The 115,343-nt window shown below is 72.9% G+C and carries 91 protein-coding genes and 1 riboswitch (1 of these 92 running past the window's edge); of the genes, 40 read left to right on the top strand and 51 right to left on the bottom strand.

Annotated elements, in window-relative coordinates; genetic code table 11:
- Nucleotides 1-749, bottom strand: partial view of a diacylglycerol/lipid kinase family protein gene (locus ACH5AC_RS16820; RefSeq protein ID WP_398862573.1) — the 5' portion only. 640 nt of this gene lie to the left of the window's left edge; only the first 749 of its 1,389 coding nucleotides appear in the window; it begins with the start codon at nt 747-749; its stop codon lies off the left edge, out of view.
- 639 nt (nt 750-1,388) lie between these two features.
- The gene (locus ACH5AC_RS16815; RefSeq protein ID WP_398862572.1) at nt 1,389-3,083 is read right to left on the bottom strand and encodes a hypothetical protein; all 1,695 of its coding nucleotides are present in this window, start codon (nt 3,081-3,083) and stop codon (nt 1,389-1,391) included.
- A gap of 201 nt (nt 3,084-3,284) precedes the next feature.
- On the opposite strand from ACH5AC_RS16815, the gene ACH5AC_RS16810 reads away from it, so the two are divergent.
- Entirely contained in the window at nt 3,285-3,770 is a 486-nt protein-coding gene (locus ACH5AC_RS16810; RefSeq protein ID WP_398862571.1) for a hypothetical protein, read from the top strand.
- Nucleotides 3,771-3,894: 124 nt separating this feature from the next.
- On the opposite strand, the gene ACH5AC_RS16805 is transcribed toward ACH5AC_RS16810, so the two are convergent.
- Together ACH5AC_RS16805 and ACH5AC_RS16800 are read right to left on the bottom strand one after the other, a co-directional pair.
- Nucleotides 3,895-4,254 (bottom strand): zinc ribbon domain-containing protein YjdM, encoded by a 360-nt coding sequence (locus ACH5AC_RS16805; RefSeq protein WP_398862570.1) that lies wholly within the window; start codon nt 4,252-4,254, stop codon nt 3,895-3,897.
- Nucleotides 4,251-5,126: a hypothetical protein gene (locus ACH5AC_RS16800; protein ID WP_398862569.1), complete on the bottom strand. Its 876-nt coding sequence runs from the start codon at nt 5,124-5,126 to the stop codon at nt 4,251-4,253. The genes ACH5AC_RS16805 and ACH5AC_RS16800 overlap by 4 nt, the downstream gene beginning before the upstream one ends.
- 299 nt (nt 5,127-5,425) lie before the next feature.
- Between ACH5AC_RS16800 and ACH5AC_RS16795 the strand changes: the two genes are divergently transcribed.
- From ACH5AC_RS16795 to ACH5AC_RS16775, 5 genes are all read left to right on the top strand, one after another.
- A complete protein-coding gene (locus tag ACH5AC_RS16795; protein ID WP_398862568.1) occupies nt 5,426-5,827 on the top strand; it encodes a cupin domain-containing protein in 402 nt (133 codons plus the stop codon).
- Nucleotides 5,828-6,640: 813 nt separating this feature from the next.
- Complete coding sequence (locus ACH5AC_RS16790) at nt 6,641-7,309, top strand: lipoprotein (protein WP_398862698.1); 669 nt, start codon at nt 6,641-6,643, stop codon at nt 7,307-7,309.
- 94 nt (nt 7,310-7,403) lie between these two features.
- Nucleotides 7,404-9,875, top strand: coding sequence for a SpoIIE family protein phosphatase (locus ACH5AC_RS16785; RefSeq protein ID WP_398862567.1), 2,472 nt, complete (start codon nt 7,404-7,406; stop codon nt 9,873-9,875).
- A gap of 52 nt (nt 9,876-9,927) precedes the next feature.
- The gene (locus ACH5AC_RS16780; RefSeq protein ID WP_398862566.1) at nt 9,928-12,702 is read left to right on the top strand and encodes a SpoIIE family protein phosphatase; all 2,775 of its coding nucleotides are present in this window, start codon (nt 9,928-9,930) and stop codon (nt 12,700-12,702) included.
- Between the two features lie 124 nt (nt 12,703-12,826).
- Nucleotides 12,827-14,191 carry an FAD-dependent oxidoreductase gene (locus ACH5AC_RS16775; protein WP_398862565.1) on the top strand — a complete coding sequence of 455 codons (1,365 nt, stop codon included), beginning with the start codon at nt 12,827-12,829 and terminating at the stop codon, nt 14,189-14,191.
- A 70-nt stretch (nt 14,192-14,261) separates the two neighbouring features.
- Here the strand turns inward: ACH5AC_RS16775 and ACH5AC_RS16770 are convergent, their stop codons facing one another.
- The 3 genes from ACH5AC_RS16770 to ACH5AC_RS16760 all read right to left on the bottom strand — a co-directional run bounded on the left by ACH5AC_RS16770 (nt 14,262) and on the right by ACH5AC_RS16760 (nt 17,539).
- On the bottom strand, nt 14,262-15,263 hold the full coding sequence (locus ACH5AC_RS16770) for a hypothetical protein (protein WP_398862564.1): 1,002 nt from the start codon (nt 15,261-15,263) through the stop codon (nt 14,262-14,264).
- Complete coding sequence (locus ACH5AC_RS16765; protein ID WP_398862697.1) at nt 15,260-15,634, bottom strand: PadR family transcriptional regulator; 375 nt, start codon at nt 15,632-15,634, stop codon at nt 15,260-15,262. Before ACH5AC_RS16765 ends, ACH5AC_RS16770 begins: the two co-directional genes overlap by 4 nt.
- A 78-nt stretch (nt 15,635-15,712) precedes the next feature.
- A complete protein-coding gene (locus ACH5AC_RS16760; RefSeq protein ID WP_398862563.1) occupies nt 15,713-17,539 on the bottom strand; it encodes a protein kinase in 1,827 nt (608 codons plus the stop codon).
- A 298-nt stretch (nt 17,540-17,837) separates the two neighbouring features.
- On the opposite strand from ACH5AC_RS16760, the gene ACH5AC_RS16755 reads away from it, so the two are divergent.
- The 4 genes from ACH5AC_RS16755 (at nt 17,838) to tgmB (ending at nt 22,230) form a co-directional block, all read left to right on the top strand.
- On the top strand, nt 17,838-18,338 hold the full coding sequence (locus ACH5AC_RS16755) for a hypothetical protein (RefSeq protein ID WP_398862562.1): 501 nt from the start codon (nt 17,838-17,840) through the stop codon (nt 18,336-18,338).
- 302 nt (nt 18,339-18,640) lie between these two features.
- On the top strand, nt 18,641-19,813 hold the full coding sequence (locus ACH5AC_RS16750) for a hypothetical protein (RefSeq protein WP_398862561.1): 1,173 nt from the start codon (nt 18,641-18,643) through the stop codon (nt 19,811-19,813).
- 1,221 nt (nt 19,814-21,034) lie between these two features.
- Nucleotides 21,035-21,226: a putative ATP-grasp-modified RiPP gene (gene tgmA, locus ACH5AC_RS16745; protein WP_398862560.1), complete on the top strand. Its 192-nt coding sequence runs from the start codon at nt 21,035-21,037 to the stop codon at nt 21,224-21,226.
- A 17-nt stretch (nt 21,227-21,243) separates the two neighbouring features.
- Nucleotides 21,244-22,230: an ATP-grasp ribosomal peptide maturase gene (tgmB, locus tag ACH5AC_RS16740; RefSeq protein ID WP_398862559.1), complete on the top strand. Its 987-nt coding sequence runs from the start codon at nt 21,244-21,246 to the stop codon at nt 22,228-22,230.
- 29 nt (nt 22,231-22,259) lie between these two features.
- On the opposite strand, the gene ACH5AC_RS16735 is transcribed toward tgmB, so the two are convergent.
- The 12 genes from ACH5AC_RS16735 to ACH5AC_RS16680 all read right to left on the bottom strand — a co-directional run bounded on the left by ACH5AC_RS16735 (nt 22,260) and on the right by ACH5AC_RS16680 (nt 37,683).
- The gene (locus tag ACH5AC_RS16735; RefSeq protein WP_398862558.1) at nt 22,260-24,032 is read right to left on the bottom strand and encodes an ABC transporter ATP-binding protein; all 1,773 of its coding nucleotides are present in this window, start codon (nt 24,030-24,032) and stop codon (nt 22,260-22,262) included.
- Between the two features lie 92 nt (nt 24,033-24,124).
- Entirely contained in the window at nt 24,125-24,982 is an 858-nt protein-coding gene (locus tag ACH5AC_RS16730; RefSeq protein WP_398862557.1) for an aldo/keto reductase, read from the bottom strand.
- A gap of 167 nt (nt 24,983-25,149) precedes the next feature.
- The gene (locus ACH5AC_RS16725) at nt 25,150-26,421 is read right to left on the bottom strand and encodes an ABC transporter substrate-binding protein (RefSeq protein WP_398862556.1); all 1,272 of its coding nucleotides are present in this window, start codon (nt 26,419-26,421) and stop codon (nt 25,150-25,152) included.
- On the bottom strand, nt 26,418-27,542 hold the full coding sequence (locus ACH5AC_RS16720) for a branched-chain amino acid ABC transporter permease (protein ID WP_398862554.1): 1,125 nt from the start codon (nt 27,540-27,542) through the stop codon (nt 26,418-26,420). Before ACH5AC_RS16720 ends, ACH5AC_RS16725 begins: the two co-directional genes overlap by 4 nt.
- The gene (locus ACH5AC_RS16715; RefSeq protein ID WP_398862553.1) at nt 27,535-28,431 is read right to left on the bottom strand and encodes a branched-chain amino acid ABC transporter permease; all 897 of its coding nucleotides are present in this window, start codon (nt 28,429-28,431) and stop codon (nt 27,535-27,537) included. Before ACH5AC_RS16715 ends, ACH5AC_RS16720 begins: the two co-directional genes overlap by 8 nt.
- Nucleotides 28,428-29,231 carry an ABC transporter ATP-binding protein gene (locus ACH5AC_RS16710; RefSeq protein ID WP_398862552.1) on the bottom strand — a complete coding sequence of 268 codons (804 nt, stop codon included), beginning with the start codon at nt 29,229-29,231 and terminating at the stop codon, nt 28,428-28,430. The genes ACH5AC_RS16715 and ACH5AC_RS16710 overlap by 4 nt, the downstream gene beginning before the upstream one ends.
- The gene (locus ACH5AC_RS16705; RefSeq protein ID WP_398862551.1) at nt 29,228-30,073 is read right to left on the bottom strand and encodes an ABC transporter ATP-binding protein; all 846 of its coding nucleotides are present in this window, start codon (nt 30,071-30,073) and stop codon (nt 29,228-29,230) included. Before ACH5AC_RS16705 ends, ACH5AC_RS16710 begins: the two co-directional genes overlap by 4 nt.
- A 685-nt stretch (nt 30,074-30,758) precedes the next feature.
- Nucleotides 30,759-32,030, bottom strand: coding sequence for a PucR family transcriptional regulator (locus tag ACH5AC_RS16700; RefSeq protein ID WP_398862550.1), 1,272 nt, complete (start codon nt 32,028-32,030; stop codon nt 30,759-30,761).
- Nucleotides 32,031-32,170: 140 nt separating this feature from the next.
- The gene (locus ACH5AC_RS16695) at nt 32,171-35,152 is read right to left on the bottom strand and encodes a LuxR C-terminal-related transcriptional regulator (protein ID WP_398862549.1); all 2,982 of its coding nucleotides are present in this window, start codon (nt 35,150-35,152) and stop codon (nt 32,171-32,173) included.
- Between the two features lie 195 nt (nt 35,153-35,347).
- On the bottom strand, nt 35,348-36,253 hold the full coding sequence (locus tag ACH5AC_RS16690; RefSeq protein ID WP_398862548.1) for a dienelactone hydrolase family protein: 906 nt from the start codon (nt 36,251-36,253) through the stop codon (nt 35,348-35,350).
- A 118-nt stretch (nt 36,254-36,371) separates the two neighbouring features.
- A complete protein-coding gene (locus ACH5AC_RS16685; protein ID WP_398862547.1) occupies nt 36,372-36,749 on the bottom strand; it encodes a hypothetical protein in 378 nt (125 codons plus the stop codon).
- Between the two features lie 46 nt (nt 36,750-36,795).
- Nucleotides 36,796-37,683 (bottom strand): GNAT family N-acetyltransferase, encoded by an 888-nt coding sequence (locus ACH5AC_RS16680; protein ID WP_398862546.1) that lies wholly within the window; start codon nt 37,681-37,683, stop codon nt 36,796-36,798.
- A gap of 354 nt (nt 37,684-38,037) precedes the next feature.
- Between ACH5AC_RS16680 and ACH5AC_RS16675 the strand changes: the two genes are divergently transcribed.
- Nucleotides 38,038-38,244: a hypothetical protein gene (locus tag ACH5AC_RS16675; protein WP_398862545.1), complete on the top strand. Its 207-nt coding sequence runs from the start codon at nt 38,038-38,040 to the stop codon at nt 38,242-38,244.
- Nucleotides 38,245-38,273: 29 nt separating this feature from the next.
- Here ACH5AC_RS16675 and ACH5AC_RS16670 read toward each other — a convergent pair whose 3' ends face one another.
- Both ACH5AC_RS16670 and ACH5AC_RS16665 read right to left on the bottom strand, forming a co-directional pair.
- A complete protein-coding gene (locus ACH5AC_RS16670) occupies nt 38,274-39,410 on the bottom strand; it encodes a sulfite oxidase (protein ID WP_398862544.1) in 1,137 nt (378 codons plus the stop codon).
- Nucleotides 39,411-39,492: 82 nt separating this feature from the next.
- Nucleotides 39,493-39,975 (bottom strand): DUF5709 domain-containing protein, encoded by a 483-nt coding sequence (locus ACH5AC_RS16665; RefSeq protein WP_398862543.1) that lies wholly within the window; start codon nt 39,973-39,975, stop codon nt 39,493-39,495.
- Between the two features lie 328 nt (nt 39,976-40,303).
- Here ACH5AC_RS16665 and ACH5AC_RS16660 point away from each other — a divergent pair, with 328 nt between their 5' ends.
- Both ACH5AC_RS16660 and ACH5AC_RS16655 read left to right on the top strand, forming a co-directional pair.
- A complete protein-coding gene (locus tag ACH5AC_RS16660; RefSeq protein WP_398862542.1) occupies nt 40,304-41,776 on the top strand; it encodes an APC family permease in 1,473 nt (490 codons plus the stop codon).
- 11 nt (nt 41,777-41,787) lie between these two features.
- Nucleotides 41,788-42,747, top strand: a complete 960-nt coding sequence (locus tag ACH5AC_RS16655; RefSeq protein ID WP_398862541.1) for a hypothetical protein — start codon at nt 41,788-41,790, stop codon at nt 42,745-42,747.
- Between the two features lie 4 nt (nt 42,748-42,751).
- Here ACH5AC_RS16655 and prcB read toward each other — a convergent pair whose 3' ends face one another.
- The 4 genes from prcB to ACH5AC_RS16635 form a co-directional block, all read right to left on the bottom strand.
- Nucleotides 42,752-43,597, bottom strand: coding sequence for a proteasome subunit beta (gene prcB / locus ACH5AC_RS16650; RefSeq protein WP_398862540.1), 846 nt, complete (start codon nt 43,595-43,597; stop codon nt 42,752-42,754).
- Nucleotides 43,598-43,710: 113 nt separating this feature from the next.
- Entirely contained in the window at nt 43,711-44,655 is a 945-nt protein-coding gene (locus ACH5AC_RS16645; protein WP_398862539.1) for a lysylphosphatidylglycerol synthase domain-containing protein, read from the bottom strand.
- A 135-nt stretch (nt 44,656-44,790) separates the two neighbouring features.
- On the bottom strand, nt 44,791-45,543 hold the full coding sequence (locus ACH5AC_RS16640; protein ID WP_398862538.1) for an HAD family hydrolase: 753 nt from the start codon (nt 45,541-45,543) through the stop codon (nt 44,791-44,793).
- A 33-nt stretch (nt 45,544-45,576) separates the two neighbouring features.
- Entirely contained in the window at nt 45,577-45,972 is a 396-nt protein-coding gene (locus ACH5AC_RS16635) for a YybH family protein (RefSeq protein ID WP_398862537.1), read from the bottom strand.
- Nucleotides 45,973-46,008: 36 nt separating this feature from the next.
- Here ACH5AC_RS16635 and ACH5AC_RS16630 point away from each other — a divergent pair, with 36 nt between their 5' ends.
- Nucleotides 46,009-46,719, top strand: a complete 711-nt coding sequence (locus ACH5AC_RS16630; protein WP_398862536.1) for a nucleoside/nucleotide kinase family protein — start codon at nt 46,009-46,011, stop codon at nt 46,717-46,719.
- Nucleotides 46,655-47,257 carry a hypothetical protein gene (locus ACH5AC_RS16625; RefSeq protein ID WP_398862535.1) on the top strand — a complete coding sequence of 201 codons (603 nt, stop codon included), beginning with the start codon at nt 46,655-46,657 and terminating at the stop codon, nt 47,255-47,257. Before ACH5AC_RS16630 ends, ACH5AC_RS16625 begins: the two co-directional genes overlap by 65 nt.
- A gap of 16 nt (nt 47,258-47,273) precedes the next feature.
- Here the strand turns inward: ACH5AC_RS16625 and ACH5AC_RS16620 are convergent, their stop codons facing one another.
- The 5 genes from ACH5AC_RS16620 to ACH5AC_RS16600 all read right to left on the bottom strand — a co-directional run bounded on the left by ACH5AC_RS16620 (nt 47,274) and on the right by ACH5AC_RS16600 (nt 53,781).
- A complete protein-coding gene (locus ACH5AC_RS16620) occupies nt 47,274-49,109 on the bottom strand; it encodes a hypothetical protein (RefSeq protein WP_398862534.1) in 1,836 nt (611 codons plus the stop codon).
- A gap of 6 nt (nt 49,110-49,115) precedes the next feature.
- Nucleotides 49,116-49,994 (bottom strand): carbohydrate ABC transporter permease, encoded by an 879-nt coding sequence (locus ACH5AC_RS16615; RefSeq protein ID WP_398862533.1) that lies wholly within the window; start codon nt 49,992-49,994, stop codon nt 49,116-49,118.
- A 28-nt stretch (nt 49,995-50,022) separates the two neighbouring features.
- Nucleotides 50,023-51,003, bottom strand: coding sequence for a carbohydrate ABC transporter permease (locus ACH5AC_RS16610; RefSeq protein ID WP_398862532.1), 981 nt, complete (start codon nt 51,001-51,003; stop codon nt 50,023-50,025).
- 46 nt (nt 51,004-51,049) lie between these two features.
- The gene (locus ACH5AC_RS16605; RefSeq protein WP_398862531.1) at nt 51,050-52,381 is read right to left on the bottom strand and encodes an ABC transporter substrate-binding protein; all 1,332 of its coding nucleotides are present in this window, start codon (nt 52,379-52,381) and stop codon (nt 51,050-51,052) included.
- A 266-nt stretch (nt 52,382-52,647) separates the two neighbouring features.
- The gene (locus tag ACH5AC_RS16600; RefSeq protein ID WP_398862530.1) at nt 52,648-53,781 is read right to left on the bottom strand and encodes an ROK family protein; all 1,134 of its coding nucleotides are present in this window, start codon (nt 53,779-53,781) and stop codon (nt 52,648-52,650) included.
- 259 nt (nt 53,782-54,040) lie between these two features.
- Between ACH5AC_RS16600 and ACH5AC_RS16595 the strand changes: the two genes are divergently transcribed.
- The 5 genes from ACH5AC_RS16595 (at nt 54,041) to ACH5AC_RS16575 (ending at nt 62,178) form a co-directional block, all read left to right on the top strand.
- Nucleotides 54,041-54,949, top strand: coding sequence for an N-acetylglucosamine kinase (locus tag ACH5AC_RS16595; RefSeq protein ID WP_398862528.1), 909 nt, complete (start codon nt 54,041-54,043; stop codon nt 54,947-54,949).
- Between the two features lie 192 nt (nt 54,950-55,141).
- On the top strand, nt 55,142-57,061 hold the full coding sequence (locus ACH5AC_RS16590; RefSeq protein WP_398862527.1) for a phosphatase PAP2 family protein: 1,920 nt from the start codon (nt 55,142-55,144) through the stop codon (nt 57,059-57,061).
- Between the two features lie 1,011 nt (nt 57,062-58,072).
- The gene (locus tag ACH5AC_RS16585) at nt 58,073-58,996 is read left to right on the top strand and encodes a MurR/RpiR family transcriptional regulator (RefSeq protein WP_398862526.1); all 924 of its coding nucleotides are present in this window, start codon (nt 58,073-58,075) and stop codon (nt 58,994-58,996) included.
- 319 nt (nt 58,997-59,315) lie between these two features.
- Complete coding sequence (locus ACH5AC_RS16580; protein ID WP_398862525.1) at nt 59,316-59,696, top strand: hypothetical protein; 381 nt, start codon at nt 59,316-59,318, stop codon at nt 59,694-59,696.
- Between the two features lie 67 nt (nt 59,697-59,763).
- Nucleotides 59,764-62,178, top strand: coding sequence for a SpoIIE family protein phosphatase (locus tag ACH5AC_RS16575; RefSeq protein ID WP_398862524.1), 2,415 nt, complete (start codon nt 59,764-59,766; stop codon nt 62,176-62,178).
- Nucleotides 62,179-62,405: 227 nt separating this feature from the next.
- Here ACH5AC_RS16575 and ACH5AC_RS16570 read toward each other — a convergent pair whose 3' ends face one another.
- Entirely contained in the window at nt 62,406-62,843 is a 438-nt protein-coding gene (locus tag ACH5AC_RS16570; protein WP_398862523.1) for a peptidoglycan-binding protein, read from the bottom strand.
- 631 nt (nt 62,844-63,474) lie between these two features.
- Nucleotides 63,475-64,302 carry a hypothetical protein gene (locus ACH5AC_RS16565; RefSeq protein ID WP_398862522.1) on the bottom strand — a complete coding sequence of 276 codons (828 nt, stop codon included), beginning with the start codon at nt 64,300-64,302 and terminating at the stop codon, nt 63,475-63,477.
- A 164-nt stretch (nt 64,303-64,466) separates the two neighbouring features.
- On the opposite strand from ACH5AC_RS16565, the gene ACH5AC_RS16560 reads away from it, so the two are divergent.
- The 3 genes from ACH5AC_RS16560 to ACH5AC_RS16550 all read left to right on the top strand — a co-directional run bounded on the left by ACH5AC_RS16560 (nt 64,467) and on the right by ACH5AC_RS16550 (nt 68,946).
- Nucleotides 64,467-65,144: a TetR family transcriptional regulator gene (locus ACH5AC_RS16560; RefSeq protein ID WP_398862696.1), complete on the top strand. Its 678-nt coding sequence runs from the start codon at nt 64,467-64,469 to the stop codon at nt 65,142-65,144.
- A 156-nt stretch (nt 65,145-65,300) separates the two neighbouring features.
- Nucleotides 65,301-65,714 (top strand): Zn-ribbon domain-containing OB-fold protein, encoded by a 414-nt coding sequence (locus ACH5AC_RS16555; protein WP_398862695.1) that lies wholly within the window; start codon nt 65,301-65,303, stop codon nt 65,712-65,714.
- Nucleotides 65,715-66,183: 469 nt separating this feature from the next.
- Nucleotides 66,184-68,946 carry a hypothetical protein gene (locus tag ACH5AC_RS16550; RefSeq protein ID WP_398862521.1) on the top strand — a complete coding sequence of 921 codons (2,763 nt, stop codon included), beginning with the start codon at nt 66,184-66,186 and terminating at the stop codon, nt 68,944-68,946.
- 77 nt (nt 68,947-69,023) lie between these two features.
- On the opposite strand, the gene ACH5AC_RS16545 is transcribed toward ACH5AC_RS16550, so the two are convergent.
- Entirely contained in the window at nt 69,024-69,404 is a 381-nt protein-coding gene (locus tag ACH5AC_RS16545; protein ID WP_398862520.1) for a PPOX class F420-dependent oxidoreductase, read from the bottom strand.
- Nucleotides 69,405-69,433: 29 nt separating this feature from the next.
- Nucleotides 69,434-70,612 (bottom strand): MalY/PatB family protein, encoded by a 1,179-nt coding sequence (locus tag ACH5AC_RS16540; protein WP_398862519.1) that lies wholly within the window; start codon nt 70,610-70,612, stop codon nt 69,434-69,436.
- Nucleotides 70,613-70,638: 26 nt separating this feature from the next.
- Here ACH5AC_RS16540 and ACH5AC_RS16535 point away from each other — a divergent pair, with 26 nt between their 5' ends.
- The 3 genes from ACH5AC_RS16535 to ACH5AC_RS16525 all read left to right on the top strand — a co-directional run bounded on the left by ACH5AC_RS16535 (nt 70,639) and on the right by ACH5AC_RS16525 (nt 74,052).
- Nucleotides 70,639-71,679, top strand: coding sequence for a DUF3800 domain-containing protein (locus ACH5AC_RS16535; RefSeq protein WP_398862517.1), 1,041 nt, complete (start codon nt 70,639-70,641; stop codon nt 71,677-71,679).
- Nucleotides 71,680-71,725: 46 nt separating this feature from the next.
- Nucleotides 71,726-72,556 (top strand): SAM-dependent methyltransferase, encoded by an 831-nt coding sequence (locus ACH5AC_RS16530; protein ID WP_398862516.1) that lies wholly within the window; start codon nt 71,726-71,728, stop codon nt 72,554-72,556.
- A 110-nt stretch (nt 72,557-72,666) separates the two neighbouring features.
- A complete protein-coding gene (locus tag ACH5AC_RS16525) occupies nt 72,667-74,052 on the top strand; it encodes a S1 family peptidase (RefSeq protein ID WP_398862515.1) in 1,386 nt (461 codons plus the stop codon).
- 34 nt (nt 74,053-74,086) lie between these two features.
- Here the strand turns inward: ACH5AC_RS16525 and ACH5AC_RS16520 are convergent, their stop codons facing one another.
- A complete protein-coding gene (locus ACH5AC_RS16520) occupies nt 74,087-74,260 on the bottom strand; it encodes a hypothetical protein (protein WP_398862514.1) in 174 nt (57 codons plus the stop codon).
- A 145-nt stretch (nt 74,261-74,405) separates the two neighbouring features.
- Nucleotides 74,406-75,101 carry a L,D-transpeptidase family protein gene (locus ACH5AC_RS16515; protein ID WP_398862513.1) on the bottom strand — a complete coding sequence of 232 codons (696 nt, stop codon included), beginning with the start codon at nt 75,099-75,101 and terminating at the stop codon, nt 74,406-74,408.
- 217 nt (nt 75,102-75,318) lie between these two features.
- On the opposite strand from ACH5AC_RS16515, the gene ACH5AC_RS16510 reads away from it, so the two are divergent.
- Nucleotides 75,319-75,867: a hypothetical protein gene (locus ACH5AC_RS16510; protein ID WP_398862512.1), complete on the top strand. Its 549-nt coding sequence runs from the start codon at nt 75,319-75,321 to the stop codon at nt 75,865-75,867.
- Here the strand turns inward: ACH5AC_RS16510 and ACH5AC_RS16505 are convergent.
- The 4 genes from ACH5AC_RS16505 to ACH5AC_RS16490 form a co-directional block, all read right to left on the bottom strand.
- A complete protein-coding gene (locus ACH5AC_RS16505) occupies nt 75,858-76,772 on the bottom strand; it encodes an SDR family oxidoreductase (RefSeq protein WP_398862511.1) in 915 nt (304 codons plus the stop codon). The two genes, ACH5AC_RS16510 and ACH5AC_RS16505, sit on opposite strands and share 10 nt — an antisense overlap.
- A 93-nt stretch (nt 76,773-76,865) precedes the next feature.
- Nucleotides 76,866-77,243: a DUF4180 domain-containing protein gene (locus ACH5AC_RS16500; RefSeq protein WP_398862510.1), complete on the bottom strand. Its 378-nt coding sequence runs from the start codon at nt 77,241-77,243 to the stop codon at nt 76,866-76,868.
- Between the two features lie 28 nt (nt 77,244-77,271).
- Nucleotides 77,272-77,901 (bottom strand): MBL fold metallo-hydrolase, encoded by a 630-nt coding sequence (locus ACH5AC_RS16495; RefSeq protein ID WP_398862509.1) that lies wholly within the window; start codon nt 77,899-77,901, stop codon nt 77,272-77,274.
- The gene (locus ACH5AC_RS16490) at nt 77,901-78,986 is read right to left on the bottom strand and encodes an S-(hydroxymethyl)mycothiol dehydrogenase (protein WP_398862508.1); all 1,086 of its coding nucleotides are present in this window, start codon (nt 78,984-78,986) and stop codon (nt 77,901-77,903) included. The genes ACH5AC_RS16495 and ACH5AC_RS16490 overlap by 1 nt, the downstream gene beginning before the upstream one ends.
- A 297-nt stretch (nt 78,987-79,283) precedes the next feature.
- On the opposite strand from ACH5AC_RS16490, the gene ACH5AC_RS16485 reads away from it, so the two are divergent.
- On the top strand, nt 79,284-82,067 hold the full coding sequence (locus ACH5AC_RS16485; protein WP_398862507.1) for a response regulator: 2,784 nt from the start codon (nt 79,284-79,286) through the stop codon (nt 82,065-82,067).
- A gap of 59 nt (nt 82,068-82,126) precedes the next feature.
- On the top strand, nt 82,127-83,692 hold the full coding sequence (locus tag ACH5AC_RS16480; RefSeq protein WP_398862506.1) for a diguanylate cyclase domain-containing protein: 1,566 nt from the start codon (nt 82,127-82,129) through the stop codon (nt 83,690-83,692).
- 11 nt (nt 83,693-83,703) lie between these two features.
- On the opposite strand, the gene ACH5AC_RS16475 is transcribed toward ACH5AC_RS16480, so the two are convergent.
- The 3 genes from ACH5AC_RS16475 to ACH5AC_RS16465 all read right to left on the bottom strand — a co-directional run bounded on the left by ACH5AC_RS16475 (nt 83,704) and on the right by ACH5AC_RS16465 (nt 91,016).
- The gene (locus ACH5AC_RS16475) at nt 83,704-84,480 is read right to left on the bottom strand and encodes a leucyl/phenylalanyl-tRNA--protein transferase (protein ID WP_398862505.1); all 777 of its coding nucleotides are present in this window, start codon (nt 84,478-84,480) and stop codon (nt 83,704-83,706) included.
- Nucleotides 84,477-87,755 (bottom strand): amino acid adenylation domain-containing protein, encoded by a 3,279-nt coding sequence (locus ACH5AC_RS16470; protein WP_398862504.1) that lies wholly within the window; start codon nt 87,753-87,755, stop codon nt 84,477-84,479. The genes ACH5AC_RS16475 and ACH5AC_RS16470 overlap by 4 nt, the downstream gene beginning before the upstream one ends.
- A 72-nt stretch (nt 87,756-87,827) precedes the next feature.
- Nucleotides 87,828-91,016, bottom strand: coding sequence for a putative bifunctional diguanylate cyclase/phosphodiesterase (locus ACH5AC_RS16465; RefSeq protein ID WP_398862503.1), 3,189 nt, complete (start codon nt 91,014-91,016; stop codon nt 87,828-87,830).
- 408 nt (nt 91,017-91,424) lie between these two features.
- Between ACH5AC_RS16465 and ACH5AC_RS16460 the strand changes: the two genes are divergently transcribed.
- The 4 genes from ACH5AC_RS16460 (at nt 91,425) to ACH5AC_RS16445 (ending at nt 95,573) form a co-directional block, all read left to right on the top strand.
- On the top strand, nt 91,425-92,615 hold the full coding sequence (locus ACH5AC_RS16460; protein WP_398862501.1) for an MFS transporter: 1,191 nt from the start codon (nt 91,425-91,427) through the stop codon (nt 92,613-92,615).
- Nucleotides 92,616-92,895: 280 nt separating this feature from the next.
- On the top strand, nt 92,896-93,258 hold the full coding sequence (locus ACH5AC_RS16455; protein ID WP_398862500.1) for a nuclear transport factor 2 family protein: 363 nt from the start codon (nt 92,896-92,898) through the stop codon (nt 93,256-93,258).
- 71 nt (nt 93,259-93,329) lie between these two features.
- A riboswitch (ZMP/ZTP riboswitch) is annotated at nt 93,330-93,415 on the top strand.
- Between the two features lie 23 nt (nt 93,416-93,438).
- Nucleotides 93,439-94,287: a bifunctional 5,10-methylenetetrahydrofolate dehydrogenase/5,10-methenyltetrahydrofolate cyclohydrolase gene (locus tag ACH5AC_RS16450; RefSeq protein ID WP_398862499.1), complete on the top strand. Its 849-nt coding sequence runs from the start codon at nt 93,439-93,441 to the stop codon at nt 94,285-94,287.
- 86 nt (nt 94,288-94,373) lie between these two features.
- A complete protein-coding gene (locus ACH5AC_RS16445) occupies nt 94,374-95,573 on the top strand; it encodes a glycosyltransferase (protein WP_398862498.1) in 1,200 nt (399 codons plus the stop codon).
- 47 nt (nt 95,574-95,620) lie between these two features.
- On the opposite strand, the gene ACH5AC_RS16440 is transcribed toward ACH5AC_RS16445, so the two are convergent.
- Nucleotides 95,621-96,271 (bottom strand): TetR/AcrR family transcriptional regulator, encoded by a 651-nt coding sequence (locus tag ACH5AC_RS16440; protein ID WP_398862497.1) that lies wholly within the window; start codon nt 96,269-96,271, stop codon nt 95,621-95,623.
- A gap of 190 nt (nt 96,272-96,461) precedes the next feature.
- Here ACH5AC_RS16440 and ACH5AC_RS16435 point away from each other — a divergent pair, with 190 nt between their 5' ends.
- Nucleotides 96,462-97,721: a YncE family protein gene (locus ACH5AC_RS16435; RefSeq protein WP_398862496.1), complete on the top strand. Its 1,260-nt coding sequence runs from the start codon at nt 96,462-96,464 to the stop codon at nt 97,719-97,721.
- Between the two features lie 8 nt (nt 97,722-97,729).
- Here the strand turns inward: ACH5AC_RS16435 and ACH5AC_RS16430 are convergent, their stop codons facing one another.
- The 6 genes from ACH5AC_RS16430 to ACH5AC_RS16405 form a co-directional block, all read right to left on the bottom strand.
- The gene (locus tag ACH5AC_RS16430) at nt 97,730-99,586 is read right to left on the bottom strand and encodes a cellulase family glycosylhydrolase (RefSeq protein WP_398862495.1); all 1,857 of its coding nucleotides are present in this window, start codon (nt 99,584-99,586) and stop codon (nt 97,730-97,732) included.
- Between the two features lie 98 nt (nt 99,587-99,684).
- Entirely contained in the window at nt 99,685-100,203 is a 519-nt protein-coding gene (locus ACH5AC_RS16425; RefSeq protein ID WP_398862494.1) for a metallophosphoesterase family protein, read from the bottom strand.
- Nucleotides 100,204-100,226: 23 nt separating this feature from the next.
- Nucleotides 100,227-101,183, bottom strand: coding sequence for a dTDP-glucose 4,6-dehydratase (rfbB, locus tag ACH5AC_RS16420; RefSeq protein ID WP_398862493.1), 957 nt, complete (start codon nt 101,181-101,183; stop codon nt 100,227-100,229).
- Between the two features lie 53 nt (nt 101,184-101,236).
- Entirely contained in the window at nt 101,237-101,434 is a 198-nt protein-coding gene (locus ACH5AC_RS16415; protein ID WP_398862492.1) for a hypothetical protein, read from the bottom strand.
- 60 nt (nt 101,435-101,494) lie between these two features.
- A complete protein-coding gene (locus ACH5AC_RS16410; RefSeq protein ID WP_398862491.1) occupies nt 101,495-101,857 on the bottom strand; it encodes a DUF6479 family protein in 363 nt (120 codons plus the stop codon).
- A gap of 31 nt (nt 101,858-101,888) precedes the next feature.
- On the bottom strand, nt 101,889-104,336 hold the full coding sequence (locus tag ACH5AC_RS16405) for a SpoIIE family protein phosphatase (protein ID WP_398862490.1): 2,448 nt from the start codon (nt 104,334-104,336) through the stop codon (nt 101,889-101,891).
- A gap of 202 nt (nt 104,337-104,538) precedes the next feature.
- On the opposite strand from ACH5AC_RS16405, the gene ACH5AC_RS16400 reads away from it, so the two are divergent.
- Nucleotides 104,539-106,692, top strand: a complete 2,154-nt coding sequence (locus ACH5AC_RS16400) for a PP2C family protein-serine/threonine phosphatase (RefSeq protein WP_398862489.1) — start codon at nt 104,539-104,541, stop codon at nt 106,690-106,692.
- Nucleotides 106,693-106,772: 80 nt separating this feature from the next.
- Here the strand turns inward: ACH5AC_RS16400 and ACH5AC_RS16395 are convergent, their stop codons facing one another.
- On the bottom strand, nt 106,773-108,074 hold the full coding sequence (locus ACH5AC_RS16395) for a S1 family peptidase (protein WP_398862488.1): 1,302 nt from the start codon (nt 108,072-108,074) through the stop codon (nt 106,773-106,775).
- Between the two features lie 187 nt (nt 108,075-108,261).
- Here ACH5AC_RS16395 and ACH5AC_RS16390 point away from each other — a divergent pair, with 187 nt between their 5' ends.
- The 5 genes from ACH5AC_RS16390 (at nt 108,262) to ACH5AC_RS16370 (ending at nt 115,199) form a co-directional block, all read left to right on the top strand.
- The gene (locus ACH5AC_RS16390; RefSeq protein ID WP_398862487.1) at nt 108,262-108,675 is read left to right on the top strand and encodes a PaaI family thioesterase; all 414 of its coding nucleotides are present in this window, start codon (nt 108,262-108,264) and stop codon (nt 108,673-108,675) included.
- A gap of 396 nt (nt 108,676-109,071) precedes the next feature.
- Nucleotides 109,072-109,287: a type A2 lantipeptide gene (locus tag ACH5AC_RS16385; RefSeq protein ID WP_398862486.1), complete on the top strand. Its 216-nt coding sequence runs from the start codon at nt 109,072-109,074 to the stop codon at nt 109,285-109,287.
- Nucleotides 109,288-109,355: 68 nt separating this feature from the next.
- Nucleotides 109,356-110,162: an HlyD family efflux transporter periplasmic adaptor subunit gene (locus ACH5AC_RS16380; RefSeq protein ID WP_398862485.1), complete on the top strand. Its 807-nt coding sequence runs from the start codon at nt 109,356-109,358 to the stop codon at nt 110,160-110,162.
- A complete protein-coding gene (locus ACH5AC_RS16375) occupies nt 110,159-112,381 on the top strand; it encodes an NHLP family bacteriocin export ABC transporter peptidase/permease/ATPase subunit (protein ID WP_398862483.1) in 2,223 nt (740 codons plus the stop codon). Before ACH5AC_RS16380 ends, ACH5AC_RS16375 begins: the two co-directional genes overlap by 4 nt.
- 1 nt (nt 112,382) lies before the next feature.
- Nucleotides 112,383-115,199 carry an NHLP bacteriocin export ABC transporter permease/ATPase subunit gene (locus ACH5AC_RS16370; protein ID WP_398862482.1) on the top strand — a complete coding sequence of 939 codons (2,817 nt, stop codon included), beginning with the start codon at nt 112,383-112,385 and terminating at the stop codon, nt 115,197-115,199.
- Nucleotides 115,200-115,343: the final 144 nt, after the last annotated feature.

Here is a 115,343-nt window from a genome sequence, read left to right as displayed (position 1 = left end):
TCGAGGCCGCTCACCGGGTCGGTGCGGTCCAGGCCGAGATCCATGGCGAAGTGGTTGCGGGTGCCGGCGGCCAGCACCATGAACGGCACGTCGTGTTCGGCGGCGACCCCGGCCACGAGCGCCTGGGTGCCGTCGCCGCCCGCGACACCGATCAGGTCGGCGCCGTCGGCGACGGCCCGTCTGGCCTCGGCGGCGGGGTCCGTACGGGCGTCCGGGTCGAGGACGACGACCCGGGCGCCCCGTGCCTCGGCCCGGCCGACGAGGTCGTGGCGGTCGACCTTGCCGCCGCCCGAGCGCGGATTCATGATCAGCACCGGCCGCCGGGGCGGGGCCGTCCTGCGGCTGCGCATGCCGCGCGGCCGGCGCAGCCGGCGCAGTGCCGCCCGGGCGCTGGCCAGACCGGCGGCCCACAGGGCGAGCGCGCCCGCCGCGATCGCCCACAGGCCCGCCGCGGTGTACAGCGCGATCACGCACAGGGGCGCGGCGACGGCGATCGCCGCGCCCAGCAGCCGGGCTCCGCCCCGGTGGGCCAGCGCCCACCACAGCCCGGCGCCGGCCAGGCCGAGCCCGGCGAGTCCGCCGAGCAGTACCAGCCAGCCCCCGGCCGTGCCTCCGCCGGAGGTGACGAGCAGGGCCGCGCAGACGACCAGGAGGAGGGCGAGCCGGGCCCAGCGGCGGGCGCGGCGCGTGTCGGCGTCCCGGGTGGCCGCTCCACCGCGCCGGACGTCGCCCTCACGTTTCCCGCTCACCGTCGCCCCGTCATCCCCGCGAACACCCGGGGCCGCCCATGGACAGCCCGCTCCCGGACAACCACACCACCACGCCCCGCGCCACCCCCACGTCGCCCACTCACCACAACCCCGTCCAGGGCGGCCGCACCACCGAGCCCGGCCCCACCCCCACCTCGCCCGCCCACCGCAGCCCCATCCCCCAACGCACACCCCGATCCCCCGCCGACAGCCCAACCCCGGACAACCACACCACCACACCCCGCGCCACCCCCACGTCGCCCACTCACCACAGCCCCGTCCGGGGCGGCCGCACCACCAGGCCCGGCGCCACCCCCACCTCGCCCGCCCACCGCAGCCCCATCCCCCAGCGCACACCCCGATCCCCCGCCGACAGCCCAACCCCGGACAACCACACCACCACGCCCCGCGCCACCCCCACGTCGCCCACTCACCACAGCCCCGTCCGGGGCAGCCCCGGTCTCCCGGTCTCCCGTGGACTGCGCCATCGCTCTTCCCTTCACTGTTCCGCTCGGCCCGCCGTCGTCCGTCGTCCCCTGCTCCATGGTCGTGACCGTCGCCGCGCCCGGCATCCCGGAGCGGCGGCGGTGGCGGCGAATCGTCCCGGTGCCTCGACCGGACAACGTCCCGGAGGTCGCATCAGTGCCCGTCGTCACCACAGGCGCTCTGCGCCGCGCCGGCAGTCATCCGGCAGAAGCAGGACGCCTCGATGGGCACGTCCGCCAGGGCCCCCGCCAGCCGCAGCTGCTGCGCCACGATCCTCGCCTCGCCCTCTTTGCCCAGCCGCATCAGACACTCGTGCAGGCCGTGCAGGGACCAGACGTTCCCGGGGTGCTGCGAGGGACGCGGCAGGGTGTCGTCCAGCCCCAGGTCGGCGCGGTAGACCGCCTCCGCCTCGGCGACCCGCCCCTGTTCGAGGAGCAGCGCGCCGTACGCGTGCCGGGTGGGCTGCATCCAGCCCCAGGGTTCGTCGTACGGGAGGCTGTCGTCCAGGTCGATGGATCGTTCGAGGGCGGCGAAGGCGAGGTCGTGGCGGCCCTTGCGGTACTCCAGTTCGCCGTCGAGCATCGCGGAGGCGACGGCGAGGATGTCGCGGCAGGTGTTGTTGAAGAGCATGCGTGACTCGGGGACCCGTTCGACCGCCGCGCGGAACAGCTCCCGCTCGGCCTCCGCCTCGGCCACCCGGCCGGTGGAGGAAAGGGCGACCCCGCGCGCGTAGTGCAGCATCGCGGTCGTCACGCAGTACAGCTCGGGGTCGGCCGGCCGGGGCAGGCGCAGGATGTCCGCCCAGCGGCCGAAGCGGATCAGCACATGGACCCGCATCGCGAGAAAGCCCTCCAGCCAGTCGGCCATGGGCGGGCTCGCCACGCGCAGCAGCTCCTCGGGGATGGACTCCTCCAGTTGCCGCGCGGTCTCCAGTGCGGTGCCGCAGCGGCCCAGGAACATCGCGCCGTAGATCTTGAAGTGGTAGTTGTGCGACCGGTACAGCGTGTAGAAGTTCATCGCTCCGGAGCGCGCGCGAACCTTCTCGTCGGCGGCGATCGCGGCCGTGTTGTCCGAGACGACACGGCGGTAGTCGCCGCAGAGGACCTCCAGGTGCGAGGGCATGTGCCGGAGGTGGCCCGCGTCGGGGACGAGCCCGCGCAGCCGGTCGGCGACGGCCAGGGCCGCCTCGGGCGTCGGGGACATCTCCATCAGGTGGACGTAGAAGTGCAGGACGCCGGGGTGCTCGGCCGCGGCGTCCCGGGTCAGCGCCCGGTCCAGCACCTCCTTGGCCTCCAGGGTGCGGGCGCCCTCGGCGGCCCGGCCGGTGGCGAGGTCCCACAGCTGCCAGGGCGTGAGGTTCATGAGCGCGTCGGCGTACAGGGCGGCCACGTCCAGGTCGTCCGGGGCGAGGTCGTGGACGGCGCGCATGGCGTCGGCGTAGGCGTGGTTCCACACCGCGCAGTCCTCGGCGTCCGGCGTCGCCGAGCGAGGGTAGCGGGCGCGCAGGGCGCCGATCAGGGCTCGTTCGACCGGAGTGGCGTGCACGGCCTTGTCGTGGGCGAGTTCGACGGCGGCGTGGGTGCGTTCCACGGTGCGCGTCAGATCGTCGCCGTCGAAGAACTCCCAGGGCTTGTTGTAATTGGGGCCCAGCGCGTAGGCGATGCCCCAGTGGGCCATCGCGCAGTCGGGGTCCGCGCGGACGGCCGCCTCGAAGCAGGCGACGGCCTCCTCGTGGTGGAAGGCGTACGACCACACCAGCCCGCGGTCGAACCAGAGTTGGGCCTCGGGGGACGAGGTGGTGACGGTCCTGCCGTGGCTGCCGAGGTCGTAGTACTCACTGTGTCCCATGTCCTCCCTCATACCGCGCGGTGCGCGGCCCCGCGCCCTTCCCGCGCAGGGAGCACCCGAACGAGCCGCCCGGCCTTGTCAAGGGCCCAACCGGCCCGGCTCGTACCGACAGGCCCCCTGGACGCCGCCGCGCCCGGCCGTGATCATGCTGACGCTGGACGACCGGAATGGCGGGTCAGTCAGAGGGAAGGGAACGACCGGGTGATCGCTGTCGTGGGGCATTCCGATCTCAGCGCGGGAACCCTCGCGCTGTTGGAGGACGAGCTGCGGTCCCGGCTGGCCGCCTTCGCCAGGGCGGGCCGGGCGGGGCTGGTCCGGGCGGGCCGGGGACTGCCCGTGGCGTTCGGGCGGGCGGCCCGCGAGGCGGGGCTCGCTCTGGTGACGGTGCTGCCGTCCCGGGGCGGCGTGCCCGCCCAGCTCGCCGAGTCGGAGCGGAAGGCCGCCGGGGAACTGCTGCTGCTCTCCCGGCAGGTGCAGCTGCTGGAGTACGACCCCGCCGACCGGGGCGCCTGTGTGACCGCGGACGAGCGTCTGGTGCGCTCGTGCACCGGCGTCCTGGCGGTGTGGGACGGCTCACCGTCCAACGGTCGGGACGCCACCGCCCATCTGGTGGCCTACGCCCGCAGCCACGGCGTCGAGGTCGAGGTGCTGTGGCCGAGCGGTGCGGAGCACGCGTCGCGCGCGTGACCGGGAGGAAGCCGTGCCCGCGGCTACCTGCGGGCACAGCCATGTCAGCACCTTACTGGTTGCGAAACTCGGCAACTCCGCGGCGGACGGGTGCGCGGCCACCCCGTCCGGGCGGGGCCTTGGCTCAGCCCTTCTTCACCACGCTGGACTTGAGCTGCATCGCGCCGAAGCCCTCGACACGGCAGTCGATGTCATGGCCGTCGACACCGTCGACGAGGCGGATGTTGCGCACCTTGGTGCCGGCCTTGATGCCCGAGGGGCTGCCCTTGACCTTGAGCGCCTTGACGACGACCACGGAGTCGCCGTCCTGCAGGACATTGCCCACGGAGTCCTTGACGACGCGCTCCCCGGGACCGGCGGCACTCTCGGCCCCGGCCTCGGCCGGCACCCATTCGTGGCCGCACTCCGGGCACACCACCAGGGCGTTCATCTCGTAGGTGTACTCGCAGGAGCACTTCGGACAGGGAGGAAGGTTCTCGATCACCTGTTCAGGGTATCCCGGGCCGGCTCGGACGCCTTCGTGCAGCTCACGGCGGCGGGCGGGGCCGTCAGCCGGTCCATGGGCGCGGGCGCGGACCGGGGGGCGGTCGCCGGTCGGGGCGCGGGCCGTGTGCCGCGCAGCCACTGCCGCGCCCGTGCCCGCCATGCCTGCGCACGCCCGTGCAGGAGGCCGAGGACGATCGCCGCGGCCACGGCGACCAGGTGTTCCCGCCCGGCCAGATTGGGCTTGACGATCGCTTCGATGATCATCGACCCGCCGGTGAGGACGAACACGACGGGGGCGCGCCGGATGACCGAGATGTAGGTGAACAGGCCGACCACGGCCGCCGACGGGCCGGTGTCGAGCACCTGCCCGGCCTCCGGGGGCAGGCCGAAGCCCCACCAGCCCGGCCCGACGGCGATCATCACGCGCGCCGTGAGGGTGCCGGCGAGCGTGGTGGCGTAGGCGATCACGAGGGTCCGGCGCCGACCCAGGACGACTTCGGCCAGTGCGAAGGCGAGGAAGAGCTGGGTGAGACCGGCCCACACCGGCAGGTCGAGCGCGGGGACGTAGAGGGAGACGGGGGTGCGCAGCAGGGCCAGCCACAGGGGCAGGTCGCCGCGGACTCCCCCGAGGAGCCGGACCGCCGTCTCACCGGTCGGGTGCTGGGCGATGGCGTGGAAGAAGGTCACGCCCACGCAGGCGACGACCGCCAGCAGCAGTGCGGAGGGACCGCGCCGCCGCAGTTCGCGCACGGGCCCGACGACGATGCCCTGCCACTCGCCGCACAGGGTGCGCCGGGTCCTTCGGGCGGCGCGGGAGAACGCGGCCCGCGTCCGCCCGCTCCCCCTTCCGCTCCCGTCCGGCTGCCGCATCTCTGGACGCAAAGACCTCTCTCTCCTCCTCACCGCAGACCATGTCGTGAAGATCGATTCTCGGCCACGCGCGGGGCGGCATCGATCACGGGCACTCCGGCAGACGTCAAAGGCGTCGGCGGGGTTGCCCCGGCGGCGCTCCGCTGTGACCGACATCGCGGGAAGCGCTTACCGCGATGTTACTCAGCGGTCAACGCGCGTAGCGGTAGGTGGGATAATCTCACCGGCGTGGATCATCGCATTGCCGACAGGAACGACAGGAAGGCGGCGCCGGCCGCGTTAGTCCGAGGGGCCGCCTCGTGACCGGGCCGAGGTACTCGGACACCCCGGCGACGGCCGGTCCCGCCCCCGCCCTGCTGGCCGACGGCCTCCTCGCCGAACGGCTCGCCCTCTCCGTCCCCGAGCGCACCCGGGTCGTCGTCGCGCGCTACGACATCCCGCCGGGCGGTTCCCTGCCCTGGCACTACCACGACGGACGGGTCGTCGCCGTGGTGACGGCGGGCACGCTCACCCGCACCCTGGCCGACGGCTCGGAATGTGTGACGCCGACCGGGGAGTGCATCGTGGAGCCGGTGGGCCCGCAGGGCGTGCACCGGGCGGAGAACCGGGGCGACGACCTGCTGACCCTCCACGCGGTCTTCTTCGTGCCGCGGGACAGCCCGCTGGCCACCAGCGCGCCACCACCGGACGGACTGACATGACACCCGGCGCCCCGAGCACCCCCGCTCCGGGAACTCACCCCCACGCCTGAATCACCCCCGGACCGCGCTCCCCCGCCTCCCCGCCGCCCCTACGGTCGCCGCATGACCGGGACCAGCGGCATCGCCCCGATCATCGAACAGGCACGGCAGGACCTGGCCGGGCAGCCGCGGGGGCGGGTGCGCGAGGCGCTGGAGCGGCAGCCGCACACGTGGCTGGTGGAGCAGCTCCTCGACGTCACCCTCGGCACTCCCGACGTACCGGCGCCCCGCGCGGAAGGCACCGGGACGCTCTCCGTCACGGGCGCCGACGACAGCGGGGCACGGGCGGCGCGGCGCACGCGCGTGCGGGCATGGGCCCTGGACACGGACGGGCTGCGAGCGTTCGTGGACCACTACCGCACGCTGACACGTGAGGTGCTGGAACGCGACGGCCTGCTGACCGGCCCACCGCCGAAGGGCTCCGTCCTCATCGGCCCCGGCTGCCGGTCGCAGGCCGGTGAGGAACTGCTCGTCGAGGCGAAGGACCTGCCCCGGGCCAAGGCCCACGCCCTCGCCTTCGTCCTCCAGGCCGCCCCCGAGATCGGCGCCCACGGCACCTGGCGCGACCCCCGGCGACGAACTGGTCGGCAACGGCATCGCCGCCGCCCTGAAACTGATCAACAACCTCGAGGTCGACGAGCAGGTGCTCCACGCCCGTATGGAGAACGTCGAGGAGAGCACCCTGACCTGAGATCGCGTCCATGTCACCCCGATGAGCCGGGTGGCCGGTGGCTCGGTTACAGTTCGCCGCCGGTATGGAGAGGAGACAGTGCGGTGCGCTTCGGGGTGGGGAACATGCGGCGGGGGCTGGGGGGAGCGGTCCTGGTGGTGGGGCTGGTGGCGGGGTGTGGGAGTGGTGGTGCCGGGACGTCGGCGCCGGCCACGCAGACCTCGCCGACCGCCGACAAGAGCGAGAGCGCCGGCAAGGGCGGTGTCGCGCGTGGTGGGACCGTCGGTGGTGCCGGGTCGGCCTGTGAGCTTCCCGTCAGCTTCGACGTCGCCGAGCGGTGGAAGCCGGATGCCGTCGACAGCGCGGCCACGGCGGACGCCGAGCTCGCCGCGTTGCTGCGGCAGGGCTACGTCACCATGGTCTGCGAGCTGGACGCCAAGCCGGCGGGGCACCTCGGTTTCCTGCGGGTGTGGACCGGTGAGCCGGGGAACGCCGACGCGCGGCAGGTGCTGGAGGCGTTCCTGAAGGCCGAGGGCGACGGCGTCGGCGAGACACGGTTCCGCACCTTCCGGACAGGTGATCTGTCCGGCGTGGAGGTGGAGTACCGGCAGACGGTGGAGGCCCTCGACGAGACGAAGACCGAGCGTGCCCTCGCCGTCGTGGCGCCCGACGGCCCGGTCGTCCTTCACCTGGGGGGACTGGACGACGAGGAGCACAAGGACATGCTCCCGGCGTACGAGCTGGCGAAGCGGACCCTGCGCGTGACCTCCTGACGCCGCCCGGCCGTCCCGCGGATGCACACCGGGTGCCGGGTGGCGCATTCTTGCTGTGTCGCCCACCCGGCGGCGCACGGACGAGGTGGGGCGGATGACTGGGAGCGCCGAGGTCGAGCGGCAGCCGCCCGGGCGGCTGGCCGCGCTGCTCACGGGGACCGCGACGGACGCGATGCGTACCGCGGGCGGTCTGGCCGGGGGTGTCTACCTGTGTTCGAGCACGCCCGGGCTGCTGCGGCTGGCCGTGCTCAGCGGGCTGCCGGGGCCGCTGTTCCGGCACTGGTGGCAGGTGCATGTGGACCGGCCGTTCCCGGTGGGCGACGCGCACCGGCTGGGCGTGCCGGTGGTGCTCGCCAACGCCACGGACGCGATGCGCAGGTATCCGCAGTTCGCGGCCGGTCTGCCGTTCCAGTTCGGGACGATCGGGGTGCCCGTGGTGGCCGACGGGCGGGCCTACGGTGTGCTGACCGTGCTGCGTCCGGCCGCGGACGACGGCACACAGCTGGTCGCGGAACGGGAGCGTCTGACCCGGCTGGCCGGGGAGCTGGGCGCGGCGCTGGCGGCGCTGGAGGCCGACGGGTCGCCCGTCGTGTGGGACGACGAGCCGCTGTGCGTCCGCCCGCCGGCCGCCGGTCCGGTCCCGGCCCGCGTCGGCCGCTTCAGCTGGGACCCGGCGGCCGACAGCGTGTCCGCCGACCCCGCCGCCCACGCCCTTCTCGGCCTGCCCCCGGGCACCTTCCCGGCCCCCCTCGCCACGCTGGCGCGCGCGATCTCCACCACGGACGCCCGCCAGATGGCCGTACTCCTGCGGGAGACCGCCCGCGGTCACCCGCCGCCCCTGCCGGTGCGGGTGCGCACGGCGGACGGGGCCCCGCGCCTGCTGGACCTCTGTCCGCCCCCGCCCGCCGACCCCGCGCCCGCCGTCACCGGCATCCTCCTCGACCCCAGCCCGGCGGCCCTCGGGGACGCGGCGGCCGACCTGCTGCCGGAGGGGGTGTTCTGCCTCGACCGGCTGGGGGTGGTCGTCTACGCCAACCCCCGTGCCGCCGAACTCCTCGGGCTGCCCCGCTCCGAGTTGCTCGGGCGGCCGCTGTGGGACGCCGTGCCGTGGTGGAACCAGCCCGCCTCCGAGGACCATCTGCGGGCCGCCCTGCTGGCGCCGGCGCCGGTGCACTTCCACCTCCGGCGGTCCGCGACGGGGACGTACGAGGGCGACTGGCTGAGCGTGTCCGTGCACCCGGGGCCGGACATCCTGACCTGTACGGTCGTACCGGCGAGCCGGGTGCCCGAGGAGGCGGTGGCGGCCGAACCCGCGCCGTCCGACGCGTCCCCGGTGCAGCGGCCCATCGTGCTGGCGATCGCGCTGACGGAGGCGGTGACGGCGCGCCAGGTGTCGGCGGTGGTCATGCAGGAGCTGCTGCCCGCGTTCGGCGGGCGCCGGCTGGCGATCTACCTGCTCCAGGAGCGCCATCTGTACCTCGCCTGGGAGCACGGTTTCCCGGAGGGCTTCCTGGCGCCGTTCGAGGGAGTGAGCCTCGACGAGCGGCTGCCGGGGGTGGAGACCCTCACCACCGGCCGTCCGCTGTTCTTCGACTCGATGCGGCAGCTCGCCGACGCCTACCCGGGCATCCCGCTGGACGCGACGATCGGCGCCCGGGCCTTTCTGCCGCTGATCGCCTCCGGCCGTCCGGTCGGCTCCTGCATCCTCGGCTTCGAACGCGAGCGCAGCTTCAGCTCCGAGGAGCGCACGGTCCTCACCGCGCTCGCCGGGCTGATCGCGCACGCCATGGAGAAGGCGCAGCGCTACGACACCGAGGCGGCCCTCGCCCGGGAGCTGCAACGGGCGCTGCTGCCCCGGCGGTTGTCCACGCATCCGCGGGTGGAGACCGCCGGGCGCTATCTGCCGGGCACCGAGGGCATGGACGTGGGCGGCGACTGGTACGACGTGGTGGAGTCCGGGGACGGGCTGGCGCTGGTCATCGGGGACGTCCAGGGGCACGGGGTGCAGGCGGCGGCCACGATGGGGCAGCTGCGCAGCGCCGTACGGGCGTTCGCGCTCGGTGACCGGCCGCCGGAGGAGGTCATGCGCGGCACCAACCTGCTGCTCATCGACCTGGACCCGGGCCAGTTCGCCAGTTGCTGCTACGTACGGCTGGACCCGGCCACCGGTCTGGCCCGGGTGGTGCGCGCCGGGCATCCGCCGCCGCTGCTGCGCGACCCCGACGGGCGGACCCGGGTCGTGGACCTGCCGGGCGGGGTCGTGCTGGGCGTCGATCCGCGCGCCGACTATCCGGTGGCGGAGCTGCGTCTGGAGCCCGGCGCGATCCTGGCGCTGTACACGGACGGGCTGGTGGAGCGGCCCGGGAGTGACATCGACGACGGGATCAGCGCGCTGCGGCTGGCCCTCGCCGGGGCCGGGGATCTGGCGGTGCGTCCGCTGGCGGAGGTCGCCGACCGGCTGACCGCGACGGCCCGTCAGGCGACCGACCGGCCCGACGACATCGCCCTGTTGCTCGCGACCCGGCGCGGCAGCGGGTCGCCGGAAAGCGGGGAGGGAGCGCGGTGACCCTGCGTGATGCCTCTCGCTTCGCACGGCCGGGCAGTGTAGACATGGGCTCATGGCCCGACTTCCGGGGCGATCGGACACCCGGTCGGCCCGTCGCCCCCACGGACCGCGCGCACGGCGCTCCCCCGAGCGTGCCCGAACCGCTCCCGAGCCCCGGGTGACCCGGCGGCGCACGTCCCCCGGTGACCCGACCGGTCGGAAGGGGCCGCGTGCGGCGCTGCGCGGGCGCAGCCTGGCCGGACAGGTGTTCGTGTTCCAGGTCGTCATCGTGGTGCTGCTGGTCGTGGCGGCGGTGGTGGCGCTGGTGCTGCAGGTGCGGCACGACACCACGCGGGAGGCCCGCAACCGTTCCCTCGCGGTCGCCGAGAGCTTCGCGAACTCCCCCGGAATCATTGAGGCGTTGCGCTCCCCCGATCCGACGGCCGTGCTCCAGCCGCGCGCCGAGGCCGCCCGGGAGGCAACGGGTGTCGACTTCATCGTCGTGACGGACCCCGACGGCACCCGCTACACCCATCCGAAACCGGACCGCATCGGCAAGCAGTTCGTCGGCAACATCGCGCCGGCGCAGGCCGGGGGTGTCGTGGTGGAGGAGATCGACGGCACCATCGGACGGCTGGTGCAGGCCGTGGTGCCGGTGAAGGACGCCGACGAGCGGGTCGTCGGGCTGGTGTCGTCCGGGATCACCACCGAGCACGTGGGCGGCACCGTCGACCAGCAGCTGCCGCTGCTGATCTCCGCCGCGACGGTCGCGCTCGCCCTGGCCACGGCGGGCACCGCGCTGGTCAGTCGCCGGCTGCTGCGGCAGACGCACGGGCTGGGTCCGCACGAGATGACCCGGATGTACGAGCACCACGACGCGGTGCTGCACACCGTGCGGGAGGGCGTGATCATCGTCGGCGGTGACGGCCGGCTGCTGCTCGCCAACGACGAGGCGCGCCGCCTGCTCGACCTGCCCGAGGACGCCGAGCGGCGGCATGTGCTGGACCTGGGCCTGGATCCGGGCACGGCGGAGCTGCTCGACTCGGGCCGGGTGGCCACCGACGAGGTGCACCTGGTGGGCGACCGGCTGCTGGCGATCAACCAGCGGCCCACCGATCTCGCGGGCGGACCGCCCGGCAGTGTGGCGACCCTGCGGGACTCCACGGAGCTGCGCGCCCTGTCGGGCCGGGCGGAGGCGGCCCGGGAGCGCCTGGACCTGCTGTACGCGGCCGGGGTGGGCATCGGCACCAGCCTGGACGTGACCCGTACCGCCGAGGAGCTGACGGAGCTGGCGGTGCCCCGCTTCGCGGACTTCGCCACGGTGGACCTGTACGACGCGGTCCTGGCCGGCGAGGAGCCGGAGCCGGACAGCGCGCTGCGGCGGACGGCGCTGAGCGCGCTGCGCAAGGGCGCGCCGCTGTACGCGGTGGGTGAGCAGATACGGTTCGTCGGCTCCTCCCCGCAGGCCCGCAGCCTCGCCGAGAGCCGGCCGGTGCTGGAGGCCCGGCTGGCACAGTCGCCGGGCTGGCGGGTGCAGGACCTGGAGCGCACCGAGCAGGTGATGGAGTTCGGCATCCACTCGCTGATCACGGTGCCGGTGCGGGCGGGCAGCCTGGTCCTGGGCGTGGTCAGCTTCTGGCGGTCGGAGCGGCCCGAGCCGTTCGACGCCGAGGAGGTGGCGCTGGCGGAGGAGCTGGTGGCGCGGGCGGCGGTGTCCATCGACAACGCGCGCCGCTTCACCCGGGAGCACGGGCTGGCCGTGACCCTGCAGCGCAGTCTGCTGCCGCGCACGCTGCCCGAGCAGAGCGCCCTCGACATCGCCTACCGCTATCTGCCCGCGCAGGCGGGTGTCGGCGGCGACTGGTTCGACGTACTGCCGCTGTCGGGGGCCCGGGTGGCGCTGGTGGTCGGCGATGTCGTGGGGCACGGGCTGCACGCGGCGGCCACGATGGGCCGGCTGCGCACCGCGGTGCACAACTTCTCCGCCCTGGATCCGGCGCCGGAGGAGCTGCTCGGGCTGCTGGACGAGCTGGTGGCGCGCATCGACCAGGACGAGTCGGGCGACGGCAGCGGCGGACCGGTCTCGGGCGCGACCTGTCTGTACGCGGTGTACGACCCGGTGGCCCGGCGCTGTACGGTGGCCCGGGCCGGCCATCCGCCGCCCGCGCTGGTCCACCCGGACGGCCGGGTGGAGTATCCGGAGGTGCCGGTGGGGCTGCCGCTGGGGCTGGGCGGGATGCCGTTCGAGGCGGCCGAGCTGGAGCTGGCGGAGGGCAGCCGGCTGGTGCTGTACACCGACGGGCTGGTCGAGGACCGGGAGCGGGACATCGACGTGGGTCTGGAGCTGCTGCGGACCGCGCTGGAGCGGACCGACGGCTCGCCGGAGGGGACCTGTCAGGTGGTCCTGGAGTCGCTGCTGCCGTCCCGTCCGAGCGACGACATCGCCCTGCTGGTCGCCCGCACCCGGGCGCTCGGCGCGGACGACGTGGCGGAGTGGGACGTACGAATGGACCCGGCGGCGGTCGGCGAGGTGCGGGCCGCGGTCACCCGGCAGCTGGCCCGCTGGGGGCTGGACGAGCTGACCTTCACCACGGAGCTGATCCTGAGCGAGCTGGTGACCAACGCGATCCGCTACGGCGGCGCTCCGGTGCGGGTGCGACTCCTGCGCGACCGCACGCTGATCTGCGAGGTGTTCGACGGCAGCAGCACCTCGCCGCATCTGCGGTACGCGGCGATGACGGACGAGGGCGGCCGCGGGCTGTTCCTGGTGGCGCAGCTCGCCGAGCGGTGGGGCACCCGGTACACCGCCGACGGGAAGATCATCTGGGCCGAGCAGCCGCTATCATGAAGTCTTGGAGAAGTCATAAAAGAGCCTTATGAGCTCATAGACCGGACCCGCGTACCGACTTAGGCTTGCCTCAGCTTAGGCTTCCCCTCGAGTCGATCTTTCGCCGCTCGAAGGGAACCTGATCATGCCCCGCCCCCTGCGGGTAGCCATCGTCGGAGCCGGCCCCGCCGGGATCTACGCCGCCGACGCGCTGCTGAAGTCCGAGGTGGCCGCCGACCCCGGTGTGTCCATCGACCTCTTCGAGCGCATGCCGGCGCCGTTCGGACTGATCCGCTACGGCGTGGCCCCGGACCACCCCCGCATCAAGGGCATCATCACCGCCCTGCACCAGGTGCTGGACAAGCCGCAGGTCCGACTCTTCGGCAACGTGGACTACGGCACCGACATCCACCTGGACGACCTGCGCGCGTTCTACGACGCGGTGGTCTTCTCGACCGGCGCCATGGCCGACCGCGAGCTGCGGATCCCCGGCGTCGAGCTCGACGGCTCCTACGGCGCCGCCGACTTCGCGTCCTGGTACGACGGCCACCCGGACGTGCCGCGCACCTGGCCGCTCCAGGCCGAGAAGGTCGCCGTCCTGGGCGTGGGCAATGTGGCGCTCGACATCTCCCGGATCCTCGCGAAGACGGCCGACGAGCTGCTGCCGACCGAGATACCGCCGAACGTCTACGAGGGCCTGAAGGCGAACAAGGCCGTGGAGATCCACGTCTTCGGCCGCCGCGGCCCGGCCCAGGCCAAGTTCAGCCCGATGGAGCTGCGGGAGCTGGACCACTCCCCCACCATCGAGGTCATCGTCAACCCCGAGGACATCGACTACGACGAGGGCTCGATCGCCGAGCGCCGGGGCAACAAGCAGACCGACATGGTCGCCAAGACCCTGGAGAACTGGGCGATCCGCGACATCGGCGACCGCCCGCACAAGCTCTACCTGCACTTCTTCGAGTCTCCGGTGGAGATCCTCGGTGAGGACGGCAAGGTCGTCGGCCTGCGCACCGAGCGCACGGAGCTGGACGGCACCGGGAACGTGAAGGGCACCGGCCAGTTCACCGACTGGGATGTCTCGGCGGTCTACCGCGCGGTCGGCTACCTGTCGGACAAGCTGCCCAAGCTGCCCTGGGACATCGAGTCGGGCACCGTGCCGGACCAGGGCGGCCGGGTCATGCAGGAGTCGGGCGAGCACCTGCCGTCGACGTACGTCACCGGCTGGATCCGGCGCGGCCCGGTCGGTCTGATCGGCCACACCAAGGGCGACGCCAACGAGACGGTGGCCAACCTGCTGGACGACCACGCGAACGGCCGGCTGCTCACGCCCGCCTCGCCCGAGCCGGAGGCGGTGGAGTCGTTCCTCGCGGAGCGTGAGATCCGCTTCACCACCTGGGAGGGCTGGTACAAGCTGGACGCCGCCGAGAAGGCGCTGGGCGAGCCCCAGGGCCGTGAGCGCGTGAAGATCGTCGAGCGTGAGGACATGCTCCGCGCCAGCGGGGCGTGACCTGACCCGAACACCGAGGGCCCGGAGGCAGCGCCTCCGGGCCCTCGCGCGCCGCGCCGGGCGGTCGCGGTCAGCGGGTCGTCAGGTCGCGTCCCGCCGTCACCGCCAGGGCCGCCGTGAGCAGCAGCAGCGCTGTGGCCTGGGTGAGGGAGCCGACCAGGAAGGCCGCGGGGATCTCCACGTCGAGCCACGGGACGATGGCGGCCACCCGCACGACCAGGACCAGCAGGCCGAGCACGGCCAGGGCGAGGGTGCCGCCGACGGCGCCGCGGCCCGTGCGGCGGGCGCGCCACAGCAGCCAGGCCAGGGCGCCGACGAGGAAGCAGGTGGTCGGCGCCCACACCGCGTCGGCGGCGGTGGGCGTCAGGACGAGGGATCCGCCCATGACCACGCAACAGGCCATGTAGACCTGTCCGGGCGTGCCCGCCGGCAGGGCGGCCGGGGGCGCGTCACGGTGGTGGGCGGCGCACAGCGCCAGCACCGGCAGCCAGGCGAACAGCGCGGCGGCGGTGGCGTACGCCGGCTCCGGCGGGAACGCGTCGCTGACCAACGGGCCCACGAGGGGCCAGAGGGAGGGCAGGGCGGCCGCGAGCACCGCGACACGGGCGAGGCGGCGGCGGTCGTGCAGCAGGGCGAAGTACCCGGCCGTCCACAGCAGCGGCAGGAACCACGCGGCGACCCCGACGGCCGCGCCCAGCGGGCCGGGGCCGTCGAAGCCCGCCCGGAACAGGTCCCATTCCGCGCGACCGTGCGTGGCCGCCCAGGTCACCTCCAGGACGCCCTCGACGACCGCGGCGGCCGCCTGGAGCAGCACGGCGTAGAGCGCGAACTGGCGCACGGTCGAGCCGAGCAGGGCGTAGCGGCCGGGCGCGCCGGGGGCACCGAGGCGGGTGCGCAGGGCGAGCGCGGCGACGCTCGCCACCTCTCCGAGGGTGGGCCGGCTCTCGTCCTGGGTGTCGCGGTCGACGTCCCAGAGGTAGATCTCGACCATCTCCTCCTCGCGCTCACGCCGGTAGTAGGCGGGCAGCAGGCGCAGGACGGTGCGGTAGCGGGCTTCGAGCAGCGTCGTCATGCGAGTCCTCCGGCGAGTCCGGGCCCGGCGGCGGGGGGAACGACGGGTGGCGTGCCGGGGGCGCGGCGGCCTTCCGCGATGCGCCGTTTGGCGGCGGTGGCGCCGGCCGCCATGCGCTCGGCCTCCGCGGCGAGGGCCGCGACGCCCTCGTCGGTGAGCCGGTAGTAGCGCCGGAGCCGGCCCTGCTGGACCTCCTCGCGGTCCAGGGCGATCAGGCCGTCCGCGGTGAGCCGGTCGAGTACGCCGTAGAGCGTGCCGACTCTCAACCGCACCTCGCCGCCGGAGAGTTCCTCGACCTCCCGCAGGATGCCGTAACCGTGCCGGGGCTGGTCGGCGAGGGCCGTCAGCACGAAGAACGCGGGCTGGGTCATGGGTTTGGCTACCATGACGCCGAATATATCGGCTCCCGATATATAACGCACGCCGGAACACCGGAAGGGTGCCGGCGGTCAGCCCTCCCTCGGGTAGGCGCGGATCACCTTGCCGTCGACGGTGGCCTTCAGGTAGGCGGCGCCGTAGTCGTCGGAGAGGTAGACGTTCATCGTCGGGTCGGTGTGGAAGACGGTGGAGGCCGGGTCGATCAGCAGGTAACGGATGCTCGGGGACGGGACGTTGAGGGTGCGCTCGGCCTCGGCGAAGAGTCCCGGCACCGCGTCCCAGTCGTAGGTGTCCAGGTCGACGGGGACTTTGCCGCCCGTGACGGTGCCGCCGGGACCGTCCTTGACGGCCACTTCACCGCCGTCGTAGCGGTAACGGTCGTAGAGCTTGGGGTTGCCCTTCACCGGCGCCTCCGCGAGGGCGTACTCGCCGTAGACGACCAGGCTGGTGACCTCCGAGCCGCCCATCGCGGCCTTCAGCTTCTCGACGGTGGCGCGCAGCCCCTCGGCGGTCAGCAGATCGACGGCGGCGGCACTGCCGTCGGCGGCCGGCGTGGCCCCGCCCGAGGCGGACGGCGCGCTGCTGAGCACCGGCCCGCCCGAACCGGTCGTACCGTCGGACCCGCTTGTGCCGCCAGGAAGCAGCGTCCACACCAGGACCCCCGTCAGCGCCACCCCGGCGACGGCGGCCGCCACGGCAGGCACCCGCGAACGACGCGTCGGGCGACGGCCCGACGGAGGCGGCGGTAGTGGTCCGACGGTGACCGGGGGCACGGACGGCCACGGCGCCGGGGCGGGCGGCGACAGGTGGTACGAGGTCGGCGGGACCGGAGCGTCACCCGCCGGGCGGACGGGGCCGGAGGCCGGCGGGGCGGAATCAGCGGCCGGTGGGACGGGGCCGACCGCAGGTGGCAGCGGACCAGGGGCCGCCGACACGGCACCCGCCACTGGTGACACCGGAGCAGAATCCGCCGGGACCGGTCCGGAAGCCGCCGGGACGGGGCCGGTCGCCGGTGGCACGGGCCCGCCTTCGTTGCCGGGTGCGGCCACTGCCGTGTGCCCGGCGTGGGCCTCGGCCAGCATGTGGTCGGTGGTCTCCGCGTCGGGGCGGGCCTGTGGATCCTTGACCAGAAGGGCCGTCAGGAGGGGGGTCAGAGGCCCCGCTTGGCGGGGCGGGGGTACGTCCTCGCTGAGCACGGCGGCGAGGGTCGCGAGCGTGGAGGAGCGGCGCAGCGGGTGGTGGCCCTCGACGGCGACGTAGAGCAGCATCGCCAGGGACCACAGGTCGGCGGCCGGGCCGCTCTCCTTGCCGCTGACGCGCTCCGGTGCCATGTAGTCCGGGGAGCCGATGACGGACCCGGTGGCGGTGAGGGAGGTCTGCTCCCGCAGGGCGGCGATGCCGAAGTCGGTGAGGACGGGCCGGCCGTCCGGGCGCAGCAGCACGTTGGCCGGTTTCACGTCCCGGTGCTCGATTCCCGCCGCGTGCGCCGCGCGCAGCGCCGCCAGCACCTCACGGCCCAGCCGGGCCGCCTCGCGCGGTGTCATCGTGCCCCGGTCGAGCCGGTCCTGGAGCGAGCCTCCGGTGACGAGTTCCGTGACGAGCCAGGGGAACGTGCCCTCGCCGCCGTCGACGATGTGATGGATCGCGACCACGTTCGGGTGGTGGACCCGGGCGAGCGCACGGGCCTCCCGCAGCACGCGTTCGCGCAGGACACGGGCGGCCTCGGGGTCGTACTCGGCGAGGCCCGGGTCCGACGGCCGGACCTCCTTCACGGCCACCTCGCGGTGCAGCGCCAGATCCCGGGCGCGCCACACCCAGCCCATGCCCCCGCCGCCCAGCCGCTCCAGGAGTGCGAAGCGGTCGTCGATCACCCGTGCGTCGGGCACCCCAGCGTTCATGGGGGGAGCCTAGAGGGCGCCCGGGGCGAACGTGCGCCCGGATCGGTACGGGTACGGACGCGGCGAGCGCGCCCGCGCTACGACGAGAACGCGTCGCATGCTCTGAAACCGGGCGTCACCGGGTAGATCTCCCTCAGCGCACCTGCGCGCCGCACTCTCGACGACAAAAGGACACATGGCCTTGGCTCTCGCGTACCCTGACGCTCCATCAACTCGCCGCCCGGGTCGGTCGTGGACGATCCGGGTGACGGGACACCGCGACCGCAGCGCTTCCGTCAGCTGCTCCTCGGGCTGTCGTATGCCCGCCCGTTCCCGGGACATCGCGGCCCTGCGCCGTTTCGCCGAAGCCCATGCGACCGCCCATGCCCGGGCGGCGACCGTACGCCCCGACGCCGCCTGCGGCTGCCGGCTGCACAAGTGCTCCGCGCACGAGGGCACCCGGGTGAGCTGCGCCGGCGCAGTGGTGCTGGTACTGCGACACGACCCGGCGGTGGGCCAGGTGTGGACGCTCACCGAGGTCTGCTCGGCGTGCGCCCCTCTGATGAGCCACGCCCGGGTGGTCGCCCGTGCCACTCCACGCGCCCGTCAGTCGCCCGACGCCCCGGCGGACGGCCGCCCGTCCGGCGCGCCGGCGCACGACAGCCGTCCGCCGGGCGCGCCGCATACCGCACCGGGTCCCGAGGCGCGCGCCGTGCCCGGCGGCTTCAGCGCGCCGGCTCCAGGGGCGGCACCGCCGGAGGGCCGGGTCGGTGGCCAGCGGCGCCGCCGGGAGCGTACGGGGGACGGTGGACGGGTGTGAGGAGACGCCCCGGTCCGTGAGTTCACCCGGGAAGCGGGCAGGACCCGCCCCGACGCGGATGGTGGGCGGGTCCCGTCCGCTCCGTCGATTCTGGGCGCCTGGCGCCCAGCCGGACACGAGTGAACGGGCGTCGGCTGGTGCGCGCCGTGCGCGTCCCGGGTGCGCGGCGCGCGCCCCGTGCGTGAAGATGCGCGGCGGCGCGTGATGGTGCCGTACGCCGGAGCGCACCCCCACGTGATCGAGTACGCCGGGCGGCGGGCGATACTGGAAGCGCTCGCCGTCCCCGTCCCCCAGATGGACTCATGCCGACCTCTCCCACCACCCGCTCCTCGACCCCCTCCACGGTGTGGCTGGCCCGGGGCCGCCACACCGGTTCCGCGCCGACGGAGGAGGTGGCACGTCATCTGCGGCGGCTCAAGGACGACGGCGACGTCCAGGACTTCATGGAGCTGCCCGAGGCGGAACGCCCCGCTGACCGGCGGGTGTTCGAGGCCCGCTGGACGGTGCCCGGGGAACTGACCGTCCGCGCCCGGCTGGAGCTGGCGGACGCCGCCGCGGGCCGCAGGCCGGGCCAGGGGCGGGAGTGGACGCTGGTCGCGGAGGCCGAGGGCCCCTGGGACCTGCGATGGCCGTCGCCCGCCACCCGTTTCTGGCCCGAGCGGGCGCGGTCGGAGGACGCCGAGGCCGGCTGGGACCACGCGTGCGTGCCAGGGCTGAGGCTCGGCACCACCAATCCGCTGCCCGAGGACGACAAGGACCTCAAGCGGGTGCTGCGGGCCGCCCTGCGCGACGACTGGAGCGTCCACCTCGTCGTGCACGAGGCCATGACGACGGACGAGCGGGGCCGCGAGCCGCTCGTCCGCTTTCTGCCGCCCGGTCTGCGCGACCGGGTCGTGGAGCACCGGGCCGCGCCGCACCAGCTGCGCGCCGTGAACTGGGCGCTGCGGGAGTCCGGGGCTCAGGTGCCGCGCGGCGGCGCCGTGCTGCTGCCCGGCGGGCCGCACGGACGCGCCGACGACCAGGACTTCTCCGTACGGACCGTGTTCCTCGACGGCTCTGAGCCGGTGGAGCTCGTCGACGCGGTGACCCGGTTCGCGGCCGTGCCGGCACCGCTGCCGACCGGTGCCGAGGAGGTCCTCACCGCGCTGCGGGAGCAGTGGCACGTCCTCACACTGGAGGAGGAACTCACCCGGCAGAGGCAGCTGGTCGCCATGTACGCGGAGGCCCTCGAGTCGATGACGAGGTCCCGCGACCTGTACCGGGAGGCCGCCGAGCGGGCTCATGAGGCGCTCGCCGTGCTGCGGGAGAACGCCGCCGCGCCGGTACCCGCCGCCGACGAGCCGCTGCCGCCCGCGCGCCCCGCCGGCTCACCCTTCCAGCAGCTCACCCGCACCCTGGAACGCCTCAAGGGCTCCGGCAAGGCCGCCAGGCCCGACGGGGACACGGACCGGAACAGGGACGAGGACTCCGCATGAAGTCGGGTCCCCACCGCGTCGGGTGAGGGCCACCGGTGTCGGGGCAGCCTGTCTCGGCCAGGGCCTCGGCGGTGGGTTCGTCCGGTGTGCTGCGGCCTGCGGGTCGCAGGGTGAGCGGCAGGCCCGTCAGGGCGGCGGCCGCCGCGCGCACGGCGGCCGTGCCGGCGAGCCCGAGTGTCGCCGCCGTCGCCTGCGGAGCCCGGGAGAGCTGCGCCGCGCCGAACCGGTCCGCCGACACCACGCAGGCGGCCGGCGCGGCCGGGACCCGCACCGTCGCGGCGAGGACGGGTGACGGCGGGCCGCAGCACCAGCGCCAGGGCCAGGCAGGCCGCACAGCACTCACGCGCCGGGGAGCAGCCCGTAGCCCGGCGGCGTGCAGTGGCGCATGGGCCGCGCCGCAGGCGACGAGGCACACAGCGGCGAACCGGGCGGGCCAGGTCGCCGGTCCCCCGGCACGGCCGGATGCGGGCCCGCGGCGTCCGGGCCCGGCCGCGCCCCGCACCGGCCTGCGTGCGCGCTCGCGGGCGCCCGTCGCCTTCCCGCGGCGCCTCGCCGTCGCGATCGGTCGTACGACCGTCGCCCTCCTGCCCGGCCGAGTTCCTCCACGGGCCCGCGGGTGGCCGCGGTCCGCGGGCCTCCTGTTCGCAGTGGGGGTCGAGGGCGGCGCGGGTGCAGCAGGGCCGTCAGCCGGGTGACGTCCGCCACAGAGCGGTCGACTCCGGCGGCCCGGGCGTGGGCAGGCGAGCGTTTCCAGCAGGGTGATGAGCCGGGTGACCTCCTCCGGTGGCCGGTCGGCCACGGCGGCGTGCGGACGAGTCCGTCCACCACGTCGGTGTACGGCGTCGCGCCACTCGGGTGAGCCACAGGGCTGAGAAACGGGTAATCCGTAGACGGGGGGCCGCGTCCGGCGGCGCCCGGACTCGGGGGAGGGCCCGTGGACACGACCACCATCGTGATCGTCGTCACTTTGCTCCTCGCGGCCGTGGGCCGTACCGCCGTTCGATCTGCCCGATCCCCCATACGTCTGACAACGAGTCAACCTTCTTGCGCCCTTTGACCGTCTCAGGTCCGGGGCGTCGAACGCGCCGCGCTCACGCAGTGTAAGGAAACCAACCACTCGTTCGATTCGTATAAGTAAGAGGAAGCCCAGAAGATCGATGGGCGAAGCGACGACGCGGCAGAACACGGCTTGGTCGGCGCAGCACCGAAGAGGGAGAGACGATGCAACCGTTCGCGCTCAACTACGCACGCCCGGCGGCGGAGTTGGAGGTTTCCACTCCGTACGCCTATGACTCCGGACTGCAGTTGAACGTGCTCCTCGACGGGCGGATCGCCGCCTCGGACCACGCGCTGCTCAGAGAGTTGGGGACCACGACCTCCACCGCGGGCTCGAAGACCCACTTCGACGACTGAACGCGGATCCGACGACAATGACGGTGCTGATCCTGACCAGTGAACAGGACGTGACGGCGGACATGGTGGTGGTCCACCTGAACGCGTCCGGGGTTCCCGTGGTCCGGCTCGACCCCGCCGATCTCACCGGTGGGGTCTCCCTCTCCGGGGAGTACGTGCACGGTTCCTTCCGCGGTCACCTGTGGGCCGCGGGCCGGTTGGTCGGCATGGACGGGCTGCGGTCCGTCTGGGTGCGTCGGCCGGGTGTGCCCGCCTCACGGGTGGCCGAGCCGTCGGCCTGGCTGAGCGAGGAGTCGGCGCAGGCGCTGTACGGGATGCTGCGGGGCACGGACGCGCGCTGGATGAACCATCCGGACGCGGCCCGCCGGGCCCGGCACAAGCCGTGGCAGCTGCGGCTGGCGCAGCGCTGCGGGCTGCCCGTGCCGGCCACGCTGATCACCACCTTCCCGCAGGCGGCCCGGGAGTTCGCCGAGCGGTTCCCGGACCTGGTGGTCAAGCCGGTGTCCGGGGCGCATCCGCAGGAGCCGCCGCGGGCGGTGCCGACCAGCAGAGTGGCCCCGGACACCGATTTCGCGGCGGTGGCGTTCGGGCCGACGCTGCTGCAGCGGCGGGTCCTCAAGCGGGCGGACGTCCGGCTCACCGTCGTGGGTGACCGGATGCTGGCCGCCCGCAAGGCGACCGGCCCGGACGCCGACCCCGACGAGGTCGACGTGCGGTTCGCCTCCGCGGCGACGCCCTGGCTGCCGGCGGAGGTCCCGCCGCGGGTCGCCGACGGCGTCCTCACCTACCTCCGGAAGGCGGAGCTGGCCTACGGTGCCTTCGACTTCGCGGAGGACGCCGACGGCACCTGGTGGTTCCTGGAGTGCAACCAGTCCGGCCAGTTCGGCTTCGTTGAGGTCGAGACGGGCCAGCCGATCGCCCGGACGATAGCCGAGTGGCTGTCCGCCCCGGCACCGGGCGAGCGGGCGCCCTGCGGCGGGGGTGCGAACAGCGTGCTGCGCTGAGCCGGCCGTCTTGCCGACCTGCACCGGGATCAGGCTGCCTGCCCCCGGTGCAGCGCCGTGTACGCGCCGCCCCTGCGGAGCAGTTCCTCGTGGGTGCCGACCTCGCGGATGCCGCCGTTGTCCATGACGACGATGCGGTCGGCGCCGCGGACCGTGGACAGGCGGTGGGCGACGACGAACGTGGTGCGGCCGTGCAGGAGGCGGGCGAGGGCCTCCTGGACGAGGGCCTCGGAGCGGGTGTCCAGGGCGGAGGTGGCCTCGTCGAGCACGAGGACCTTGGGGTCGCGGATCAACGCCCGGGCGATGGCGAGGCGTTGGCGCTGGCCGCCGGAGAGGCGCGCGCCGCGCTCGCCGAGCAGGGTGTCGAGACCCTGCGGCAGCCGGTCGACGAACTCCAGCGCGTTGGCGTCGCGCAGGGCCGCGCGGACCGTCTCCTCGTCGGCCTCGTCCTCCATGCCGTAGGCGACGTTGTCCCGGACCGTGCCGTCGAAGAGGATCGACTCCTGCGGGACGACCGACACGAACCGGCGGTAGGTGCGCAGGTCGAGGGTGCTCATGTCGGCGCCGTCGAGCAGCAGCCGGCCGGAGGTGGGCCGGATGAACCCGATGACGAGGTTGAGCACGGTGGACTTGCCGGCGCCCGAGGCGCCCACGAGGGCGATGGTCTCGCCGGGGGTGACGCGGAGCGTGAAGTCCCGTACGGCGGGCCGCTCGTGGTCCTCGTAGGCGTGGCCGACGCGTTCGAAGGCGACCTCGCCGCGCAGGGAGGTGACCTCGGTCTTGCCCTCGTTGTCCTCCAGTTCGGGCGCCTGGAGCACCTCGCCGACCGAGCGTACGGACTCCAGGCCCTTGGAGATGACGGGGGCCAGTCCGGCCAGTGTGGTGGTGGAGTTGGTGAGGGTGGTGAGGAAGGCGCTGAGCATGACGACGTCGCCGGGGGTGACGCCCCAGACTCCGTAGTACGAGACGAGGGCGGCGGAGGTGAGGACGCCGATGCCGATCACGTTGAGGACGACCCAGGCCAGCGAGCCGAAGCGGCCGTTGACCAGGTCCAGGCGCATGCCGGAGGTGAGCAGGCGGTGCAGGGTGCCGTCCATGCGGCGCAGCGCCTTGCCCTCCAGGCCGTGGGCGCGGGTGACGGGGATGAGCCGGGTCATCTCGGTGACCCGGGAGGAGAGGGTCTCCACCTCGTGCCGGAAGCGCTCGTTGTGGGTGCGCAGCCGGGAGCGCAGCCGGGCCACCAGGACGGTGGCGGCGGGCACCACGACGAGGAAGACGGGCAGGAACTCGGGGGTGCGTACGCCGATGATGACGAGCCCGCCGATCAGCACGGTGACCGCGCCGAGGCCCTGTTCGGCGGTCTGCTGCACCATCTGCTCGGCGGTCTCGACGTCCCGGACCACCTTGGCCTGCAGGACGCCGGCGCTGACCCGGGAGTGGTAGCCGATGGACAGCTGCTGCATCCGGGTGCACAGCGCGGAGCGCAGGGTGGTGCCCATGCGGCGGACGCTGCCGTACAGGAGGCGGACGTACAGCAGGTGCAGGGGGTAGTTGACCAGCAGGATCACCATGATGACGGCGGTGGCGGCCCACAGCCGGGAGATGGGCTGGTGCTGGACCACGGTGTCGATGATGGAGGCGGTGATCAGCGGCAGCAGCCAGATGGGGCTGTGCTTGACCGTGAACACGACGACGGCGGCGGCCAGTTGCCGGCGGTCGGCGCGCAGGAGGTAGGCGAGGGTGCGGACGGGGTGTTCGTCCCGGTAGCGGTGGTCGAGTGGTCGCTCGTGCGACGACGCCATCAGGGGTGGTCCTCCAGGGGAGCCGGATCATGTGCAAGCGCTTCCTGTCCCGCGTCGGACCGCTCCAATCCGGTCCGGGGGGGAAGGCACGCTCAGGCGGCGTCCAGTTCCGCCACTTCGACGGCGTCGAGGGCCAGTTCGGCCGCTGCGGCGGAGTCGAGGATGGTCTCGGGGCGGCTGGCGCCCGGGATGGGGATCACCACCGGCGACTGGGCGAGCATCCAGGCCAGGCAGACCCGCTGCGGGCTCACCGCGCGGGCCTTGGCGATCCGGGCGAACGCGGCGTGTGCGGAGCCGAGTTCACCGGCGCGGGCGATGCCGCCGAGCGGGCTCCACGGCAGGAAGGCGATGCCGAGCTCGTCGCACAGGCGCAGCTCGGGCACGCTGGAGCGGAAGGCCGGGGAGAACTGGTTCTGCACGGAGACCAGGCGGCCGTCCAGGATGTCGTACGCCTGACGGATCTGCTGCGGGTCGGCGTTGGAGATGCCCGCCATCCGGATCTTGCCCTCGTCGAGCAGTTCCCGGAGAGCGCCGACGGACTCGGCGTACGGGATCCGGGGGTCGGGCCGGTGGAACTGGTACAGGCCGATGGCCTCGACGCCGAGGCGGCGCAGGGACGCCTCGCAGGCCCGCTTGAGGTGGGCGGGGCTGCCGTCGAGGGTCCACGTGCCGTCGCCGGGGCGCAGATGGCCGCCCTTGGTGGCGACCAGGACGTCCCGGCCGCGCTCATGGGTGGCGAGGGCCTTGGCGACGAGGGTCTCGTTGTGGCCGACCTCGTCGGCGTCGCGGTGGTAGGCGTCCGCGGTGTCGATCAGGGTCACGCCGGCGTCGAGGGCGGCGTGGAGCGTGGCGAGGGAGCGTTCCTCGTCCGGGCGTCCTTCGATCGACATGGGCATGGCGCCCAGGCCGATCGCACTGACCTGGACGTCACCGATGCGGCGGGTGTGCATGGGTTCGTGACCTCTCGGAGCTGTTGCGCGGGAACGGTCAACCCCCGTGTGCCGCACGCGCGGCGCGGCGGCACCGGGCCGTCTCCAGCCTGGCGCCGCCGTGCCCCGAGGTCCAACGCGAGATGGCGAACGCATTCAGCGCGCGCGGTGCTGAATCACCGTCGCCGTCAGGACCGGCCGGCCAGGTACTCCTCCACTCCGGGTGCCTGCTGGGCGTCCTCGACGTTCACCAGGCCGCCGGCGGCCTGGGCGTCGGGCTTGAGGACGTAGCTCTTCAGACTCGCGGGCCGGGCGGCGTCGGAGAAGTCCTGCGGGGTGCCGAGGCCGGTGTCGGCGTTCTTCTGCGAACGGTGCGCCTTGACCACGTCCTCGCGGGCCAGGCTGCCCGCCTCGCACGCCTTCTTCAGGTCCGCGCCCATCAGTTGGGCGGCGTTGTACCCGGACAGCACGCCCGAGTCGACCGGGGAGCCCGGGTACTTGGCCTCGTAGGCCGCCACCATCTTCTGCACGCCGGGCAGGTCCGAGCTGACGGCGGGCGCGGCGCTGACCACGTTGAGCATGGCCGTCAGGGCGGGCGCGGCGGGTGTCTTCATCAGCTGCGGGGCGAAGCCGGGGGCGCTGCTGACCACGGGGACCTGCAGGCCCCGGGAGGCGGCGACGCCGACCAGGGACGCGGTCTGGGCGGGCCCGGCGCTGATCAGGACCGCCTTCACGCCCTCCTTGCGCAGCGCGGAGACCTGGGCGGACAGATCGGTGTCGGTCGCCTTGATCTTCTGGCCGACGACCTTGATCCCGGCCTTCCCGGCGGCCCAGGTGGAGCCTTCGAGGGCGTTGCTGCCGTAGTCGCCCTCGAAGTAGACGTGGCCGATGGTGTCGCCCTTCTTCAGGCCCTTGGTACGGGTGAGGAAGTCGACGGCGGCGATCATGTCGACGTCGTAGGTGGTGCCGATGACCTGGACGGAGCCCTTGTCCAGCAGGGATGCGGCCCACGCCTGCGGGAAGGTCAGCAGCTGGTCCCGTCCGATGTCGTCGAGCAGGGCGGCGACCACCGGCGAGCCGATGACCTGGGGCAGGGCGACCACGTCGGGGGCGATGTCGGCGTAGGCGGTGACCGCCTTCTGCACGTCGTAGCCGTGGTCCTTGACGACGATCTCGACGTTGCGGTCGCAGATGCCGCCGGCGGCGTTGGTCTCGTCGGCCCACATCTGCTGGGCCTGCACGATGCTCTTGCCCAGGGTGGCGTAGGGCCCGGTCAGGTCGGTGAGGGCGCCGAGCCGGATGGTGTCGGCGCTGACCCCCGGTCCGGTCTTGACGCCGTCGGCGCCGTCGTCGCTGCTCTTGCCGCCGTCCGCCTTGGAGCTGCAGCCGGTGGCCGCGATCAGCAGGGCCGCCAGGGCCGAGGCGAGGGCGATCCGGGAGGTGCGGTGCGGAACGTTCACGGGGTGTGCTCCTTGGGTCGTACGGCGGAGGCGGGCTGGGAGTCGGAAGGCTCGGGCGCCGGGCGGGCGCGTCGGGAGCGCAGGCGGTCGCGCAGGCGGCGGGTGAGCCCGTGCAGGCCGTCGGGTGCGTAGAGGAGGACCACGACGATGGCGGCGCCGTAGAGGTAGCGGGCGGCCTCGGTCGGGCCGACGCCGCCGTCGGTGGCGCCGGGCGCGGTCACCAGCGGGAGCTGGTCGGCGTACCGGGTCATCAGCAGCGGCAGCGCGGTGACGAAGACCGCTCCGGCGGTGGCGCCGGCCACGGAGCCGAGTCCGCCGATGACGATCATCGCGAGGTAGTCCACCGAGAGGGCCAGGCCGAAGTAGTCGGGCACCACGCGGCGGAAGGCGAGGGCGAGGAAGACCCCGGCGAGGCCGGCGTACATGGACGACACGACGAAGGCGGCCGAGCGGTAGCGGGCGATGTTGACGCCCATCACCGCCGCGGCGGTCTCGCTGTCGCGCAGCGCGGTCAGGGCCCGGCCGGGGCGGCCGCGCAGCATGCCGCGCGCGGTGAACCAGGTGAGCGCGAACAGGGCGAGGCCGAGGTACCAGAGCCGTTCCTCGGCGCCGAACGGCACGCCGAGGACGACGAGTTCGGACGCGGAGTCGAAGGCGAGCCCGCCGAGTTCGAAGGGCGGCACGGAGCTGCCGTTGAAGCCGCCGGTGACGGAGTCCGCGGTGAGCAGCACATGGTGCCCGAGGAAGACCAGGGCGAGGGTGGCGACGCCGAGATAGATGCCGCGCACCCGGCCGGCGACCGGGCTGAACAGTCCGCCCGCGGCGCCGGCCAGCAGCACGGCCAGGACGAGGGCGAGGGCGGGGGGCAGTCCCGGCCCCCGGTCGTCGTCGGCGAACCAGGTGTAGCCGTACGCACCGACGGCGAGGAAGAAGGCGTGGCCGAGGGAGAGTTGCCCGGCGGTGCCGCTGAGCAGGCCGAGGCCGACGGCGCCGATGGCCGCCGCCATCGAGAACAGTCCGATGCGCAGCCAGAAGGCGTCGAGGTAGAAGGGCAGGGCGCACAGCAGCAGGACGGCCGCCAGGGCCGGGGCCCACCGCGGGATCGTGATCCGGTCAGACACGGGCCGCTCCCTTCGCGCCGAACAGTCCGGTGGGCCGGATCAGCAGGACGACCACCATCACCGCGTAGGGGGCGACGTCGCCGAACCCCTCGCCCAGGACGTGCAGGTCGGACTGGTATCCGGCGACGAGCGCCTCGGTCAGGCCGATGACGAGGCTGCCCGCGAGGGCGCCGGCCGGGGAGCCCATGCCGCCGAGGATCGCCGCCGGGAACGCCTTCAGGGCGATCTGCCCGGTGGTGCGTTCCAGGCCGGGCGCCGGGAACGCGGCGAGGAACACGGCGGCGAGGGCGGCGAGGGCGCCGGCCAGGCACCAGGCGAGCGTGCGCACGCGGTTCAGCCGTACGCCCATCAGCGCGGCCGCCTCCACGTCCTCGGCGGCGGCGCGCAGCGACAGGCCCCACGGGGTGAACCGGAAGAGGGCGAAGACGCCGGCGATGACCACCGCGGACACACCGATCGCGGCGAGGCGGCTGTCGGCGACGGTGACCGAGCCGAGCCGGGTCACCGAGTCGCCCCAGGGGTCGCCGAGGGAGAGCAGGTCGCCGCCGATGCGCCGGGACAGCTCGGTGACCAGCACGATGTCGACGCCGATGGTGACGATCGTCGCGACATGGGCGGCCGCCGGGTCGGGGTCGCCGCGGCGCATCAGCAGCCGGTCGAGGGCGCCCGACAGGGCCGCGGTCGCCAGGACGCCGACCGCGAGGGCGCCCGCGAAGCCGAGGTCGTCGTGCAGGACGGCGACGAGGTAGCCGCCGAGCAGCAGCAGGGAGCCCTGGGCGAAGTTGATGACGCCGGACGCCTTGAAGATGACGACGAAGCCGAGGGCGACGAGGGCGTAGACCGCGCCGAGGGCGAGGCCGTTGAGGACGTTGTCAAGGAACCCGGTCATGCGGCGTCCTCTCCCTCGGCGCCGGTGCCGAGGTAGGCGCGGAGCACCTCGGGGTGGCGGCGGATCTCGTCGGGGGTGCCGTGGGCGATGGGCCGGCCGAAGTCCAGGACGGTGACCTCGTCGGCGAGACGCATCACCAGGCCCATGTCGTGCTCCACGAGCAGGACGGACAGGCCGAGTTCGGCGCGGACGGCGTGGACGACCTCGACCGTCCGCGCGCGTTCGGCGCCGTTCATGCCGGCCACCGGTTCGTCGAGGAGCAGGACGCGCGGCTCCAGGCAGAGGGCGCGGGCGAGTTCTACACGCTTGCGGTCGCCGTACGACAACAGCGCCACCGGGGAGTCGAAGTGACCGCCCAGCCCGGTCAGTTCGGCGATCTCACGGGCCCGGGCGAGATGCTCGCGCTGCTCGCGGACGGCCCGGGGCAGGTGCAGGGCGCTCGCGGCGAACCCGGCGCGGGACAGGGCGTGCCGGCCCAGCATGAGGTTGTCGGCGACGGTGCCGGCGGTGGTGACGATGTTCTGGAAGGTGCGGGCCACGCCGAGCGCGGCGATCCGGTGGGGTGCGAGTCCGGTGAGGTCGGTGTCGCCGAGCAGCACCTGGCCGGACGCCGGGCGGTACAGGCCGGACAGCACGTTGAAGCAGGTGGACTTGCCGGCCCCGTTGGGGCCGATGAGCGCGTGCACCGAGCCCGGGGTGACGGTGAAGGACACCTGGTCGAGGGCGGTCAGGCCCGCGAAGCGCACGGTGACGTCCCGTACGTCGAGGGGCGGGGGTGGTGCGGTGGTGCGGTGGTTCACGCGGCCCCCTGGTCGCCGGTGGTCGTGTCGGTGGTTCTGTTCTCGGTGGTGCTGTCGGCCGTCTCTCCCAGGTAGAGGCGGCGTACGGCGTCGGTGCGGGCGAGTTCGTCGGCGGGGCCGGACAGGCGGATCTCGCCGACCTCCAGGACGTGGGCGTGGTCGGCGAGGGAGAGTGCCATGCCGGCGTTCTGCTCGACCAGCAGTACGGCGGTGCCCTGGGTGTTGATCTCGCGGATCACCTCGGCGATGCGGTCGACCATGCGCGGGGCGAGGCCCAGGGAGGGCTCGTCGAGGAGCAGCAGGCGCGGGGCGGCCATCAGGGCGCGGCCGATGGCGAGCATCTGCTGCTCGCCCCCGGAGAGCAGCCCGGCGGCCTGGCGGCTGCGCTCGGCGAGGACGGGGAAGAGCGTGAACACCCGGTCGCGGGCCTCCCGGACCTGGGCCGGGGCGCGCCGGCCGAGCCCGAGTCCGCCGCTGCGCAGGTTCTCCTCGACGGTGAGGCCGGCGAAGACCCGTCGGCCCTCGGGGACCTGGACGACGCCGGCGCGGACCGCCCGTACCGGGTCCCGGCCGTCGAGCACGGTGTCGCCGTAGCGGACCCGGCCGGCGCTCACGGTGCCGCGGTGCAGGCGCAGCGTGCCGGAGACCGCCCGCAGCAGGGTGGTCTTCCCGGCGCCGTTGGCGCCGAGCAGGGTCACCACACCTCCGTGCGGCACGGTCAGGGAAACGGAGCGCAGGGCGGACACCGCGCGCCCGTACATCACGTCGAGCCCCTCGACATGCAGCGCGGGCTGGTCCTCGGGGGGCCCTGCGGGCCGTTTCGTCGGTGGTGCTTCGGGCATCGCGGCTCCTCGGTCCGTGCCGTACGGGCACGGCGCATCGGCGGTTCCTGGAAGGGCAGCTCACGACAGCACGGGAGCGGGGCCGGGTACAGGCGCCGGGGCGGGGTCGCTGCGCGGGCCCAGTGGGCGGCGGGGGAGGTTGTGCGGGGGCACAGCCGGAACGGAACCCCTGGCCCGCGTGCCTCAGTGGCCCCGGCGGCCCCTTACCCAGCGGCACCGGGCAGCCCCGCCCCAGGGCCCTCGACACTGGCCCAGGGGCCCCGGCAACCTCAACTCGGCAGCCCCCGGACACTCCCGACTCAGCAGGCCCTGACGCCCCCGACGCAGCAGCCCCCGGACACTCCCGTCCCAGCAGCCCTAGGCACCCCCGACACGACGGCACAAGGCAAACCCCGACTCAACGACACCCGGCAACCCAGCCCCGGCAGCCCCCGGGCACCCCCGCCTCAGCAGGCCCTGACGCCCCCGGCGCAGCAGCCCCCGGACACTCCCGTCCCAGCAGCCCTGGGCAACCCAGCCCCGACAGCCCCCGGACACTCCCGCCTCAGCAGGCCCTGGCACCCTCGACTCGGCAGCCCCCGGCACTCCCGACTCAGCGACACCGAGCAACGCTGCCCCAACAGCCCCCACGGCACAGGGCAACCCTGACCCAGCAGCCCCCGGAGCGTCCCAGCAGCCCCCCGGCTCAGTGGGCTCGTAGGCCCCGGGCCGTCAGGGCGAGGCTGATTTCGACCATGTCGGTGGGGCGGGAGAGGGAGCGGCCCGTGAGTTGTTCGTAGCGGCGCAGGCGGTTCAGGACGGTGTTGCGGTGGCAGTACAGCCGCTCCCCCGCGCGCTGGGCGGAGCCGTCGCAGGCCAGCCAGGCGGCGAGGGTGTCGAGCAGCACCTCCGCGTCGGCGGGTTCCAGCGTGGCGAGCGGGCCGAGGACACGGTCGGCGAGGGCCTGGCCGAGTTCGGGCGCGGCCATCACCAGGGCCGCCGGCAGATGGTCGGTGAGCCGGACGGTGCCGCCGGCCGGCGGGCACATGCGCAGGGCCCTCTCCGCGAGCCGCCGGGCGTCGCCGACGGCCGCCAGCCCCGACACGGCCGTGCTGATGCCGATCCGCACGCCGGGTGCCGGTGCGTCGGGCACGGCCGGGAGGGGGTCGGACAGGTCGTCCCCGAGCAGGACGATGCCGTAGTCCGCGTCCGGCCCGGTGTGCCAGTGCACCCTGGTGCCGCGGCCGAGCGCGACCCGCGCACCGGCGCCGACCGACGCGGTGCCTCCGGTCACCGCGACCACGGCGTAGCGGCCCTGCTCGGGCAGGTCCAGTGCCTGCGCGGTCTCCGGCAGGTCGGCGATCCGGCTGCTGCCGTCGAGGAGCGCGCCGGCCAGCAGCCGCAGCCGGTTCTCGCGTCGCCAGGCCAGCTGCCGCTCGGCCTGCCGGTAGGCGTCGGCGACGAGGGTGCAGTGCTCGTCGACGAAGTTCCACACGTCCGCGGCGACGTGCACGAGCAGCCGTACGTCCTCCGGGGCGGTCCGGGAGGTCTCCTCGACCAGGCCCTGCCACACCAGGGATCCGCCGAGGCGGAAGGCGTGCAGCAGCGCGTCCAGCGGCAGCCCCTGCTCGGCGCGGGTCGTGCCGATGCGCCAGGTGCAGCCGCGGGCAGCGTCGCGGTTGCCGCGCGGGTCGAGCAGGGAGGACACGCTGTGCCGCAGCGACCGGTGCACCTCCTGCCAGGTGGCGCCGGCGTCCTGGTCCAGGCAGGCGCGGTAGGCCGGCTCCTGCTCCTGCAGGGCCTCGATGAGCCGGTCGGTCAGCTCGGGCAGGTCCACCAGCAGGGCGCGGGCGGCGCGGTGCAGCGCGTGCAGGGCGTCGGCGTCGATCAGCGGCCTGACCCGCCGGGCGTTCGGGCGCGGGGCCGCCATGGCCGGCGCGGGGCGCAACGCGGTACGGGGCCGTACGGCGTGGTGCATCACGGTCCTCCCCCAGGGTCGGTGTCCCGGCGGGGGCCCGCCGACGGTACCCGTTCCGGCCACGGGCCGGTCGTGGCGCCGCGGGGGCGTGCCGCCTGTTTCGTCCTGACCCGCAGGATGACATACCGTCCGGTCGGTCCCTAGGGGTGTGCGGGTGTCTTTTCGGTCTGTTCGACGAGCCGGGCCAGTTCGACCCGGGAGCGGACACCGAGCGCGGCGAAGACCTTGCGGAGGTGGTAGTCGACCGTGCGGGTGCTGACCGTGAGGGCCTGGGCCACCTCCCGGTTGGTCGCGCCCCGGGCGACATGGCGCACGATGCGCAGTTGCTGCGGGGTGAGCGCGGTGAGGTCGCCGGCCCCGGCGCCGCCCGCCGGCGCGCCGTTCGCCCGCAGTTCCGCCCGGGTCTGCTCGGCCCAGGCCCGGGCGCCGCAGCGTTCGAAGCCGACCAGGGCGGCGCCGAGGCGTTCGCGGGCCTCGCGCAGCCGGCGCCGGCGGCGCAGCCACTGGCCGTGCAGCAGCTCGGTGCGGGCCCGCTCGAAGTCGCCGCCGACCCGCTCGTGCAGGTCGAGAGCGCGTCGGAAGTGGGGGTCGGCCCCGTCGGGCGGCGCCAGCAGGGCCCGGCAGCGCAGCAGCTGGGCGGGGGCCTGGGGATCCGCGCCGAAGCGGGCCCATCCGGCGAACTCCTCCACGATCGCCCCGAGGCCCTCTCGCCGCCCCGCCCGTACGGCCGCTTCCACGTGGCAGGGCACGGCCAGCGTCCACACGGCGAAGTGCCCGCGTCCCGGCCCCGGCCGCACCAGCGGGCCGAGCCGGTCGGCGGCCTCGGCGGGGCGTCCTGCGCCCAGGGCGGCGCGGGCCGCCGCCCATTCGGCGAGGGTGGCGGCCTGGGCGAGTCCGTGGCCCCGCGCGATGTCCAGCGCCGCGCGCACGTGCCGGGCGACCGCCTCCGCGTTCCCGTCGATCGACGCGGCCAGGGCCAGCGCCGCATGGTGGTGGGCGGCGATGTTCCGCTGTCCGGCCCGGTGCGCGGCCCGCAGCCCCTCCTCGGCGCGGGCCCGCGCCAACACGTGCCGTCCGGCGCGCAGTTCGGTGTAGGCGAGGTACTCCAGGGCCGGCGCCACCGCCGAGACGGTGCCGCACGTACGGGCCGCGACGAGCGCCCCCGCGGCATTCCGGCGGGCGGCATCGAGATCCCCCATCAGCAGAGCCGCGGCGGCCGCCCGCACCAACGCCTCCGGCTCACCCCAGGGCTCCACCCCCTCCACCACGCGCCTCAACCACCCCACCGCCACCCCGAACCGCCCTTCGAGCAGCGCCCGCATACCGAGGCAGTGACTCTCCAGGACATCGGGGCCACCCACCCCGGCCGCACCCACAGCCACCCTGCCCGGTGTGCCGGCGGGCGTGTCGCGGCGGTCGGCCTCGAGGGGTGCGGGGGGAGCGGGGGCGGCCGGGGGCGGCATGGTGGTGGGGTCCAGGGCTCGCAGGCATCCCGGGACGTCCCCGGACGCCCAGGCCGCGTCGGCGGCGGCGAGGGCGGCCGTGCGGGCGCGGTCGGGGGTGCCGGAGGCGAGGAGGGTGGTGGCGTGGAGCAGGGTGGCGTGGGCCTCGTCGACGGGGCCGTCGTGCAGGAGGGCGGTGCCGCGCAGCTGGTGGGCCCGGCCCTGGAGGGGCGTCGGTGCCGTGGAGTCGAGGGCCGTGTCCAGCAGGCGCAGGGCTCGGCGGGGGTGCCCGGCGAGCAGGGCCTGTTCGGCGGCGGCCGTGGTGTACCGGGTGCGGTCCGGGCCCTGATCGGCCAGCTCGGCGGCGCGGGCGAGTGCCGTGTACCGCAGGTGGTGGGGCGCGGGGGCGGTGGCGGCCGCCGCCAGTTCGGACACGGTGCCGGCCTCGGGGGTCGGCCGCGACCACGACCGGTGCAGCAGCGCCGGGAGCCCGTGCTCCGCCCGCTCCAGCGCCAGGTGCACGGCCCGGCGCCGCTCGCCGTCCGCCCCGGCGTACACCGCCCTGCGCAGCAGACCGCTCCTGAACCGCACCCGTCCCTCCGCCACGACCAGCGGACCGGGCGGCGGATCGAGCCCCGGCGCCACGCCGTCGCCCGTGAGCCGGGCCAGTGCCCGCAGCACCGGTCCCACGGGCGCCGCACCGTCCGCCGACACCCGTAGGGCGGCGGCTACGGTCAGCAGTACGTCCTCCTGCGCGCGGGTCAGCCCGCCCAGGCACCCGCCGACCAGCCCTCTCAGCACCCCTGCCTCGGCCACCGGGCGCGGCAACGGGCGGTGGCCGCGCAGCTGTCCGGGCGAGAGGGCGCGGGCGAGCGCCAGCAGCAGGGCGGGGCTGCCCTCCGCCTCGTCCACGAGTACGTCCCGGACGGCCGGGTCGACACCCGCGTCGGTCACCGTGTCGAGCAGCGCGGCCGCCTCCACGGGCGTCAGCGGTTCCAGGTGGAGCAGCGGCAGTCCCGCGAAGTCCGGGTCGAGGGGGACGTGTCCGGGCGCGGCAAGGAGCAGGCTCAGGAACACGGGCGCCGGTCGACTCAGTGGCGCCGACGCCGACGGGCTCGGTGACGCCGGCGCCGACCGACTTGGTGACGCCGACGCCGACCGACTCGGTGACGCCGACGCCGACCCACTCAACGGCACCCCCGCCGACCGACTCGGTGACGCCGACGCCGACCCACCCAACGGCACCCCCGCCGACCGGCTCAGGCGCTCGGCCGCCCTGTCCCGGCCTACCGGCCCCGTCCCCTCGCGGCTCCCCGTCCCCGCCGCGCGCACCAGCCGGGCCGCCCCGCCCAACGCCGCCCGGGACACGGGGTCCCACAGGTGCGCGTCGTCGACGCAGACCAGCACGGGCGTGCGGGAGCTCGCGGCCCGCAGGGCCTCGAGGAGTGCGGTCCGGGCCGACGCTGCGGAGGTGATCGCGGCGGGCGGGCGACCGGTGAGGTCGGCGAGCGCGCGGAGCAGGCTGTGGGCGTCGCCGTACGGTTCGGACGGCGACGCGGGGTCGGCGCGCAGGTGCACCACCGGGCCGGCCGTGAAGGTGCGGGCCGCCCGGTCCAGGTACCGGGTGCGGCCGCAGCCGGGTTCCCCGGTCACCACGCGCACGGTCGTCTGTCCGGTCATTCCGGTGACGTTACGTGCGGGTAATGCGACCCGGAAGTCTCCCGTCCGTCACCGGTCGTGCGCGCGTGCCGGCCGGAACCGGGAGTGTGCCGTCGCCCAACTCCGGGCGGCGCGCGTCGTGCACCGGCACAACGGCGGGGCGGCGGCCGCGCGCCCGGCACGCGACCGCCGCCCCGCCCTGAGCCCGGCGGTACGTCAGGACGTGTGCGGGCAGTTGCCCCGGTACTCCTCGATGGTCAGGCTCGGCTGCGGCAGCGGGCACAGGAACTGCTCGTAGCGGGTGTCGTTGTCGATGAAGCGCTTCAGCCAGGAGACGCTGTACTTCGCGATGGTCGTGTCGGAGGTGTTCGGGCTGAAGTGCGTACCGTTGTTGAGCTCCAGGTACGCCCGGTCCAGCGAGGACGGCAGGCTGGTGTAGAAGGGCTCGGCGTGGCTGGAGACAGGCGCGATCGTGTCGCCGTCGGCGCCGATGATCAGGGTGGGGGTGGCGATCTCGGGCCAGGTCTTGTCGAGGTTCCACGGGGTCAGCGGGATCGCCGCCTGCAGCGAGGGCCGGGTCTTGGCAGCCTCAAGGCTTCCGCCGCCGCCCATGGAGTGGCCCATGACGCCGAGCCGGCCGCTGTCGACGCGGGAGCGCACGGAGCTGCGCTGGGTGAGGTAGTCCAGCGCGGCGAGGAGTTGGCGTCCCCGGGAGTCGGGCGCGTCGAGGGTGGTGATGGTGTCGATGGTGAACACCACGAAGCCCTGGGAGGCCAGGCGCGGCCCCAGCCAGGCGATGGAGGACTGGGTTCCGGTGAAGCCGGGCGAGATGGCGACGGCCCCGAAGGTGCCGTCGGTGGTGGTGGTCGGGTAGTAGATGGTGCCGCCGCCGAAGCCGCTCACGAGTGAGGACACCGTTGTCTCGGAGACGGCGTACGGCCCGCGCGGTGCCTCGATGCTCGCGGTGGTCGGCGCGGGGCCGCGCTCGTAGGGGTTGTCCGCGGCGTGGGCCCCCGGCCCGCTGAGGGTGCTGAGACCGACCACGGCGGCGAGCGCCGCCGCCGCGCCGGTGAGGCGTCCGGCCCGGCGCCGGGCGGAGCCGGTACGCGTGTACTGCTGCACGACGAGTCGTCCTCTCGGTCGTGCGGTGCCACTCGGCCGAACTCGCGTCGTGGGCACCGCCGTTGGTAGCTGGCGGTGCCACTGTCGCGCCTCGGACGCCTGCCGGGGACCGGCGAAGTCACCGGTCTCGTACGGCGTTCGAGTCCCCGTGCCCGGCCTCCTCCTCGAACGGCTCGTCGCTCCACCGGAACCAGGCCCGGTCTCCTTCGATGTGCAGCAGGAACTCGGCGACCGGGCCGTCCGGCGAGGACAGGGTCACCTGGCGGCCGACCCGGTCGTAGGCGGCCTCCCACTCCTGCACCGCCTGGTCGCCGTCGTCGTGCAGGACCCTTTGCAGCAGGGCCAGTTCCCGGGCGAAGAGGGGTTCGACGGCGTCGTACGCCGGGCCGGGGACGAACCGGCCCGACAGCCAGGGGAAGTCGGCGTCGTCGATGACGATCTCCCCTACCGGCCCCGCCGCGCTGTGCACGGACCAGATCTCACCGTCGAACCCCATCTCACGCCTCCGTCAGTCGCGTTCGCTCACGTCGCGCGCCAGCCTGTCACGGCGCGTCGAAGTGCGTGCGTTCGCGTACGACGGGATAGCCGGCCCTGGCGAAGTGGGCGGCCATGGGGGCGTTGGCCCGGTCGGTGGCGGCGGCGATGAACTCGGCGCCGCGCTCGACGAGGAAGTGGGTGCACTCGGCGAGGAGGTCGTAGGCGTAGCCGTGACCCCGGTGTTCGGGCAGGACGCCGATGAAGCCGATGCAGGGGCCCGACGGGTTGTGGGCCGGGATGTGGATGCCCGCCAGGTCCCCGTCCGGGGTGCGGGCCACCTGCCACCACTCCCGGGGCGAGGGGCACCAGTGGAAGAAGTCGAGTTCCTCCTGGGCGGCCTGGTCGAGGCCGCCCTCCGCGATGGCCTTGCGGGCGTGGGCGTCGAGGGTGGCGGAGTGGATACGGCGCAGTGCGTCGAAGAAGACCGTGTCGTCCGGCTCTGGGGCGAAGCGCAGTCGGCCCTGGCGGTCGGGCAGCCCGCACTGCGGCGTCCAGCGGTAGACGAAACGCTCCACGAAGAGGCGGAAGCCGGCCGCGCGGGCGGCGGCGTAGCGGGCGTCGGCGGCGGCGCGCCGGACCGGGTCGTCGCGCCAGCCGGCGGGCAGGTTGACCTCCAGGCCGACCCGCCAGGGCGCGGTCCGCAGCAGCTCGGCGCCCGCCGCTTCCTCGCCGTCGGCGAAGTCGAACCACTCCGCGGTCAGCGGCTCGCTGTCGTCGGGGCCGCCCCACCATGCGGCGCGGGCGACGACACGGCCGTCGCGCAGGGCCACCCGCTTCCAGTCGGGCCGGTAGCGGACCAGCCGGTGTGCCTCTCCGGCGCGCAGCGGGTCGGGCAGGGTGTCGAAGAGATGGACGTCGCGCTCGTCGAGCGCGCGGATGACCAGATCGGTCATGGTGTGGATTCCTCCGGGTCACGAACGGTGTCGCGCTCCCGGGCCGACTGGAATCAGTCGGGGCACGCCGGGACAACGGAGTGGGAGCGCGGGAATGACGTGGTACGCATGGCGCTCGCCTCCTTCCGTTGATCTTGGGCGTGCGGTGACACGCTAGGGGAACGGCCGTGCCGGCGTCCACTTGTTTCTCTCGTGCGGGCGGTCACGCTGCGGCGCCGCACGGTACCCCTGCGTGGCGCACCGGCGGTTCCGGCCGTTTCGGGATGCAGGGCGCGCTTCCGCGATGAATGGTGATAGTGGACCCGGTGACCGCGCCGGGTCGTAGCAGCCCCCCGGACGCGAGGAGCAGAGATCATGTCGACGTCACAGCCGGGAGAGTCCCGACCCTCCCCGAACCGCATCACCCCGGACCGTCTGCTCCACACCCGCACCGGCACCGAGGTGTCGCCGGAGGACGTGGTCCTCGTCACCGGCCGGGATCTCACCCCGGGCAATCTCGAATGGGCCCGGCGCAAGCTGGAGAAGGAGGGCCCGACCGCGATCGAGAAGCTGCTGCCCTAGGCCCTGGGCCTGGACCTGTACCTGTTGTTCTACGGCCCCTGTTCCCGTCCCTCGTCGACGCAGAGGACGTCGACCCGCTGGATCGCGTTGTTGGCGAAGCCGCCGCGGTTCCAGGGCGGGTGCGGGGGCTGGGTGTGGCCGTCGGCGTCGGTGGCCCGGGCGCTGAGGACGTGCTCGCCCGGGGTGGCCGTCCAGCTCAGCCGCCAGTGCCGCCAGGCCCAGCGGTGCCCGTCGTCCGGGGCGAGGCCGGCCGCGCGCCAGGTGGCCCCGCCGTCGGTGCTCACCTCGACCCGGGTCACCGGGGCGTGCCCCGACCAGGCCCTGCCCTCCAGGGTGACCGGGCCGGGGCGCACGATCCGGGTGCGGGACATGAAGTCGGGGAATCCGGGGGGCATGAGCAGCGCGCGCGGGGCGACGCGGGTGACCGGCTCGCCCTCCTCGTCGGGGTGCCGGCGCAGCCGGTAGGCGACGGCCTGCTGGAAGCCGGTGAAGGGCGTGTCGGTGACGGTGATGTCGCGCAGCCACTTCACGTGCGCCATGCCGTACCAGCCGGGCACCAGCAGCCGCAGGGGGTGCCCGTGCTGCGGGGGCAGGGGTGCGCCGTTCATGGTGTGGGCGACCAGGACCTCGGGCGCGGTGCCGGTGGCCACGGCCAGGGGCAGCGCCCGCCGGTAGTCCTGTTCGACACCGCGCTCCACGCCGTGGTCGGCGCCGGTGAAGACGACGTCGACGGCGTTCGGGTGCGCGCCGGCCTCGGCGAGCAGCAGCCGCAGCGGTACCCCCGTCCACTCGGCGGTGCCGACGGCCTCGACGAGCCAGGGCTGGCTGACCGGTCGGGGGGTGAGGAGGGCGCGTCCGTTGCCGGCGCACTCCAGGGTCACGCGCGTGGTGACGGCGGGGAAGGAGCGCAGGTCGGCGAGTGTGAGGCTGAGGGGGCGGGCGACGCGGCCGCCGAGCGTCAGGCGCCAGCCGGCCTCGTCGGGGACGTACGGGATGTCGTAGTGGGTGAGGACGTAGTGCAGACCGGGCGGAGTGAGGTCGTACCGCAGGGCCTCCAGGGGCAGGCCGTGGTTGCGGGTGGCCAGCGCCAGTTCGTCCCGGCCGATGCCCTCGTCCTGGGCGGCCAGCCGGGCGGGGGTGCTCGCCCCGGCGAATCGATGGCCCACAGTCGCATTATCGCTCGGTACGGCCGACCGCTCACCTTCAGGGCGGACGGCTCCCAACCGGCCTTCCCGCCTTCGCCGTTGCTCACTCCTCCACGATGTGCACCGCCGCCTCCTCGGCGCTCGCCGCGCCGCCGTCCACGCCCTTGTCCTCGGCGATCTCCTCCTTGGTGGTGTCCCGGTGGGCGCCCTCGTCGGGGGCGACCAGGCGTCCGGCGCGCTCCCCGCCCGCCTCCGGGTCGACGGGTTCGCCCTCGCCGCCGGGCAGGTCGCCCACGTCGTCCCCAGGGGGTGCGGTGACGTCGGGGGTCTCCTGGGCCAGGCGCTGGTCGAGGGTCTCACCGGCGTGCTGCTCGGCCGCGGTGGTGCCGTGCTTGGTGACGCCCAGGGGCTTCTCCGGCGGGGAGTAGCCCTCGTCGAGCATGTCGTCGTAGGTGCGTTCGTCGACCGCGTCCTGGAGGTCGAGCGGGGCCGCGTCCTGCTGTTCCTCGTTGCTTCCGGTGGGCTGGTAGGCGTCGTCGCCCATCGTCTCGGGCTCGATGCCCGTCGCCTCGGGCTCAGTGCCCATGGGTGCCTCCTCGGCTCGCCGTCCGGTACGCGTCACCGATCCGCGTTTCCCTCCTCGGACGCCCCAATCACGGCATGTGCCAAGCGCATGCGCGGAGGCGGAGTTACCCGTCCGTCAATCTTGAAACCTCAATCGCTGGGACTATCATCACTCGCACACTCGGTGTGACCGACCGCCGACGCACGGTACGGCGGCAGCCGCCACGCCCTCCTTCGCCGACGCCGCCGGGAACATCCCCCTCCCGGTGCGCGGCGGCGCGCCACCCCCCACCCCCGACGCCGCTCGGACGTTGTGTCCCCGAGGCGTGCACGACGGAAAGCAGCGCACCATGAGCAACAGCAGCGGCCGAGGGCTGCAGGCGAATGTCCTCGGTACGTTCGACACGGTGGTGATGGCCGTGGCGGGCAGCGCGCCGGCCTACTCGATCGCCGCCACGACGGCCGTCCTGGTCGGCACGGTGGGCCTGGCCAGTCCGGCGGCGCTGCTGTACTGCGCGATACCGATGCTGGGCATCGCGCTGGCGTTCAGCCGGCTCAGCCGTATCGACGTGCACGCGGGTGCGACCTACTCGTGGGTGGGGCGAACGCTCCATCCCTTTCTGGGTTTTCTCAGCGGCTGGGCCCTGGTGATCTCCGCGACGATCTTCATGGTGGCGGGCTCGCTGCCGGCCGGTTCGATGACGCTGGCGCTGTTCGACGAGGGCCTCGCCGACGACACCGCGCTGTCGACGGTGGTCGGCGCCGCCTGGTTCCTGGTGATGCTGGGCGTGGTGCTGGGCGGCGCCCGGCTGACCGTGCGCGCCCAACTGCTGATGACCGGGGTGGAGTTGGCGATCCTCGGGCTGTTCGCGCTGCTGGCGTTCTGCCACACGGACACCGCGCGCCCCTTCGACGCCTCATGGCTGGGCTTCGGCCACTTCGACGGGGTCTCCGGGTTCGCGTCGGGCGCACTGGTCGCCGCGTTCTACTACTGGGGCTGGGACGTGACCGGCAACCTCAGCGAGGAGACCCGCGACAGCCGCCGTACGACGGGCCTCGCGGGGATCGTCGGCCTGGCGGTCGTCTTCCTGCTCTTCGAGGTGTTCACCATCTCGGCGAACGTCATCCTGACGTCGGACCAGATCCAGAACAACGGCGCCAACGTGCTGGCCGTGCTGGGCGAGGAGGTCTGGCCGGGCTGGGGCGGCAAGCTGCTGATCGTGGCGGTGATGCTGTCCACCATCGCGACCCTGGAGACCACGCTCATCCAGGTCACGCGCTCGCTGTTCGCGATGGGCCGGGACCGCACGATGCCGGCCGCACTGGGCCGGGTGCACCCCCGGTGGAACACCCCGTGGGTGGCGCTCGCGGTGGTCGGCGCGGTCGCGCTGGTGATGTTCGTGGCCGCGAACGCGCTGGGCGCGGTGGGCGACATCCTCGCCGACGCGATCTCGGCGATCGGCCTGCAGATCGCCTTCTACTACGGGCTCGCCGGCCTGGCGGCGGTGATCGCCTACCGCAGGACGCTGCTGTCCTCGCCGGCCGGCTTCCTGCTGGGCGGGGTGTGGCCGCTGGCCGGCTCGCTGTTCATGTTCTGGATCTTCGTGGAGTCGCTGGGCGAGCTGAGCACGGCGTCCGTCGCGATCGGGCTCGGCGGGCTCGCCGCCGGTGTGCTGCCGATGCTCTGGTACTGGCGGCGGGGCAGCGACTACTACCGGCCCGCCCGGCTGGACGCCTCCCGCACGGTCGACGCGCGCTCCGTGCCGGGCGTTCCCACGCCCGCGCACTCGGCGTCGTACGAGGGCCTTCCCACCGACTTCTGAGGGGGTCCTCGATGGCGCGCGACCGCTTCGCCCTCGACTTCGACCCCGACTGCGGGGACAGGGCGCTGTCCGCCACCCGGCCCGACATCGTCATCGGCCGCTGGCAGGGCCTGCGGGAACTGCTGCGGGCGACCGGCCCCGACTGGCCGGTGCGCGGGCACCGGGTGCGGCTGCTGGCGCAGGCGTGTGCGGGCAGTGCGACGGTGGAGACCTGGCTGGCCGCCGAGCCGCACAGCGCGGACGCGCTGGTGCTGCGGGCGGCCACGGAGACGACCCGTGCGTTCAACCTGGCCATCGCGGCCGGCCGCGGGGTGCCCATCGACCAGCAGCGCATCGACACCGCGGTGCTGGCGTGCCTGGCGGCCACCGAGGCGTACCCGGCGGACCCGACGCCGTGGGTCTCGCTGATCTCGGTGGCGCGGCTGTACCCGTCGGGGGTGCGGCGGCAGGAACTGGCGCGCTGGTGGGACGAGTTGCACAGGCGTGACCCGTACAGCATGGAGGGCCACCTTCAGGTGCTGCACTACTACGCGGCCCGCTGGCACGGCACGCACGGCCTGATGTACGACTTCGCCCGCGACGCGGCCGGGGTGGCTCCACCGGGCTGCCCGCTGCCGGTGCTGGTGCAGTACGCGCGCGTGGAGGAGTACCGGTACGCGCTGGACGCTCAGCGGGGCCGGGCCGACGCGGTGGGTCTGAGCCAGCACTGGAAGCACCAGGGCGCGGTGAGCGACGTACGGCGCACCTGGGAGCGCTGGATCGCGGGCCGCCCCGACACCCCGATCGCACCCGGCGAGCTGCGCGACCTCAACTACCTGACCCACGCGGCGTGTGCGGCCGGGGCCGAGGACATCGCGGCCGAGCTGCTGCGGATGCAGGGGCGGCGGGCCACCCGTACGCCCTGGTCGTACACGGGTGATCCGGAGCAGCAGATCCTGCGCCGACGCAAGGAGTCGGGGTTGTCGGCGTAGCGGTTCAGGGTGTCGCGAGCGGGCCGTTCGGGCGGCTGTGGCGCTGTGCGACCATCGTGCGGCTGAGTTCCTCGGTCTCCGTCTCGGGGAGGCGTTCGAAGCCGTCCTCGGTGATGACCGAGACGATGGGGTAGATGCGGCGGTTCACGTCCGGGCCGCCGGTGGCGGAGTCGTCGTCGGCAGCGTCGTACAGCGCCTGGAGCGCGGCCAGGGCGGCGTCGCCGCGGGACATGCCGGGCCGGTACAGCTTCTTCAGCGCGCCCCGGGCGTACGGGGATCCGGAGCCCTCGGCGTGGAACAGGGTCTTCTCGTACAGCCCGCCCGCCACGTCGAAGCCGAAGACGCGGCCCCGGGCGCCCTGCGTGTCGTAGCCCGCGAGGAGCGGGACGACCGCGAGGCCCTGCATGGCCTGGCCGAGGTTCTGCCGGATCATCGACGCCAGCCTGCGCGCCTTGGCGCCGAGGGTCATGGGGGTGCCCTCGACCTTCTCGAAGTGGGTGAGTTCGACCTGGTACAGCTTCACCATGTCCAGGGCGAGGCCGACGGTGCCGGCGAAGGCGACGGCGGTGTGCTCGTCGGCCGGGTGCACCTTCTCCAGGTCGCGCTGGGCGATGAGGTTGCCCATGGTGGCCCGCCGGTCGCCCGCGATGAGGACGCCGTCGCGGTAGGTGAGGGCGAGGACGGTCGTGCCGTGCGGGAAGGCGTCGGGAGCGGCCCGCACACCGTCGGCGAACGGCCGCCGCGTCGGCAGCAGTCCGGGCCGGTGCGCCGCCAGGAACTCGGCGAAGGACGAGGTGCCGGGGGTGAAGAACTCCGCCCCCAGCCGGCCACCCTGCTCGCTGCCCGCCATGCCGCTCCCCCTCGCTGTCGGACCGATACCCCACTACCTACCTGCGTCCCACGACGCGGAAACACGCCACGGAAACACGCCGCGGATCACGACACGCACACCCCGTCTCCGGATCACAGGGCCCGGCGCCGGATCAGCGCCCCCAGCACCAGCAGGCCCGGGACCAGCGGCAGCCACACCGTCAGCAGCCGGTAGCCGAGCACCGCGGAGGCGGCGGCCGCGCCCGGCGCCCCGGCGGCGGCGAGGGCGAGCGCCAGCGCCGCGTCGAGGGAGCCGAGGCCGCCCGGGGTGGGCAGCAGGGCGGCGGCGGTGCTCGCGGCGAGGTACAGCAACGCGACCCGGGCCGGGGACAGCGGCAGGTCGACGGCCCTGGTGACGGCGATCAGCACGAGCGCGTGCAGGACGGTGAAGGCGAGCGAGCCGCCCCACAGGGCCGCCGCCCGGCACGGGCGCGCGTGCACGGCCCGGATGTCTCCGAGTACGGCGGTCAGCGCGCGTCGGCAGCGCGGCCGCAGCGGGCCGCCCAGCAGCAGGGCGAGCACCACCGCGGTGGCGGCCGCGAGGACGACGGCCGTCCGGGAGACGCCGGGCAGGCGCAGCACGCCGGGGCAGGACAGGGCCAGTACGGCGATCAGCGCGGCGCGGACCAGGGCGGCGGCGGCCGCCTTCACGGCGAGCGCGGTCGCGGCGCGGGCCGCGGGGAGGCCGCAGCGCATCAGGAAGCGCAGGTTCACCGCGCCGGCGCCGAGCCCGGCGGGCAGGACGTGGTTGGCGGCGGAGGCGGCGAACTGGGCGGCCACCAGCCGCCCGCCGGGCAGCCGCCGGGGCACGGCGCCCTGCTGGGCGAGGGCCGCGCAGCCCCAGGTGCCGAGGGTCGCGGTGGCGCCCAGCAGCAGCCAGCCCCGGTCGGCGACGGCGAGCCGTCCGGCTCCGCTCTCCAGGACCGGCCAGTGGTGCCGGGCCAGCCAGAGGGCACCGCACAGCACCGCGACGGAGAGCAGCGTGTGCCAGGGGACGCGCCGTCGGACGGGGGACGCGACGCACGGCTCCGGTGTCATGCGGCGCTGCCCTTCTCGACGAGCGGCCCGCACCGGCCGGGGACCGACGGGCCGCGCGGGGTGCGGAAATCACGGCCAAAGTAGCCCGATGCCCTGTGCGGCACCCGTTCGGTACGCCCGTGCGGATGACGCGGGCTACCCCCGGTCCTCCAGCCCGGCCAGGTCGGCCAGGTCGGGCACGACGATGTCCGCGCCATGTGCGTACAGGGCGTCCGCCTGTCCGACGCGGTCGACGCCGACGACGTATCCGAACCGGCCCGAACGGCCGGCGTCCATGCCGGCCAGGGCGTCCTCGAACACGGCCGCGCGGGACGGCTCGACACCGAGGTCGGCGGCCGCGGCGAGGAAGGTGTCGGGGCGCGGCTTGCCAGGCAGCTCGCGCTCGGCGGCCACGACTCCGTCGATCCGTACGTCGAACAGTTCCTCGGCGTGGATGGCGCGCAGCACGTCGCGGGTGTTGGCGCTGGAGGAGACGACCGCGGTGCGCAGGCCCCGCGCGCGGGCGGCGGCGATGTAGCGCAGGCTGCTCTCGTAGGGCTCGACGCCCTCGGTGCGGATCTTCTCCAGCAGCCGGACGTTCTTGCGGTTGCCGAGGCCGTGGACCGTCTCGGCCTCGGGCGGGTCGTCACGGGTGCCCTCGGGGAGTTCGATGCCCCGGGAGGCGAGGAAGGTGCGGACGCCGTCGGCGCGGGGGCGGCCGTCGACGTACTCGTCGTAGTCGTGGCCGGGGTCGAAGGGGCGGTAGGAGTCGCCGTCACGGGCGTGCAGGTACGCGTCGAACATCTCCTTCCAGGCGGCCGCGTGCACCACGGCCGTACGGGTGACCACGCCGTCGAGGTCGAAGAGACATGCCTGGATGGTGTCGGGCAGTCCGAGCTCCGTCGTCATACAGGACACGATCCTCCCTGCGCACGTCTGCCGTCAGTCGTGCGGGAACGAATGGTGCTCGTGCGCGATCAGCCAGTGGCCGCGCTCCTTGCGCAGCCCGAACGTCAGCCGTAGCCGCACGGTGGGGTGTTCGGCCAGCTCCTCGGGGCTGCCGCAGCGCAGCAGGGCGTGCGCGTAGGCGACGTGGGCGCCGGCGGTGACGTCGAGGGTGTCGATCTCGAAGCCGGCGCCGGTGGCCTGCCAGGCGAAGAACGGCGGCCAGAGCGCGCGGTAGGCGGCCAGGCCGTGGATGCCCTCGTGGGGCGGTGGCACGTCGTACATGACGAGGTCCTCGGCGTGGCCGGCCAGCACACCGTCGAGGTCGCCCCGGTGGACGGCGTCGGCCCAGCGGGTGATCAGGGTGCGGATCTGCGTCTCGTCGTCGGGCACGGTCCTCCTCCTTCCTCCGGGTGACACACTCTGTGTGTGTCTCTCCTGTTCGACGATCTGGTCCTGCGTGCGCGTTCCCTGGTCCGGGACGGACGGCGTGCGCTCCTCGGCATCGCCGGTGGCCCCGGCGCGGGCAAGACGACGCTCGCGGAGCGTCTGGTCGACGCGCTGAACGGCACCGGCCGGCCCTGGGTGGCCCACGTCCCCATGGACGGCTTCCACCTCGCCGACATCGAACTCGACCGGCTCGGACTGCGCCACCGCAAGGGTGCGCCGGACACGTTCGACGCGGCCGGGTACGCGGCGCTGCTGCGCCGCCTGCGCGCGGACGACCCCGAGGACGTCGTGTACGCGCCCGGTTTCGAACGCGTCCTGGAACAGCCCCTCGCCGGCGCCGTCCCGGTTCCGCCGGCCGCCCGGCTGGTGGTGACGGAGGGCAACTACCTGCTGCTGGACACGGGCGCCTGGGCGCGGGTGCGGCCCGAGCTGGACGAGGTCTGGTTCTGCGAGACGGACGAGGAGGAACGCGTCCGCCGCCTCATCACCCGGCACGAGCACTTCGGCAAGCCCTACGAGGAAGCGGTGGCCTGGGTCATGCGCTCCGACCAGCCCAACGCGGAACTGGTGGCGACGACGCGGGAGCGGGCGGATCTGGTGGTACGGGGCGTCGTAGGGTGGCCGAATGGGGTTGGACATCACCGTGCTGGGGCTGGACTGGGGGGAGCTGGAGCGGACTCCGGTCAGTGAGCGCACTGCGCTTCTGTACGAGGCCGCCTTCCATGAAGACGACCCGTGGAGCACCGAACCCGAGGTGGGCTGGGTGATCCCCGCGTCACCGAAGGTGGCCTGGTCCGGCCGGTACGAGTTCGAGGACACGCTCGGGTCGTACAAACCGCACTTCTGGGCCGGCGAAAGCTGGGACACCGTACGGGAGTTCGCCGATCCGGAGCTGCGTGAGGCGCTGGACGGCTTCCTTGGCCCCCTCATCTGGTGGGGTGACGACCACAAGCCGTCCGAGGCCAGCCTGTTCGCCACGGATCCCGAGCCCTGGTCACCGCGTCTGCTGCTGTGCTGTCCTCCGGCAGTCCTGCCGGTGCTGGCCTCGCACTGGGCCAGGGTCGAGCCACTGCTCGACGGGCTGCGCGAGATCTACGACCACCACGCCGCCGCACCCGGCCGGTGGATCGCGGACTTCGACGAATTCGTGGCGCTCCTGCGCGGCTGGGCGGAACTCGTCGGCGAGGCCGGGCGGCGAGGCTGGGGGCTGCTGGGGCTGCCCGCCTGACGCGCCGCCGTTCGCGTCAGCCCACGGCGTGAAGCGTCAGCTCCGGTTCCGCCCGGGCGTCGCCCGCCAGGTCGCCGATGACGGCGGTGAACGTGTGCGTCCGTACCGTCAGGCCCTCGTCGCCGTGCTCGACGGAGACGGACAGCGGGTCCTCGGAGCCGTAGCGCACCGCGAAGACTGTCAGGTCCTCGGGGCTGTCCGGCAGTGGGTCCACCTCCAGGGCCGTAGAGCTGATCAGGTGCTGCCAGCCCTCGTCCGGGTTTCCGTAGCCGCGTGGGTCGGCTGCGAGGGTGAAGGCGGCCTGTTCCTGGGTGAGCTCGGTGCGGGCGTCGAAGTGGTCGGGGCCGGTGGATTCCGGGTGGGTGAGGCGGAGGGTGCCGGAGGCGCTCACGGCCGCCTCGGCGGTGCGGCGGACCCGGTCGCCGTCGTCGGCGGCGTAGGGCATGCCGGCCAGCAGGTACGGCGAGCCGTCGAGCCGCTCGACCGCGACCGTCGTCCACAGGGTCGCGCCGTCGGTGACGTACAACGACCGTACGTGCCGCAGCACATGGTCGCGGCCCACGACCGGCTTGGTGACCAGCTTGGCCGTGAGGCCGTCCACGCGGACGTCGCGGACGCGGACCTCGCCCATGGGGCGGCACAGGAGGAGGCCGTCGAGGACGGGGCCGAAGCCGTGCTGGCGGTTGACGGCTGCCGGCAGGTAGTAGGTGCCGGCGGCTTCGATCACCGCGGGTGTCATCCTGTCGTCGAAGGCCACCGACACCGTGCCGGAGCGCAGTTGGTGGCGGGCGAGACCCGTCGACGGGGTGCGGTGCCAGCGCGTGGTGTCCTGGATCTGCCAGACCAGCATCCACGCGAAGTGGCCGTCGACCCCGCCGTCGGGCTTGACGGCGTGCCGGCCCCAGCGGCTGTCGCCCCGGTAGCGGCCCAGGTCGGAGCCGATGCGGGCGCCGAAGTAGCGCAGGCCGAGGACCGATTCGAAGCCGGAGTGCTGTTCGCTGTAGCGGGGGCCGCCGTTGTCGAAGCCGCCGCCGGTGAGGCGGGCGTCGATGTAGCGGGCGAGGGCGTCGCCGTCCTGCGCGAAGATCTCCTCGCCGCTGACGAGGTGAGCCTGGGCGAGGAAGGAGAGGGAGATCGGGCCGTAGTTGTTGTCGTAGGCGCCGCCGTGCTCGGGGGGCAGCAGGGCGCCCCGGTCGCGGACGCGGTGGGCGCGGATCTCGTCCCGGTACAGGTCGAGCGCCCGTGCGCGGACCGATGCGCCCTCGTCGCCGGGGAGGTGGCGGGCCAGCATCAGGCCGCCGACGACACAGCCGATGGCCTGGTTGCCGGCCTCCTGCGGGTTGAAGAAGGTCGCCTCGGTCAGCCAGCGCCAGTAGCCGTGCGCCACGTCGAGGAGTTCGGCGCGCTGGTCGTCGGCGACCAGGCCGTCCGCGAGGTCGAGGACGTCGACCGCCTGGAGCAGCGCCCAGGCCGTGCTCGGCCAGTCGCCGATGGGGTGGGCGCCGGGTGCGAGGACGTAACGGGCGTACGGCAGACCCGAGCCGCGCAGTCTCAGGTTCGGGTAGCCGGGGTTGTCGTCCCGGTAGACCCGCTCGCGCAGGTGGAAGGCGAGGCTGCGGCGGACCGCGTCCGGCAGCCGGGGGTCCTTGCCGCGCTGCCAGGCCAGGGCCAGCAGGGAGGTGATGCCGAGGGAGGTGTCGCCGATGTCGTCCGTGCAGTCCGGGTGTTCGAGGTTGCCCTCGGGGGTGAGGCGGGCGAGGGCCTGCTCGGTGACGTCGGCGAGGACGGCGTCGTACGCCTCGGGGGTGTCCGGCAGGTCGTGCAGCGGGCCGCGCTGGTGGGGGAGGTGCACCGGGGGTCAGCCCTTCATGCCGGAGGTCGCCAAGCCTTCCACCAGCCTCTTCTGGAAGATGAGGAAGCAGATCAGCGTGGGCAGGAGGGCGAGTGTCGACATGGCGAACATCGCGCCGTACGACGAGCCGCTGGTCTTGTCCATGAACAGCGTCAGGCCCAGCGGGACCGTGAAGCGCTCGTTCTGCTGGAGGTAGACGAGCTGGTGGAGGAAGTCGTCGTAGGTCCAGATGAAGGTGAAGATCGTGGTGGTGATCAGGGCCGGCTTCATCAGCGGCAGGATGATCTTCCAGTAGATCTGGAGGGGGTTGGCGCCGTCCATCATGGCCGCCTGGTCCAGCTCGCGCGGGATGGAGCGGATGAACTGGACCATCAGGAAGATGAAGAAGGCGTCCACCGCGAGGAACTTGGGCACGATCAGCGGCAGATAGGTGTTGATCCAGGTCAGGTTGTAGAAGATCGTGTACTGCGGGATCAGCACCGCCTGGGTGGGCAGCATCAGCGTGCCGAGCATCAGGCCGAACCAGATCTTCTTGCCGCGGAACTCGAAGCGGGCGAAGGCGTAGGCGGCCAGCGAGCAGGAGATGACGTTGCCGATGACCGCGCCGATCGTGACGATCAGCGAGTTGGTGATGTAGAGGGAGAAGGAGTTGCCGGAGCCGCTCCAGCCCTCGGAGTAGTTCTCGGGGCGGATCTCGTTCGGGATGAGCCCCGGGTGGGTGAAGATCTCGGTGTCGGGCTTGAGGGAGCTGCTCAGCATCCACAGCAGCGGGTAGAGCATCACGACGGCGACGCCGATGAGCAGCGTGTGGATCAGGATGCGCCGGGGCCCGGTGAGCGAGCGGAACTTCTGCAGCGGCGTCATGGTCGGGGTGATGGCGGACATGGGGGTGTTCCTCTTCCTCGCTCAGGCGTCAGTCGTCGTAATGGACCCAGTAGCGGCTGGCGATGAAGTTGACCGCGGTGAAGAGGGCGATGACCAGGAACAGCACCCACGCCAGAGCCGAGGCGTAGCCCATCTCCAGGTCGGTGAAGCCCTTCTTGTACAGGTAGAGCGAGTACAGCATGGTCGAGTTGAGGGGCCCGCCGGAGCCGTTGCTGATGACGAAGGCGGGGGTGAAGGTCTTGAACGCGTCGATGATCTGCAGGACGACGTTGAAGAACACGATCGGGGTCAGCAGCGGCAGGGTGATCTTGAAGAACCGGGTGACGGGGGTGGCGCCGTCGATCGCGGCGGCCTCGTACACGTCCTTGGGCAGCTGCTTCAGGCCGGCGAGGAAGATGACCATCGGGGTGCCGAACTGCCAGACGGCCAGCAGGACCAGGGTGTAGAGGGCGGTGTCGGGGCTGGAGATCCAGTCCTGGCCCTCGTTGAGGCCGAACCAGCCGAGGAAGTCGTTGAACAGGCCGTCGCCGCCGAAGACCTGGCGCCAGACGATGGCGATGGCGACCGCGCCGCCGAGCAGGGACGGCAGGTAGAAGGCGGCCCGGTACAGGCCGATGCCCTTCAGGTCGCGGTTGAGGAGCATGGCCACGCCGAGGGCGAGCGCCAGCTTCAGCGGCACGGAGACGGCCACGTAGATCAGGGTGGCGTGCACCGAGTCCCAGAAGACCGGGTCTTCGCTGAACATGCGCTCGTAGTTGTCCGCACCGACCCACTGCGCGGGGGTGAGCAGGTCGAAGTCGGTGAAGGACAGGTACAGCGAGTCGAGCATCGGGTAGATCGTCAGCCCGAACAGGCCGGCGAACCAGGGGGCCAGGAAGAGGTACGGCCACCATCCCCCGCCCCGCCGTCTGGCGAGGCGGCGCCGCTGGCGCTCGCGTTCCCGCCCGTCGGACGGGGTGGGCGGAGCCGACGGCTCCGTCACGACCTCGTCGGTCTTCGCGGTGGTCATACTCATCTCCCTGGCCCTCTCCCGGTGGTGCAGACGTACGGCCGGCCTACTTGGCCAGGATCCCGGCCGCCTGGTCGAAGAACTCGGTCAGCTGCGCCTTGATCGACTTCTTGCCGAAGGCGATGGCGAGGTTGGACTGGAACAGCAGGTCCCAGACCTGGTCGGCGCCCTGCGGCGGCGGCACCGGGGCGGGCAGGGCGTTGCTCGCCTTGGACACGCGCTGGGAGATGTAGTCCGCGTTGGCCATGTTCAGCTTGTCGGTCTCGGTCAGGCCGGCGGCGATCAGGTTGCGGGCCTTCTCGGTCGGCGGGATGCCGCGCAGCAGCTGCATGTTCTTGATCGCGGTCTCGTCCTGCGCGAAGAACGACATGACCTTGACGGAGTCGGCGACCTTCTTGCTGGTCTTGGTGGCGCTGAGCAGGACGCCGCCGTTGACGAAGTTGCCCTCGCGGGCGCCGGACCAGTCGCCCTGCGGGGTGGGCAGGAAGTCCAGCTGGGCGTCGGTGATGGAGCCGCCCGCGCCGTAGACGCCGGAGTCGAAGGTGAACAGGGCTTTGCCGATGACGACCGCGTTCTTGGTGAGGTCGTTGTGCGCGGCGGAGGTGATCGCGGCCGGGCCGGAGGCGTTGGTCTTGCGCATCTCCGCCCAGAACTCCCACCACTCCTGGAGGGTCTGCGGGGTGAAGCCGACGGCCTTGCCGTCCTCGGTGAAGAAGGTCTCGCCCTTCTCCCGGGCGAAGATCTCGAAGCACTGGAGGGTGGAGCCGCCGCCGTCGTCGACGCCGTGGATCTTTCCGCCGCTCTTCTTGTACACGTCCTGGGAGATCTTCTTCAGGTCGGCCCAGGTCCACTCGCGGTCCGGCAGCTGCAGGCCGAGGGACTCCAGGCCGCTGCGGTTGACGGTGAGCTGGTTGACGCCGATGCCGGAGGGGACGCCGTAGAGCTTGCCGTCGACGGTGCCGGCGGCCAGCAGGGTCTTGGAGAAGCCGGTGAGGTCGAGGTCTTTGCCGACGTATTCGTCCAGCGGGGCGAGGACGCCCTTGCGGGCGTACTGGGCGACCAGCGCGGTGTCCATCTGCATCAGGTCGGGGGCGCTGCCGCCGGCGACGTTGGTGTTGAACTTGTCGAAGTACCCGTCGTATCCGGAGTAGGTCTCCTGGATCTTGATCTTCGGGTTCTTCTCCTGGAAGTGGGCGAGCGACTTCTTGTACGCCGCGTGGCGCTGGTCGCTGCCCCACCAGATCATGGTGAGCTTGTCGCTGGTGGAGCCTGCGCCGGTGCCGCCGGCGCAGGCGGTGAGCGACGTGCCCAGTGCCGCCGCGACGGTGACGCCGCTCGCGGCGCGGAACAGGCTTCTGCGCGAGATGTCGTGACCCACCGGGTCCTCCCTGGATGTGCGTGACGGATCGTCCGGCCGGTCAGCGCGGCTCGGGTCCTTTGCGGATCGCGCTTTCCGTGTGCGGCCTCGCCCGGCCGCGCCATCCTGACGGGTGAGGGTCCCCGGTCGCCATGACCGTCATCACGCGAGCACGCCCTCGCGCGGCTGCCGTACCTCGGGCACGGCCGGGACGCTCACCCCAAGTCGGCGTCCCGGCCGACTTAGAAAGCGCTTGTCCGGACATTGGCAGACCAGGCGGGAGGCCGTCAATCCTTGGCCCCCGCTCCCTGGGTCACGGTTTGGACTCCCCGGGCAACGGCGAGCCGGGCGGCGCCCACGACGGTACCGAGTTCGCCCAGCGTGCTGCTGACCACCTCGGTGGGCCAGCTGAGCCGCGTCAGCTCCGCGCGCACGCCGGGCAGGAGCTGCGGATCCGCGCCGGTGCTGCCGCCCAGCACGATCAGCCCCGGGTCCAGTACGGCGGTCACGGCGGCGGCGAGCCGGCCCACGTCCACGGCGTGGCGGTCGATGACGGAGCGGGCCGCCGACCGCCCCTCCCCGGCGAGGGCGAAGAGCCGCTCCGTGGTGCGCGGGCACGGACCGTCGGTGTCGGGCCAGGCGTCGGCGGCCCGCCGCAGCAGGGAGCGGGCGCCCAGGTACTCCTCCAGGGCCTCGTGCCGCGGCACCAGGTCGTCGTCCCACGGGTAGGGGATCCGGGCGAGCTCTCCGGCGGCGCCGTTCGCCCCGCGCAGCACCTCTCCGCCGACCACGATGCCGAGGCCGACACCGACGCCGATGCGCAGGTAGCCGAAGGTGCCTCGGCCTCTGGCCGCGCCCTCGTGCAGCTCCGCGAGCGCCGCGCAGTTCACGTTGTTCTCCAGGTGCACGGGAACGCCCGGCGGCAGCGCGACGGCCACGGCGTCGAAGAGCGGCCCGGCCTTGGCGGTCGCGGGGCGCATGCCGCCGCCCGACTCCTCGGGCCGGGCGACGTCACCGACGGCCACGACGATGGTGCGCAGCGGGGCGCCCGCGGGCAGGGCGAGCAGCGCGTCGCGTACGACGTCGACGGCGTCGGCCCGGGTGCCGGTGGCCTCGGCGATCAGGGCACCGTCCAGTGAGCAGGCCCGCACCCGGGTGAGGGCGGGGCCGAGGTCCACGGCGAGCACGGACCCGGCGGCCGGGCCGAGGCGGTAGACGGCGGCCGAGCGGCCCGTGCCGCTGGAGGCGGTGCCGGAGTGGGCGGCGAGCCGGACGCCCTCCAGCTCCGCGACGGCGGCGGACACGGTCGGCTTCGACAGTCCCGCCAGACTCGCGAGCTGCGGCCGCGTCGCCCGCCCGGCCTGCGCCAGCATGGCGAATACGACGCTCGCGCTCTCGGTCAGCCGGGGAGCGCTCGCCACGACGTGTTCCACAGTTCTCCCACAGATCGTCGGCACAGGTTTCAAGGAAGTCTTGACGCACCCTACTTCGTTAGTTAATTTCCTAACGAACTTCACGGTACTCGCCTGCCGTGGCCCGCCGGAAGCCCGTCCCGGGGCTTCCCCGACCCTCTACCTCAGCTTCAGGCACGGTTCGCCCGCCGTCGCTGCCAGCGCACATGACGCCCGGCGCACACCACGCTCGGCGCCTGAGCGCTGCGTCTACGACGAAAGAGGATCCGTGCAGGACGCTCACTCCTCGCACCCGCTCGTGGTCGGCATCGACGTGGGCGGCACCAAGACGCACCTCCGCGCCCTCGCGGGGGACGACGTGGTGGCCGACCAGGTCCGGCCGAGCACCGGCTGGCGCCCGCACGACCCGTCGGCCGCCGCCCGCCGGCTGGCCGCACTGGTCCGCGAGGCACTGCCCGCGGGCACGCTCCCCGCGGCCCTCGCCGTGGGCGCGCACGCCTGCGAGACCCCCCGCCAGTGCGCGGACATCCGCGCCGGCGTCCAGGACCTGCTCGGTGTGCCCGCGCTGGTCGTGGGCGACGCCGAACTCCTCGTGCCCGCCGCGGGCGTGGACAAGGGTGTCGGACTGGTGGCGGGCACCGGCTCCGTCGCGGTGGGCCGGCTGCCCGACGGCACGCCCGTCCAGGTCGGCGGCTGGGGCGCGGTCCTCGGTGACGAGGGCGGCGCCGCCGGACTGGTCCGGGAGGCCGCCCGCGCCGCCTGGGCCGCGCACGACCGGGGTGAGGCACCCGACCCGCTGGCGCTCGGACTGCTCTCCGCGTTCGGCGTGCCCGAGGTCCCGGCGCTCGGCGCGGCCCTGGAGAGCGCCACCGACGTCTCCGCCGAGTGGGGCCGGCACGCTCCGGTCGTCTTCGCGGCCGCCGAGGCGGGTTCCCCGCTCGCCCGGTCCGTGATCGCCGAGGCCGGCCGGGCGCTCGCCGCCCTGGTCGCCCGGCTCGCCGCGCGCGGGGTGCCGGTCGAGGACGTGGTGGTCGCGGGCGGCACGGTGCTCGGCCGGCCCGTGCTGTACGACGCTCTCACCGCGGCGCTCGCCGAGGCCGTGCCCGGTGCCCGGGCCCGGCCACTGACGGTGCCGCCGGTCGAGGGCGCGGTGGCGCTGGCCCGTTCGATCCTGTGAACCGCGAACTCCCCGTTCACCTGCGGGACATGCCCCGTCCGCCCGGTCATCCCGGAAGGGACACGACCCGGCCGTAGATCTTCGCGCACACGCATCACACGGCTCACAAGCCGTCAAAAGCGCTCCGATTCGCACCGATCGCACGACCTCCAGCCCGGCCACCGAGCCGGCCGACTCCAGAGAGGCACACGCATGCCGTCGTCCCGTGCCGGGCACCTCCCCTCCGCGTCCGTGAACAGAAGGCGTTTCCTCAAGGCATCCGTCGGCGGTTCCGCCGCCCTGGTCGCCGCCCCGACCCTCGTCTCCTGGCTGGCCGCCGCCGACGCCAAGGCCGCCTCCGGGTTCGCCGACTTCGTGGACGACTACAGGACGAACGTCGTCGCGAACCAGACGCCCGAGACCAACGCCGTGGTGCGGATCCTGGGCGGCTTCGCCCGAGTGTGGAAGACCGGGGACGCCTGGAACACCGGCGCGCCTCTGCTGCCCGAGGTGCTGCGCGCCAACATGCGCTACTCGGCGAGCGTCACCGCCGCGCGCACCGAGGAGCAGGCCAAGGAGGCGTTCGTCTACGACCGCCAGCACCAGAGCTACTCGGCCATCGGCGGCCTCGGCCCGCTGGCCGAGCTGTACAAGGCGGGCGCCAAGGCGGTCACGTCGATCACCGGCGCGCCCGACGGCACCCCGGACGGGAAGGTCAGCGACACCCTGCCCGCCGACGCCCCGGCCGGCTCCGCGCTCGGCGCGGGCGCGCACGACTCGGCGCTCGGCAAGGTGGCCGAACTGGTCGACACGGTGCGCGGCCCCTTCGCGTCCAGCAACCCGTCCAAGTTCACCTTCCAGTACCCGCGTCCGTGGCGGATGAACGAGGACAGCCAGGTGGTGGACACCGGCCGGACCGACGCGTTCGGGTTCCCGGTGTACGAGTCGGACGTCGTCGTCGCGCCCCAGCTGCTGCGCCAGCGCGGCGGGACCCCGGCGGACGACGGCGGTTTCCCCAGCGGCCACACCAACGCCATCCACCTGGCCGCGCTGGCCTTCGCGTACGCGGTGCCCGAGCGCTTCCAGGAGCTGGTGACGCACGCGTTCGAGCTCAGCCACAGCCGGATCGTGTCGGGCATGCACTCGGCGGTCGACGTCATAGGCGGCCGGGTCATGGCCACCGCGCTGGCCGCCGCGGCCCTGGCCGACCCGGCCAACGCGGGGCTCAAGGCGGCGGCCCGGGCCCAGGCGCTGGAGTACTTCACCGAGCGGACCGGTACGACCGCCGACACGCTCTTCGCGTACGCGCACTCCGGCGACGACGCGTACGCCGACCGGGCGGCGAACCTGCGTACGGTGCGGCCCAAGCTGACGTACGTCCTGACCCGGCAGGGCCGCAAGCAGCCGATGACCGTGCCCAAGGGCGCCGAGGTGCTGCTGGAGACGCGTCTGCCGTACCTGAGCGCGGCCCAGCGCCGCGAGGTGCTGCGCACCACCGCGCTGCCGTCGGGGTACGTGCTGCTGGACGGCCACGAGCTGTGGGGCCGGCTCAACCTGTTCGCGGCGGCCGACGGGTTCGGCGCGTTCGACTCCGACGTGACGGTCACCCTGGACGCGGCGGCGGGCGGTTTCCACGCGGCCGACAGCTGGCGCAACGACATCGAGGGCGAGGGCGGGCTGACCAAGCGCGGCTCCGGCACCCTCACGCTGACCGGGCACAACCGCTACCACGGGGGCACCGTGGTGGAGGCGGGGACGCTTGTCGCCGGGCACGCCAACGCCCTCGGTCAGGGCGACGTCCTGCTGTGCGGCGACGGCACCCTGCGCGCCGAGCGGCCGGTGCGGGTCCGCGGCGCCTGGGCCCAGGGGTCCGGCGCGGTCCTGGACCTGACGCTGCGGGGGGACCACGGTCCCGTCCTCGACGTCTCCGGCCGGGTCCGTCTCGACCGGGGCAGCGTGCTGTCGCTCCGCCTGGACGCGGCCCGCCCGCCGCTCGCCGGCACGACCGTCCCGGTCCTCCGCGCGGCGCAGCTGCGCGGCCAGTTCGACCGCATCGACCTCGCCTCCGACACGCTGCGGGCCGTGCCCGTCTACACGGCCCGCGGCCTCTCGGTACGCCTCGCGAACCGCTGACCCGGCCGGCGGCGGGCGCGCGTGCGGAGCAGGCCACGGCCCGGCCCGACACCACGCCCGCCGCCACAGGAACACATCAGGAACGGTCACCTGGCCTCCCCCGCCCAACACCAGGCTCAGTCCCGGCCGGGCGCTCGCCAGGCTCACCGCGCGCGGGGTGTCGGTCGACGACGTGGTGGTGGGCGGCACGGGTGCTCGGCCTGGCGTGCCATGGGTGCCGGCGGCGTGGGGTGGTCCACGGGCGTGGCGGTCCGCGACGGGCTCACACCGCGGCCACACCGATTCGCCGCAGGCCCGGACAACCTCCCGCTGCCCCGCGCGGCTGACGCGCCGCCCGGAAGGGCACACCCGCTCAGCTCCGACGTCCGCACACCACCCACCACGGGACGGACTGACAGAGCCCGCACCGCACCCGCCCCGGAGCAGCACAGACCCGTGCGCCCCATCCCCTTGAGACGCGCCCGCCGCCCACCCGGTCCGCGTTCGGTCCCGGTCTCACCGCAGCCCCGCGCACCCGCCCACCACACCCGGTTGCCCGCGCGGCTGCTCCCCACCCCCAGGGGCGCGCCTCGCCCCCGTTCCGCCCCGTCCCCGGACTCGTACCGCGCCCGGTCCTGGGGCCTGCAGTCCCGCGCGCTCCGGCTGCCGCCCCCAGCCGCTGGCTCCTCCCCCCGGCAGCGCACACCGCGCTCAGTCCTGGATCGCCCCGGCGCCGGGCCCGGGCTCGTCCCTGTGCGGCGGACGCCGATCATCGATGAGCCGGTGCAGGTGTGCGGCTCACGGCGAGCACCCGCTGTTCGGGCCGGTGGTGTTCGCTTTCGCGCATGGTTGCGCCGGGTGCTCGTCGGCGAGGTGCGGGGCAGTCGGGCGGTGGGCCGGGGCGGTCGTTCGATCGGGCTCTGCCGCAGGTGAGACGCGTCGCGGCCGCGTCCCGTGCCCTTCCGGGAGCCCTGAGCGGCCACGCTGCGTGAGCTATGTTGAGTGGTCGTGGGAGACAAAGGAGGCACACCCGTGCCATCGCCTCAGCAGGCACGCGCACAGGCGTCAGCTATCACCTCGGGCAAGACCGCTCCGGAGGCGGAGGCGTCCGCGACGTCCCGGCTCCGCGCGCTCTTCGACGGGCCCCATCTGTCCCCGGGGCAGCGCCGCATCGCCCAGTATCTGATCGAGCACATCACCGAGGCGGCGTTCCTGTCGATCACCGACCTCGCCGAACGGGTCGGGGTCAGCCAGCCCTCGGTGACCCGGTTCGCGGGGGCGGTGGGTTTCAGCGGTTACCCGGCGCTGCGCGAGCGGCTCCAGTCGATCGCCCTCGGCACACTCGCCGGCGGCCCCGGCCCGACCGAGGTCAACCGCAGCAACGAGCTGCAGGCGGCGGTCGACGCGGAGATCGAGAACCTGGAGAACCTGCGCCGGGACTTCGCCGACCCCGACCAGGTGATCGAGACCGGGCGCAGCCTGTCGCAGTCGACACCGCTGACCGTCCTCGGCCTGCGCATCTCGGCCTCGCTCGCCGAGTACTTCGCCTACGCGGCCCGCCGGATCCACCCGGACGTCCGGCTGGTGACACGGGGCGGCAGCGTGGCGTACGACGCGCTGCTGCAGTCCCGGGAGGCCGGCGGCACCTGGGTGCTGGCGTTCTCGATGCCCCGGCACGCGCAGGAGACCCTCACCGCGGTGCGGGTGGCGCGCAATGCCGGACTGAAGGTCGCGCTCATCACCGACCTGGCGCTCGGGGCGATCGCGGACGAGGCCGACATCACCTTCGCCAGCGGCACCGGCTCACGGCTGGTGTTCGACTCCTACGCGGCGCCCGGGCTGCTGGCGGCCGCGCTGCTGCAGGCGATGACCGACGCCGGCCCCGAGCGCACGCAGGCGCGGCTGGAGGAGTACGAGCAGGTCGCCGAGCAGCATCAGTTCTTCCTGCGGGAGTGAACCCCGCCGGCCCGCGCCTCTCCCCCGCCCCACCCCCCGGTTCTGGAAATGGCCCAGGGATCAGCCTCAACAGATCACGCATGAATGTTTTCATACGTCTTGCAAAGGAGACGGCATATATAAATACTGCTCACGACGCACCGCACCGCCCACAAGGGCGCCTGTACGGGCACCCGGAGCCGCCGTCCCCTACCCACGTCGGCCCAAGGGTGTTCGGGGCATCGCCAGCGCGAGCGCCCGTGGCGGTCCCGGTCATCCCCTAGACCGGGACCGCCCCGCCCCGTCGGACCACCCGTTCGACGTCGTTACACCGGAAGCGATGAACATGGCCCTGACGACGACGCGCATCAGCCCGGACTGGCCCTGCCAGGTCAAGACCCCCGGCAGTTACGACTGGGAGCGTTCGGCGGCCAAGTGGCTGCGCGAGCTGGTGCCCGCGCGCTACGCCAGCTACCCGGCCCTGCTGCGTCACCCGGTGCTGCTCGCCCGTCATGCGCAGATCCAGGTCCAGCAGGAGATCAGGGTGGCCCGCACCGCCCTGCAGACCGCCCGCGCCGACCTGCCCCGGCTGGGTCTGCCCGAGTCCGTCATCGAGCACACCATCAAGCTGTACGCGGCCGAGATCATGCAGCTGCAGCACATCGCGCGCAGCGTCCGCGCGGTCACCGAGGCCCTGGTCGATCGCACCGCGGGCCGCTGACCTGGTAGATCCCGCCGGCTCCCGCGCGGACCGCATCGAATGCGCGTGGGTGTGGGATGCTCAAGACGTGACGAGCGAACCCGCCGTGCCGGGTGAGTCGGACGGTGTGCCGGAACTGGCCGCGCTGACGCGGGTGGTCGCGCGTCAGCGCGCCGAGATAGACCGGCTGCAGGAGACCGCGGCCACGGCCGCCGTGGTGGAGCGGGCCAAGGGCGCCGTCATGGCACAGACGGGCTGTTCGCCGGACGCCGCGCACGAATCGCTGCGTCAGCGGGCGAAGGCCGCGCACCGCACCCTCCTGGAGGAGTGCTGGATCGTCCTGGGGAACCTGGCTCCGGAGCCGCCCGGCCCCACTTCCGGTCGGCCGACGACCGACGCCGCGCACGCCGAGACGGAACCGGCGCCCGCCATGGCCGAGGACCTCTCCGTCGCCCTCGGCCGGCTCGGCCGGGCCCTCGTCGGGGTGGCCGGGCCGCAGGGCCTGGCCCGCTGCCTGCTCGACCACCTTGCCCCGGCCATCGGCACCGACGCGGTCATGCTGTACGCCCGGCTGTCCGGCGGCGGCCTCGAACTCGTCGGGCACGCGGGCGTCGACGACACCGTGGCCCGGCAGTGGCACCAGGTGCCGCCGCTGCCCGGCATCCCCGCCCTGGACGCCCTGGACAGCGGCCGGCCCCGCTGGCCGGAAGACGGCACCGAAACGGAACGCGCGCGGTATCCCCTGATCGGGGATCCGCCCGGACGGTGGCGGGCGCAGGCATGGGTGCCGGTGGTGACCGGGGAGACGACCGACCTGGTCATCGGGGCGCTGCGGGGCGCGCCAGGCGCGCTGACCGCGCGGGACCGGCAGCATCTGGAGGCCGTCGCCCGGCTCTGCGCGGGCCCGCTGCGAATGTTCGGCCCCCGACAGGAGCCGCCCATCGGCCCGGCCGTGGACGCCGTGCGGGCGGTGTTCCAGCGGCTGCCGTTCGTCGCGTTCCTGCTCACCCCGCTGCGCACGGCGTCGGGCCGGGTGGAGGACTTCCGTATCGACGCGGCCACCGCCGACGCCTTCGACAGCCTCGGCCGCACCGGCCGGGAGCTGGTCGGTCTGCGGCTGCTGGAGTGCTGGCCGGCCGTGGCGTCCGAGCCGCTGTGGCACGGCTGCCTGGACACGCTCGCCACCGGGAGGCCCTACGAGAGCGAGCCTTTCGCGCGGCAGCGGACGGCGGGCGCGGACACGGAGCTGACGACGTTCTCGGCGCGGGTGTCGCGGCTGGGTGACGCACTGGTGGTCAGCTGGCTGCGGGAGGACCTCCCCGACCGCCCGCGGGAGCGGCCGACCGACGTCCCGCGTCGCGGCAGCCTCGGCTGGGCCACCTGGAACCCGACCACCGGCGAGGCCGCCTGGTCGTCGCAGGTCTTCACCCTCTTCGACCGGGATCCCGCACAGGGCCCGGTACCGCTGACCGAGCTGCCCGGGCTCGCCCTGCCCGAGGACGAGCCCGCGCTCGCCCGGGCCGTGGACCAGCTGAGGGTCGCCGGCCGGCCGTGCGACGTGCCGTTCCGGGTCGCCACCCGCACCGGGATACGGCATCTGCGGGTGGTCGCCGAGGCGGTGGCCGACCCGCACGGCACACCGGTGGAGGTGCGCGCCTGTGTGCAGGACCTCACCGCCCAGCGCAGCGCCGAACTCGCCCTGGTCGCCAGCGAACGGGCCATGCTCACCCAGCACCATGTGCTCCAGGCCGAGCGCACGGTGGCGGCCCGGCTGCAGCACGCGCTGCTGCCGCTGTCGCACAAGGTCGTGCGGATGGTCGGGCTGCGCGTCGAAGTCGCCTATCTGCCCGCGCAGTCGGGGCTGAGCGTCGGCGGCGACTGGTTCAGCGCCATCGAACTGCACGACGGGGAGGCCCTGTTCGTGGTCGGTGACGTCGCCGGGCACGGCATGGACGCGGTCGCCACGATGGCGCAGCTGCGGTTCACCGCCAAGGGCATGGTCATCACCGGCTCCTCGCTGACCGGCGCGCTGAACCGGCTCAACGCCCTGCTGCTGCACTCACGGGACCCGCACGGCACGGCCACCATGGTGCTGGCCCGCTTCCACAGCGCCGAACGGCGGCTGGTGTGGGCGCAGGCCGGCCATCCACCGCCGCTGCTGCTGCGGGCCGGCCGGGCGCGCTATCTCGAACGGCCGGCCGGCATGCTGCTCGGGGCCTGCGAGACCGCGCACTACGAGGAGTACGAGTGCGCTCTCGAACCCGGCGACCGCGTCGTGCTGTACACCGACGGGCTGGTCGAGCGGCCCGGCGAGAACATCGACCGGGGCCTGGAGCGGCTCGCACGCGCCCTGGAGGCGCAGGCCCACGACGGTCCGGCCTCACTGGACCGGCTGCTCGGCACCGTGCTGGAGAGTGAGCAGCGGGACGACGTGTGCGTCCTCGACCTGCGGATGCCCGCATCCGACGAGGACACCGAGGGCGCCGAGGAGGAGACCGTCTGACAGCGGACCCCCGGCTCACCCGTCTCACTCGTCGCGGTGCCGCCAGTACCAGAACAGCCCGACCAGCAGGGCCATGAGGAACACGGCGGGCAGCAGCAGACCGGGGATGCGGGCGACGTTCATGTGCGGACGGCCTTCGACTCGGTGGGCCGAGGTGCCGAACGCCCGTCGACCCACCACTCATTGTGACACGCGCCACACTCAGTGACGTACCCGTCCTGTGCCGGCTACGAGGTCCGCGACTCCAACTCGCGGCGCGTGTCGTCGCCGTAGACACCGGTCTCGTCGCCTCGGATGCCGTACCAGAGCTGGAAGCGGGCGACGGCCTCGGTGAGCACGGTGTCGTAGCGGCCGTCGGTGGCGCCCCGGTCGTACACGTTCGGGATGCGCCTGAGCCGCTGCTGCAGATCGCTCACCTCGGGCCCGGTGTCCCCCTCCCGGAGGGTGCCGACGCGGGCGGAATCACCCGGAGGAGCGGAGACGGAAGCCGTGGGAGTGGGAGTGGGCGTGGGCGTGACGGCCGGAGGTGTCCGCGCGGCGCTCTCGCCGTCCCGGCCGGGTAACAGCAGCGCGGCACCGAACCCGACGACCGCCGCCGCCATCACACCGACGACGATCGCGGCACGACGCCGGCCGACACCGCCACCACCTCGCCGCCCTCCCACCACCGGCGACGACCGCCGCTTCCCGCCCTGCGGCCCGGTCGACCGAAACGGCCCCGCACCGACCTGGCGCGCGGCCCCGGTCTCCGGTGCGGTCGGTGACAGCCGCCCGGTCCCGGCCTGGCGCGCCGTCGGCGCCGCAGGCCGGGTCCCGGCTTGCGGCGCGCTCGGTCGAAACATCCGCGCCCCGGGCAGCCGCCTGTTCCCGGCAGGCGGCGCGGTCGGCGACAACGGCCGCGTCCCAGCCTGGCGCGCGTTCGGCGGCAACCGCGTGGTCCCGGCCTGGCGCGCGGCCCCGGTTTCCGGTGCGGTCGGTGACGGTCGCCCGGTTCCGGTCTGCGGCGACGGCCGGGGCCCGGGGTGGGGCGCCTTGGGTGGCATCGGTCGGGGTCCGAGCTGGGGACCGGTTGTCGGCGGGTCCAGTGGGACGGGTTCGTAGCCCTCGGCGGGGCGGTCCTCGGTGAGTTCGCGGTAGAGGTCCGCGAGGGCGTCGGTGCGGCGTGGGCGCAGCACCACGATGGGTTCGAGGACCGGACGCTCGGGGGACTCCCCCGGTCCGTGCGGTGTCGGCACGCTGGTCTCCTTCGTCGCCGCGGTTCGCCGGGGAGTGATACGGGCGCGGCACCGGGAGGGTTCAGCCGGCGAGGAAGCGGCGCAGGGAGTCCGTCAGCGCGGCCACGAAGGCGTCCCGCCCCGCGTCGTCGAGGGCGTCGAGGGAGAGGTACGGGTTGAGGTCCTCCAGCTCGACGAGGAGCAGCTCGCCGTCGGGCGCGCGGCAGGCGTCGACGCGCTGGACGCCGTGGGCGAGCCCGTTCCAGTCGATGAAGCGGCGGGCGAACTCCAGGTCGGCGGGGGTCGGTTCGTATGGCGTCAGGTCCCAGCGGCGGTCGGGGTCGGGAGCGTGGAGGGCGTACTGGAAGGTGTGGTCGACGAAGTAGAAGGAGACCTCGTAGGCGAAGTCGATCCGGGGCTGGACGAGGACCGTGCCGTCGGCCAGGTCGGGGAGTTCCTCGCTCGGCACGATCCTCAGCCCAATGGAGTCGGCGCCCAGCTTGGGCTTGACCACGTAACGGTCGGTGGCGGGCAGGTGGTCCAGGTCCTCCGGGCGGTCGACCGTCGGGATGACGGGGAAGCCGGCGGCCGTCAGGTCGAGGAGGTACTGCTTGCCGGCCATGTCGGCGCGCCCGGTGAGCGGGTTGTAGAGGCGGGTGCCGCGCTCAAGGGCCCGCTCGCGGAAGGCGTCGTAGTCCTCCTGGTACGCCAGCACCGGGCCGCTGTTGCGGACCACGACGGCGTCGAAGGCGTCCATGAGGGCGGCCGCGTCGCGGGGGTGGCACAGGGCGAGGTCGAAGTCGGCGCGCAGCCGGGAGGTCAGGAAGATGTCCTCGTCGCAGTAGCGGCGCCCGCGTGCCGGGTACGCCAGATCGGTGACGTAGAGGATGCGGGGTCGGGCGGCGGCCATGCGGTTCTCCAGGACGTGCGGGGCGGGCGGCCCGGCCAGGGTACGCGGCCGCCCGCCCCGCAGGCCGCAGGGAACTCAGTTCCCCTGCCGGAGGGAACTGAGTGCCATGACGTGCTACGTTCCCTGCCATGATCCCCAGTGACAAGGCGGAGGCCAGACCGCCCATGCGGGACGCCCTCGTCGCGGCGGCCTTCCAGCTGTTCCTGGAGCGGGGGTACGAGCAGACGACGGTCGACGACATCGTGGCGCTGGCCGGGGTCGGGCGGCGGTCGTTCTTCCGCTACTTCCCGTCGAAGGAGGACGTGGTCTTCCCCGACCACGAGCGCTGTCTGGCCGACATGACCGCGTTCCTGGCCGCGGGCGGCGACGCGCCCGACCCGGTGCGCCGGGTGTGCGACGCGGCCCGGCTGGTGCTGCGGATGTACGCCGAGAACCCGGCCTTCTCCGTGCAGCGCTACCGGCTCACCAAGCAGGTGCCCGGGCTGCGCGCGTACGAGCTGAGCGTGGTGTGGCGCTACGAGCGCGCCCTCGCGGAGTATCTGCGGGGGCGTTTCGCCGGCCGGCGCGACGGGACGCTGCAGGCCGATGTGATCGCGGCGGCCGTGGTCGCCGCGCACAACAACGCGCTGCGCTCCTGGCTGCGTTCGGACGGGCAGGGCGACGCGACCGCGACGCTCGATCACGCGCTGGCGTATGTGCAGTCGGTGTTCGGTACGCCGCCCGCACCTCCGGCCGACGAGCGGCCGGAGGGCCCGGAGGACGTGGTCGTGGTGGTCTCCCGGCGCGGGGCACCGCTGTGGCGGGTGGTGCAGGAGATCGAGACGACGCTCGGGCGCGGCTGAACCCCCGCAAAGATTGGGGGTACGGAGTGCCTTTACGAGTGGCACTCAGTGCCATACGCTGACGCCGTGCACGGTGGCACGGTGAGCCGCGCACCCGCGTGCGCGGCTGACGTCGTGCGCGCGCAGTTGAAGGGCGAGCGCAGGGAGTTGACCAGCGTGTACCACCACTCAGCAAACGCCGTGTCGCAGTCGGCCGGCGCCACGGCGGGCGTGCTCGACCACACCCGCGGCGAGGGCGAGGCGATCCTCTTCCAGCGCTGCACCTGGTGCGGCACCGCCATGTACCACCGGGTGCTGTGTCCGGTGTGCCGGGGCAGCGATCTGCGCACCGAGCGCAGCGAGGGCGTGGGCACGGTGCGCCACTCGACGGTGGTGCACCGCAACACGCCCGCCGCGCGCAATGTGTCCCTGATCGAGATGGCCGAGGGGTTCGTCCTGCGAGGCCGGGTGATGGGCCCGCCGATCGGCATCCACAGCGGCGACCGGGTACGGCTGTCCGCCGCCCAGGACCCGGTGCGGGGCGAGCCGGTCTTCCAACTGGTCGACGAGCCGTACCGGGCCTGGAGCTGACCGGCCGCGGCGAGTCCGCGGCCAGGGCGGGCGCACCGTCGCGTTCGGTGGCCGTCGGCTCCCGCGCCGAGCCGAACAGGACGCCCATCAGGCGCTGGTCCCCTCCGCCGCGCCCCGCCCCTGACGGAGGGGCCCACGTGCGGGTTTCTGTTTCACAGGTCACTGCCGACCGGTGACGGTCGGTCTTGCACGGCCTCCGCAAGCCTGACTTCCCCGCCCGTCCGGCAATGCGTCCGACCACACGCACCCGCTCGTGCCACACAGTGGCCGGGGCGGGCGGTCAGTTCCCCCAGGGGGCCTTCCCCTGGTGCGCGGCCCGCCGGTCCCCGGTGTCCGGATCATGACGGTCGCAGCACCGGATCGGACCGCACAGGCAACCCACAGGCCGCCCCCGACATCCTCTCGGGCGTGTGGGGCTCCCGGGACGGACGGGTCGCCCGCACACCATGTGTTGAGGAGGGGACGACCATTGATCCGTGCCCGGCGAATAGGTGTCACCGCGGTCGCGGCGCTCGCGACGCTGGCGGCATCACCGGGGCTGGCACAGGCCCAAGAACCGCCCGGCGCCGCACCGTTGACCGCGGTGTCCGGCAATGAGCTGCCACCGGGCTGGCAGATGGACGGCGAGGGCCTGGTCTGGCGCTCGCCGTCGCCCGTGGCCATGGGCGACGCCCGTGTGGAGTTCCACGCGAACGACCAGCTGCTCGGCGTACCGGAGCCCGGCGAGGACGGCCGGACCTTCCGGCTCGACCTGGCGGACGCCCGTACGGCAGATCTGAAGGACCTCCAGGTCCTCGCGGGCGGGCGGCGACTGGACGCGCCCGCCGCGCAGGACGCCCGCCGCGGCGGCAGCTCGCCCGCTGCCACGCCGCCGCCGGCGAGCGGGAAGGCGCCGGCGGGCGCGGTCGATCCGGGCAAGCCGGGCTCGTACCGCACGGTCCGTGGCGAGTACGACCTCGACCCGGTGAAGCTGCCCGGCTTCGCCGAGCCCATCGAGATGCGCGCCGTGGTGGTCGCGCCGGCCGGGGCGACCGGCAAGCGACCGCTGGCGCTGTTCCTGCACGGCCGCCACTCCACCTGCTACAAGCCGGGCGCCGAGGACGACACCACGGGCGCCTGGCCCTGCGCGGACGGCTACCGGCCCATCCCGAGCCACAAGGGCTATCTGCGCGACCAGCAACTGCTGGCCTCCCAGGGCTATGTGACGGTGTCGATCTCCGCGAACGGCATCAACGGCCAGGACTGGCAGGCCGAGGACGGCGGCGCCCAGGCGCGGTCGTCGCTGGTGCGTCAGCACCTCGCCCGCTGGGCCGACTGGTCCGCGCACCCGGCGAAGGCCCCGGCGGACGTGCGCAAGGCGCCCCGGGCCGACCTGTCGCGGGTCCTGCTCGTGGGGCACTCGCGTGGCGGCGAGGGTGTCAACCGGGCCGCCATGGACAGCCTCTACCCGCCGCCCGCCGACCAGGACGGCTACCGGGGCAAGGCGCGCTGGACGGTGCGCGGCACCGTCCTCATCGGACCGACGATCTTCGGCCAGAATCCGGTCGCCGACGTGCCGTCCGCGACGATCCTGCCGGGCTGCGACGGCGATGTGTCCGACCTCCAGGGTCAGGTGTACGTCGACGGCACGCGTGGCGTCAGCCGGGGCACCGCCCTGCACAGCGCGGTCTACGTGGTGGGCGCCAACCACAACTTCTTCAACTCCGAGTGGACGCCGGGCCAGGCGGAGGCTCCCGCCTGGGACGACGTCTGGGACGACCCGGAGGACCCCGACCCGGTGTGCGCGTCGGACGCGCCCGCCCGGCTGACCGCCGACGAGCAGCACCAGGCCGGCGCCACCTACATCGCCGCCGCGGCACGGCTGTTCGTCGCCGGTGACGACCGGGCCCGCCCGCTGCTCGACGGCACGGGCCTGCGCGCGCCGTCCGCCGACCCCGCCCGGGTCCTCACCCACGCGGTCGGCGCGGGCCGTGGCGCCGGGTTCCTGCCGGACGGGCCGGTCGAGGTGACCGGTGGCCGGCTGTGCTCGGGCACCGGATCCGAGTCGTCCGAAGGGTGCTTCGACCCCGACACGGGATCGTCCCCGCACTTCGCGCGCTGGGCGACGGACGAGCCCGACCGCCGCGCGGTGGCGATGGACTGGTCGGCGCCGGGCTCCGCGACCCGCGTCCGCACGCCCAAGGCGCTGTCCCTCGCCGGGTCCCAGAGCCTCGCGCTGCGTGTGTTCGTGCCGCCGAACACCAGCGGCACCGAGCTGGACGTGGCGGTCGCCGACACCTCCGGACGCCGGGCGACGCTCGGCCGGATCACGGTCGACGGGCTGCCCGGCGGCCGCTACAGCGCCTCCTACTGGGCGCGTGCGGTGCGTGTCCCGCTGACCGCCGCCACCCGCGCCGGTCTCGACCTGAGGCGCATCGACTCCCTGGAGCTGATCCCGCGTTCTCGGTCCGGGCAGGCGTGGCTGATGGACGCCTGGGGCTGGCGCGCGGGCACCCCGGTGGCGCGGCCGGCGGCACTGCCGCGGGTCGACGTGGGCCGTACGACGGTCAAGGAGGGCGACGAGGGCGTACGCACGTACCAGGTGCCGGTGCGGGTGTCGGGACACGGCAGCGGCCAGGTGCGGGTGTTCGTCATCGATCCCGAGACCGGTGAGGCACGGGACAAGCTGGTGACCGTGCGGCCCGGCGGCCAGGGCGTCGACGTGTCCGTGGAGGTGCGGGGCAACACCCGGTACTCCGAGGACGTCTCGCACTACATCCTCGTCAAGTCCGTGCGCGGCGTCGTGGTGGGCTCCTACCAGGGCGGGGTCCTGGTGGAGAACGACGACCCCATGCCCACGTTCACGGTGACGCCGGTCGCGGACCGGATCACCGAGGGCGAGTCCCTCACCTGGCGGGTGACGCTGTCCGAACCGGCCGACGTCGAGATCTGGCGGCTGTTCCAGGCGCAGCCGGTCGCGGACGAGCTGTCCACCAAGGACGTGGACCCCGAATGGCTGCTGGACCAGACCGGCTCCGAGCCCGACCCGGAGCGGCCGCTGTCGCAGGCGGACCTGTGGGTGGGACTGTCCGTCCCGGCGGGGAGCACGACCGCCGACTGGAGCATGCCGACGATCGCGGACCAGGTGAGCGAGTCGGCCGAGTCGGTGCGCTTCGCGGATATCGACTGGGAGTCCGATGAGCCGCGGCCCGACGGGCTGGTGTTCACGGGCACGGTGGTGGACGCGTCGTAGTCCGTCGCCGCCGGCCGTCGTGGTCGGTGCCGGGGGCCCGGGCCGTACGGTCCGGGCCCCTCTCGTGTGTCAGCGCCTCACAGCGTCACCCGGATGCCGACGGTGCCGTCGAGTCCGCGCCGCAGCCGGCTGCCCAGCAGGGAGAGCCGGCCCAGGACGCCGTACTTGCGGGCGATGAGCTGCCGGTAGCGGCCGGCGGTGGCCGCGTCGACGATCTCCGCGGTGGCCGGGACCTGTTCGCCGGTCGGACGGCCGCGCAGATCGCAGGGGCCGACGAGGACGTCGCCGCGCGCCCGGATCCGCTTCACCTTCCAGGAGTCGGCGACCGTCCACACTCCGAGGGCGTCCCCGTCGCGCACCACCCACACCGGGGTCGGGACGCCGGTGCCGTTCTTGCGGTAGCTGGTGAGCAGCAGGTACTTGCCCGCGCCGAGCGCGTCCAGCGTCGTGTCGTCCATGCCGGGCAGTGTAGGGCGTGCCGTGCGGATCACCGGGGGTCGCGCAGGGCGTCGGCCATGCGGCGCACGCCCTCCGTGAGGATCTGTGCCGAGGTCGCCAGGTTCAGCCGTACGTGTCCGGCGCCGCCCGTGCCGAACGGCAGGCCGGAGCTGAGGGCCACCCGGCCGCGCTCCAGGAAGACGGCGGCGGGATCCTCTCCGAGGCCCAGGGCCCGGCAGTCGAGCCAGGCGAGGTAGGTGCCCTCGCCCGGCCGGTACCTGACGCCGGGCAGGTGCTCGGCGAGCAGGTCGGCGAGGAGCCGCCGGTTGTCGTCGAGGCCGGTCAGCAGGGCGTCCAGCCAGGCGGTTCCCTCACGCAGGGCGACGGTGTGGGCGAGGACACCGAGGTGGCTCGGGCCGTGCCCGACCTCCTCCGGGAGCCGGGCGAGGTCGGCGGCGGCCCCGGGCCCGGCGACGGCCAGGGCGGCCTTCAGCCCGGCGAGGTTCCACGCCTTGGACGCCGACATCAGCGACAGCCCGCGCTCGGCGCCCGGCACCGACAGATACGGCACGAACTCCGTGCCGGAGGCCACGAGGGGCGCGTGGATCTCGTCGGCTACGACCCGGACGCCGTACCGCTGCGCCAGCGCCGCGACCGCGGCCAGTTCCTCGGCGGTGTGCACGGTTCCGGTGGGGTTGTGCGGGCTGCACAGCAGGTGCGCGGCCCGCCCGCCGGCCCGCCGGTAGGCGTCCTCCAGGACGTCGAGGTCGAGCCGCCCGTCCGCGCCGAGCGGCGCCTCGGCGACCTGCCGGTCCAGGTGCGTCACGAACTGGTAGAACGGCGGGTAGACGGGCGGATTGACGATCACCGGGTCGCCGGGGCCGGTGACCAGTTTCAGCATCTCGACGACGCCGAGCATCACATCGGGCACGAGCGCGGTGCGTTCCACGGCGACGCCGTCCCAGCCCCAGCGCTTGGCGGCGAAGGCGGCCAGCGCCTCGGCGTACCCGGTGCCCGCGGGGTAGCCGGTGTCGCCGAGAGCGAGGGCGTCGGTGAGGGCCCGCACGACGGGTTCGGCGAGCGGGACGTCCATCTCGGCGACCCACAGGGGCAGCACGTCCGGGGGGTAGGCGCGCCACTTCATGCTCGTACGGCGTCGCAGCCGGTCGAGGTCCAGGGCGTTCAGGGGGTCCGGTGCACCGGATATTCCGTGCGGGATCCTGGTCATGGGGCACAAGATAGGGGGCTGTGGCAGTGACCGGGAATCATGTGAACGGGACGACCACGGCGAGCGGTGCGGGAGTCCTCGTCGTCGCCTGTGACGAGTCGGGCTCCGACGGGGAGAACCTGACCGGCGGGAACACGGATGTGTTCGCGCACGGGAGTGTGTCGATGTCCGTGGAGTCGGCCGCGGCGCAGGTGCGGGAGATCCGCGACCGGATCCGGTCCCCCGCCGAGGAGTACAAGGCGAACCATCTGCTGCGGGAGAAGCACCGGGCGGTCCTGGAGTGGTTTCTGTCCTCGTCGGGGCCGCTGCCCGACCAGGCGCATGTGCATCTGACGGAGAAGGCGTTCCTCGTGGTGGACCGGGCCGTCGACCTGCTGCTCGGCGAGCCGGGGGCGGCCGTCGTGCTGTACCGGGAGGGGCCGGCGGCGCTCGGTCCCGAGGGGTGGCGGGCGTTCCTGGAGGCGGCCAACCGGCTGCTGCGCGTGCGCCATGACGGCGATCCGGTCGAGGCGTTCTTCCGTACGGTCGACACGCTCCCCGTCGACCCTGCCACCGGGGCGGGCGCGGTCCTCGCCCGGATCGCGGCGGCCCGGGCCCGCGCGGACGCCTATCGGGCCGGGATCCCGGAGGGTGCCGCGGTGCTGGTCCCGGTCCTCAATCCGCTGCTGCCCGCCGTGGTCCACACGGCCGCGCACTGGACCACCGACGGGCGCCGGGTGGAGCTGGTGCACGACCGGCAGAACATCCTCACCGACGAGCGCATCGAGTGGATCCGGCGGACGGCCCGGGACCGGGGCATCGGGCTGGCCGGGCTGCGGCTCGTCGCCGCGCGGGAGGATCCGCGGGTGCAGATCGCCGACTTCCTCGCCGGGATCGCCCGCAAGGTCGCCTCCGACGAGCTGGGCGGCCGCGGTGACGAGCGGCTCACCGCCCTGCTGCGGCCGTACGTCGGCGCCGGGTCGGTGTGGGGCGACGCGGCCAGCTGGGCGCGGCTCGCGCCGCCGAAGGAGAGCTCCGTGAGCCCGGAAAGCGCCGACCGGCCTGCGAAGATCAATTCATCGGTCTAGATTGCTGGTTGACCTCACGTCACCTTCACCTCGCAGGAGCCGATCCGTGACCGACACCTCGCCGTCCGCAGCAGAGGCAGCCAAGGAGCTGCGCGACCGCATCAACACCGCCCAGCCGCACACCGCCCGGATCTGGAACTACTGGCTGGGCGGCAAGGACAACTACGAGGTCGACCGCGCGGCCGGTGACCAGATCCGCCAACTCCACCCGGGGATCGGCGAGTACGCCCGCGCGGACCGGCTCTTCCTGGGCCGCGCCGTGCGCCACCTGGTCGCCGACAAGGGGATACGCCAGTTCCTCGACATCGGCACCGGACTGCCCACGGCCGACAACACCCATGAGGTCGCGCAGCGGCTCGCCCCGGAGTCGCGGATCGTCTACGTGGACAACGACCCGCTGGTCCTGGCGCACGCCCGCGCGCTGCTCACCAGCACGCCCGAGGGTCGCACCGACTACCTGGACGAGGACCTGCGCAACATCGACGCGATCCTCGAACACGCCGCGAGGACCCTGGACTTCACCCAGCCGGTCGCGCTGATCCTGCTCGGCGTGGTCATCTTCATCGGTGACGACGAGGACCCGTACGGCCTGGTGCGGCGGCTGGTCGACCGGCTGCCGGCCGGCAGTCACCTGGTGCTGTCGCACACCATCACCAGCCCGTCGATGCCGGACGTGGACGAGGCCGTGAAGTTCTGGAACGAGCACGGCACCCCGAAGCTGACCCAGCGCACGCCGGAGGCCGTCACCCGCTTCTTCGACGGGCTGGAGCTGCTGGAGCCGGGCGTGGTGTCCTGCTCCCGCTGGCGCCCGGAGGACACCGGCGGGGCCGAGCCGGAGGAGGTCGCGATGTTCGGCGGGGTCGCGCTGAAGCGGTGATCACTTCCCGCTGAACGCGGCCGGGCCTCGGCACGTATGGAGTGTGGGTGCTCGACGACCGGAGCGCCCCGCGGTGTCGAGGCCGCGCGTTCGGGGTTCGGGAGCCATGCATGAGGCACGTACGACGACGGATCGTCCGCCGGGTGACACGACTGGCGGCCGTCGGCGGACTCCTCCTGGGAGGGGCCATGGTCACGCAGGCGGCGCTGGCGAGCGAGCCGCCCGACGCGCCGCGGGGAGCGGCGCGGACGCTCGCGGAGACCGGGGCGGACCTGGTGGCGCGGCTCGGCGACTCCCGTACGGCGGGCAGCTGGATTGGCGCCGACGGGCGGACGGTGGTCGCGGTCATGGACGAGCCGACCGCCGAGGAGGTACGGCGGGCCGGCGCCGAGGCGAAGGTCGTCGGCCACAGCATGAACGAGCTCAAGTCGGCGGCGGCGACGCTGCGTTCGGCGCCCCGGGTGGCGGGGACCGCCTGGGCCATGGACTACCGGAACAACCGGGTGGTGGTGCGCGGCGACAGCACCGTGTCGGCGGCCGACTGGGCGCGGCTGACCCAAGTGGCCGACGGCATCGGCAGTTTCGTACGGATGGAGCGCACCTCGGGCACGTTCACCCCCCGGCTCAACGGGGCCCAGGGGATGCTGTCGACCAGCGGTCGCTGCTCGGCCGGGTTCAACGTCACCGACGGGCGGCGCGACTACATCCTGACCGCCGGGCACTGCGGGCCGAACGGGTCGCTGTGGTTCGCGGACAACCAGGCCACCCGGCAGGTGGGCCGTACCGTGGCCGCCAGTTTTCCCGGCGGGGACTTCTCCCTGGTGGAGTACGCGGGCGGCTCGGCCGGCGAGGGTGCCGACGTGGTCGCCATCGGCAACGGCACCGGGGTGCGGATCACCGGCCTGGGTGATCCGTCCGTGGGGCAGCGGGTGTTCCGCAGCGGCAGCACCACCGGGCTGCGCGACGGCCGGGTGACGGCGCTGAACGCGACGGTGAACTACCCGGAGGGCACGGTCACCGGCCTGATCGAGACGGATGTGTGTGCCGAACCGGGGGACAGCGGAGGCCCGTTGTTCTCCGAGGGGATCGCGCTCGGGGTGACCTCGGGCGGCAGCGGGGACTGCGCGACGGGCGGGACGACCTTCTTCCAGCCGGTGACGACGGCGCTGACCCAGCTGAAGATGAAGCTGATCGTGTCGGCGCAGGGTGCCGGAGGTGGGGGTGGATCGCCGTCGGCGCCGGCCTCCGCGCAGCCGTCGGCGGCGGCCACCGAGGCGGCGGTGGCGCCCGACGCGGTCACACCGGGATCCTCGGCCCCGGTGACGGGGGCCGCGGGCGGGCAGACGCTGGTGGCGCGGCTCACCGACCCGAGGAACATCGGGCCGGGGCTGCTGGTGATCGCGGGCAGTCTGGTGGCGCTGGCCGCCACGCGCTACATCCGCGCGGAGCAGGATCGCAAGGCGTACCAGCGCCGTTACTCGGCGACGTGGGGCTGAGGAGGGATCCGGGGGACGGCGGCGCGGTGGCCGCTCAGGCCACCCGCGATGGCTGCGGGGTCACGGCGGCCCACTCCATGACGAGGCGCTGGTACTCCTGGCGCTGCTCGACGCTCAGTGTCCCGCCCGACCGGAGCCACAGGGCCCGGATCTCCTCGTTGACCTCCGCGGCCGATCGCTCGGAGACGGGTTCAACAGTGGTGGACATGCTGTGAATCTTACGGGGTGGGAGATGAAGGCCGCGTGAGTTAATACGTGATATTCCGGACATTACGGACCGTGTTGCTGATCACGTCGAATCTGTCAGAAGCGGCGGGGCGGATCGGCGGAGCGAACCGCCCCGACCTGCGCCGTCAGGTGCCCGGCTTGCGCCCGTAGATGTAGACGTCGTCGCCGTTCCTCAGCAGCGACCAGTACTTCTGGGCGACCGAGTAGGTCATGTTCACGCAGCCGTGCGAGCCCGGCGGGTTCCACATGCTCACGCCGGCCGAGTGGAACGCCTGGCCGCCGTCGAAGAACTGGCTGTACGGCATCGGCACGTGGTAGATCGTCGAGTAGTGGTTCTTGTTGCGCCAGTAGATCTTCTTGAGGCCGGTGCGGGTCTCGTACCCGTCGCGGCCGGTGCGCACCGGGACGGGGCCGTAGACGAGCCGGCTGCCGTCCTGGATCCAGCTGATCTGGAGGGTGAGGTTGACGCAGGCGATGCGGCCCTTGTTGGTCGGGCACTTGCCGTCCCGGTTGGGCTTGTTGCCCACGGCCGTCTGCTTGTTCATGAGGTCCATCACGCCCCAGGTGACGGGCCCCGCGTAGCCGATGTTCGGCCTGATGCCGTGCTTGTTCTGGAACGCCTGGATGGCCTTGCAGTCGGCCGACGACTGCTTGCCGTCGACCGGGCGGCCGAGGAACTTCTCGACCTGCTTCTGGTACGGCCCGGCCTTGGTGGTGCAGCTCGCGGCCTGTGCGGGCGCGGCTCCCAGCACCAGCGTCAGCGGCGCCACCAGGCCCGTCACCCCGAGGGCGACCACCCCTCGTCTGCGTATGTCCCCCATGGTTCTTCCCTCTCCCTGGCGCGTCGGCACGTCGTCCTGCGATGTCGTAGTCCTAGACAGGTGGAGAGGGCCGTGGGTTGTAGGCGGACGCAGGCTGTGACGAAACGGTGAACTTCGATGCCGTACGGCCGGAGTCATCGCTCCCGGACACCGGTACGGGCCGTGCTGGAAGCGGCCTCGGTTCCCTGTTGATCAACTGGGCGGATACCGTGCGTCCATGTCGGCATTCATACAGCAACTGCCCGCTCTCATCGGCGTGGTGATCGGCGCGCTCGGCTCGTATGTCGTGGTCGTGCGGGGCGACCAGGCGCGGTTTCGCAGGGAGCAGGCGGCGCGTTGGGAGGAGCGGCGGCTCGCGGTGTACGGCGACTACGCGCGGTCGGTGAAGCAGACGGTCACGCTGGCGTACCGGGTCGCCGCCGGGCTCGGCCACGGCAGGCATCCGGACCCTCTCACCCTCGAAGAGGCCAGGCCGCTGCTCGCCGAGGCGAACATCGCACGGGATCCCTCGGGTGAGGCGCTGATCATGCTGGGCAGCCGCACGGTGGTGGAGAAGGCACGGGCCTGGGTCGTGACCGTGATGGAGATGGAGCGGTTCGTGCGGGAGGGCGAGCAGGACACCGCGGCCTGGCGCGCGCTGCTGGAGCAGCAGCGCGCCGGGCGCGAGGGCTACTACACGGCCGTACGGGAGGACCTCGGCCTGCCGCCCGGCCATTCCGCGCGCCGGCCGATCCGGGCGGCCGACGCCTCACCGCCTCAGCGGTAGCCCGTCGTGTCCGCCGGTTTCCCCGCGTCCTGGACCTCGACGAGATACCGCCAGGCGTCGGGGCGGCTGCCGTCGAGGTCGGTGAATCCGTAGACCCGGGCGAGACCGCCGCTGGAGAGGGACTGTCCGTTCCAGCGCGCCGGGTCCGGGTCGGCGGCGAGGGCGGCGACCGCCCGACCGACGTAGCGGGGGGTCTCGGAGATGGCGAAGTGGGGGACCTGTGCGAGGGCGTCGCGCCAGTTGTCCTCCCGGACGCCGAAATGGTCGAGCATCATCTCCGAGCGCAGCCAGCCCGGGGTCAGCGCGACGGCGGTGGCGCCGCGTGGCCCGAGTTCGTGGCCCAGGGAGAAGGCCATGCGCAGGACGGATGCCTTGGCGAGGTCGTAGAAGAAGGAGTTCCGGTAGTGGTCGCGGTTGTACTCCGCGGTGCCGTCGGTCATCTCGACGACCAGTCCGCCGGGGTGGCGCAGGAGCAGGGGCAGGGCGAGGTGGCTGGTGATCGCGTGCGTCTCGACCGCGAGCCGCAGCAGCCGCAGGCCCTTGTCGAGGTCGTGCTCCCAGACGGGTGTGTCCCAGGCGAAGAGGTGCTCCCCGCCCCAGATGTCGTTGACCAGGACGTCGAGGCGGCCCTGTTCGTCGTCGACGCGGGCGACGAGGGCGCGCACCTGGTCCGGTTCGAGGTGGTCGGTGGGGACGGCGATGCCCCGGCCGCCCGCCCGGGTGACCAGGTCGGCGGTGTCCTCAAGGGTTTCGGGGCGGTCGTACTCCGAGCGCCTGGTGCGGGTGGTGCGGCCGGTGACGTAGACGGTGGCTCCGGCCGCACCGAGTTCCACGGCGATACCGCGTCCCGCGCCGCGTGTCGCCCCGGCGACCAGCGCCACCTTGCCGTTGAGCGGTCCCGACATGTCCGGCCTCCTGTGTCCTCGTGAGGTGTCGTCTCCGAGGGTGGCGTGGAAGCCGGACATCTCCTGTCGTGTTTTCCGGGCTTTACGGCGGGGTCACCCGGCCGGGCGCAGTCTCGCCGCCAGTTCGTCGTGGTCCGGCAGGAACCAGATGTGGTCGCCGGCGTTGGTCTCCCGCACGAAGTCGCGCAGGGCGGTGCTCCGCTCGACGTACTCGGTGACGTCACCGACGACGGCGAGCCGCACCCGGTACATGACGAACTTCTGCATGACCGCGCCCGCGACACCCGAGCTCAGCCGGAAGAACTCCTCGCCGACCCGGTCCACCGGCACCGCGACGACCTCGGCCTCATGGCCGAAGGCGTCGCCGATGAGGTCGAGCGCGGCACGCTCGGAGTCCAGCGGCGGACCGTCGGGGGCGCACCGCAGGACACGGACGGCATGCAGGGTCACCAGGGAGTTCTCCGCTGTCATGCCGGTGAGCGTAGGCGGGGCGGGCCGGTCAGTGCCCGCGATTTACCCACTCCTCCAGGTGCGGGGCCTCCGCCCCGATCGTGGTGCCGTCCCCGTGGCCGGTGAGCACCCTGGTCTCCGGCGGGAGGGTGAGCAGTCGGTCCCGGATCGAGGTGATGATGGTCGGGAAGTGGGAGTAGGAGCGGCCGGTGGCGCCGGGGCCGCCCTGGAAGAGGGTGTCGCCGGTGAACACCGTGCCGAGCCCGGCGTCGTAGAGGCAGACCGCGCCGGGCGCGTGCCCGGGCGTGTGGAGCACGGTCAGGCCGGCGCCGGCGGCGTCGATGACCTGGCCGTCGGCGAGGTGCGCGTCGGGGTCGCGGTCGGGGTGGGTGAGCTTCCACAGCGGCAGGTCGTCGGGGTGCAGCCAGATGGTGGCGCCGGTCAGGTCCGCGAGGGCGGGGGCGGCGTTCACATGGTCGTTGTGGGCGTGGGTGCACACGATCGCGGTGAGGCGGCGGTCGCCGACGGCCTCGGCGATGGCGTGCGCGTCGTGGGCGGCGTCGATGACGATCGCCTCGTGATCGTCGCCGACGATCCAGACGTTGTTGTCGACGTCCCAGGTGCCGCCGTCGAGGGTGAACCGCCCGGAGGTGACGAGGCGTTCGATGCGGGCGGCCATCACAGCACCACCACCGAGCGCAGCACGTCGCCGTGGTGCATCCGCTCGAACGCCTTCTCCACCTCGTCGAGCTGGATGGTCTCGGTCACGAACGCGTCCAGCGGCAGGCGCCCCTGCAGATGCAGGTCGATCAGCATGGGGAAGTCCCGGGAGGGCAGACAGTCCCCGTACCAGGAGGACTTGAGCGCTCCGCCGCGTCCGAAGACGTCCAGCAGCGGCAGTTCGAGCTTCATCTCCGGGGTGGGCACGCCGACCAGGACGACCGTGCCGGCCAGGTCGCGGGCGTAGAACGCCTGCCGGTAGGTCTCGGGGCGGCCGACCGCCTCGATGACGACGTCGGCGCCGAAGCCGCCGGTCAGTTCGCGGATCGCCTCGACGGGGTCGGTCTCACGGGAGTTGACGGTGTGGGTGGCGCCGAGGGTGCGGGCCTTGTCCAGCTTGCGGTCGTCGATGTCGACGGCGATGATCCGGCCCGCGCCGGCCAGGTTCGCGCCGGCGATCGCCGCGTCGCCGACGCCGCCGCAGCCGATGACGGCGACGGAGTCGCCCCGGCCGACCTTCCCGGTGTTGAGGGCGGCGCCGATGCCGGCCATCACCCCGCAGCCGAGCAGTCCGGCCACCGCCGGGGAGACGGCGGGGTCGACCTTGGTGCACTGTCCGGCGGCCACCAGGGTCTTCTCGGCGAAGGCGCCGATGCCGAGCGCCGGGGAGAGTTCGGTACCGTCGGTCAGAGTCATCCGCTGCTCGGCGTTGTGCGTGTCGAAGCAGTACCAGGGCCGGCCGCGCAGACAGGCCCGGCAGTTCCCGCACACGGCACGCCAGTTGAGGATCACGAAGTCACCGGGCGCCACGTCGGTGACTCCCGCGCCGACCGACTCGACCACGCCGGCCGCCTCGTGGCCGAGCAGGAACGGGAAGTCGTCGTTGATGCCGCCCTGCTTGTAGTGCAGGTCGGTGTGGCAGACCCCGCACGCCTGCACCCGCACCACGGCCTCCCCGGGGCCGGGGTCCGGCACGACGATCGTCTCCACCCGTACGGGTTCGTCCTTGCCCGGTGCGATCACGCCGCGCACTTCCTGCGCCATGGTGCTGCCCTTTCGTCGCGGATCTCTGTCCCTGCGACGACCCTAGACGCGACCGATCGGTAAGGGGTCGCGCTTCGGGTCACGGCACGGAGGGTGGCTCGATTTGCGATCTTCAGTGGTTCATCCTTTGCTGGAGATGTCCGATGAGCGGACCGCCTGAACTCTCTCATCACCACCCATGACCCGTGGGTGTGCCGGTCTCAGCGACCGCTGCGTGGGCATGCGGCCTCGTGGTCACGAGCATCTGCCGGTAGTCCCGGCAGCGCCCTGCGGTCGTGCATGGCACGGAGGCCGACCATGGAAATGGAACCCACAGACCCACCACGGCAGTACGCGTCCGACGACGAGGAGCGGTTTCGGCTCCTGTTGAAGAACTCTCAGGACATGGTCTTCCGCCGGACGATGGAGGGCGTCCACCTGGAGGTGTCCGCCCCGGCGGAAGCACTGTTCGGCCGGCCGGTCGAGCAGATCGTGGGGACGTCGGCGCGCTTCTGGGTGCACCCGGGCGACGTGGAGGAATTCGACTGGGCCGAGCGGGATCTGCGCCGCGACGGCCGCGTGGTGGTGTGTCTGCGGCTGCGCCATGCCGACGGGCACTGGGTGTGGACGGAGACGACGTCCTGGGTGGTGCGGGACCCCGCCGGCGAGCCGCTCGAGGTGCGTGGTTTCGTCCGTGAGGCGGAGGGCCAGCGGCGCAGGGAGGAAGCCCTGCGGCTGTTGCAGGAACAGGCACGCTCGGTCATCGACACCGCCCGTGACGCCTTCGTCTCCATCGACGAGGACGGCCTGGTCATCGACTGGAACCAGAGCGCCGAGCGACTGTTCGGGTTCAGCCACCACGAGGCGATGGGCCGTCCGCTGACGGAGACGATCATCCCCGAGAGGTATCACGCCGCGCACCGAGCCGGGCTGCAGCGGATTCTGGCGGGCGGGGAGACTCATGTGCTGGGCCGCAGGATCGAGTTCAGCGCCCTGCACCGTGACGGTCACGAGATCCCGGTCGAGCTCACGGTGTGGCGTCTGAAGTCGGCGAAGGCGCGCTGCTTCAACGCCTTCGTCCGGGACATCAGCGAGCGCAAGCAGGCCGAAGCCGCCCTGACGGAGGCCCGCGACCAGGCGATCGCCGCGGCCCTGGCGAAGTCGCAGTTCGTGGCGTCCGTGAGCCATGAGATCCGCACCCCCATGAACGGGGTCATCGGGCTGAGCAACCTGCTGCTGGGCACCTCGCTGGATGCCGAACAGCGCCGCTACGCGGAGGGCGTCCAGGCGGCCGGCACGGCACTGCTGTCACTGATCAACGACATCCTGGACTTCTCCAAGCTGGAGGCGGGCAAACTCGAACTCGAACGGATCGCCTTCAGCCCACGGGTGCTGGTGGAGGAGGTCATCGCGCTGGTGGCGCAGACCTCACAGGCCCGTGGCCTGGAACTGCTCAGCGACTGCCATCCGGAACTGCCCGCCACGGTGATCGGGGACGCCGGGCGGCTGCGGCAGATCCTGCTCAACCTGGCGTCCAACGCGGTGAAGTTCACCGAAGCCGGCGAGGTCGTGCTCCGCGCCCGCCCGGCCCCGTCCCCGCCATCCACGGAGCATGGGGCCTGGTTGCGGTTCGAGGTGGCCGACACCGGCATCGGCATCGCCGAGGCCGAGCAGGAGCGGATGTTCGACGCCTTCTCCCAGGCGGACGCCTCCACCACCCGCCGCTACGGAGGCACGGGTCTCGGCCTGGCCATCTGCCGCAGGCTCACCGAGGCCATGGGCGGCTCCATCGGCGTCACCAGCAGGCGCGGTGCAGGCAGCACCTTCTTCTTCACCGTGCCCGTGCGCGCACCCGACACCCCGGAGCAGCCCCTGACCCGGCCGCAGCCCGACGGCCTGCGCGAGCACCGGGTCCTCGTCGTCGACGACAACGAGACCAACCGGCTGATCCTCGACGCGCAGCTGCGCAGGTGGCACATGCAGCCGACCACGGTCGTCGGCGGCCCCCAGGCCCTGGTGGCGCTGCACGAGGCAGCGGCCGCGGGCCGCCCCTTCACCCTGGCCATCCTGGACATGCACATGCCTGACATGGACGGCCTTGAACTCGCCCGCCGGATCACCACCGACCAGAACTTCGCCCGCATGCGGCTGCTGCTGCTCACCTCCGGACGCCGGCTGCCCGCCGCCGAACTGCAGGCGGCCGGGATCGCCCGCAGCCTGCCCAAGCCCCTCCGTGAATCCGAGCTCATCGAGGCACTGGTCGAACTCACCAACCCGACATGGCCGTTGGCCACGGCAGCGGCGACGGCGACCACCCCGTCCCCGGCCGCTCACCGAGGCCATGTCCTGCTGGTCGAGGACAACGAGATCAACCAGATGGTCGCCCAGGGCATGCTCACCCGGCTCGGCTACAGCGCGGACACCGCCGCCGACGGCATCCAGGCCCTGCGCATGGTCGAGGAAGGCAGCTATCAGGCCGTGCTCATGGACTGCCAGATGCCCCGGATGGACGGCTACAGCGCCACCCGGGAACTGCGCCGCCAGGAACAGGGCACCGGCCGTCACCTGCCGGTGATCGCCATGACCGCCGGCGTCCTCGCCGAGGACCGGGAACGGTGCCTGGCCGCGGGCATGGACGACTACGTCTCCAAACCCGTCACCGCCGGGGAGCTGGAGCAAGTCCTGACCCACTGGGTCCACCCCGCCCGCCCACAGACTGACGACGAGGATCTGCGCGCCTGCATCGAGCAGCGGCTGACCGAACTCCGCGGTGGCGGCACCCGGGCCGAGCACGCACTGGTGGACCGGCTGGTGGACCACTTCCTCGCCCGGGCCCCCGAGACGACCAGCGCGCTCTTCCACGCGCTCGACCGGCACGACACCCCCGAGATCGCAGATCAGGCACACAGTCTCAAGGGCGCTGCCGGCAACCTGGGGGCCCATGGCCTGGCGGCCTGCTGCCAGGAGCTCGAGGAGCAGGCCAGGGCCGGGGACCCGGCCTCACTGGCCGAGACCGCTCCTCGCCTGCAGGACGAACTCGACCGTACCTGCCGCGCCCTCGGGACACTCCGCTCCCACTCTCCCGGTCACGAATCTGGATGAGGATCGGCCCGCGCACCACCGCCCCGGGGCGTGCGGACCGGAGGAGGGAAGGAGAGCCCGTGGGCAAGGTTCACGTCGGGTTGTCCTCCCGCCGCAATGCGTGGGTCTGGGCGTACGTGGCGGCCGGGACGGCGCTGATCGTCACCTGTCTGGTCACCTCCTCCCCCAAGCAGTACCTGCTGCCCGGACTCATATCCGGCTCGGTCGTCTTCGCCATCCTGGCGGGAGTGATCAGGAACAGGCCGCCGTCGGTCCTTCCGTGGTACCTCCTCGCGGCGGCCATGGCACCGTTCGCGGTCGCGGACACGATCTGGGGCCTGTACCAGGCCCGCGGCGACGAGGTCCCGTTCCCCGGTGTGGCCGACATCCTCTATCTGGCCAGCTACCTGTTGTTCGCCGCGGGCCTGGTGACGCTGGCCCGGCAGCAGACGGGCCGGTTGCACTGGGCCGGGCTGCTGGACGCGGGAATCGTCACGCTGGGGTTCGGCACTGCGGCCTGGGCGTTCATCGTCGCGCCCTACCTGCACAGCGAGTTGTCGGCGTGGCCGCTCACGGTGTCCCTCGCCTATCCCGTCACCGACCTGGTGCTGTTGTCCATCGCGGCGCGGCTGATGCTCACCACCGACACGCACACACCGTCGTTCCTTCTGTGCACCGGATGGCTGCTGCTTCTGCTCGCTGCCGACGGTCTCTACTACGGGACGCTGGCAACGAACGGGACCGCGATCGCGCAGGACGTGTCCGAGGTGGGGTGGATGGTCTCCTCCCTCCTGCTGGGCGCGGCCGCGCTGCACCCGTCGGTCGCGCGGCCGACGCGGTTGGCGGACGACCAGGAGAGGCTGCGCAAGCGGCGGCTGTCGATCCTGATCGCCCTCATCCTGATGGGGCCGTTGATCGTGCTGGCCAACGTCGGCGGCATCCGGGACGAGCCGATGAACGTCACGGTGATCGTCAGCATGATGGCCGGCCTGTCGCTGCTGCTGGTGCTGCGCGTCGCGTTCCTGGCCCAGTACGCCCAGAGCAGAGCCGCCCAGGCACGGGCGCAGGCCCTCGATCTCGCGGCGTCGCTGCGAGAGCAGGCAGAGCTCCAGAAGCAGCTGAGTCATCAGGCGACGCACGACCCGTTGACCGGTCTGGCCAATCGAACGCTCCTGAGTGAACGTCTGGAGTCCGCTCTCGGCCGGTGCTCCGTCTTCTCCTCCGCCGGACTGCTGATGCTCGATCTCGACGGCTTCAAGGAGGTCAACGACACCCTGGGGCACTCGGCCGGCGACGAGGTGCTGGTCGACGTCGCACAGCGGCTGACGAGCAGGGTCCGCGAGCAGGACATGGTGGCCCGGCTCGGCGGGGACGAGTTCGCGCTCGTTCTGGAAGGCGTGGACACGAGCGCACTGCGCCACTACGCCCTACGGATCCTCGACGCCTTCAAGGACCCGTTCGTCCTTCCCCATGGCCATTCGGTCCGGGTGACGACAAGCATCGGAGCACGGATCATCACCGGGCCGACCACGCCCACCGAGGCTCTGCGGGACGCCGACACCGCCCTGTACAGAGCCAAGACCGCGGGCAAGAACCAGGCCGCGCTCTTCGGGTCCCCGCGCTCCCCCACGTCCAGGGCGCAGTGATCCGGTGTCCGTCACCTGGTGGCGAGGCGGCGGGCAGGCAGGGTGGCGGTGGGCATCGGGAGGCTGTCGCGCGCGGTGGCGCGGATGTGGCGAACGTACTGCTCCCGCGGTACGAGAACGGCGCCCATGTCGCGGACGTGCGGGCTGTCGCGCTGTGCGTCGAGCAGCACGCCGCCCGCCTGCGCGAAGCGCGCCGCGAGGTCGGCCACCGCGACCTTCGAGGCGCCGGAGCGGCGGAAGAACATCGAGTCCATGCTGAAGACCGATCCGACGCGGATACCGAAGACACCGCCGATCAGATCGCCGTCCTCCGAGACCTCGACGCTGTGAGCGTGTCCCAGTTCGTGCAGGCGGAGCAGACTGACCGTCAGCTCCTCGGTGAGCCACTCGGGGGTGCGGCCGGCGCCGCATGCGCGGACGACCTGCTCGAACCGTTGGTCCAGGCTGGTCGACCACTGCAGCCGGTTGCGCAGCCGCCGGGCGAGGCTCCGGCTGAGGTGCGTGGCTGAGACGGGCAGCACCGGCCTGGGGTCGGGCGACCACCAGGAGACGGCGTAGGGGTCGGCCGACTCGTCGCCGAGGAGCCGGATGCGGCCCTGTCGTATCTGGTCGGCGAAGACGACTTCGTTGAGGGCGCGGCTGTACTCGTCGGGCGCCGGGAACGGATAGGCCCCGGCACGGTACGCCGCCATGAGGCCGTGAGGACTGAGGTCGGCGGAGAAGGCCACGGGACCGTCGGGCGGCGCCTGCAGCACGTCCAGTGCCTCCCAGCCGGGGCATCGGCTCACCACCGTGGCGCTCCGTGCTCCTGGGGCTTCACCCGCCGGACGGGCTCGTCCCGTTCGAGGAAGTCGATGTGACGGTCGATCATCTCCGCGTCCACGGGCGGGATGTCGATCCCGGCGTCGGTAAGCGCCCGTTCGGCGTTGTCGCGGGTGAACTCCGGGAAGACGCCCTGGAAGTACATCTCGCTCACGGTGATGTCCGCGCGGGCGCAGCGGTCGACGAAGAGCGGGACGAACGGGGTCATCGGGTCGGTGGGGTGCCCGGCGGCGTACGTCACCAGGGCGGCGATCCACTCGGCGTAGGGGATCTTCTCGACCCGGTGACCCCGCTCGCGCAGGCGCTCGGCGAGCGAGTCCACCAGCGTGGGACGGGGGTTGGTGAGGTGGTAGACCTCACCGCGTGCGGGGCGGTGGGTGGAGATGTGTCCGATCGCGCGGGTGAGGCAGTCGGCCGGCAGGAAGTCCAGCGGCAGGGGGACGTCAGGGCACAGCCCGGTCCGCGCGATGAAGCCGATGAGGGCGGCCATCTCGCTGCCGGTGTTCATCACGCCGGTTCCGCTGCTGCCCGTGACGTCCATCAGGCGGTGGACCGCGACGGGCAGGCCCGCGTCGGACGCCTTCTTCAGCAGCGCCTCGCCGACCCATTTGGTCTCCACGTATCCGACGGAAAGACTCTCGGGGAAGCCCAGCGGCGTGCTCTCCGTCACCTCGCGCACGCCGGCCGGCCCGAATCCGGCGAGCACGGCCATGCTGGAGGTGAAGTGGACGGGGACGGCCCTGTCGGCGGCCAGGCGGATGATCTCGTAGGTGCCGTCGACATTGGCCGCGCGCAACTCGTGGTACGGGTAGATGAAGTTGACCTGGCCGCCGAAGTGGTAGACGGCGTCGATGGTTGATGCCAGCTCCTCGAACCGGCCCGGCGGCAACCCCAGGAGAGGCTTGCCCAGGTCGCCGACGACCGGCTGGACGCGTTCGCCGGCCAACTCGCTGTGGACGTGCCGCAGGTGGCTCGCGTGGAGGCGCTCCATGGCGTGCTGCTCGTCCGAGGCCCTGACCAGGCACAGGACCCGTCCTGTCGTCCTGGTCAGCAGCTCGTCGAGCATGTGCGCGCCACAGAACCCCGTCGCCCCGGTGAGCAGGACGTCGCCGGGGTGCCGGAAGTTGGGAGCCGGTGCGTCGTGGCCCATCGCCGGAACGAGCCGATCGACCTCGGCGGCGAAGTCGACGCTCCCGCCACCCGGCTGGGCCAGTGTGCCGGCCCGTGCCCGGCGCACGGACTCGGCGAACGCGGCGAGCGTCGGATACTGCAGCAGCGAACGGGTCAGGTCGCGGATCTGTGAGACGCCGATGCCGAACATGACGCGGGTGTGAGCGAGCATTTCCATGGCCAGCAGCGAGTTGCCGCCCAGCTCGAAGAAGTCGTCGTGCGGGCGGACATGGTCCACCTCCAGGATCTGGCCCCACAGCTCGGCCATGCCCTGCGGCAGGGGGCGGTCATCGGCGCGGGCGGTCGTGGTCGCCGCCGTGGCGGGTTGCGGTACGGCTCTGCGGTCGAGCTTTCCGCCGGACGTGAGGGGCAGCCGCTCCACCGCGTAGAAGGCGGCCGGGATCATGTACCCCGGAAGGACCTCGGCGAGTGCCGAGCGCAGCCGCGTGGGCGTCACCGTCTCGCGGCCGGTGGGCGGCGAGACCGGCGTGTAGTACGCGACGAGGTCCCGGTCGCCGCTCTCGCGCGCCCGGGCCACGACCATCGCCTGGCCGATCTCCGGATGCGAGGCGAGCGCGGCCTCGATCTCGGCCGGGTCGACCCGGAACCCGCGGATCTTCATCTGGTCGTCGATCCGGCCCAGGACCTCCAGGTTGCCGTCCGGGCGCCGACGGCCCAGGTCCCCGGTGCGGTACATCCGGTCCCCCGGCGCGGGGCCGTGCGGGTCGGGCAGGAACTGCTGTGCGGTCAGGGCGGGTTGCCGCCAGATGCCGCGCGCCAGCCCTGGGCCGCTGATGTAGATCTCGCCGCGCCCGCCCGGCGGCACCGGGTGCAGCTCGTCGTCCAGCAGCTGGACATGAACCCCCTCCAGCGGTCGGCCGACCGGGGCGACGGCGGTGTCGGGCGAGGTGATCATTTCCTCGTTGAGGTCGCAGAGCGTGGAGGTGATGGTTGTCTCGGTGAGCCCGTAGGCGTTGACGAGCCGCACGCCGGGGATGCCGCGCAGAATGGCGCGGCTGTCCTTGGCGGTGACGATCTCGCCGCCGACGATGGCGAGCCGCAGCGACGCGAGGTGCTCGCCACGGTCAGCGAAAGGGAGGACCCGCTGCCAATAGGCGGGGGTCAGGTCGGCGACGGTGATCCCGTACTCCGGGATGCGGTGCAGCAGGTCGGCGGGCGCCCATGTCCGTGGTCCGGCGAGGACGAGCGTCGCGCCGCTGATCAGCGTGGCGAAGATCTGCTCCAGCGAGGTGTCGAAGCCGAGCGCCGCGGCGTGCAGCACCCGGTCGCCGGGCGTCAGTCCGTATGCCCGGGCCACCGCGTTGAGGGAGTGGGCCAGTGACCGGTGGGTGATCATCACCCCCTTGGGGGGCCCGGTGGATCCCGAGGTGTAGATCACGTAGGCGAGGTCGTCCGGGCGGGGCCCGCGGGACGGCCGCGGTGCGGGCTGTGGCGCCTGTGTGGCCGATTCCCCGACGTCGACGATCCGTGCCTCGCACGCCGCCAGCATCGGGGCGAGCTCACGGCTGGTGACGATGAGGCGTGAACCGGTCTCCTCGACCAGCCCGGCCATCCGTTGCCGCGGGGTCGCCGGGTCGAGGGGCAGGAACGCGCCGCCGGAACTCAGCACCGCAAGCAGTGCGACGACCAGTTCGGGTGTGCGGTCGAGGCATACGGTGACGACGGATTCCGCCGCGACGCCCGCCTGGCGCAGCTCGTGGGCGAGCCGGTCGGCGCGGCCGGTCAGTTCGGCGTAGCTGAGCCGGCCCTCGTCCGAGAGCACCGCGAGAGCGGACGGTTCACGCCGTGCCCGTTCCCGGACCAGTTCGGGCACGGTGCCCGGCCCGGATCCCGGGGTCTGCGCCACGGTACGGGCGCTCGCGGGCCGCAGGTCGGTCCACAGGCGGTCGACCAGGCTCCCGCACCGCGCGGCGGGCGCCGGTCCGCCGCTCCGGTGCCACCCGGCCGGGATCCGGCGATCGGCGGGCCAGATCGCGTACTGCTGCTCGTCGTTGTGCAGCACGACGCACAGCGTGGTCGACTCCGTCGAAAGGCGCTCACGTTCCGTCACCTTGGGTCTCCTGCCTCGCCCGACGTCCCGCGGAGCGCGGCCCGCGCACCCCTCGGAAGGGGGCCGCCGTCATCACTGCTTCCCTTCTGCCGGCACCCCACTCCATTCGGCCAGGCGGCCGAGCGGCGGCGCGAGGACGAGGCGTGCCGCCTCATCGGCGCTGACCGGCTTGGCGAAGAGGTACCCCTGGCCGAACCGGCAGCCCATGGAGACGAGCAGTTCCTGCTGCCGCACGTTCTCCACCCCTTCGGCGATCACTGTGAGGCCGAGTGTGTCCGCGAGATGCGTGATGCCCTCGACCAGGGCGTACTGTTCGGGCGAGCGCCCGAGTTCGTCGACGAAGGACTTGTCGATCTTGAGTATCGAGATCGGGAACTCACGCAGATAGCTCAGCGACGAGTAGCCCGTTCCGAAGTCGTCGATCGCGAAACGGATACCGAGGTCGGTGAGCGCACTCATCTCGGCCAGTATGCGCTCGTCGTTGTACATCAGCACGCTCTCGGTCAGTTCCAGTACGAGAGACGACGGTTCTATGCCGGAGAGATCCAGCGCGCGCCGGATCACGCTGTAGAACTCGGCGTCCCGGAACTGACGCGGCGACACGTTCACGCTGACGTAAGGCGCGTTGCGGGTGGCCGTACTGTCGCGCCGCACGGAGTCGTCCCACCGGACGGCCTCGGCCGCGGCCTGATCGAGCACCCAGGCGCCGAGCGGGACGATCTGCCCGCTCTCCTCGGCCAGCGTGATGAACTGCTCCGGCAGCACCATGCCGCGCGTGGAGTGGGGCCAGCGAACGAGTGCCTCGAAGCCTGCGATCCGCCCGCCGGCCAGCTCCACTATGGGCTGGTAGAGCACCATGAACGACGTCTCGATCGACGAACTGTCCAGGCCCTCCTGCAACTTGGCACGCTCGGCCATGCCCCTTTGCAGGTCCGGGTGGTAGCGGCGCCACTGGCGCTTGCCCGCCGTCTTCGCCGAGTACAGCGCGAGATCGGCGTGTGTCAGCAGTTCGACCGAGTCGATGCTGTCCTCCGTCGTCGCGACACCGACGCTGGCGTACGTGCTCACCGGCCCCACACTGAGCGGGAACGGCTCTGCGAACGCGGTCATCACGTGCTCGGTGAACCGCTCCACGCCCTGCGATGTGATGGAGCCCTCCACCAGGAGTGCGAACTCGTCGCCGCCGATGCGCGCGGCGGTGTCGGAGGCACGGACCGTGGTCTGCAGCCGGAGTGACAGCGCGACCAGGAGTTCGTCGCCCACGCTGTGGCCGTGTATGTCGTTGACGACTTTGAAGTCGTCCACGTCGACGAAGAGCACGCCGACCACCGTGCCGTCGCGCTGGGCCTGCACCAGGGCGTGGCTGATCCGCTCCTGGAGGAGCACCCGGTTGGCCAGGCCGGTGAGCGGGTCGTGGAACGCCTGGTGGATGAGTTCACGTTCGAGCTTGCGCTGTTCGGTCACGTCCCGCAGAGTGAGCACCACTCCGCCGACGGTCGCCTCCTCGCGCAGGTCGCTCCACCTGACCTCGGCCTCGATGAACCCCCGGTCCCCTCGGATCATCCGCCAGTGCTCGCGCCTGGTCTGGTACTCGCGGCTCCGTATCCGGCCGAGTGTCTCGACCACCGCGCGACTGTCCTCCGGCGGCACCAGATCGATGAGGAGGGTGCCCTCCAGGTCCGGAACGCCCAGCACCTTGCCGGCGGAGGGGCTGGCGTAACGGACCCGGTCCTCGTCGTCGAGGATCAGGATGACGTCGGAGGCGTTCTGCACCAGCGTGCGGAAGTACGCCTCGCTCTTGCGCCGGTTGACCTCCTCGGCGAGGGCGACCCGCGCCACGGCAAGTGCCGTCTGCGCGGCGAGAGTCGCCAGCGTGTCGCGGAGGACGAGCAGGTCCTGCTCGTCGCCGGCCACGATCAGCACCCCGATCTGCGGATTGCCCAAGGGATGGTCCTGTGAGGTGAGCGGGCAGACGAGCGCGTGGCTGGTGCGGGTCGGCTCCTCGGCCGGGCCCGCGAGGTGGGCGGCGATCTCGAGCCCCACCCCGTCGAGGGTCACCAGGCGGTTCTCGCCGGACGCGGTCAGTTCCCGTACGGCCGCGGTCGCCCGCTCGGACACGGGCCCGCGTACGCCGCCGTTCTCCCCATTCACCCCGTTCACCCACAGCCTGTTGTCCGGCACGGTGAGCAGTGCGGAATGCGGCGGGCCGTGCGTCACCAGTTCCGTCACCGCGGAGTGGACGGCGGCGGCCACATCCCGCACATCGCCCGCTCCGCCCAGCGACGACACCGCTATGCGCAGCACCTTCTCCCGGCCGACCGCCCGCCGGTGGGTCGCCACCACGCCCGCCAGGCGGTAGAGCACGAGGAGGAAGAGCACCGCGGAGAACACCCCGATGACGCCGACGTTCTCCCTCACACCGCGCACCGCCTGCGTCAGAAGGATGGTCGGCGCGATCAGCGACGCCAGGGTGAGCAGGCTCAGCCGGCCCGTACCGATCTCGGCGCGCCCTTCCACCGGCTGGGTCAGCGACCGCATGGACGGATGGAGCGCGGCGACGGCCCAGGCGCCGTACAGGACGGCCCAGCCGAGATCGACCGCGGTACCCGTGCGCCAGGTGCCGTTCAGTTGTATGAGGCCGTACGCCACGTCGGCGGTGAGCAGGCCGACGGTGCCCGCGGTGAGCAGCATGAGCGAGGGGCTCCGGCCACCACGTCCGACGACGAGCAGACGCAGCAGCATCGCCAGAACGAGGATGTCACCGAGCGGATAGGCGATGGAGAACGCCTTCTGCACCCAGGTGAGACCCTCGAGTTCGGCGAACGGCTCGATGAGGAACAGCCACGACAGCAGTGCCAGGCCGACTGTCAGTGTCAGCGCGTCGACGAGGCTCGCGCGGTCGCGCCAACTGGTGCGCCAGCGGACGAAGCTCAGCAGCCCGGCCGCATACAGCGGATATGCCGCGAGATAGAAACCGTCGGCGATCGACGGAAACGGGACCTCGTCGAGCAGCTCGATGAGGATGATCTGGGCGGTCTGGCCCGCGGCGAATGCGAAGTTTCCCGCGGCGAGCAGCAGCCACGGGAGCCGATGCGTCGGGCGGTTGAGAAAGACACCCAGGAGAATACCGCCGACGCCGGTCGCTCCAATGGCGGTGAAGATCAGCCGCTGTTCCGGAAGCATGTAGTAGAGCATCGTCAGTACGACGATGCTCGTGCCGACGGCGGCCATCGCGGCATGGCCTCGTAGTCGCGCGTTCAACCCAACTCACCTCCTGGGAGGGTGGCTTGCCGGTCGGGCCGAGCTGAGCGAACGGCACCGGGCGATGGCTGGGAAGCTCATGGGATTCAGGCTGGCAAAGGGAGAGTCTCCGGGGCTGCGGCGCGGCGCCCTGGTCGCCTGTGAAACACGATCGCCTGTATACGCGGTTGCCGGTATCAGCGGTCTCCGGTATGCGGGCTCCTTCCCGCCGAGACATCGACGTGTCTGCCATCCAGCTTACCCGGCTCGTCATTTCGCGCACGCGCAGGAAGAGATACCGCGTAACGCGCCATGAGAGACGACCGTCACGCATCGCGGGAAACCGCGTGATGCGTGAAAATGGAGGACGCCGAAACCTGATCTGATTCGCCCAGCAGCGATCGGCTCCTGACGGAGCGTGGAGTCCCCGTGCTCTCCGATTACCGCCGGACCTTCTCTCCGGCAGGCAGTCTGCTCTTCTCCACCGCGGGCTTCATCGCACGCCTCCCGCAGTCGATGATCGGTGTCGGCATCATCATCATGCTGTCGCAGCTCGGCGGTGACTACCGCCTCGCCGGCTCGGTCTCGGCCACGCAGGCGCTCGCCGCCGCGGCGATCGGACCGCAGATCTCCCGGCTGGTCGACCGTCACGGCCAGCGCCGGGTCGTCCTCCCGGCGACGGCCGCGACGGTCGCCGCCATCGGTGCGCTGCTGCTGTGCGCACGGTACGCCGCCCCCGACTGGACGCTGTACGTGGCGGCGGCGGGAGCGGGCTGCATGCCCAGCATGGGCGCTCTCGTCAGGGCCCGCTGGGCGGAGATCCACCGGGCGTCACCGCGGCTGTTGCACACCGCGTACTCGATGGAGTCGGTGCTCGACGAGGTGGTCTACGTCGTCGGCCCGGCGTTGGCGATCACCCTGTCGGCCGAGGGACCGGCCGAGGCCGGACCACTGACGGCCGCGGTCCTGCTCGCCGTCGGCGTCCTGCTGTTCGCCGCCCAGCGGCGCACGGAACCGCCGGTGCGCGCCGAGCGGCAGCGCGTCCGCGGCTGGGCGCTGCGCATCCGGGGACTCGGCGTGCTGACCTTGACGGCGACGTCGGTGGGCGCGTCCTTCGGTTCGGTGGATGTCGTGACGGTGGCGTTCGCCGACGCGCACCACCACAAGGCGGTCTCCGGCCTGCTGCTGGGCGTGTACGCGCTCGGCTCGGGCCTGGCGGGCGCGGTCTTCGGTGCCATCGGGCCGCGGGGGACGATCACGCGGCGGTTGCCGGCCAGCGTCTGGGCGATGGCGGTGACGACCGTGCCGCTGTTGTTCGCGCCGGGGCTCGCGGTGCTGGCGGGGATGCTCTTCGTGGCGGGCATGTCCCTCGCGCCGACCCTGATCACCACGATGGAGCTGGTGAACCGCCTGGTGCCGGCCGCCCGGCTCACCGAGTGCATCACCTGGATCGTTTCGGGCCTCTCCGTCGGGGTGGCGCTGGGCTACGCCTTGTCCGGGTGGATGGTCGACGCTGCGGGAGCCTCGGCGGGCTACGCGGTGCCGTGCGCGGCGGCAGTGCTCGCCGCCTCGACGGCCACCCTCGGCCTGCCCCGGCTGTCCCGCGTGGGCGTGCAGTGACAGGCACACCCTTCGAGCGGCTCCCTGCCCACAGGATCCGGCGGACCTCGCGGACCAGGTGCCGGGCGTGCAGCTCGTCCACCTTGTTCAGCTCGGTCAGCTCGGTCAGCTCGGTCAGCTGACGGGACACCGGCGGCAGCTCGGCGGGGATGTCGCCGCTCACCCGCCGGTCGCACCCGCGGCCCACGGCTTGCCGAGCCCGGTGGGGCGGGGGACGCTCGGAGATGAGGGTCTCGCGGCATGTTCTCCGATCGGTACGCGGCCCTCCGAGGAGGTCACCATGGGCACTGCGAGCTCCACCTTCGACACCGAGACCCTGCGCCGGGCAGTGGAGGGGAACACCGGCAACAACCTGCTGTCGCTCTACGCGGACGACGCGGAGCTGCGCATCATCGACCGCAACACCCAGCCGAGCCATCCCAAGGTCCTGCACGGCCGCGGCCAGATAGCCGAGATGCTCGACGACGTCTACAGCCGTGACATGACGCACAAGATGGAGGGGTGCGTGATCCAGGGCGATCGGGCCGCCTACAGCGAGTCCTGCGAGTACGCGGACGGCGTCCGGGTGCTCTCCGAGTCGATGATCACCCTGCGGGACGGCAAGATCACCGAGCAGGTCATGATCCAGGCTTGGGACGAGTGACCCGGCCCGAGGTGCGGCATCGGGTCCGGGCCGTCCCCGGTGACCTGGGCCCTTGCCGTGCCGCTACCCTGTTCGAGGGCCGTGACTGGCGCTGAGGTGGAGCACCACCGGGGAGCGGCCGAGCAGACACCTGATGCCGTGCGCCTGGGCGAGGAGAACCGATCAGCCCAGGAGTGGATCATGTCGCAGGCCCGGCTCATGGACGGCACCGCGCTCGCCCGCCGCATCGTCGAGGAGACCGCGAAGAAGGCCGCCGATCTCGCGGTCCGCACCGGTACGACGCCGTGTCTGGCGACGGTGCTGGTGGGCGAGGACCCCGCGTCCGTCACCTACGTGAAGATGAAGCAGAACCGCTGCCGCAAGGCCGGCATCGGCTCGCGCCATGTGGCGCTGCCGGCCGCGACGACCACCGAGGAACTGGTGGACACGCTGCGCGCGCTGTCCTCGGACCCGACCGTGCACGGCATCCTGCTGCAGCACCCGATGGGCGACCACATCGACGAGCGGGCCGCGTTCGAGGCGATCGCGCCGGAGAAGGACGTCGACGGGGTCACCTTCGCGTCCTTCGCGACGATGAGTTTCGGCCTGCCCGGATTCGTGTCGTGCACTCCGGGCGGCATCATGCGGCTGCTCGACGAGTACGACGTCGACCCGGCCGGCAAGCGGGCGGTGGTCGTGGGCCGCAGCGCCATCCTCGGCAAGCCGGCCGGCATGCTGCTGCTCGCCCGGGACGCCACCGTGACGTACTGCCACTCCCGCACCGCCGACCTGTCGGCGGCCGTGCGGGAGGCGGACATCGTGGTCGCCGCCGTGGGCCGGCCCCGGCTGATCGAGGGCCGGGACGTCAAGCCGGGCGCGGTGGTGATCGACGCGGGCTACAACCCGGGCAACGTCGGTGACGTCGACTTCGACTCGGCCGTCGAGCGGGCGTCGCTGATCACTCCGGTGCCGGGCGGTGTCGGCCCCATGACCATCGCCACGCTGCTGGAGCAGACGGTGACGGCGGCCGCCCGGCAGCTCCTCGGCTGACCGCGTCCAACTGGCCGCTTTCGCAGGGTGGTTCGCCCCGGATCCGGCCCGCTCGGCCCATACTGGTGGCTGTGCGAGTGGCGATCATGACGGCGGGATCCCGGGGCGATGTCGCCCCCTTCACCGGGCTGGGCCATGGCCTCGTGCACGCGGGCCACGAGGTCACCCTGGTCACCCATGCCCGTTTCGAGCCGCTGGTGGCCGGCTCGGGCATGGCCTTCCACCCTCTGCCGGTCGATCCGCGCGAGGAACTGGAGTCCGCGCGCGGGCGGGGCCTGCACCGCAGCGGCACCGGTGCGGGCAAGCTGCTGCGGGTGGTGTCCATGGCCCGCTCGCTCGTCGGACGGATGGCCGACGACCTGGAGGCCGCCGCCCGCGTGAGCGATCTGCTGCTCCTGGCCGCCTCCGTGGCACCGCTCGGGCACACCGTCGCCGACGGACTGGGCCTGCCACGCCTCGAGCTGGCCCTCCAGCCGATCGCCCCGACCCGCGAGTTCGCGCCCCCGATGCTCGGCGGCGGTTCCTACGGCGCCCTCGGCAACCGGCTCGCCGGGCGGGGCGTGGAGTGGGCCGTGGAACGGGTCTTCGCCCCCGTCCTGCCACAGGTCCGGGCCCGCCTCGGGGTGACCGGCGACCAGCGCGCTCCCGCCCCGGTCCTGCACGGCTTCAGCCCCTCGGTCGTCCCCCGCCCCCGCGACTGGCCGGCCGACCTCGCCGTCACCGGCTACTGGTGGCCGTACGACCGCGACACCCGGCTCCCGCCCGAACTGCGGGAGTTTCTCGCAGCGGGCCCACCCCCGGTGTACGTGGGGCTGGGCAGCGCGACCGTGCCCGATCCGGCGGGGCTCAGCACCCAGGTCGTGCGGGCCCTGCGACGGGCCGGCCTGCGCGGCGTGATCCAGCGCGGCTGGGCCGACCTCGCCGCACACGGCGACGACATGCTCACCGTCGACGAGGTCCCCCACGCCCTCCTCTTCCCCGAGACGGCCGCCGTCGTCCACCACTGCGGCGCCGGCACGACAGCGGCGGGCCTACGAGCAGGCGTACCGGCCATCCCGGTCCCGATCCAGTTCGACGAGGGCTTCTGGGCGGAACGGCTGGTGAGACTGGGGGTGGCTCCCAGAGCACTCCCCCTGCGCCGTCTGACCACGGACACCCTGACCGAGATCCTCGTACGAGCAACACGCGAGCCACGGTTCCGCCGGCGAGCGGAGAAGCTGGGCGAGCGCGTACGCGGGGAGAACGGCGTGGGGCACGTCGTGGAAGCAGTCGGTCGGCTCACCTAGGGAGAACTGCGCGAACAGCCGCGACAAACCCGCACCCGCCCACCCACCTATCGCCACCCCTCCGGCCGCAATATCCCCAACAACTGACGAACCAGCTCCTCCACAACCTCGTCCAACGTCGCATCGACCCACCCCGCACTCCAGTCATGCAGCAGCCCGTTGACGCTGCCGATAAAGGCTGTCGCCGCCAGCCGATAGTCCCGGGGGGCCGCCTCCCCCCGGGCCACCGCCACAGCCGCCTCCGCGCAGATCAGCTCGACCCACCGCGCCCGCCGGGCCAGTCGCTGCTGCTCCAGCCGCGCACTCACCCCGATGATCTCGACGAAGGTGATCCTGATCCGCCGGGGATCGGCGGTCACACTCCCGGCATAGGCATGGAAGATCGCTGTGACCCGCTCGGCCAGCGGCAGCGCCCGCGTCGCCGCGAACGCGGTCAGCACCGCCTCCTCGGCCCACTCGTTGACCTGCAGATGCAGCGCGGCGAGTACATCCTCAAGGGTGCGGAACTCCTCGTAGAACTGCCGTGTCGACAGCCCGGCCGCCTCGCTGAGCGCCGCGACGGTGGTTCCGCGGTAGCCGGGGGTGTCGCCGAACGACTGGAGTGCCGCGTCGAGAAATCTCCGGCGCCGTTCGGCCTGCCGCTCCGCGGCGGTCTTCCCGGCGTAACGGCCGGTCGGGGCCTTCAGCCTGCCCGCCACTCACCCTCCTCGGTACCCACCGGATGGTCCACCGCTCAATTTTGTCGTGTCCAAGTCTTGTGGCGAAGGCCACCCCTTCCTTACTTTCCAGTAAGTCCTTCTGAATGCAGCCGTGTTCAGTTCCGGAGAGCCGTACGCCCTGCCCCCACTTGCCATCCCATGGCACCACCCCTCAGAGGAGGGAGCACGCATGCCTGCCTTCAGATCCAGGCACCTGCGCTCCGCAGCCGCCGCCCTCGCGCTGACCGCCGCCGTCCCCGCCGCCTCGGCCACCGCCGCCCCCGCCACCCCCGACGCCGCCGCCCTGCGTGAGGTGATGTTCGTCGGCAACAACTGGGACGGCACCGCCGATGTCCTCAGGTCCACCGGTGACTTCGCGAGGATCGGCCGGATCAATGTCATCCCCGACAAGGACGCGCGGATGGCGGAGATCAACGCGAACCCGATCAGGTGGATCTACTTCATGGCGATCCGCAACAGCGTCGGCGAGGGCCACGACCAGTTCGTCGACGACATGTACTCCACGCCGGACGGCACGTCGATGGTGGTGTCCCGGCCGAGCTTCGCCGACGTCGTGTCGATCGACCTGGCCACCGGGGCCATCAACTGGCGCTTCCCGGTGTCCGGTTACCGCTCCGACCACATGGCGGTCTCGCCCGACGGCAAGCGGGTCGCCGTCTCGGCCTCGCTGTCGAACACCGTGCATGTGCTGGACATCGACACGGGCAAGGAGCTGGGCAGGTTCGCCACCGGCGACAAGCCGCACGAGAACATCTTCACCCAGGACGGCAAGTACATCTACAACATGTCGATCGGCGACGTGAACACGGCGACCGACGCGCCCTGGCTGGACTGGACGAAGGGCGACCGGCGCATCACCGTCGTCGACGCGACCACGTACCAGCAGGTCAAGGTGATCGACATGCGGCAGCGCCTGGACGCGATCGGGCTGAAGGACTATTCGGACGCCGTGCGCCCGGCCGTGTTCTCACCGGACGAGTCCAAGCTGTACTTCCAGGTGTCGTTCTTCAACGGCTTCTTCGAGTACGACCTCGCCACGGACCGGATCACCCGGACGAAGACGCTGCCGAAGAACCCGGCGACCAACGACGACCGCACCACGATGGTCAACGACTCCCGCCACCACGGCCTGTCGATGAGCCCCGACGGCAGCAAGCTGTGCGTCGCGGGCACGATGGACGACTACGCGACGATCGTCGACCGCGGCACCCTCCAGGAGGGCCCGCTGGTCACCGCGTCCAAGCCGTACTGGGCCACGGTCAGCGGCGACGGCAGGAGCTGTGTGGTCTCCGAGAGCGGCACCGACCAGGTCACCGCGATCGACTTCGCGACCGGCCGCAAGACCGTGTCCGTCCCGGTCGGCGACCACCCGCAGCGGGTGCGCCTCGGCCATGTGGCCGCCGACTGGACGAGTCCTTCGGCCGGTTGATCCGTCGGCTAGCTGATCCGCGCGGCCCACGCCGTGAGTTCGGCGCGGGCCGCGTTCAGCAGGTCCGCGGACGGAGCCGTCGCCCCGTTGGTCACCAGCGCGTAGTGCGGGACCGCGGAGTCCGTCGCGGTGAGCAGCAGGCGGCGGCTTCCCGTGCCGCCGGGCTCGGCGGCCACCGCGATCGGCGTCGTCGAGGTGTACGACGGCGGGGCGTACGCCGTGCCGAGGTCGGAGACGACCGTCGTCGCCGAGGTCGGGAAGGACGCCGGGAGATGCAGTTCGGTGGGTGCCGTGCCGCCGCCGGAGCGCCAGACCAGCAGGCTGTACTGGCCGGAGCCGACCAGGCGTGCCACGTTGGGCAGGGAGCTGGGCACCGGGTTCCAGGTCAGCACGGTGGAGCCGTCGCGGGAGCGGTCCTCGTAGGTGAAGGCCAGGGTGGTGCCGGCGGTGGCGCTCGGGTAGACGCGGTCGAGCAGCCGGGCGTCCTGGCGCAGGGTCACGGTGCCCGAGTCGTCCGTGCGTACGGCGGACAGGTCCTCGTCGTTCCAGGCGTCGCCTTCGGTGAGGACCTTGTCGGGGTTGCCGTTCATCAGCTCGTGGTGGCGGCCGTGGTAGATGTCCCACTGCCACTGCTGGCCGGACAGGACGGGGCCCGAGGCGGCCGGTGCGGACCACCAGTTCGCGCCCTTCACCCGGGAGTCCATGGCCTGGTACATCGCCTTGAGGACGGTGGGTGCCTTGCCGGCGACCGTGCCGGCGAGGGGATGCCCGAACTCGCTGATCACCGCCGGGGTGCCGGCCGCGGCGGCCCGGTCGCGGAGCGCGCCGAGGTCGCCGACGTACTGGCCGTCGGAGGCGTTGCCCCACATCAGGAACCCGGAGATGGCCTTGTGGTCGTAGAAGTGGGTGTTGAAGACGTAGTCGGGGCCGAGCGTGCCCGCGTCGAGCAGTCCGCCCTCGTGCCGCTGGAAGGAGATGTTGGAGTTCCAGAAGAGGTTCGGCTCGGCGAGGACCGGCTTGTCCTGCCAGCCGGCCGCGTCCATCCGGGCGCGGAACTTGACGTAGAACGGCCAGAGCAGGTCGCGTTCCCAGATGCGGCTGGTCTGGCCGGAGTCGTAGCTGCCCGCGTACGGCTCGTTGTAGGGGTCGAAGCCGATGACGCCGGCGAACTGCTCGGCGGTGAGGTGCCGGCGGATGTAGGTCATGGTGCGCTGGGCGGTGGTGAGGAAGGCGTCCTGGAGGCCGTGCTTGTTGTGCCAGAAGTCGTGCTGGGCGGCCTGGACCGCGGCGTTCTGGGTGATGTTCTGGCCCCAGAAGGCGCAGATGCCGCAGAACTCGTCGGGGTAGTTGCCGAGATCCACGGCCCACTTGGGGGCGCCGTCGCCGGTGTACCAGCTGTCGGGGTCGAAGAGGTACCGGGAGTACAGGTCCTGGTGGAAGTCGGGGTAGACGCGGATGCCGGCGTCGAGGAAGGCACCGATCTGGGCGGTGGCGGCGGCCAGATAGGCGGTGTCGACCTGGCCGCGGGCCGGTTCGGCGTACGCCCAGGAGAGCAGGAAGCGCACGGAGTTGCCGCCGCCGAGGGCGCGCAGGGCCTTGGCGGACTTGCGGGCGTCGGCGACGGAGGCGAAGGGCAGGCCGCCGTTCTCGTCCAGCTTGGTCTCGCCGGAGACGTTGTAGCCGCGCAGCACGACCTCACGGCCGGCGGCGTCGACGAAGCGACCGTTCGACACGGTGAGCGCCGTGCCGTCGAACCACAAGGAGTCGGGTGGGGTGGCGGCGGTGGCGGACGGGGAGCCCGTCACCGTCAGGAATCCGCTGAGGACGACCAGAACAACGAGCAGACGAGCCCGAACATTCGGCATGTCCACTACAGTCGAGCGATTTCAGGACATCGTCAATACTTCTGACTCCAGAGTAAGTTGACTATCAGTCAACTCATGGGTCACTCTGCCTGTCCCGTTCAACGGGCGCGGGCGCCGTCGGGGGGCGGCAGCCGGTGCAGGACCACGTCCGTGAGGCGGCCTGCGGCCACCGCGGCGGTCATGTACGTGCAGTGCGGCTGACGTCTGCGGTCGGTCGGCGAGCCGGGGTTCAGCAGGCGCAGTCCGCCGGGCGCGGTGGTGTCCCAGGGGATGTGGCTGTGCCCGAAGACCAGCACGTCCAGATCGGGGAAGCGGGCGGTACAGCGGGCTTCCCGGCCCTGGGCGGGGCCGGTCTCGTGGACGACGCCGAAGCGCAGGCCGGCCAGGTCGGCGTACGCCACCTCGGGGAGCCGGGCCCGCAGGTCGGGGCCGTCGTTGTTGCCGTACACGGCGACGAGCCGCCGGCTGCGCTCCTCCAGCAGGTCGAGGGTGGCGGTGTCGACCCAGTCCCCGGCGTGCAGGACCACGTCGGCCTGCGGGAGTTCCGCCAGCAGTGGCGCGGGCAGCTCCCGGGCGCGCCGGGGCAGGTGGGTGTCGGACATCAGCAGCAGGCGCACCCCGTCAGTGTGCCCCCGGGTCGTCAGGGGCGCCGCTTCAGCGGCTCCCACCAGTCGCGGCGGTCGCGGTACCAGGCGACGGTGTCGGCGAGGCCGGTCGCGAAGTCGTGGTGCGGGCGGTATCCCAGCTCGGTGCGGGCCTTGGTCCAGTCGACGCTGTAGCGCAGGTCGTGGCCCTTGCGGTCCTCGACGTACGCCACCCGGTCCCAGCCGGCCCCGCAGGCGTCCAGGAGGAGGCCGGTCAGCTCCCTGTTGGCCAGCTCGGTGCCGCCGCCGATGTTGTAGACCTCCCCGGGGCGGCCCTGCGTACGGACCAGGTCGACGCCCCGGCAGTGGTCGTCGACGTGCAGCCAGTCGCGGACGTTGCGTCCGTCGCCGTAGAGGGGGACCCGCTCGCCGTCGAGCAGGTTGGTCACGAAGAGCGGGATGACCTTCTCGGGGAACTGGTGCGGGCCGTAGTTGTTGGAGCAGCGGGTGACACGGACGTCCAGGCCGTGCGTGCGGTGGTAGGACAGGGCGATCAGGTCGGCGGACGCCTTCGACGCGGCGTACGGGGAGGTCGGCCGCAGCGGGTGGTCCTCCGTCCAGGACCCGGTCGGCAGGGAGCCGTACACCTCGTCGGTGGAGACGTGCACGAACGGTCCGGTGCCGTGCCGCAGGGCCGCGTCCAGCAGCGTCTGGGTGCCGAGCACATTGGTGCGTACGAAGGCGGCGGCGCCCTCGATCGAGCGGTCCACGTGGGACTCGGCGGCGAAGTGGACGACCTGGTCGGCGCCGGACATCAGCTTGTCGACGAGGTCGGCGTCGCAGATGTCACCGTGCACGAACTCCAGGCGCGGGTGGCCGACCGGCAGGTTGCTGAGGGAGCCCGCGTAGGTGAGGGCGTCCAGCACGGTGATGTCCGCGGTGTCCACGGCGAGGAGCCGGCGGACGTAGGCCGAGCCGATGAAGCCGGCGGCTCCGGTGACGAGGAGGTTCATGGAGGATCTCTACCTCGCCGAGGTCGCCGGGGGCCAGTCGGCCGGCTGGTCGGTCAGTCCTCACCCCTGACGATGTTCCACTCCGGGCCTCGGCGCGTCATGGGCGCGGAGTCGGGGCCGGCGACGGCCGGTATCCAGGTGCGCGGTGCGCTCTTGGCGCGGCGCAGGCGGCGGGCACGCGCCCAGCCCGTCTCGGGTCGACGGATGGTGGCAGCGGGCTGCTCCTCGGTGTGCGAGGTCACGGCGTTCATCACCTTTCTGTGGTGCGACCGGCACCTTCTGCGGTGCGGTCGGCACCGTCCCTGTGCATGTCAGTGGGCACCCGGTCCGCCGCTGCCGAACGAGCCGCCGGAACCGCTCTCCCAGCGCCCGCGGCGCTGGTCGGGGCGGTCGCGGCCGCCGTTGGGGCGCAGCTCGTGCGGGGTGAGCCGGGTCTCGCCGTCGTCCGGCATCGCGCTCGGTTCCCGCATCCGCCGGGTCTCCCGGACCGGTCCGTCCTCGGCCGGCCCGGGCTGTTCGTCGGGCCGCGGCGGGGCCGGTTCGCGCCGGCGTACGCCGATGCCGAGCCGGACGGCCCAGATCAGCGCGCCGGTGACGACGACGCCGGCGACGAGAACGGCGACCACCCCGAGCACGGTGCTCGCGGTGGCGGCTACGGTGACCGTGGTGTCCATGTGCGCCCGAGTACCCGTGTGACGGAGTGTGTCACCCGCCCAGCGTGACCTCGCACCACACCTGCTTGCCGCCGCTCACCGGCAGCGTGCCCCATGCCTCGGACATGGCCTCCACGAGGAGGATGCCGCGGCCGCCGGTGGCTTCCCAGCCGAGGTTGGTCGGTTTGACCGGTGTGCGGGGCGAGGCGTCGGTGACGGCGACGCGCAGCCGGTCGTGGATGAGGGTGAGGTCGAGGCGGACCTTGCCGTCGGTGTGGACCAGGGCGTTGGTGACGAGCTCGGAGACGACGAGCAGCGGTACGTCCATGGCGTCCTTGGGCACGCCCCAGGCGCGCAGGGTGCGCCTGGTGAAGCGGCGGGCGTGCCCGGCGGCCTCGGGCACCCGCCACACCGTCCAGCCCTCCCGCAGCGGTCGTACGGCCATGCCGTCGTAGCGCATCAGCAGCAGCGCCACGTCGTCGCCGCGGTGGGCGTTGCCGAGCAGGGCGTCGGCGACCAGGCCGAGGTGGGCGGGGTCGGAGACGGCGAGTTCGTGGGCGAGCCGGTCCAGTCCGGCGTCGATGTCGGACTCGGCGGACTCCACCAGGCCGTCGGTGGTCAGGGCGATGACGGTGCCGGGCAGCAGCCGGAGCTGGGTCATCGGGAAGTCGGCCTGGGTGACCACGCCGAGCGGTGGGCCGCCGTCCGACTCGGCGATGTCGGTGACGCCGTCCGGGTGACGCAGCACGGGCGGCGGGTGTCCGGCCCGGACGCACCAGGCGGTGCCCGCCTCCATGTCGACGTCGACGTAGACGCAGGTGACGAAGAGGTCGGTCTCCAGCTCCATCAGCAGCCGGTTGGCGTGGGCGACGACGACGTCCGGCGGGTGGCCCTCGGCGGCGTAGGCGCGCAGCGCGGTGCGCATCTGGCCCATGAGAGTGGCGGCGGCGGTGCTGTGGCCCTGGACGTCGCCGATGACGAGGGCGACGTGGTGGTCGGGCAGCGGGATCACGTCGTACCAGTCGCCGCCGACCTCGAGCCCCGCGGTGGCCGGCAGATAGCGGGCGACGGCGACGCCGCCGGGCAGCTTCGGCAGGCGGCGCGGCAGCAGCTGGCGTTGCAGCATGCCGACGAGTTCGTGCTCGGCGTCGAAGGCGTGGGCGCGCATCAGGGCCTGTCCCACGAGGCCGGCGGAGGCGGTGAGCAGGGCGCGTTCGTCGGAGCCGAAGTCGTGCGGGGTGTCCCAGCCGATGAGGCAGGCGCCGGCCATGCGTCCCGCGGCGGGCAGCGGCAGCACGGCGAGGCCGCCGGGGCCGACGTCGGCGAGTGCGGGTTCCAGGGTGGTGCCGGCGGGCCAGATCTGTGCGCGGCCCTCACGCAGGGCGCCGGCGAGGGTGGGCATGGCGCGCACCGGCGCGTCGGGCCACTCGGTGCGCCACTCCAGGCGCCACAGCTCGGGCCAGGACTCGGGGTCGGGCGGGTCCAGGACGGTGACGACGAGCCGGTCGCCCTCCAGTTCGGCGAGGGCGATCCGGTCGGCGCGCAGCGGGCGGCGCAGGGCGGAGACGACGGCCTGGCTGACGTCGCGGACGGTGCCGGCGGTGGCGAGCGCGGCGGCGAGGCGCTGGACGCGGGCCACGTCGGTGACCTCGGGCCGCAGGGTGGAGGCGTCGGCGACGGTGCCGACCAGCCGCGCCGGGTGGCCCTCGCCGCCGGGCAGGAGCCGGCCGCGCAGTCTGAGCCATTTGGGTGGGCCGGTGGGCTGGAGCACCCGGAACTCCAGCTCCCGCTCGCCGATGGTCATGTGGTCGGCCTCCACCACCGACATCAGCGAGGGCAGGTCCTCGGGGACGGTGAGGCCGAGCAGGGTCTCGACGCGGCCGTCGAACTCCTCGCGGGTCAGGCCGAACAGCTCCAGGATCTCCTCGCCCACCTCGACCCGGCCGGTGTCCATGGCGAGGGCGAAGGCGTCGCCGCGCGGTGCGGCGCCCTCGCGTGGGGCGGGCCGGGCGTCCGGCCGGGTGATCGCCTCGGCGACGAGTTCCAGACACTTGCGGCCGTCCGGGTCGAACCCGTCGGCGTGCTCGGTGACGGCGAGCAGACAGCCGCCCGTGTCGTCGTGCACCGGCAGGGCCGCGAGATGGACGTCCCGGGAGGGCATGCGCCGTGAGTCGGCCCAGTCGGCCACCTCGTCCGGCCCCAGCCACACCGGGCGCCGGGTGAGGTGCGCGGCGGCGGCCGGGGAGCGCCCGTCGAGGGAGTAGCTCTCGCGCAGCCCGTACACCGTGCGGGGCACGCCGGCGGACTCGGCCAGGCAGAGGAGATCGCCGTCCTGCGTCGGCGTGTACACCGCGACGAAGGACGCGCCCGCGAAGACGAGCGCCTGTTCGAGCACCCGCCGCGTCCGTTCGGGTGAGCGGGGGCCGTCCGTGATCGCCTGGAGGGCGACTTCGGCACGCAGCGTTCGCGTTCCGCGTCCGGCGGCACCCTGACTGACCACGTCCGTAATTACAGCGCTAATGAGACGAGCGCGCAGCCCCTGTGACCGTTCGGCGCGCCCCCGGCCGCCGGGAGCTTCGCGCCGAGTGCATATGCCACGGCCCCCGGGGGTACGCGTCCACCCTCCGGTACGGGCCCGCTCGCCCGTGCGCACCAGGCCCTCAGGCAGCTGATCGATCCGGAACGGGCGGCCGGGCGAGGAGGTGGTCGGAGTGTCCGACGGGCAGACCGCGGGGCAGGCACTGGCCGCCGTCGGCGCGCCCGCCGACGCGCCGCTGCTGGCGCCGGCGCTGACCTCGATGACGGAGGCGGTCGGCGCGCACTCCGGCGCGGTGTACCTGCTGGCCGCCGACGAGCCGGTGCTGGAGATGGCCGTGACGGCCGGGCTGCCACGGGCGTTCTCGGCGCCCTGGCACCGGGTCGGGCTGAGCGCTCCGGTCCCGGTCGCCGACGCGGCGCGCGAACGGCGGCTGGTGTGGGTCGGCGGCGAGGAGGAGATGGCCCGCAGGTATCCGCGGATCGCGATGGTCCTGCCGTATCCCTTCGCGCTGGCGGCGCTGCCGGTGGCGACCGGGACCCGGGTGTACGGGGCGGTGTTCGTGACCTGGCCGGGCATGCATCCGCCGGAGCTGTCGGAGCGGGAGCGGCGGGAGCTGACGTCGGGCTGCGACCGGCTCGCGCTGCGGCTGGAAGAGGCGGCGGCGGAGAACCGTCCGGTGCGCGCCGAGGTGGATGTGCCGGTCGCGGTGACCGATGCCGCGGACGCCTTCGGCACGGTCGAGGCGGCCCGGATGGTCGCCCGGCTGCCGTACGGGCTGTGCTCGCTCGATCTGCACGGGCGGGTCGTGTTCGCCAACCAGGCCGCGGGCGATCTGCTCGGTCTGCCGGTCGGCGGGCTGCTGGGCACCCAGCTGTGGGACTCGGTGGCCTGGCTCGACGATCCGGTGTACGAGGAGCGCTACCAGGCCGCTCTGGTCAGCCAGCAGCCGACCTCGTTCGTGGCGCTGCGCCCGCCAGCGGAGTGGCTGTCGTTCCGGTTGTACCCGAACACGAGCGGGCTGAGCGTCCGTATCGGGCGGGCCCACTCGGTGGCCGGGAACTGGCCCAGGACTCCCGGTCCCGCCCCGGAACCGCACCCGCTGGTGACGATCTCCCAGGCGCTGACCATCGCGGGCGCGCTGACCGAGACGGTGGGCGTCGAGGACGTGGTGCGGCTGGTCGCGGACCAGATCGCCCCGGCGGTGGGAAGCCAGGCGCTGGCGCTGCTCGGGGCGCAGGCGGGGCGGCTGCATGTGCTGGGGCACCACGGCTATCCCGACCCGAAGGCCGTGGAGCGGTTCGACGGGGCGCCGCTGAGCGCGCGCGCACCGGGCACCCAGGCCGTGATCAGCGGGGTGCCGGCGTTCTTCACCTCCCGGGAGCAGCTGGAGCGGCTGTACCCGGGGTGGCGGGCGATGCCGGACGGCTTCGCGGCCTGGGCGTATCTGCCGCTGATCGCGTCGGGCCGCCCGGTGGGCGCGTGTGTGCTGGCGTACGCCGAGCCGCGGTCCTTCTCCACGCACGAGCGGGCGGTGCTGACGAGTCTGGCCGGGCTGGTCGCCCAGGCCGTGGACCGGGCGCTGCTCTACGACGCCAAGCACCGGCTGGCGCACGGGTTGCAGCAGGCGCTGCTGCCGCACTCGCTGCCGAGGCTGCCCGGCTTCGAGGCGACGGCCCGCTATCTGCCGGCCACCCGGGGCATGGACATCGGCGGTGACTTCTACGACCTGGTGCCGTCGTCCCCGCTGGCGGCCGCGGTGATCGGGGACGTACAGGGGCACAACGTGACCGCGGCCGGGCTGATGGGTCAGCTGCGCACCGCCGTGCGGGCGTACACGGCCGTCGGCCAGGAGCCCGGGGAGGTCATGCGCAGCACCAATCGGCTGCTGATCGACCTGGGTTCCGATCTGTTCGCCAGCTGTCTGTATCTGCGGCTCGACCCGGAGCGCGGGTGCGCGGTGATGGCGCGGGCCGGGCATCCGCCGCCGCTGCTGCGCCGGCCCGACGGGCGGGTGCGGGTGCTGGACCTCGCGGGTGGGCCGCTGCTGGGCATCGACGGCACGGTGACGTACCCGACCACGGAGGTCGAGCTGCCGCCCGGTTGTCTGCTCGCCCTGTACACGGACGGGCTGATCGAGACGCCGGGTGTCGACATCGAGGACGCGGTGGGTGAGCTCGGACGGCGGCTGGGGGCGGACGGGGACCGGCCGCTGGAGGAGGTAGCGGATCGGCTGGTGGGGCAGTTCGCGGTGGCGGAGGAGCGGTTGGACGACGTGGCGTTGCTGTTGCTGCGGGCACAGGGCGGCACGGCGGGGTGACGGCGCGGTGGTCCGGCCCTCCGCCGAGGGCCGGACCAGTCGCCGGTGCTCTGAGGTGCCGCTGCTACGCGGGCCGCAGGTCAGTTCGTACGGCTCGGCTCCGAGTTGTCCTGCTGCTTGCGGCCGTTGCCCGTGCCCCGCTGTTCGTCGGCACCCACCTGGCCGTTGCCTACGCCCTGGCCGTTGCCTACGCCCTGGCCGTTGCCGTTGCCGTTGCCGCCGCCGGCCTCCTCGCCGCCCGCCTGGTCGCCGGCTCCGGCGCCCGTGTCGCCGAGGGTCGCGCCGACCGCGGCCAGGGCGGTGGTGACGGGCTGGAAGAAGGTCTCGCCGCCGATCGTGCAGTTGCCGCTGCCTCCGGAGGTGAGGCCGATGGCGAGGCCGTCCTGGGTGAACAGGGAGCCGCCGCTGTCGCCGGGTTCGGCGCAGACGTTGGTCTGGATGAGGCCGGTGACGGTGCCCTCGGGGTAGTTGACGGTGGCGTCGAGGCCGAGCACCTGGCCGTTGGCGAGGCCGGTGGTGCTGCCCATCCGGAAGACCTGCTGGCCGACGGTCGCCTCGGCGGCCTGGAGGATCGGTACGGACTGGTTGCCGATGTTGACGTCGCTGGGTGCCTGGGTGTTGGGGTCGTCGTACTTCACCAGGGCGAAGTCGCCGTCGCCGGGGAAGGTGGCCTGGTCGACGGTGCCGATCGGCGCTCCGTTCGCGGAGTCGGACCACTGCTCGACCGCGACGCCGCAGTGACCGGCCGTCAGGAAGGCCGGGGAGCCGTCGCCGGCGGTGACGTTGAAGCCGAGGGAGCAGCGGGAGCCGCCGCCGAAGATGGCGTCGCCTCCGGAGGCGAAGGTCTTGAAGGTGCCCGCGGACTTCCTGATGGTCGCCATGCCGGAGCCGAGGCTCTGCACGGTGGACTCCAGCCGGTCCCACTTGCCGCCGGTGACCGTGCTGTCGGCGGTGACGAGGATCTGGTTCGTCCTGGGGTCGACGGCCCACGCGGTGCCGGGGATGGTGGCCCGCGCCTTCAGTGTCTGCGCGGCCGCCCCGAGTTCGGCGGTGCTGTTGTCGACCTCGCGGATCTTGGCGCCGGCCTTCTCGGCCTGGACGATCACGTTGTTCCGGTCGCCGTCGACGTCGGTGACGTTGACCACGAGCTGCCGGCTGCCGCTGTCGTAGTACGAACCGGCGAAGGCGTCACCGAGCAGTCGCTCCAGCTGCGCGGCGAGGTCCGAGGCGTCGGCCGCCTTCAGCGTCTTCGGCGCGGCCGCCGGGCTGTCGCCGTCCTGCGAGGCGTTGGCGTTCGGCAGCAGCAGCGCCGCGGCTCCGAGCGCCGCAACGCCGCCCGCCGCTATCACGGCCTTGCGCTTCGGCATTCGCTTGTGACTCACCTTCACGACCTCCTGGGGGACGGGGTCTCGTGCTGCCGTTCGACAGCTCCGTACAGCGGCGCCTGGTTGGCCGTTGGTACGCAGGGGGCGCGCGGTGTGTTCAATTCCGGTTTCGGGTGGGCGGCGCGCGCCCCTGATTCGGCCACGGGGCGCGTCCGTCGCCGGGCGGCGGGGAACAATCGCCCATATGACGATGACGACCACCGAAGCCGACAAGATCCTTTCCGACAACTTCGCGCCCTGGGTACTCGCTCTCGGGCTCAGCGTCGAGTCCCTGGGAGCCGACCGCGCGGTGCTGCGTCTGCCCTGGTCGGAGGCGTTGGCGCGGGAGGGCGGGGGCCTGTCGGGGCAGGCGCTGATGGCGGCCGCGGACACCGCCACGGTGATCGCGGTGTCGGCGGCGCGCGGGGCCTACGGGCCGATGACGACGGTGCAGCAGTCGACCTCGTTCCAGCGCGCGGTGACCGATTCGGATGTCCTGATCGAAGCGGTGCTCACCAAGCTGGGCCGGCGGATGGCGTTCGCCGACCTCACGATGACCGCCGAGCGGACCGGGGAGCTCGCGGCGAAAGCGAGCACGGTCTACGCGCTCCTGGGCTGAGACGGTCGGTGATCGACCCCTGACGTTCCGTGCCGGCCGGAGAGCGGAATCCCCGGTTCAGAGAATCTGCACATCGATTGCCCAACGAGGTCACCGCGCCCGGGAGTCCTCCATAACTCCCGGGCGCCGCCCACGGCTTTGCGGCGGGAGTGCCGGATTCGCCGCGACAGCGCCCCACGCTCATCGGAGCGTATGCGCCCCGCGGTGTGAAGAAGTCGCCGCAAGGGCGTGCGCACCCCGTCACCGTGTGGCGGCCGTGTGCCTCAAGTTCCCTGGTGGGAAGGGTGGTTGATTGGCAGCGGGGGCGGCGGACCTGCTTTCATCCATCGCACCGCGGGGGCCGGCCAGGCACCCGCGCTCCCCCTTGTGAAAGCTCCGTAGGAAGGGAAGTTCCTCATGAACTCCACCCCCCGGGTCGAGACCGTCGAGATCTCCGACGCCGACCTCGACAACGTCTCCGGCGGTCTGCACCTGAACGCCCTCAGCACCGTCACCGGCATGGTGGACGGCGTCGCCCCGGTCTCCGGCCTGGTCGACACGGCCGTCGGCACCGTCGAGGGTGTCACCGGCCTGAGCACGGCCCCGGTCACCAACCTGGTCGCCGGTCTCTGACCGCACCCGCGTCACCGTGAGTCCCGGAGCCGCCTCCCGGCTCCGGGGCTCGTCGGTGCGGAGGCCCCATGCAGTTCCGCCAACAGGCCCTCGCCAAGCTCCAGTCGCCGGAGGAACTCGACCTGCCGGTGCGCCTCGCCCGTCCGCGGGGCCGGCTGGTGCTGTCCGTGACCGTCATCGCGCTGGCGGCCGCGTCCGTGTGGGCGGTCACCGGCTCGGTGACCGCCACGGTGAGCGCGCCCGCCGTCCTCACCCACGGCCAGGGCAGCTACATCCTGCAGAGCCCCGCCGCCGGCCAGGTCACGGCCGTGCTGGCGAAGGAGGGCGAGCGGCTGCCGGCCGACGCCCCCGTGCTGAAGGTCCGTACGAGCCAGGGCGAGACCACCGTTCGCACGGTCGCCGCGGGCCGGATCACCGCGCTCGCCGCGACGATCGGGCAGATCATCTCCACCGGCACCGATGTGGCGGCCGTGGAGAAGGTCGCCGACGCCGACGAGCCGCTGTACGCGACCGTGTACGTGCCCGCGGAGAGCGCGGCCTCGATCCCGGAGAACGCGGCCGTCGACCTGACGGTGCAGACGGTGCCGTCGCAGCGGTACGGGGTGCTGCGCGGCCATGTGAAGTCGGTGGACCGCACGGCCCGGTCGGCGCAGCAGATCGCCGCGTTCCTCGGTGACGGCCGGCTCGGCGAGCAGTTCACGAGGAAGGGCCGGCCGGTCGCCGTGCTGGTCCGCCTGGACACCTCGGAGTCGACGGAGAGCGGCTACCGGTGGTCCTCCCAGGACGGCCCGCCGTACCGCCTCACCTCCATGACCATGGCCACGGGCTCCATCCGGCTGGCCGATCAGCGTCCCGTCGATTGGCTGCTCCCGTGACGACCGCCCAGCAGACCCGGGGCCGTCGCCGCGCGGCCCCGACCCGGCGCACGGTACCCAAGCGCCGCGGCAGGGCCGTGCGCACGCCGACGGTGCTGCAGATGGAGGCCGTGGAGTGCGGCGCCGCCTCCCTCGCCATGGTCCTCGGCCACTACGGCCGGCATGTCCCGCTGGAGGAGCTGCGGATCGCCTGCGGCGTCTCCCGGGACGGCTCGCGGGCGAGCAACCTGCTGAAGGCAGCGCGTGGTTACGGCCTGACGGCCAAGGGCATGCAGATGGACCTGGCAGCACTCGCCGAGGTGAAGGCGCCCGCGATCCTCTTCTGGGAGTTCAACCACTACGTCGTCCACGACGGCATGGGCCGCCGCCTCGGCCGGCGCGGGGTGTTCGTCAACGACCCCGGCAGGGGCCGCCGTTTCGTGCCGATGGAGGACTTCGACGGCAGCTTCACCGGTGTGGTGCTGGTGATGGAGCCCGGCGAGGGATTCCAGCGGGGCGGGCGCCGGCCGGGTGTCCTGGGCGCGCTGCCGGGCCGGCTGCGCGGCACCGCGGGGACCCTGCCGGCCGCCGTGCTGGCGAGTCTGCTGCTGGTGCTGGTGGGCGCGGCGCTCCCCGCGCTCAGCCGTACGTACATCGACATGTTCCTGATCGGGGGCCAGACCTCGCTGCTGGACGTGCTGTTCATGTCCATGGCCGCCTGTGTGCTGCTCACGCTCGCCCTGACCTGGCTCCAGCAGGCCAACCTCCACCACGGCCGCATCATCTCCTCCACGCTCTCCAGCGCCCGCTTCCTGCGCCACCTGCTGCGGCTGCCGGTGACGTTCTTCGCCCAGCGCAGCCCGGCCGACCTGGTGCAGCGCCTGCAGTCCAACGACGCGGTGGCCGAGACCCTGGCCCGCGATCTGGCCTCGGCGGGCGTGGACGCGGTGGTGGTCGTCCTCTACGCGCTGCTCCTCTACACCTACGATCCGCAGCTCACCTTCGTCGGCATCGGCGTGGCGCTGCTGAACATCGTGGCGATGCGGGTCGTCGTACGGCTGCGCGCGACGCGGACGGCGAAGCTGCGCGCGGACAACGCACGGCTGACCAACACGGCGTACACCGGGCTGCAGTTGATCGAGACGATGAAGGCGACCGGCGGTGAGGACGGCTACTTCCGCAAGTGGGCCGGACAGCACGCCACCACCCTGGAGGAGCAGCAGCGGCTCGGGGTGCCGAGCGCCTGGCTGGGTGTGGTGGCGCCGACGCTGGCGACGCTGAACAGCGCGCTGATCCTGTGGATCGGCGGGATGCGGGCGATCGAGGGCCATGTCTCGGTGGGTCTGCTGGTCGCCTTCCAGGCGCTGGTAGCCCGGTTCACCGCTCCGCTGACCCGGCTCAACGGTGTGGCGGGCCGGATCCAGGACTTCGCGGCGGACGTGGCCCGGCTGAAGGACGTGGAGAACTTCCGGGCCGACCCGCTCTACGACCGCCCCGGCGGCGCCGACTCGACACGGCGACTGCACGGGCATGTGGAGCTGGAGAACATCACCTTCGGCCACAGCCCGCTGGACAAGCCGCTGCTGTCCGGCTTCGACCTGACGGTGGGCCCGGGGCAGCAGGTGGCGCTGGTCGGCGGCTCGGGCAGCGGCAAGTCGACGGTGTCCAGGCTCATTGCGGGGCTCTACACGCCGTGGGAGGGCGTGATCCGTATCGACGGGCAGCGGCTCGAGGACATTCCGCGCGGGGCGCTGGCCGCCTCGGTGTCCTTCGTCGACCAGGAGGTGTTCCTCTTCGAGGGCACCGTCCGCGACAACGTGGCGCTGTGGGATCCGTCGATCCCGGACGACGCGGTGGTCGAGGCGCTGCGGGACGCCGCTCTGTACGAGGTGGTGATGCGCCGTCCGGGCGGCATCCACAGCAAGGTGGAGCAGGACGGCCGCAACTTCTCCGGCGGGCAGCGTCAACGCCTGGAGATCGCCCGGGCGTTGGTGCGCCGGCCGAGCATCCTGGTGCTCGACGAGGTGACCAGCGCGCTGGACGCGGAGACCGAGCAGGTGGTCATGGACAATCTGCGCCGGCGCGGCTGTGCCTGTGTGGTGATCGCCCACCGGCTGAGCACCGTGCGCGACAGCGACGAGATCGTCGTACTCCGGCACGGCACGATCGTGGAACGCGGCCGGCACCAGGAGCTGGTGGCGCGCGGCGGCGCGTACGCGGCGCTGGTCAGGGAGCGGTGAGATGACGGCCGTACACGAAGGCGACCTGGTCCTCTCGGCGCTCGGGCAGATGGGCGCACGGATCGACTGCGCGGGCTTCACCCGGCTCGACCTGGAGGGCCCGCAGACGCTCTGGCTGGTGGCATCGGGCGCGCTCGATCTGTTCGCTGTGGACGCCGAACAGCAGGGCCACTGGCACCACTTGGGCCGTCTGGAGGCGGGTTCACTGCTGCTGGGCCCGGTCGCAGGGCCCCAGCACACGCTGGTCGCCCGCCCGTTGCGGGACTGCGTGGTGCACCGCATCGGCCTGCGGGAGCTGTACCAGCCCGCGCAGACGCAGAGCTGGGCGTACGACGAGTACGGCAACCCCCAGTACGTGCCGCCGACGTCGAGCCCGCTGGAGTACGCCCTCGCGCTGGGCGTCGGCCGTGGACTGTCCGTCCTCCTTCAGGCACCGATGGCGAGCGAACGCCCGGCCGAGGTCACAGATGACGACGTGTTCTGGATGCAGGTGCCGCCGGGGAGCGTCCAGTACGGCTCGCTGTACGGTGCCGAGGCCGCCGCCGATCTGCTGATGGACCCCGCGGTGTGGCAGATCATGGTGGACCAGCAGTATCGGCTGCTGACCACCCTGGACCGCTGGATCGAGCAGCTGGAGCGGACGCACGAGACGCGTACGGCCGCCGGGATCAAGGCCGGTGAGGCGGTCCGCGCCCAGGCCGACCGGACCCTGCTGGCGTCGATCGGCAGGTCCTCGGCGCAGCGCACGACGGCCGCCGACGCCGACGCGACATACGCGGCGTGCCGGCTGGTCGCCCGGGCGGCCGGGATCGCCCTCGCCGAGCCGACGCGCATGGGCGCGGGCGGCGACCGTCTCGATCCGGTCGAGCGGATCGCCCTCGCCTCGCGGGTGCGCACCCGCGCCGTCCGGCTGGACGGCCGCTGGTGGCGGGAGAACGTGGGCCCGCTGGTCGGTCACCGGGCGCTGTCGGGCGCGCCGGTCGCCCTGCTGTGGCGGCGCGGCGGATATGTCGCCGTGCATCCCGCGACGGGCCGTGAGACCCCGGTGGAGAAGGCCAACGCGGAGGAGTTCGAGCCGCGTGCGGTGATGTTCTACCGGCCGCTGCCCGACCGGCAGTTGAGCCCACTTCGGCTGCTGCGGTTCGTGATGCGCGGCACCGGCAGCGATCTGGCGAACCTGCTGCTGAGCGGGCTGGTGACGGTGGCGATCGGGGCGCTGGTGCCGATCGCCACGGGCAAGGTGCTCGGCGAGTACGTCCCGAAGGCGCAGGCGGGGCTGATCGTGCAGGTCTGTCTGGCCGTGATGGTCAGCAGTGTGGTCGCGGCGGCGTTCATGCTGCTGCAGAACCTGACCATCCTGCGGCTGGAGGGCCGTATCGAGGCGACGCTCCAACCGGCCGTCTGGGACCGGCTGTTGCGGCTGCCCACCGCGTTCTTCGCCCAGCGGTCGACGGGTGAACTGGCCAGCGCGGCCATGGGCATCAGCGCGATCCGCCGGCTGATGGCGGGCCTCGGGCCGTCGGTGGCGCAGTCGCTCACCATCGGCGCAATGAACCTGGGCCTGCTGCTGTGGTACAGCGTGCCGATGGCCCTGGCGGCGATCGGCATGCTCGTGGTCATCGCGGCGGTGTTCCTGGGGCTCGGGCTGTGGCAGGTGCGCTGGCAGCGGCGGCTGGTCCGGCTCACCAACAGGCTGAACAACCAGGCGTTCCAGACCCTGCGTGGGCTGCCCAAGCTGCGGGTGGCGGCGGCCGAGAACTACGCCTACGCGGCCTGGGCGTCGGAGTTCGCGCGCAGCCGTGAGCTGCAGCAGCGGCTGGGGCGCATCAGGAACCTGAACGCGGTGATGGGCGCGGTGTATCTGCCGCTGTGCTCGCTGCTGATGTTCATGCTGCTGGCCGGTCCGGCGCGCGGGACGCTGTCGGCGGCGGAGTTCCTCACCTTCAACACGTCGGTGACCATGCTGCTGACCTCGGTGACGTCGCTGACCGGCGCGTTCGTGTCGGCGGTGGCGGCGCTGCCGCTGTACGAGGAGATCCGGCCGGTGCTGGAGGCGACGCCGGAGGTGCGGTCGGCGAGCACCGGGCCGGGGCCACTGTCGGGCGCGGTCGAGGCGCGGCGGCTGTCGTTCCGCTACTCCGACGACGGGCCGCTGGTCCTGGACGACGTGTCCTTCGAGGCGCGGCCGGGCGAGTTCGTGGCGATCGTCGGGCCGAGCGGCTGCGGCAAGTCCACGCTGCTGCGGCTGCTGATCGGCTTCGACAGGCCGGTCTCGGGCAGTGTGCTGTACGACGGGCAGGACCTGGCGGCCCTGGACCGGTCGGCGGTGCGCCGGCAGTGCGGGGTGGTGCTCCAGCACGCGCAGCCGTTCACCGGTTCGCTGATGGACGTCATCTGCGGCACCGAGTCGTACACGCCGGAGGAGGTGATGGCGGCGGCCGAACTGGCGGGGCTCGCCGAGGACATCAGGCGGATGCCGATGGGCCTGCACACCATCGTCTCCGGCAGCGGCTCGGTCTCCGGCGGCCAGCGCCAGCGGCTGATGATCGCCCAGGCGCTGATCCGCCGCCCGCGCATCCTCTTCTTCGACGAGGCCACCAGCGCCCTCGACAACGAGACCCAGCGCGTCGTCATCGAGTCGACCCGCAAGCTCAACGCCACCCGGGTCGTCATCGCGCACCGTCTGTCGACGGTGCTGGACGCCGACCGGGTCGTCGTCATGGAGAACGGCAAGGTGGCCCAGCAGGGGCCGCCGGCCCAGCTCCTCGCGGACACCGGCGGGCGGCTGCACGAACTGGTGCGGCGGCAGCTGGCGTAGCCGGGGCGCCGCGCACCACGCCGTCGGCGTCCGGGAACTCGCGGACTCCGGCGAGCTGCGGCACGGCACCCCCGCCCTCCTCTTGTGACCGGACCGTGTCGCCGCAGTCCCGCGAGCACACGCTGTACGACGCGTTCCCCACCA

Source organism: Streptomyces sp. NPDC018693, assembly GCF_044391385.1.
Taxonomy (GTDB): domain Bacteria; phylum Actinomycetota; class Actinomycetes; order Streptomycetales; family Streptomycetaceae; genus Streptomyces.
This window is presented reverse-complemented; position numbering and strand designations above follow the sequence as displayed.

Excerpts from the sequence above, each read along its gene's own strand:
- ACH5AC_RS16735 (WP_398862558.1), bottom strand. The coding sequence starts at position 24,032 with ATGGCGTCGTCGCACGAGCGACCACTCGACCACCGCTACCGGGACGAA.
- ACH5AC_RS16410 (WP_398862491.1), bottom strand. The coding sequence starts at position 101,857 with ATGGACACCACGGTCACCGTAGCCGCCACCGCGAGCACCGTGCTCGGG.
- ACH5AC_RS16525 (WP_398862515.1), top strand. The coding sequence starts at position 72,667 with ATGAGGCACGTACGACGACGGATCGTCCGCCGGGTGACACGACTGGCG.
- ACH5AC_RS16800 (WP_398862569.1), bottom strand. The coding sequence starts at position 5,126 with ATGCGGCAGCCGGACGGGAGCGGAAGGGGGAGCGGGCGGACGCGGGCC.
- ACH5AC_RS16645 (WP_398862539.1), bottom strand. The coding sequence starts at position 44,655 with ATGACACCGGAGCCGTGCGTCGCGTCCCCCGTCCGACGGCGCGTCCCC.
- ACH5AC_RS16685 (WP_398862547.1), bottom strand. The coding sequence starts at position 36,749 with ATGGGGTTCGACGGTGAGATCTGGTCCGTGCACAGCGCGGCGGGGCCG.
- ACH5AC_RS16755 (WP_398862562.1), top strand. The coding sequence starts at position 17,838 with ATGCCCGCCCGTTCCCGGGACATCGCGGCCCTGCGCCGTTTCGCCGAA.
- rfbB (WP_398862493.1), bottom strand. The coding sequence starts at position 101,183 with ATGAACCTCCTCGTCACCGGAGCCGCCGGCTTCATCGGCTCGGCCTAC.
- ACH5AC_RS16580 (WP_398862525.1), top strand. The coding sequence starts at position 59,316 with ATGAACATGGCCCTGACGACGACGCGCATCAGCCCGGACTGGCCCTGC.
- ACH5AC_RS16765 (WP_398862697.1), bottom strand. The coding sequence starts at position 15,634 with ATGACCCAGCCCGCGTTCTTCGTGCTGACGGCCCTCGCCGACCAGCCC.
- ACH5AC_RS16490 (WP_398862508.1), bottom strand. The coding sequence starts at position 78,986 with ATGGCGCAGGAAGTGCGCGGCGTGATCGCACCGGGCAAGGACGAACCC.
- ACH5AC_RS16785 (WP_398862567.1), top strand. The coding sequence starts at position 7,404 with ATGACTGGGAGCGCCGAGGTCGAGCGGCAGCCGCCCGGGCGGCTGGCC.
- ACH5AC_RS16695 (WP_398862549.1), bottom strand. The coding sequence starts at position 35,152 with ATGACCGGACAGACGACCGTGCGCGTGGTGACCGGGGAACCCGGCTGC.
- ACH5AC_RS16370 (WP_398862482.1), top strand. The coding sequence starts at position 112,383 with ATGACGGCCGTACACGAAGGCGACCTGGTCCTCTCGGCGCTCGGGCAG.
- ACH5AC_RS16455 (WP_398862500.1), top strand. The coding sequence starts at position 92,896 with ATGGGCACTGCGAGCTCCACCTTCGACACCGAGACCCTGCGCCGGGCA.
- ACH5AC_RS16775 (WP_398862565.1), top strand. The coding sequence starts at position 12,827 with ATGCCCCGCCCCCTGCGGGTAGCCATCGTCGGAGCCGGCCCCGCCGGG.
- ACH5AC_RS16675 (WP_398862545.1), top strand. The coding sequence starts at position 38,038 with ATGTCGACGTCACAGCCGGGAGAGTCCCGACCCTCCCCGAACCGCATC.
- ACH5AC_RS16680 (WP_398862546.1), bottom strand. The coding sequence starts at position 37,683 with ATGACCGATCTGGTCATCCGCGCGCTCGACGAGCGCGACGTCCATCTC.
- ACH5AC_RS16730 (WP_398862557.1), bottom strand. The coding sequence starts at position 24,982 with ATGCACACCCGCCGCATCGGTGACGTCCAGGTCAGTGCGATCGGCCTG.
- ACH5AC_RS16515 (WP_398862513.1), bottom strand. The coding sequence starts at position 75,101 with ATGGGGGACATACGCAGACGAGGGGTGGTCGCCCTCGGGGTGACGGGC.
- ACH5AC_RS16590 (WP_398862527.1), top strand. The coding sequence starts at position 55,142 with ATGCCGTCGTCCCGTGCCGGGCACCTCCCCTCCGCGTCCGTGAACAGA.
- ACH5AC_RS16760 (WP_398862563.1), bottom strand. The coding sequence starts at position 17,539 with ATGAACGCTGGGGTGCCCGACGCACGGGTGATCGACGACCGCTTCGCA.
- ACH5AC_RS16770 (WP_398862564.1), bottom strand. The coding sequence starts at position 15,263 with ATGACGACGCTGCTCGAAGCCCGCTACCGCACCGTCCTGCGCCTGCTG.
- ACH5AC_RS16565 (WP_398862522.1), bottom strand. The coding sequence starts at position 64,302 with ATGGCCGCCGCCCGACCCCGCATCCTCTACGTCACCGATCTGGCGTAC.
- tgmA (WP_398862560.1), top strand. The coding sequence starts at position 21,035 with ATGCAACCGTTCGCGCTCAACTACGCACGCCCGGCGGCGGAGTTGGAG.
- ACH5AC_RS16660 (WP_398862542.1), top strand. The coding sequence starts at position 40,304 with ATGAGCAACAGCAGCGGCCGAGGGCTGCAGGCGAATGTCCTCGGTACG.
- ACH5AC_RS16380 (WP_398862485.1), top strand. The coding sequence starts at position 109,356 with ATGCAGTTCCGCCAACAGGCCCTCGCCAAGCTCCAGTCGCCGGAGGAA.
- ACH5AC_RS16445 (WP_398862498.1), top strand. The coding sequence starts at position 94,374 with ATGACGGCGGGATCCCGGGGCGATGTCGCCCCCTTCACCGGGCTGGGC.
- ACH5AC_RS16545 (WP_398862520.1), bottom strand. The coding sequence starts at position 69,404 with ATGGACGACACGACGCTGGACGCGCTCGGCGCGGGCAAGTACCTGCTG.
- ACH5AC_RS16615 (WP_398862533.1), bottom strand. The coding sequence starts at position 49,994 with ATGTCCGCCATCACCCCGACCATGACGCCGCTGCAGAAGTTCCGCTCG.
- ACH5AC_RS16430 (WP_398862495.1), bottom strand. The coding sequence starts at position 99,586 with ATGCCGAATGTTCGGGCTCGTCTGCTCGTTGTTCTGGTCGTCCTCAGC.
- ACH5AC_RS16625 (WP_398862535.1), top strand. The coding sequence starts at position 46,655 with ATGGGGTTGGACATCACCGTGCTGGGGCTGGACTGGGGGGAGCTGGAG.
- ACH5AC_RS16450 (WP_398862499.1), top strand. The coding sequence starts at position 93,439 with ATGTCGCAGGCCCGGCTCATGGACGGCACCGCGCTCGCCCGCCGCATC.
- ACH5AC_RS16385 (WP_398862486.1), top strand. The coding sequence starts at position 109,072 with ATGAACTCCACCCCCCGGGTCGAGACCGTCGAGATCTCCGACGCCGAC.
- ACH5AC_RS16495 (WP_398862509.1), bottom strand. The coding sequence starts at position 77,901 with ATGGCCGCCCGCATCGAACGCCTCGTCACCTCCGGGCGGTTCACCCTC.
- ACH5AC_RS16415 (WP_398862492.1), bottom strand. The coding sequence starts at position 101,434 with ATGAACGCCGTGACCTCGCACACCGAGGAGCAGCCCGCTGCCACCATC.
- ACH5AC_RS16505 (WP_398862511.1), bottom strand. The coding sequence starts at position 76,772 with ATGTCGGGACCGCTCAACGGCAAGGTGGCGCTGGTCGCCGGGGCGACA.
- ACH5AC_RS16750 (WP_398862561.1), top strand. The coding sequence starts at position 18,641 with ATGCCGACCTCTCCCACCACCCGCTCCTCGACCCCCTCCACGGTGTGG.
- ACH5AC_RS16435 (WP_398862496.1), top strand. The coding sequence starts at position 96,462 with ATGCCTGCCTTCAGATCCAGGCACCTGCGCTCCGCAGCCGCCGCCCTC.
- ACH5AC_RS16705 (WP_398862551.1), bottom strand. The coding sequence starts at position 30,073 with ATGCCCGAAGCACCACCGACGAAACGGCCCGCAGGGCCCCCCGAGGAC.
- ACH5AC_RS16390 (WP_398862487.1), top strand. The coding sequence starts at position 108,262 with ATGACGATGACGACCACCGAAGCCGACAAGATCCTTTCCGACAACTTC.
- ACH5AC_RS16610 (WP_398862532.1), bottom strand. The coding sequence starts at position 51,003 with ATGACCACCGCGAAGACCGACGAGGTCGTGACGGAGCCGTCGGCTCCG.
- ACH5AC_RS16540 (WP_398862519.1), bottom strand. The coding sequence starts at position 70,612 with ATGACCAGGATCCCGCACGGAATATCCGGTGCACCGGACCCCCTGAAC.
- ACH5AC_RS16815 (WP_398862572.1), bottom strand. The coding sequence starts at position 3,083 with ATGGGACACAGTGAGTACTACGACCTCGGCAGCCACGGCAGGACCGTC.
- ACH5AC_RS16500 (WP_398862510.1), bottom strand. The coding sequence starts at position 77,243 with ATGACAGCGGAGAACTCCCTGGTGACCCTGCATGCCGTCCGTGTCCTG.
- ACH5AC_RS16655 (WP_398862541.1), top strand. The coding sequence starts at position 41,788 with ATGGCGCGCGACCGCTTCGCCCTCGACTTCGACCCCGACTGCGGGGAC.
- ACH5AC_RS16665 (WP_398862543.1), bottom strand. The coding sequence starts at position 39,975 with ATGGGCACTGAGCCCGAGGCGACGGGCATCGAGCCCGAGACGATGGGC.
- ACH5AC_RS16780 (WP_398862566.1), top strand. The coding sequence starts at position 9,928 with ATGGCCCGACTTCCGGGGCGATCGGACACCCGGTCGGCCCGTCGCCCC.
- ACH5AC_RS16700 (WP_398862550.1), bottom strand. The coding sequence starts at position 32,030 with ATGCACCACGCCGTACGGCCCCGTACCGCGTTGCGCCCCGCGCCGGCC.
- ACH5AC_RS16485 (WP_398862507.1), top strand. The coding sequence starts at position 79,284 with ATGGAAATGGAACCCACAGACCCACCACGGCAGTACGCGTCCGACGAC.
- ACH5AC_RS16510 (WP_398862512.1), top strand. The coding sequence starts at position 75,319 with ATGTCGGCATTCATACAGCAACTGCCCGCTCTCATCGGCGTGGTGATC.
- ACH5AC_RS16640 (WP_398862538.1), bottom strand. The coding sequence starts at position 45,543 with ATGACGACGGAGCTCGGACTGCCCGACACCATCCAGGCATGTCTCTTC.
- prcB (WP_398862540.1), bottom strand. The coding sequence starts at position 43,597 with ATGGCGGGCAGCGAGCAGGGTGGCCGGCTGGGGGCGGAGTTCTTCACC.
- ACH5AC_RS16715 (WP_398862553.1), bottom strand. The coding sequence starts at position 28,431 with ATGACCGGGTTCCTTGACAACGTCCTCAACGGCCTCGCCCTCGGCGCG.
- ACH5AC_RS16560 (WP_398862696.1), top strand. The coding sequence starts at position 64,467 with ATGCGGGACGCCCTCGTCGCGGCGGCCTTCCAGCTGTTCCTGGAGCGG.
- ACH5AC_RS16520 (WP_398862514.1), bottom strand. The coding sequence starts at position 74,260 with ATGTCCACCACTGTTGAACCCGTCTCCGAGCGATCGGCCGCGGAGGTC.
- tgmB (WP_398862559.1), top strand. The coding sequence starts at position 21,244 with ATGACGGTGCTGATCCTGACCAGTGAACAGGACGTGACGGCGGACATG.